The organism is Pseudonocardia thermophila, assembly GCF_900142365.1.
Taxonomy (GTDB): Bacteria; Actinomycetota; Actinomycetes; order Mycobacteriales; family Pseudonocardiaceae; genus Pseudonocardia; species Pseudonocardia thermophila.
This window is the reverse complement of the sequence record NZ_FRAP01000003.1, coordinates 1-112,763: the sequence shown is the minus strand read 5'-3', so window position 1 is coordinate 112,763 and position 112,763 is coordinate 1. Positions and strand designations below refer to the sequence as shown.

The 112,763-nt window shown below is 73.4% G+C and carries 111 protein-coding genes, 2 tRNA genes and 3 pseudogenes (1 of these 116 running past the window's edge); 51 read left to right on the top strand and 65 right to left on the bottom strand.

Annotated features, from left to right (window positions below; translation table 11 throughout):
* The 3 genes in view from BUE41_RS04955 to BUE41_RS04945 are tightly spaced (at most 22 nt apart) and all read left to right on the top strand, a layout consistent with a single transcriptional unit that may run on beyond the window.
* Positions 1-1,017: the 3' portion of a LacI family DNA-binding transcriptional regulator gene (locus BUE41_RS04955; protein WP_073455666.1), read on the top strand. Its footprint begins 51 nt before the window's first position; the window shows 1,017 of its 1,068 coding nt (coding positions 52-1,068); the start codon falls outside the window, past its left edge; it ends in the stop codon at positions 1,015-1,017.
* Positions 1,018-1,039: 22 nt separating this feature from the next.
* Positions 1,040-1,705 (top strand): TetR/AcrR family transcriptional regulator, encoded by a 666-nt coding sequence (locus tag BUE41_RS04950; RefSeq protein ID WP_084754438.1) that lies wholly within the window; start codon positions 1,040-1,042, stop codon positions 1,703-1,705.
* Positions 1,698-2,051, top strand: coding sequence for a UBP-type zinc finger domain-containing protein (locus tag BUE41_RS04945; protein ID WP_073455665.1), 354 nt, complete (start codon positions 1,698-1,700; stop codon positions 2,049-2,051). Before BUE41_RS04950 ends, BUE41_RS04945 begins: the two co-directional genes overlap by 8 nt.
* Positions 2,052-2,069: 18 nt before the next feature.
* Here BUE41_RS04945 and BUE41_RS04940 read toward each other — a convergent pair whose 3' ends face one another.
* From BUE41_RS04940 to BUE41_RS04920, 5 genes are read right to left on the bottom strand one after another with little or no spacing between them, the layout of a single operon-like run.
* Positions 2,070-3,089 carry a PHP domain-containing protein gene (locus tag BUE41_RS04940; protein WP_073455664.1) on the bottom strand — a complete coding sequence of 340 codons (1,020 nt, stop codon included), beginning with the start codon at positions 3,087-3,089 and terminating at the stop codon, positions 2,070-2,072.
* A 21-nt stretch (positions 3,090-3,110) separates the two neighbouring features.
* Positions 3,111-4,631, bottom strand: coding sequence for a CYTH and CHAD domain-containing protein (locus BUE41_RS04935; protein WP_143171976.1), 1,521 nt, complete (start codon positions 4,629-4,631; stop codon positions 3,111-3,113).
* 28 nt (positions 4,632-4,659) lie between these two features.
* Positions 4,660-6,045, bottom strand: coding sequence for an AMP-binding protein (locus tag BUE41_RS04930; RefSeq protein ID WP_073455663.1), 1,386 nt, complete (start codon positions 6,043-6,045; stop codon positions 4,660-4,662).
* Positions 6,046-6,074: 29 nt separating this feature from the next.
* Positions 6,075-7,469: an FAD-binding oxidoreductase gene (locus BUE41_RS04925; protein ID WP_073455662.1), complete on the bottom strand. Its 1,395-nt coding sequence runs from the start codon at positions 7,467-7,469 to the stop codon at positions 6,075-6,077.
* 10 nt (positions 7,470-7,479) lie between these two features.
* The gene (locus BUE41_RS04920) at positions 7,480-8,373 is read right to left on the bottom strand and encodes an NAD(P)/FAD-dependent oxidoreductase (protein WP_073455661.1); all 894 of its coding nucleotides are present in this window, start codon (positions 8,371-8,373) and stop codon (positions 7,480-7,482) included.
* A gap of 36 nt (positions 8,374-8,409) precedes the next feature.
* Between BUE41_RS04920 and BUE41_RS04915 the strand changes: the two genes are divergently transcribed.
* Entirely contained in the window at positions 8,410-9,021 is a 612-nt protein-coding gene (locus BUE41_RS04915) for a TetR/AcrR family transcriptional regulator (protein ID WP_073455660.1), read from the top strand.
* Positions 9,018-9,761: a siderophore-interacting protein gene (locus tag BUE41_RS04910; protein WP_073455659.1), complete on the top strand. Its 744-nt coding sequence runs from the start codon at positions 9,018-9,020 to the stop codon at positions 9,759-9,761. Before BUE41_RS04915 ends, BUE41_RS04910 begins: the two co-directional genes overlap by 4 nt.
* 125 nt (positions 9,762-9,886) lie before the next feature.
* Here BUE41_RS04910 and BUE41_RS04905 read toward each other — a convergent pair whose 3' ends face one another.
* From BUE41_RS04905 to BUE41_RS04895, 3 genes and pseudogenes are all read right to left on the bottom strand, one after another.
* A complete protein-coding gene (locus BUE41_RS04905) occupies positions 9,887-11,374 on the bottom strand; it encodes a DUF6777 domain-containing protein (RefSeq protein ID WP_073455658.1) in 1,488 nt (495 codons plus the stop codon).
* Positions 11,375-11,455: 81 nt separating this feature from the next.
* Positions 11,456-12,619: pseudogene (locus BUE41_RS04900) on the bottom strand (acyl-CoA dehydrogenase family protein).
* The gene (locus tag BUE41_RS04895) at positions 12,616-14,118 is read right to left on the bottom strand and encodes an acetyl-CoA acetyltransferase (RefSeq protein ID WP_073455657.1); all 1,503 of its coding nucleotides are present in this window, start codon (positions 14,116-14,118) and stop codon (positions 12,616-12,618) included. Before BUE41_RS04895 ends, BUE41_RS04900 begins: the two are co-directional and overlap by 4 nt.
* 165 nt (positions 14,119-14,283) lie before the next feature.
* Here BUE41_RS04895 and BUE41_RS04890 point away from each other — a divergent pair, with 165 nt between their 5' ends.
* A complete protein-coding gene (locus BUE41_RS04890) occupies positions 14,284-15,228 on the top strand; it encodes an SDR family NAD(P)-dependent oxidoreductase (RefSeq protein ID WP_073455656.1) in 945 nt (314 codons plus the stop codon).
* 5 nt (positions 15,229-15,233) lie between these two features.
* Here BUE41_RS04890 and BUE41_RS04885 read toward each other — a convergent pair whose 3' ends face one another.
* Positions 15,234-15,884, bottom strand: a complete 651-nt coding sequence (locus BUE41_RS04885) for a DUF2461 family protein (RefSeq protein ID WP_073455655.1) — start codon at positions 15,882-15,884, stop codon at positions 15,234-15,236.
* A 143-nt stretch (positions 15,885-16,027) separates the two neighbouring features.
* On the opposite strand from BUE41_RS04885, the gene BUE41_RS04880 reads away from it, so the two are divergent.
* The 6 genes from BUE41_RS04880 to BUE41_RS04855 all read left to right on the top strand — a co-directional run bounded on the left by BUE41_RS04880 (position 16,028) and on the right by BUE41_RS04855 (position 22,740).
* On the top strand, positions 16,028-16,777 hold the full coding sequence (locus BUE41_RS04880) for a response regulator transcription factor (RefSeq protein WP_073455654.1): 750 nt from the start codon (positions 16,028-16,030) through the stop codon (positions 16,775-16,777).
* Between the two features lie 4 nt (positions 16,778-16,781).
* Positions 16,782-18,197 carry a sensor histidine kinase gene (locus BUE41_RS04875; RefSeq protein ID WP_073455653.1) on the top strand — a complete coding sequence of 472 codons (1,416 nt, stop codon included), beginning with the start codon at positions 16,782-16,784 and terminating at the stop codon, positions 18,195-18,197.
* Positions 18,194-19,192 (top strand): ABC transporter substrate-binding protein, encoded by a 999-nt coding sequence (locus tag BUE41_RS04870; protein WP_073455652.1) that lies wholly within the window; start codon positions 18,194-18,196, stop codon positions 19,190-19,192. Before BUE41_RS04875 ends, BUE41_RS04870 begins: the two co-directional genes overlap by 4 nt.
* A complete protein-coding gene (locus tag BUE41_RS04865) occupies positions 19,189-20,052 on the top strand; it encodes an alpha/beta fold hydrolase (protein WP_073455651.1) in 864 nt (287 codons plus the stop codon). Before BUE41_RS04870 ends, BUE41_RS04865 begins: the two co-directional genes overlap by 4 nt.
* 151 nt (positions 20,053-20,203) lie before the next feature.
* Positions 20,204-21,850: an AMP-binding protein gene (locus BUE41_RS04860; protein WP_084754434.1), complete on the top strand. Its 1,647-nt coding sequence runs from the start codon at positions 20,204-20,206 to the stop codon at positions 21,848-21,850.
* Positions 21,851-21,888: 38 nt separating this feature from the next.
* A complete protein-coding gene (locus tag BUE41_RS04855; protein WP_073455650.1) occupies positions 21,889-22,740 on the top strand; it encodes a sucrase ferredoxin in 852 nt (283 codons plus the stop codon).
* On the opposite strand, the gene BUE41_RS04850 is transcribed toward BUE41_RS04855, so the two are convergent.
* Both BUE41_RS04850 and BUE41_RS04845 read right to left on the bottom strand, forming a co-directional pair.
* On the bottom strand, positions 22,741-23,256 hold the full coding sequence (locus BUE41_RS04850) for an ATP-binding cassette domain-containing protein (RefSeq protein WP_084754432.1): 516 nt from the start codon (positions 23,254-23,256) through the stop codon (positions 22,741-22,743). It abuts the gene before it with no gap.
* Between the two features lie 183 nt (positions 23,257-23,439).
* Positions 23,440-24,975 (bottom strand): helicase HerA-like domain-containing protein, encoded by a 1,536-nt coding sequence (locus tag BUE41_RS04845; protein ID WP_073455649.1) that lies wholly within the window; start codon positions 24,973-24,975, stop codon positions 23,440-23,442.
* Positions 24,976-25,056: 81 nt separating this feature from the next.
* Between BUE41_RS04845 and orn the strand changes: the two genes are divergently transcribed.
* From orn to BUE41_RS04830, 3 genes are all read left to right on the top strand, one after another.
* The gene (gene orn / locus BUE41_RS04840) at positions 25,057-25,659 is read left to right on the top strand and encodes an oligoribonuclease (protein WP_073455648.1); all 603 of its coding nucleotides are present in this window, start codon (positions 25,057-25,059) and stop codon (positions 25,657-25,659) included.
* A 68-nt stretch (positions 25,660-25,727) separates the two neighbouring features.
* Positions 25,728-25,803: transfer RNA gene (locus BUE41_RS04835), tRNA-His, on the top strand.
* 92 nt (positions 25,804-25,895) lie between these two features.
* Positions 25,896-25,971: transfer RNA gene (locus tag BUE41_RS04830), tRNA-Lys, on the top strand.
* Between the two features lie 344 nt (positions 25,972-26,315).
* Here BUE41_RS04830 and BUE41_RS31170 read toward each other — a convergent pair.
* The 5 genes from BUE41_RS31170 to BUE41_RS04805 form a co-directional block, all read right to left on the bottom strand.
* Complete coding sequence (locus BUE41_RS31170) at positions 26,316-26,864, bottom strand: hypothetical protein (RefSeq protein ID WP_200803763.1); 549 nt, start codon at positions 26,862-26,864, stop codon at positions 26,316-26,318.
* A 181-nt stretch (positions 26,865-27,045) separates the two neighbouring features.
* Complete coding sequence (locus BUE41_RS04820; protein WP_073455647.1) at positions 27,046-30,210, bottom strand: bifunctional cytochrome P450/NADPH--P450 reductase; 3,165 nt, start codon at positions 30,208-30,210, stop codon at positions 27,046-27,048.
* Positions 30,207-30,911 carry a hypothetical protein gene (locus tag BUE41_RS04815; protein ID WP_073455646.1) on the bottom strand — a complete coding sequence of 235 codons (705 nt, stop codon included), beginning with the start codon at positions 30,909-30,911 and terminating at the stop codon, positions 30,207-30,209. The genes BUE41_RS04820 and BUE41_RS04815 overlap by 4 nt, the downstream gene beginning before the upstream one ends.
* 158 nt (positions 30,912-31,069) lie before the next feature.
* The gene (locus BUE41_RS04810; RefSeq protein WP_084754428.1) at positions 31,070-31,882 is read right to left on the bottom strand and encodes a LuxR C-terminal-related transcriptional regulator; all 813 of its coding nucleotides are present in this window, start codon (positions 31,880-31,882) and stop codon (positions 31,070-31,072) included.
* Between the two features lie 199 nt (positions 31,883-32,081).
* Positions 32,082-34,262 carry a molybdopterin-containing oxidoreductase family protein gene (locus tag BUE41_RS04805; protein WP_073455645.1) on the bottom strand — a complete coding sequence of 727 codons (2,181 nt, stop codon included), beginning with the start codon at positions 34,260-34,262 and terminating at the stop codon, positions 32,082-32,084.
* A 315-nt stretch (positions 34,263-34,577) separates the two neighbouring features.
* Here BUE41_RS04805 and BUE41_RS04800 point away from each other — a divergent pair, with 315 nt between their 5' ends.
* The 4 genes from BUE41_RS04800 to BUE41_RS04785 are packed head-to-tail and all read left to right on the top strand — an operon-like array spanning position 34,578 to position 38,283.
* Positions 34,578-34,928, top strand: a complete 351-nt coding sequence (locus BUE41_RS04800; RefSeq protein ID WP_073455644.1) for a cupin domain-containing protein — start codon at positions 34,578-34,580, stop codon at positions 34,926-34,928.
* A 15-nt stretch (positions 34,929-34,943) separates the two neighbouring features.
* On the top strand, positions 34,944-36,491 hold the full coding sequence (locus BUE41_RS04795) for a molybdopterin-binding protein (protein ID WP_073455643.1): 1,548 nt from the start codon (positions 34,944-34,946) through the stop codon (positions 36,489-36,491).
* Complete coding sequence (locus tag BUE41_RS04790; protein WP_073455642.1) at positions 36,476-37,624, top strand: GAF domain-containing sensor histidine kinase; 1,149 nt, start codon at positions 36,476-36,478, stop codon at positions 37,622-37,624. The genes BUE41_RS04795 and BUE41_RS04790 overlap by 16 nt, the downstream gene beginning before the upstream one ends.
* The gene (locus BUE41_RS04785; RefSeq protein WP_073455641.1) at positions 37,621-38,283 is read left to right on the top strand and encodes a response regulator; all 663 of its coding nucleotides are present in this window, start codon (positions 37,621-37,623) and stop codon (positions 38,281-38,283) included. The genes BUE41_RS04790 and BUE41_RS04785 overlap by 4 nt, the downstream gene beginning before the upstream one ends.
* Positions 38,284-38,352: 69 nt before the next feature.
* Here the strand turns inward: BUE41_RS04785 and BUE41_RS04780 are convergent, their stop codons facing one another.
* From BUE41_RS04780 to BUE41_RS04770, 3 genes are read right to left on the bottom strand one after another with little or no spacing between them, the layout of a single operon-like run.
* On the bottom strand, positions 38,353-40,479 hold the full coding sequence (locus BUE41_RS04780) for an acetate--CoA ligase family protein (RefSeq protein WP_073455640.1): 2,127 nt from the start codon (positions 40,477-40,479) through the stop codon (positions 38,353-38,355).
* On the bottom strand, positions 40,476-40,841 hold the full coding sequence (locus tag BUE41_RS04775; RefSeq protein WP_073455639.1) for a MaoC family dehydratase: 366 nt from the start codon (positions 40,839-40,841) through the stop codon (positions 40,476-40,478). Before BUE41_RS04775 ends, BUE41_RS04780 begins: the two co-directional genes overlap by 4 nt.
* Positions 40,838-41,266, bottom strand: a complete 429-nt coding sequence (locus tag BUE41_RS04770) for a hypothetical protein (RefSeq protein ID WP_073455638.1) — start codon at positions 41,264-41,266, stop codon at positions 40,838-40,840. The genes BUE41_RS04775 and BUE41_RS04770 overlap by 4 nt, the downstream gene beginning before the upstream one ends.
* 486 nt (positions 41,267-41,752) lie before the next feature.
* Here BUE41_RS04770 and BUE41_RS04765 point away from each other — a divergent pair, with 486 nt between their 5' ends.
* Entirely contained in the window at positions 41,753-42,055 is a 303-nt protein-coding gene (locus BUE41_RS04765) for a hypothetical protein (protein ID WP_073455637.1), read from the top strand.
* Positions 42,056-42,381: 326 nt separating this feature from the next.
* Here the strand turns inward: BUE41_RS04765 and BUE41_RS04755 are convergent, their stop codons facing one another.
* The gene (locus tag BUE41_RS04755) at positions 42,382-43,275 is read right to left on the bottom strand and encodes a LysR family transcriptional regulator (protein ID WP_073455635.1); all 894 of its coding nucleotides are present in this window, start codon (positions 43,273-43,275) and stop codon (positions 42,382-42,384) included.
* 124 nt (positions 43,276-43,399) lie between these two features.
* Between BUE41_RS04755 and BUE41_RS04750 the strand changes: the two genes are divergently transcribed.
* On the top strand, positions 43,400-44,620 hold the full coding sequence (locus tag BUE41_RS04750; RefSeq protein ID WP_073455634.1) for an MFS transporter: 1,221 nt from the start codon (positions 43,400-43,402) through the stop codon (positions 44,618-44,620).
* A 60-nt stretch (positions 44,621-44,680) separates the two neighbouring features.
* Positions 44,681-46,039 (top strand): aminotransferase class I/II-fold pyridoxal phosphate-dependent enzyme, encoded by a 1,359-nt coding sequence (locus BUE41_RS04745; protein WP_159444857.1) that lies wholly within the window; start codon positions 44,681-44,683, stop codon positions 46,037-46,039.
* Here the strand turns inward: BUE41_RS04745 and BUE41_RS04740 are convergent.
* Genes BUE41_RS04740 through BUE41_RS04700 form a run of 9 tightly spaced genes read right to left on the bottom strand, consistent with a single transcriptional unit; the run spans position 46,036 to position 55,890 of the window.
* Positions 46,036-47,148, bottom strand: a complete 1,113-nt coding sequence (locus BUE41_RS04740) for an LLM class flavin-dependent oxidoreductase (protein WP_073455633.1) — start codon at positions 47,146-47,148, stop codon at positions 46,036-46,038. The two genes, BUE41_RS04745 and BUE41_RS04740, sit on opposite strands and share 4 nt — an antisense overlap.
* On the bottom strand, positions 47,145-48,323 hold the full coding sequence (locus BUE41_RS04735) for an aminotransferase-like domain-containing protein (RefSeq protein ID WP_073455632.1): 1,179 nt from the start codon (positions 48,321-48,323) through the stop codon (positions 47,145-47,147). The genes BUE41_RS04740 and BUE41_RS04735 overlap by 4 nt, the downstream gene beginning before the upstream one ends.
* A 15-nt stretch (positions 48,324-48,338) precedes the next feature.
* Positions 48,339-49,184: an ABC transporter permease gene (locus tag BUE41_RS04730; RefSeq protein WP_234996964.1), complete on the bottom strand. Its 846-nt coding sequence runs from the start codon at positions 49,182-49,184 to the stop codon at positions 48,339-48,341.
* The gene (locus BUE41_RS04725; protein ID WP_073455631.1) at positions 49,177-50,127 is read right to left on the bottom strand and encodes an ABC transporter permease; all 951 of its coding nucleotides are present in this window, start codon (positions 50,125-50,127) and stop codon (positions 49,177-49,179) included. Before BUE41_RS04725 ends, BUE41_RS04730 begins: the two co-directional genes overlap by 8 nt.
* Entirely contained in the window at positions 50,124-51,095 is a 972-nt protein-coding gene (locus tag BUE41_RS04720; protein WP_073455630.1) for an LLM class flavin-dependent oxidoreductase, read from the bottom strand. Before BUE41_RS04720 ends, BUE41_RS04725 begins: the two co-directional genes overlap by 4 nt.
* Positions 51,088-51,582, bottom strand: a complete 495-nt coding sequence (locus BUE41_RS04715) for a GNAT family N-acetyltransferase (RefSeq protein ID WP_073455915.1) — start codon at positions 51,580-51,582, stop codon at positions 51,088-51,090. Before BUE41_RS04715 ends, BUE41_RS04720 begins: the two co-directional genes overlap by 8 nt.
* The gene (locus BUE41_RS04710) at positions 51,579-52,913 is read right to left on the bottom strand and encodes an LLM class flavin-dependent oxidoreductase (protein WP_159444856.1); all 1,335 of its coding nucleotides are present in this window, start codon (positions 52,911-52,913) and stop codon (positions 51,579-51,581) included. The genes BUE41_RS04715 and BUE41_RS04710 overlap by 4 nt, the downstream gene beginning before the upstream one ends.
* Positions 52,910-54,535 carry an ABC transporter substrate-binding protein gene (locus BUE41_RS04705; protein WP_073455629.1) on the bottom strand — a complete coding sequence of 542 codons (1,626 nt, stop codon included), beginning with the start codon at positions 54,533-54,535 and terminating at the stop codon, positions 52,910-52,912. Before BUE41_RS04705 ends, BUE41_RS04710 begins: the two co-directional genes overlap by 4 nt.
* Before the next feature lie 53 nt (positions 54,536-54,588).
* Positions 54,589-55,890, bottom strand: a complete 1,302-nt coding sequence (locus BUE41_RS04700; RefSeq protein ID WP_073455628.1) for an LLM class flavin-dependent oxidoreductase — start codon at positions 55,888-55,890, stop codon at positions 54,589-54,591.
* A gap of 444 nt (positions 55,891-56,334) precedes the next feature.
* Between BUE41_RS04700 and BUE41_RS04695 the strand changes: the two genes are divergently transcribed.
* Positions 56,335-56,709 (top strand): ArsR/SmtB family transcription factor, encoded by a 375-nt coding sequence (locus BUE41_RS04695; protein ID WP_073455627.1) that lies wholly within the window; start codon positions 56,335-56,337, stop codon positions 56,707-56,709.
* Between the two features lie 39 nt (positions 56,710-56,748).
* Positions 56,749-58,173 (top strand): substrate-binding protein, encoded by a 1,425-nt coding sequence (locus BUE41_RS04690; RefSeq protein WP_073455626.1) that lies wholly within the window; start codon positions 56,749-56,751, stop codon positions 58,171-58,173.
* Between the two features lie 123 nt (positions 58,174-58,296).
* On the opposite strand, the gene BUE41_RS04685 is transcribed toward BUE41_RS04690, so the two are convergent.
* The 5 genes from BUE41_RS04685 to BUE41_RS04665 all read right to left on the bottom strand — a co-directional run bounded on the left by BUE41_RS04685 (position 58,297) and on the right by BUE41_RS04665 (position 62,060).
* Positions 58,297-58,701, bottom strand: a complete 405-nt coding sequence (locus BUE41_RS04685; protein ID WP_073455625.1) for a hypothetical protein — start codon at positions 58,699-58,701, stop codon at positions 58,297-58,299.
* 74 nt (positions 58,702-58,775) lie between these two features.
* On the bottom strand, positions 58,776-59,210 hold the full coding sequence (locus BUE41_RS04680) for a nitrile hydratase accessory protein (RefSeq protein WP_084754418.1): 435 nt from the start codon (positions 59,208-59,210) through the stop codon (positions 58,776-58,778).
* Entirely contained in the window at positions 59,207-59,824 is a 618-nt protein-coding gene (gene nthA / locus BUE41_RS04675; RefSeq protein WP_073455624.1) for a nitrile hydratase subunit alpha, read from the bottom strand. Before nthA ends, BUE41_RS04680 begins: the two co-directional genes overlap by 4 nt.
* Positions 59,821-60,522 (bottom strand): nitrile hydratase subunit beta, encoded by a 702-nt coding sequence (gene nthB / locus BUE41_RS04670; RefSeq protein WP_073455623.1) that lies wholly within the window; start codon positions 60,520-60,522, stop codon positions 59,821-59,823. The genes nthA and nthB overlap by 4 nt, the downstream gene beginning before the upstream one ends.
* Positions 60,519-62,060 carry an amidase gene (locus BUE41_RS04665; RefSeq protein WP_073455622.1) on the bottom strand — a complete coding sequence of 514 codons (1,542 nt, stop codon included), beginning with the start codon at positions 62,058-62,060 and terminating at the stop codon, positions 60,519-60,521. The genes nthB and BUE41_RS04665 overlap by 4 nt, the downstream gene beginning before the upstream one ends.
* A 179-nt stretch (positions 62,061-62,239) precedes the next feature.
* Here BUE41_RS04665 and BUE41_RS32640 point away from each other — a divergent pair, with 179 nt between their 5' ends.
* Positions 62,240-62,365 carry a hypothetical protein gene (locus BUE41_RS32640; RefSeq protein WP_327194745.1) on the top strand — a complete coding sequence of 42 codons (126 nt, stop codon included), beginning with the start codon at positions 62,240-62,242 and terminating at the stop codon, positions 62,363-62,365.
* Positions 62,366-62,633: 268 nt separating this feature from the next.
* Positions 62,634-63,065, top strand: coding sequence for an MBL fold metallo-hydrolase (locus BUE41_RS32635; RefSeq protein WP_327194744.1), 432 nt, complete (start codon positions 62,634-62,636; stop codon positions 63,063-63,065).
* Here the strand turns inward: BUE41_RS32635 and BUE41_RS04655 are convergent.
* Positions 63,049-63,996: a LysR family transcriptional regulator gene (locus BUE41_RS04655; RefSeq protein WP_073455913.1), complete on the bottom strand. Its 948-nt coding sequence runs from the start codon at positions 63,994-63,996 to the stop codon at positions 63,049-63,051. The two genes, BUE41_RS32635 and BUE41_RS04655, sit on opposite strands and share 17 nt — an antisense overlap.
* Positions 63,997-64,128: 132 nt before the next feature.
* Between BUE41_RS04655 and BUE41_RS04650 the strand changes: the two genes are divergently transcribed.
* The 5 genes from BUE41_RS04650 to BUE41_RS04630 are packed head-to-tail and all read left to right on the top strand — an operon-like array spanning position 64,129 to position 67,263.
* On the top strand, positions 64,129-64,470 hold the full coding sequence (locus BUE41_RS04650) for a hypothetical protein (RefSeq protein ID WP_073455621.1): 342 nt from the start codon (positions 64,129-64,131) through the stop codon (positions 64,468-64,470).
* Between the two features lie 4 nt (positions 64,471-64,474).
* Positions 64,475-65,350 (top strand): AAA family ATPase, encoded by an 876-nt coding sequence (locus BUE41_RS04645; RefSeq protein WP_073455912.1) that lies wholly within the window; start codon positions 64,475-64,477, stop codon positions 65,348-65,350.
* Between the two features lie 4 nt (positions 65,351-65,354).
* The gene (locus BUE41_RS04640) at positions 65,355-66,530 is read left to right on the top strand and encodes a vWA domain-containing protein (protein WP_234996962.1); all 1,176 of its coding nucleotides are present in this window, start codon (positions 65,355-65,357) and stop codon (positions 66,528-66,530) included.
* A gap of 14 nt (positions 66,531-66,544) precedes the next feature.
* Positions 66,545-66,841 (top strand): hypothetical protein, encoded by a 297-nt coding sequence (locus tag BUE41_RS04635; protein WP_073455620.1) that lies wholly within the window; start codon positions 66,545-66,547, stop codon positions 66,839-66,841.
* The gene (locus BUE41_RS04630) at positions 66,838-67,263 is read left to right on the top strand and encodes a GIY-YIG nuclease family protein (RefSeq protein ID WP_073455619.1); all 426 of its coding nucleotides are present in this window, start codon (positions 66,838-66,840) and stop codon (positions 67,261-67,263) included. The genes BUE41_RS04635 and BUE41_RS04630 overlap by 4 nt, the downstream gene beginning before the upstream one ends.
* Before the next feature lie 192 nt (positions 67,264-67,455).
* On the opposite strand, the gene BUE41_RS04625 is transcribed toward BUE41_RS04630, so the two are convergent.
* The 10 genes from BUE41_RS04625 to BUE41_RS04580 are packed head-to-tail and all read right to left on the bottom strand — an operon-like array spanning position 67,456 to position 73,542.
* On the bottom strand, positions 67,456-67,824 hold the full coding sequence (locus BUE41_RS04625) for a hypothetical protein (RefSeq protein ID WP_073455618.1): 369 nt from the start codon (positions 67,822-67,824) through the stop codon (positions 67,456-67,458).
* A 2-nt stretch (positions 67,825-67,826) separates the two neighbouring features.
* A complete protein-coding gene (locus tag BUE41_RS04620; protein ID WP_073455617.1) occupies positions 67,827-68,120 on the bottom strand; it encodes a hypothetical protein in 294 nt (97 codons plus the stop codon).
* Positions 68,121-68,123: 3 nt separating this feature from the next.
* The gene (locus BUE41_RS04615) at positions 68,124-68,369 is read right to left on the bottom strand and encodes a hypothetical protein (protein ID WP_073455616.1); all 246 of its coding nucleotides are present in this window, start codon (positions 68,367-68,369) and stop codon (positions 68,124-68,126) included.
* 10 nt (positions 68,370-68,379) lie between these two features.
* Positions 68,380-68,607, bottom strand: a complete 228-nt coding sequence (locus BUE41_RS04610) for a hypothetical protein (protein WP_073455615.1) — start codon at positions 68,605-68,607, stop codon at positions 68,380-68,382.
* Positions 68,608-68,618: 11 nt separating this feature from the next.
* The gene (locus BUE41_RS04605; protein WP_073455614.1) at positions 68,619-68,876 is read right to left on the bottom strand and encodes a hypothetical protein; all 258 of its coding nucleotides are present in this window, start codon (positions 68,874-68,876) and stop codon (positions 68,619-68,621) included.
* Between the two features lie 9 nt (positions 68,877-68,885).
* On the bottom strand, positions 68,886-69,515 hold the full coding sequence (locus BUE41_RS04600; protein WP_073455613.1) for an SRPBCC family protein: 630 nt from the start codon (positions 69,513-69,515) through the stop codon (positions 68,886-68,888).
* Between the two features lies 1 nt (position 69,516).
* Positions 69,517-71,898: an aerobic carbon-monoxide dehydrogenase large subunit gene (locus BUE41_RS04595; protein WP_073455612.1), complete on the bottom strand. Its 2,382-nt coding sequence runs from the start codon at positions 71,896-71,898 to the stop codon at positions 69,517-69,519.
* Positions 71,895-72,434, bottom strand: coding sequence for a (2Fe-2S)-binding protein (locus BUE41_RS04590; RefSeq protein WP_073455611.1), 540 nt, complete (start codon positions 72,432-72,434; stop codon positions 71,895-71,897). The genes BUE41_RS04595 and BUE41_RS04590 overlap by 4 nt, the downstream gene beginning before the upstream one ends.
* Positions 72,431-73,297, bottom strand: a complete 867-nt coding sequence (locus BUE41_RS04585) for an FAD binding domain-containing protein (protein WP_073455610.1) — start codon at positions 73,295-73,297, stop codon at positions 72,431-72,433. The genes BUE41_RS04590 and BUE41_RS04585 overlap by 4 nt, the downstream gene beginning before the upstream one ends.
* The gene (locus BUE41_RS04580) at positions 73,297-73,542 is read right to left on the bottom strand and encodes a hypothetical protein (protein ID WP_143171973.1); all 246 of its coding nucleotides are present in this window, start codon (positions 73,540-73,542) and stop codon (positions 73,297-73,299) included. The genes BUE41_RS04585 and BUE41_RS04580 overlap by 1 nt, the downstream gene beginning before the upstream one ends.
* Positions 73,543-73,709: 167 nt before the next feature.
* On the opposite strand from BUE41_RS04580, the gene BUE41_RS04575 reads away from it, so the two are divergent.
* The 7 genes and pseudogenes from BUE41_RS04575 to BUE41_RS32820 all read left to right on the top strand — a co-directional run.
* Positions 73,710-74,591, top strand: coding sequence for an FAD binding domain-containing protein (locus BUE41_RS04575; RefSeq protein WP_073455608.1), 882 nt, complete (start codon positions 73,710-73,712; stop codon positions 74,589-74,591).
* Positions 74,592-75,077: a (2Fe-2S)-binding protein gene (locus BUE41_RS04570; RefSeq protein ID WP_073455607.1), complete on the top strand. Its 486-nt coding sequence runs from the start codon at positions 74,592-74,594 to the stop codon at positions 75,075-75,077. It begins immediately after the preceding gene.
* Complete coding sequence (locus BUE41_RS04565; RefSeq protein ID WP_073455606.1) at positions 75,074-77,482, top strand: aerobic carbon-monoxide dehydrogenase large subunit; 2,409 nt, start codon at positions 75,074-75,076, stop codon at positions 77,480-77,482. Before BUE41_RS04570 ends, BUE41_RS04565 begins: the two co-directional genes overlap by 4 nt.
* Before the next feature lie 30 nt (positions 77,483-77,512).
* Positions 77,513-78,436 (top strand): XdhC family protein, encoded by a 924-nt coding sequence (locus tag BUE41_RS04560; RefSeq protein ID WP_073455605.1) that lies wholly within the window; start codon positions 77,513-77,515, stop codon positions 78,434-78,436.
* Entirely contained in the window at positions 78,433-79,311 is an 879-nt protein-coding gene (locus BUE41_RS04555) for an AAA family ATPase (RefSeq protein ID WP_073455604.1), read from the top strand. Before BUE41_RS04560 ends, BUE41_RS04555 begins: the two co-directional genes overlap by 4 nt.
* Positions 79,304-80,443 (top strand): vWA domain-containing protein, encoded by a 1,140-nt coding sequence (locus BUE41_RS04550; protein ID WP_073455603.1) that lies wholly within the window; start codon positions 79,304-79,306, stop codon positions 80,441-80,443. Before BUE41_RS04555 ends, BUE41_RS04550 begins: the two co-directional genes overlap by 8 nt.
* A 156-nt stretch (positions 80,444-80,599) precedes the next feature.
* Positions 80,600-81,094 (top strand): annotated as a pseudogene (locus tag BUE41_RS32820) (tylosin resistance protein TlrC); the annotation flags it as partial.
* A 234-nt stretch (positions 81,095-81,328) separates the two neighbouring features.
* Here the strand turns inward: BUE41_RS32820 and BUE41_RS04540 are convergent.
* Positions 81,329-83,077 (bottom strand): ATP-binding protein, encoded by a 1,749-nt coding sequence (locus tag BUE41_RS04540; RefSeq protein WP_073455601.1) that lies wholly within the window; start codon positions 83,075-83,077, stop codon positions 81,329-81,331.
* Positions 83,078-83,160: 83 nt separating this feature from the next.
* Between BUE41_RS04540 and BUE41_RS04535 the strand changes: the two genes are divergently transcribed.
* Complete coding sequence (locus BUE41_RS04535) at positions 83,161-83,937, top strand: VOC family protein (protein WP_073455600.1); 777 nt, start codon at positions 83,161-83,163, stop codon at positions 83,935-83,937.
* On the opposite strand, the gene BUE41_RS04530 is transcribed toward BUE41_RS04535, so the two are convergent.
* The 3 genes from BUE41_RS04530 to BUE41_RS04520 all read right to left on the bottom strand — a co-directional run bounded on the left by BUE41_RS04530 (position 83,927) and on the right by BUE41_RS04520 (position 87,260).
* Positions 83,927-84,379, bottom strand: coding sequence for a cupin domain-containing protein (locus tag BUE41_RS04530; protein WP_073455910.1), 453 nt, complete (start codon positions 84,377-84,379; stop codon positions 83,927-83,929). The genes BUE41_RS04535 and BUE41_RS04530 overlap by 11 nt on opposite strands.
* Positions 84,376-85,146 carry an SDR family NAD(P)-dependent oxidoreductase gene (locus BUE41_RS04525; RefSeq protein ID WP_073455599.1) on the bottom strand — a complete coding sequence of 257 codons (771 nt, stop codon included), beginning with the start codon at positions 85,144-85,146 and terminating at the stop codon, positions 84,376-84,378. Before BUE41_RS04525 ends, BUE41_RS04530 begins: the two co-directional genes overlap by 4 nt.
* A 119-nt stretch (positions 85,147-85,265) precedes the next feature.
* Complete coding sequence (locus BUE41_RS04520; protein ID WP_143171972.1) at positions 85,266-87,260, bottom strand: AAA domain-containing protein; 1,995 nt, start codon at positions 87,258-87,260, stop codon at positions 85,266-85,268.
* A gap of 227 nt (positions 87,261-87,487) precedes the next feature.
* Here BUE41_RS04520 and BUE41_RS04515 point away from each other — a divergent pair, with 227 nt between their 5' ends.
* From BUE41_RS04515 to BUE41_RS04500, 4 genes are read left to right on the top strand one after another with little or no spacing between them, the layout of a single operon-like run.
* Entirely contained in the window at positions 87,488-88,582 is a 1,095-nt protein-coding gene (locus tag BUE41_RS04515) for an ABC transporter substrate-binding protein (protein WP_073455597.1), read from the top strand.
* Positions 88,579-89,397, top strand: coding sequence for an ABC transporter ATP-binding protein (locus tag BUE41_RS04510; protein WP_073455596.1), 819 nt, complete (start codon positions 88,579-88,581; stop codon positions 89,395-89,397). Before BUE41_RS04515 ends, BUE41_RS04510 begins: the two co-directional genes overlap by 4 nt.
* Positions 89,394-90,173 (top strand): ABC transporter permease, encoded by a 780-nt coding sequence (locus tag BUE41_RS04505; RefSeq protein ID WP_073455595.1) that lies wholly within the window; start codon positions 89,394-89,396, stop codon positions 90,171-90,173. Before BUE41_RS04510 ends, BUE41_RS04505 begins: the two co-directional genes overlap by 4 nt.
* Entirely contained in the window at positions 90,170-91,075 is a 906-nt protein-coding gene (locus tag BUE41_RS04500) for an ABC transporter permease (RefSeq protein WP_073455909.1), read from the top strand. The genes BUE41_RS04505 and BUE41_RS04500 overlap by 4 nt, the downstream gene beginning before the upstream one ends.
* A 13-nt stretch (positions 91,076-91,088) precedes the next feature.
* Here the strand turns inward: BUE41_RS04500 and BUE41_RS04495 are convergent, their stop codons facing one another.
* From BUE41_RS04495 to BUE41_RS04475, 5 genes are all read right to left on the bottom strand, one after another.
* Positions 91,089-91,862 (bottom strand): LLM class F420-dependent oxidoreductase, encoded by a 774-nt coding sequence (locus BUE41_RS04495; protein ID WP_073455594.1) that lies wholly within the window; start codon positions 91,860-91,862, stop codon positions 91,089-91,091.
* 43 nt (positions 91,863-91,905) lie between these two features.
* Entirely contained in the window at positions 91,906-92,586 is a 681-nt protein-coding gene (locus tag BUE41_RS04490) for a response regulator (RefSeq protein ID WP_073455593.1), read from the bottom strand.
* 189 nt (positions 92,587-92,775) lie between these two features.
* On the bottom strand, positions 92,776-93,252 hold the full coding sequence (locus BUE41_RS04485) for a DUF5709 domain-containing protein (protein WP_073455592.1): 477 nt from the start codon (positions 93,250-93,252) through the stop codon (positions 92,776-92,778).
* Between the two features lie 38 nt (positions 93,253-93,290).
* Entirely contained in the window at positions 93,291-93,521 is a 231-nt protein-coding gene (locus BUE41_RS04480; RefSeq protein ID WP_143171971.1) for a hypothetical protein, read from the bottom strand.
* A gap of 106 nt (positions 93,522-93,627) precedes the next feature.
* Positions 93,628-94,206, bottom strand: a complete 579-nt coding sequence (locus BUE41_RS04475; protein WP_073455590.1) for a TerD family protein — start codon at positions 94,204-94,206, stop codon at positions 93,628-93,630.
* A gap of 142 nt (positions 94,207-94,348) precedes the next feature.
* Here BUE41_RS04475 and BUE41_RS04470 point away from each other — a divergent pair, with 142 nt between their 5' ends.
* Both BUE41_RS04470 and BUE41_RS04465 read left to right on the top strand, forming a co-directional pair.
* Positions 94,349-94,801, top strand: a complete 453-nt coding sequence (locus BUE41_RS04470; protein ID WP_073455589.1) for a Dps family protein — start codon at positions 94,349-94,351, stop codon at positions 94,799-94,801.
* On the top strand, positions 94,774-95,244 hold the full coding sequence (locus tag BUE41_RS04465) for a Fur family transcriptional regulator (protein WP_084754410.1): 471 nt from the start codon (positions 94,774-94,776) through the stop codon (positions 95,242-95,244). The genes BUE41_RS04470 and BUE41_RS04465 overlap by 28 nt, the downstream gene beginning before the upstream one ends.
* Here BUE41_RS04465 and BUE41_RS04460 read toward each other — a convergent pair.
* The gene (locus tag BUE41_RS04460; RefSeq protein ID WP_073455588.1) at positions 95,197-96,117 is read right to left on the bottom strand and encodes a pirin family protein; all 921 of its coding nucleotides are present in this window, start codon (positions 96,115-96,117) and stop codon (positions 95,197-95,199) included. The two genes, BUE41_RS04465 and BUE41_RS04460, sit on opposite strands and share 48 nt — an antisense overlap.
* Before the next feature lie 106 nt (positions 96,118-96,223).
* On the opposite strand from BUE41_RS04460, the gene BUE41_RS04455 reads away from it, so the two are divergent.
* The 3 genes from BUE41_RS04455 (at position 96,224) to BUE41_RS04445 (ending at position 99,517) form a co-directional block, all read left to right on the top strand.
* Positions 96,224-97,528 (top strand): DUF445 domain-containing protein, encoded by a 1,305-nt coding sequence (locus tag BUE41_RS04455; protein ID WP_073455587.1) that lies wholly within the window; start codon positions 96,224-96,226, stop codon positions 97,526-97,528.
* A 1-nt stretch (position 97,529) separates the two neighbouring features.
* The gene (locus BUE41_RS31160; RefSeq protein WP_073455586.1) at positions 97,530-98,558 is read left to right on the top strand and encodes an Abi-alpha family protein; all 1,029 of its coding nucleotides are present in this window, start codon (positions 97,530-97,532) and stop codon (positions 98,556-98,558) included.
* Between the two features lie 122 nt (positions 98,559-98,680).
* Positions 98,681-99,517: a hypothetical protein gene (locus tag BUE41_RS04445; protein WP_143171970.1), complete on the top strand. Its 837-nt coding sequence runs from the start codon at positions 98,681-98,683 to the stop codon at positions 99,515-99,517.
* A gap of 295 nt (positions 99,518-99,812) precedes the next feature.
* Here BUE41_RS04445 and BUE41_RS04440 read toward each other — a convergent pair whose 3' ends face one another.
* The gene (locus tag BUE41_RS04440) at positions 99,813-102,455 is read right to left on the bottom strand and encodes a PEP/pyruvate-binding domain-containing protein (RefSeq protein ID WP_073455584.1); all 2,643 of its coding nucleotides are present in this window, start codon (positions 102,453-102,455) and stop codon (positions 99,813-99,815) included.
* 115 nt (positions 102,456-102,570) lie between these two features.
* On the opposite strand from BUE41_RS04440, the gene BUE41_RS04435 reads away from it, so the two are divergent.
* Entirely contained in the window at positions 102,571-102,930 is a 360-nt protein-coding gene (locus BUE41_RS04435) for a helix-turn-helix transcriptional regulator (RefSeq protein WP_073455583.1), read from the top strand.
* Positions 102,931-102,933: 3 nt separating this feature from the next.
* Here BUE41_RS04435 and hypB read toward each other — a convergent pair whose 3' ends face one another.
* From hypB to BUE41_RS04390, 9 genes are all read right to left on the bottom strand, one after another.
* A complete protein-coding gene (gene hypB, locus BUE41_RS04430) occupies positions 102,934-103,641 on the bottom strand; it encodes a hydrogenase nickel incorporation protein HypB (RefSeq protein WP_073455582.1) in 708 nt (235 codons plus the stop codon).
* Positions 103,605-103,976 (bottom strand): hydrogenase maturation nickel metallochaperone HypA, encoded by a 372-nt coding sequence (locus tag BUE41_RS04425; RefSeq protein WP_327194743.1) that lies wholly within the window; start codon positions 103,974-103,976, stop codon positions 103,605-103,607. Before BUE41_RS04425 ends, hypB begins: the two co-directional genes overlap by 37 nt.
* 8 nt (positions 103,977-103,984) lie before the next feature.
* On the bottom strand, positions 103,985-104,242 hold the full coding sequence (locus BUE41_RS04420; protein ID WP_073455580.1) for a HypC/HybG/HupF family hydrogenase formation chaperone: 258 nt from the start codon (positions 104,240-104,242) through the stop codon (positions 103,985-103,987).
* A gap of 116 nt (positions 104,243-104,358) precedes the next feature.
* Positions 104,359-106,230, bottom strand: coding sequence for a hydrogenase maturation protease (locus tag BUE41_RS31685; RefSeq protein ID WP_073455579.1), 1,872 nt, complete (start codon positions 106,228-106,230; stop codon positions 104,359-104,361).
* Positions 106,223-106,834 carry a DUF6084 family protein gene (locus BUE41_RS04410; protein WP_234996960.1) on the bottom strand — a complete coding sequence of 204 codons (612 nt, stop codon included), beginning with the start codon at positions 106,832-106,834 and terminating at the stop codon, positions 106,223-106,225. Before BUE41_RS04410 ends, BUE41_RS31685 begins: the two co-directional genes overlap by 8 nt.
* A gap of 11 nt (positions 106,835-106,845) precedes the next feature.
* A complete protein-coding gene (locus BUE41_RS04405) occupies positions 106,846-107,448 on the bottom strand; it encodes a DUF5947 family protein (protein ID WP_073455907.1) in 603 nt (200 codons plus the stop codon).
* Between the two features lie 37 nt (positions 107,449-107,485).
* Positions 107,486-107,992: a hypothetical protein gene (locus tag BUE41_RS04400; protein WP_073455577.1), complete on the bottom strand. Its 507-nt coding sequence runs from the start codon at positions 107,990-107,992 to the stop codon at positions 107,486-107,488.
* Positions 107,982-109,790: a nickel-dependent hydrogenase large subunit gene (locus tag BUE41_RS04395; RefSeq protein ID WP_407691648.1), complete on the bottom strand. Its 1,809-nt coding sequence runs from the start codon at positions 109,788-109,790 to the stop codon at positions 107,982-107,984. The genes BUE41_RS04400 and BUE41_RS04395 overlap by 11 nt, the downstream gene beginning before the upstream one ends.
* Positions 109,791-109,797: 7 nt before the next feature.
* Entirely contained in the window at positions 109,798-110,877 is a 1,080-nt protein-coding gene (locus BUE41_RS04390; protein WP_073455576.1) for an NADH-quinone oxidoreductase subunit B family protein, read from the bottom strand.
* A gap of 217 nt (positions 110,878-111,094) precedes the next feature.
* Between BUE41_RS04390 and BUE41_RS04385 the strand changes: the two genes are divergently transcribed.
* On the top strand, positions 111,095-111,838 hold the full coding sequence (locus tag BUE41_RS04385) for a proline-rich domain-containing protein (RefSeq protein WP_073455575.1): 744 nt from the start codon (positions 111,095-111,097) through the stop codon (positions 111,836-111,838).
* A 645-nt stretch (positions 111,839-112,483) separates the two neighbouring features.
* Positions 112,484-112,669, top strand: a pseudogene (locus BUE41_RS04380) (helix-turn-helix domain-containing protein); the annotation flags it as partial.
* Positions 112,670-112,763: the final 94 nt, after the last annotated feature.

The window sequence follows — 112,763 nt, the reverse complement described above, 5'->3', positions numbered from 1 at the left end:
CCGTCCACCGCGTCGCTGGCGTTCTCCGGCAGCAGCCGCGTCGCACCGCACACCCGTGACCGGGTCCTCGCCGCCGCGCAGCGGCTCGGCTACCCCGGCCCCGACCCGGTCGCCGCGTCGCTGCGCCGCGGTCGCACCGGCGTGATCGGCGCGTTCATCGGCGAACGGCTGCTCTACGCCTTCCGCGATCCGCACGCGATCACCCTGCTCGACGGCATCAGCGAGGTGCTCGGCGCGCACGGCGCCGGCCTGCTGCTGCTCGCCGGCGACGCCGGGCGGCCGTCGGCCGAGCAGATCGCGCGGCTGCCGCTGGACGCCGCCGTCTTCGCCACCTGCGGGCTGGAGGACGATCCGGCGATCCCGCTGCTGCGCCGCCGCGGCGTACCGCTCGTCGGCGTGGAGGGGCCCGTCGGGACCGACGTGCTGATCGACATCGACGACTTCGGCGGCTCCCGCGAGCTGGCCCGCCACGTGCACGACCTCGGCCACCGTCGGGTCGAGGTCATCGCGATGCCGCTGCGGCTCGACGGCACCACCGGCCCGGTCAGCGGGGCCCGCCGCGCCCGCACCCACTACCGGGACGTGCGCCGGCGGCTGGCGGGTGTCGAGGACGTGTTCGGCTCGGTGCCCATCCACGAGACCGCCAGCAACTCGGTCGCCGACGGCCTGGCCGCAGGCCGCGCGGTGCTCGGCGTCCCGGCCGAGCGGCGGCCCACCGCGGTGATCGCGCAGAGCGACGTCCTCGCCGCGGGGGTGCTGCAGGCGGCGGCCGAGCTGGGGCTGCGGGTGCCCGAGGACGTGTCGATCACCGGGTTCGACGGCGCGGACCTGCACTGGCTGGGCGACACCCGGCTGACCACCGTCGAGCAGCCCACCGCGGAGAAGGGCCGGGCCGCGGCCCGGGCGGCGATGGCGCTGGTGGCGGGCGACCGGCCGCAGGACGTGCTGCTGCCGATCTCGCTGCGGATCGGCACGACGACGGGGCCGGCGCCGCGCGGAGCGAACGGTCACCGGTGACCGCTGCGGCTACGCTGGACCGGTGACCGAGACGGCGGCCGAGGCGGCGGCAGAGGTGGTAGAGGCACCGCCGCGCCCCCGCGGCAGGCGCGAGGAGCGCACGGCCACCAGCCGTGCGCGCATCCTCGACGCCGCGGTGGCCTGTCTCGTCGAGGAGGGCTACGCCGGCGCCACCACCCTGCGCATCCAGGCGCGGGCCGGGGTGTCGCGCGGGCGGCTGCTGCACCACTTCCCCTCGCGCGACCAGCTGCTCGTCGCGGCGTCGAAGCACCTGGCCACCGAGCGGCTGCGCAACACCGGTCCCGGCCCGGAGTGCGACCTGCCGCTGCCGGAACGCATCGACGTGGCGATCGAGCGGCTGTGGGCGACGTTCTCCGAGCCGCTGTTCTGGGCCGCGGTGGAGCTGTGGACGGCCGCGCGCACCAACGAGGACCTGCGCGCCGCGCTCCTGCCGCAGGAGCGCGAGGTCGGCGCGTACGTCCGCGAGTCGATGGCGCGCTCGTTCGGCCCGGAGGCGGCGGCGCACCCGAACTTCCCGCTGGTCCGCGACCTGATCTTCACCAGCATGCGCGGCGTCGGACTCGGGTACGCGCTCGACCACCGCGATCCGCGCACCGACCCGCACCTGGCCCAGTGGAAGCAGCTCGCGCGGATGCTGCTGCTGGACCAGGATCGGGCGCATGACTGAACCGGCGCCCGGCGCCATCGACCCCGCCGCACCCCCGAGCGGACCGGGCTGCTCCGACTGCGACGCCGTCGGCGGCTGGTGGGTGCACCTGCGCCGGTGCGCGGCGTGCGGCCACGTCGGCTGCTGCGACTCCTCACCCGGACAGCACGCCACCGCGCACTACCGCAGCACGGGCCACCCCGTCGTGCAGAGCTTCGAGCCCGGCGAGGACTGGTTCTGGGACTACGCCGCCGGCACGAGCACGTCCGGGCCGGAGCTGGCGCCGCCGACGAGCCGCCCGGCCGACCAGCCCGTGCCCGGACCGGCCGGGCGGGTGCCCGCGGACTGGCGCAGCCACGTCCACTGACCGGGACCGGCCCCGGCCTCATCCCCGCGCGCCCACCAGCCGCTCCGCGCTCCACGTGTTGCGGATCCGCTCCGCCGGCACCCCGCACGCCGCGGCCCGCTCGGCGCCGTTGCGCAGCCAGTCCAGCTGGCCGGGCGCGTGCGCGTCGGTGTCGATCGTGAACTCGCAGCCCGCGTCGAGGGCCTGGCTGAGCAGTCGCTTGGGCGGGTCGAGCCGCTCCGGTCGCGAGTTGATCTCCACGGCGACGCCGTTGGCCGCGCACGCGGCGAACACCTGGGCGGCGTCGAACTGCGACTCGGGGCGCTTGCGGTTGCCGGTCACCATCCGGCCGGTGCAGTGGCCCAGCACGTCGACCAGCGGGTTGTCGATCGCACGCAGCATCCGCCGGGTCATCTCGGGCGCGGCCATGCGCAGCTTCGAGTGCACCGACGCCACGACGACGTCGAGCTCGGCGAGCAGCCCGGGGTCCTGGTCGAGGGTGCCGTCCTCGTTGATGTCGACCTCGATGCCGGTGAGCACGCGGAAACCGGCCAGCTCGCTGTTCAGCCCCGCGATCTGCTCCAGCTGGGCCCGCAGCCGCTGCGCCGACAGCCCGTTCGCGACGGTCAGCCGCGGCGAGTGATCGGTGATCACCAGGTACTCGTGGCCGAGCGCGCGGGCGGTGTCGACCATCTCCCGCAGCGGCGAGCCGCCGTCGGAGGCGTCGGTGTGGCTGTGGCAGTCGCCGCGCAGCGCGCCGAGCAGCTGCTGGACGGGCGGATCGAGCGGCTCCGGCGGCGTGTCCTCCAACCGCTTCAGGTACGCGGGCACCGCGCCGGTGAGCGACTCGACGACGCACTTCGCGGTCACTTCGCCGACGCCCTTGATCCGCACCAGCTCGCCGGCGAGGGCGGCCCGGATCAGCTCGTCGCGGTCGAGGCCCTCGAGCGCGTTGGCCGCGCCGCGGAACGCCCGCACCCGGTACGTGGACTCGCGCGCCCGTTCCAGCAGGAACGCGATGCGGCGCAGATCGGCGACCGGGTCACGAGGCTCGCTCACGCGCCGATCGTGGCACAGACCTCAGCGCAGCCAGCGGAGCAGCTCCGACCGGGACGCCGCCGTCCACAGCCCCGGAAGCTGCGCCTCGACCGCCGCCGCCCGCGCCTCGGCGCGGCCGTGCAGCACCCCGAACGCGAACCCGTTCTCGTTCTCCACGTGCGCGAGCGCGCCGAGGCTGCGCAGGGTGGCGCGGGCGACGACGGTGTCCTGGTGCTCGCCGATCGCCTGCTGGATCCGTTCCACGGCCCGGGCGTGCCGCTTCGCCGGTCTCCCGACGGCCGGGCGGGCGACCTCGGCGACGTAGCGCAGCCGCTTGCCCGCCTTCCGCGCCGCGTGCAGCGCTGCCGCGCGCCGCTCGGGAGACAGCTCGGGATCGAGCGCGTGCGCGACACGCGCGGCGAACCGCCGCTCCTGCTCCGCGACGTGCCGCGGCAGCTCCTTCTTCGCCGACCGGCCCGCGCGTCCGCGCAGCGGCGGATCGGCGACCAGCCGGTCGAGCCGTTCGCGCAGCTGCGCGTACTCGGGACCGTCGAGCACGGCGAGCGCGGCCGCGGCCGCCTCGCTCTCGATCCGGGCGAAGTAGCGGGTGGCGACCGCCGACGCAGCACCCAGCCGCAGCTCGTCGGGCAGCTCGGCGAGCTCGCGCAGTACCCGCTCGCGCTGCACCTCGGCGTCTCGCGCCGGGCCCAGCTCCCGGCTGAGCGCGCGCAGCCCGGCGACGAGCGGATCGGTCTGCGCGCGGTCGAGCAGCCGCCGGTACCCCCGCAGGGCGCTGCGCATCCGCCGCGCCGCCACCCGCAGCCGGTGCACGCCGTCCGGCTCGCCGCGGCGCACCCGCAGGTCGGCGGCTGCGAGGCGGCCGTTCTGCTCGGCGAGGTAGGCGACGAGCGCCCCACCGGCCGTCTTCCGCTTCGGACGCGAACCGCAGGGGGCCGGCCGCAGCAGCCGGGCCAGCTCCGCCTCCCCGCACGGTGCCGCCGGCCGCAGCCCGGCCGCGGTGGCCCGATCGGCGAGTGCGCCGCGCAGCGCTGCGGGCGCGTCGATCGTCACCTCGGTCCACGCCTTCACCTCGGTGCTGCGCCCCAGCGTGGACAGCGTCACGCGGTCGTGGACGACGGTGGCCAGCCGCGCGCCCGAGGCGTCGAGCAGCCGGTGCACCACCCGGATCGTGCGCACTCGGCCCACCGGCCGCAGCGGACGGCCCCGGGCCGCGCCGCGGACCAGGTCGGAGATCCCGTCGGGCACCGGGAGCCGGCCGCGCGGCGCGTCGACGTCCACGGGCACCCGCAGCGGGCCCCCGTCGCCCGGGGTGCGCAGCTCCCAGCTGGCCGGGGCGTCGCCGCGCAGCACGGCGAGGGTGATCCCGGCCGCGGCCAGCCGCAGATCGGCCGTGTCGTAGCGCTCGATCTCCAGTACCCGTTGCGGCGCGACCTCGTCCCGGTGCACCTCGCGGACCTCGATCGCGGGCGGGGCGCCCGCGCGGGCAGGACCGCGGAAGGTGAGGGGCGCGGCGGACGGCGGCAGGTCGGTCCTGGAGCTCACGCTCCCGGGTGCCCGTTCGGGCGTCCGCTCAATCGCGGGGCAGTCGGGCCTTCTGCACCTTGCCCATGTCGTTGCGCGGCAGCGCGTCGACGAAGCGCACCTCGCGGGGCCGCTTGTGCGGGGCCAGCAACCTCGCCACGTGGTCGATCAGCTCCTGGGGCGCGGGCGGCTGCCCGTCGGCGACGACGTAGGCGACGACGCGCTCGCCGAGGTCCTCGTCCGGCACGCCGATCACGGCGGCCTCGGCGACGGCGGGATGCTCCAGCAGGGCGTTCTCGATCTCCCCGGCACCGATCTTGTAGCCACCGGACTTGATCAAGTCGGTGGCGCTGCGCCCCACCAGCGCGAGCTGGCCGGACTCGGTCCAGCGGGCGACGTCACCGGTGCTGAACCACTCCTCGGGATCGCGCGGGGGCCGGTTGAGGTAACCGTCGAAGAGCGTCGGCCCGCGGACCTCCACGATGCCCAGGTCGGGCGAGTCGGGGATCGGTGCGAGCCGCAGCTCGGTACCCGGCAGCGGGCGCCCGACCGTGCCCGGCTCCGGATCGTCCTCGACGCGGGCGGCGGTGAGGATGAGGGTCTCGGTGAGCCCGTAGCGCTCGCGCACGGCCAGACCGGTGGTGGCCTTGATGCGGGCGTGGTCGACGGCGGTGAGCGCTGCCGAGCCGGAGATCAACAGGCGGGCGCGCCCGATCGCCGCCGCGGCCTCGGGATCGCGTTCCAGCTGGTCGGCCAGTCGGTGGTACTGGGTGGGCACCCCGAAGACGAGCGTCGCTCCGCTGGCCGCCAGGGAGGTGGCGTCGAGGGTGCCCAGGTGGTGCAGCCGGCCGCCGCGGCGCAGCGGGCCGAGCACGCCGAGCACCAACCCGTGCACGTGGAACAGCGGCAGCGCGTGCGCGAGCAGGTCCTCGGCGCTCCACGCCCACGCCTCGGCGAGCCCGTCGAGGTTCGCGGCGACCGCGCGCCGCGACAGCACCGCCCCCTTGGGCGCCCCGGTGGTGCCGGACGTGTAGATCACCAGCGCGGTCGTGCTGTCCGGCACGCCCGCGGCGGGGCGCGGTGCGCGGGCGTCGACGTCGACGTCGAGCCGGGCCAGCCCGGCGTACCCGGCGGGCAGCTCGGTGCCCGGCGCCGTGAGCACCAGCTCGGGTGCGGAGTCGCCGAGGACGTGCGACAGCTCCCGCTCCCCCAGCTTCGGGTTGAGCGGCACGATCGGCACGCCGGCGTGCACGGCGGCGGCCACCGCGACCGCGGTGTGCAGGCTCGGGGTGGCGTGCACGGCCACCCGGGACCGCCCGGCGAGCTCACCCGCGAGCGCCCCGACGGCGCCGGCGAGCTCGGGGTAGGTCAGTTCGCGGTCGCCGAAGCGCAGCGCGGGCCGGGCGGGCGGATCGTTCAGGACGGGCAGGAGCACGCCACCATCCTCACCCACGGCCCGCTGCGTCAGGCGACCACCTTGCCCGGATTGAGGATGTTGTGCGGATCGAGCGCCTGCTTGACCGCGCGCTGCATCGCCAGCACGCCCTCACCCAGCTCGCGAGCCATCCCCGGCATCTTCAGCAGGCCGACCCCGTGCTCACCGGTGACGGTGCCGCCCAGCTCGATCGCCGCCGAGACGATGTCGTCGAACGCGGCCTGGGCGCGCCGGCGGGCGTCGTCGTCGCCGTGCGGGGTGAGCAGCAGCGGGTGCAGGTTGCCGTCGCCGGCGTGCGCGACGGTGGCGATCTGCACGTCGCGCTGCTGCCCGATCGCGACGATCCGCTCGATCATCTCGGCGAGCCGCTGCCGCGGCAGGCACACGTCCTCGGTCAGCATGGCCTGGCCGAGCTGCTCCAGCGCGGGGTAGGCGAGGCGGCGGGCGTCGAACAGCGCCTCGGCCTCGACCGGGTCGGTCGACTGCATCGCCTCCGTCGCCCCGGCCGCGGTGAACTCCGCGAGGATCGCGTCGGCCTCCTGCGCCGCGGCGGGCTCGGGCAGGTCGGTCTGGGCGAGCAGGAGCGCCGCGGACTCGTCGGGCAGCCCGGCGTGCTTCCAGGCGTTGACGGCCTGCAGGCAGAACCGGTCGATCAGCTCGAACGCCGCCGGTTGCAGACCGGCCGCGGTCACCCGGGAGACGGCGTCACCGGCCGCGGCGAGCGTGGCGAAGAACCCGACGACCGTGCGCGGCTGCGTGGTGCGCAGCGGGCGCAGCTTGACGGTGACCTCGGTGATGATCCCGAGCGTGCCCTCGGAGCCGACCATGAGCCCGACCAGGTCGTAGCCCGCCACTCCCTTCGCGGTGCGCCGCCCGATCCGCAGCACCTCGCCCGCGGCGGTGACGATCTCCAGCGCGAGCACGTAGTCGCGGGTGACGCCGTACTTCACGCAGCACAGCCCACCCGCGTTGGTGGCGACGTTGCCGCCGATGGTCGACCAGGGCGCGCTCGCCGGATCCGGCGGGTACCACAGGCCCTGCTCGGCGGCGGCCGCGCGCAGCACGTCGTTGACCACGCCCGGCTGCACGACGGCGAGCCGCTCGGCGGCGTTGATCTCGCGGATCTCGGTCATCCGCTCGGTGGACAGCACCACGCAGCCGGCGACGGCGTTGGCCCCGCCGGAGAGCCCGGTGCCCGCACCGCGCGGCACGATCGGCACCCGGTACCGGGCGCAGACCCCCACCACGGCCGCCACCTCGGCGGTCGACTCCGGCCGCACGACCGCGATCGCGTCCCCGTAGGGCGCCCACTCCGCCTCGTCGTGCAGATAGCTGCGGACCGTGTCGGGATCGGTGAGGACGCGGCGGGGAGGGAGGGCGTCCGTGAGCTCGGCGAGCACGACTTCGGGCACGACCGTGGTCATGCCGGGAACGCTAGCCGCGGGAGAGCCGCTCGGCGAGGGTCTTGCCCAGCAGCGATCCCGAGCGCCACGCGGTCTCGATGCGGCTGCTGCCCCACCCGTCGCCCGCGACGCCGACGCCGTCGCCGGTCAGCAGGAACGGTTCGGCCCGCTCCCCGACGGGAGCGGCGTGCGGCCAGTGGTGGGCGTGCACCGCGACCGGCTCCGGCACGCCGAGCAGCTCCCGCACGGCCGCGACGACCGCGTCCGGAGCGCCGCCGGTGGCGTGCGCGACCAGCACCGGGGCACCGTCGCCGCGGCGATCGCCGTCGTCGGCGATGGAGGTGAGCAGCGGGTGGCGGTTGACGAAGGCGGCGGGGAACGGCGACCACTCCCGGCGGGCGAAGCGCATGGCGACCGCGAGCACCGGCCGCCACCGCCGGTCACGCAGGGCCGGGAGATCGGCCAGGGCGAGCGCCTGCGGGTCGGGCATCGCCAGCACGACCGCGTCGGCCCGCTCGCCGTCGACCACCGGGCCCGGGCCGACGGACCGCACGGCGCGGCCGAGCCGGACGTCGAGGCCCTCGGCGAGGTCGGCGACGAGGCTCGCCAGCCCGCCAGGGGCGGCCCAGCGCATCGGCCCGGGTGCGGCGATACGGGTGCCGCCCTCGAAGACGTCGAGGGTGTCGGTCCACGGCCGGGCGAGCCCGCGCCGCCGCCAGCGGTCGGCGACCGCGGCGAACCCCTCGTCGCGGACGGTGAAGTAGGCCGCGCCGAGGTCGACGGGCCGCCCGTCCAGTTCAGGTGCGGACATGCGCCCGCCGACGCGATCGGCGCGCTCGCGGACCTGCACGGAGACGCCCGCGTCGGCGAGCGCGCGGGCGCAGGCGATGCCGGCGATCCCGGCCCCGATGACGACGACGTGCACGAGCCGAAGTTACCGAAAGTAAGTTAGACTCCGCACGTGGAGACCAGAGCGCCCCGACGCCGGCTCAGCCGCGCCGAGCGCGAGCGGCAGATCCTCGACGCCGCCGTCCGGGTGTTCAGCGAGCGGGGGTTCCAGCAGGCGTCGATGGACGCCGTGGCGAAGCTCGTCGGAGTCACCAAGCCGGTGCTCTACAGCCACTTCGGCTCGAAGGACGGGCTGCTGCTGGCGTGCATCGCCCGGGCCCGCGCCGAGCTGCTGGAGGTCACCTCCGCCGCGGTCGCGTCCGCCACGAGCGCCGAGGACGCGCTGCGCCGCGGCACGCGCGCGTTCTTCGACTACCTCGACTCGCAGGGCCCGGCGTGGATGCTGCTCTACACCGAGGCCGACACCGGTTCCGGCCAGCAGGGGCTGGAAGAGATCCGCCAGCAGCAGGTCGACTTCATCGTGGGGCTGCTGGCGGCGGCCCGGCCGGACGTCGAGCAGCAGCGGGTCGAGGGCTGGGCGCAGATCATCGTCGGGGCCACCGAGCGGCTGGCGCTGTGGCGGGCCCGCTCGGGCGGGACGGTCAGCGCCGAACAGGCCACCGAGTACCTGATGGACCTCGCCTGGACGGGCCTCGAACGGGGGCAGGCAGAATCGGGGTCGTGACCACCACTGCCCCGCGACTGCTCCAGGTGCGCCGCAGTGTCCGCGTGACCCCGCGCATGGTGCGGGTCACCCTCGGGGGCGAGGAGCTCGCCGGGTTCAGTGGATCCGGGCCCGACCGGCGCATCAAGATGTTCTTCCCCGTGCCCGGGCAGGAACGCCCGGCCGTGCCGCGGGCGAGCACCGGGGGCCCCGTGTGGCCCGCCGGGGAGCCGCGCCCGGTGATCCGCACGTACACGGTGCGCCGCTTCGATCCCCAGGCCGGCGAGCTCGACGTCGACTTCGTGCTGCACGAGGGCCACGGCCCGGCCGCCGCGTGGGCGCGCGACGCGAAACCCGGCGCGTGGGTCGGCGTCTCCGAACCCGGTGGCCGCTACGAGCCCGACCCCACCGCGGACTTCCACGTCGTCATCGGCGACGAGACCGCGCTGCCCGCCGTCGCCACCGTGCTGGAGGCGCTGCCCGAGGGGGTCCCCGCCCTGGCGGTCCTCGAGGTCGCCGACGCCGCGGAGGAGCAGGAGCTGCCCGGCAAGGCCGAGATCACCTGGGTGCACCGGGGCGACGCAGCGCCGGGTGCCCCGCTCGCCGAGGCCGTGCGGTCGGCGACCTTCCCGGACGGGCGCGGCCAGGTGTGGCTGTCCGGTGAATCGGGCTGCGTCCGAGACCTGCGCAAGCACCTCATCGACGAGCGCGGCTTCGACCGGCGCGCGGTGTACGCGACGGGGTACTGGCGCGCACGGTGATCTTCCTCCGGCGGGCAGCTCGGCGCCGGCGCCGAGGCAACGAACGGCACTCTCGTCCACTCGGGGTGGACGAGAGTGCCGTTCGTTGCTTCAGGGCCCACTAGGAGCGGCGCTGAGCCCTCCGGTTAGGAGGTGGGCGCCGGCACCATCCGCGTACCCTTCTGCACCCACCCCACCGGCACCCCGGTCTCCGGGATCGGGCAGCCCCGCAGCGGCATGAGTGTGCCGTCGGGGCAGCGCACCGGTCTCGGCAGGGCCTTCGTGATCTGCGGCAGGAGCGCCGGCGCGGAGGACTTGGCCGCTGCCGTCGTGGTCGGCACCGACTGCGGAGCGGGCTGCGGAGCGGACTGCGGAGCGGGTGAGCTCGGCGGGCTCACCGCCGGCGCAGGAGCCGGTGCCGGGCTCTCGGGTCCACCCTCGGTGGCCGTCGGCGGCGTCGCCGACGGGGCGGGCCCGGCCGCCGGCGGCGCTGCGGGGAGCTGCCCGGCGTCCGGCAGCGGCTCCGCGCTGGTCACCGTCTCGAGCACGGGATCGAGCACCGGATCCAGCGCGGTCGGCGACGGTGTGCTGCTCGCCTCCGGGGTCGGGCCGCCCGGCCGCTCCGCCGGGCCGCCCTCGGTGCTCGGCCGCGGTCGATCACCGTCCTGCGGGCACGGAACGGCGGTCCCGGCCACGACGCCCTCCACCGTGCACCGCGGCTCGTTCGGCCGCAGCGTGCACCGGCCGTCGTCGGTCCGCTGCTCGTCGCGGCAGTGCGGCGGCCGCGGGCAGCGGTCCCGTTCGTGCGCGGCCCGGTCCGTCGCGACGGTCTCGGCCGTGCAGAACGTGAGCGGGGCGCGGCAGCGGCCCTCGCCGTCGCGGTGCTCGCCGCGCGCGCACTTCTTGCGGGGCTTGTGCTTGTCCTCGTCCTTGCCCTTGCCCTCGTCCTTGCCGTGCTCGTCGCCGTGCTTCTCCCGGGCGACGGGCGCGGGCTCCTCGTCGTCCTCGGAGTCGGCGTAGTCGTCGTGGGTGAAGCCCTGCCAGGGCTCACCGACGTACTCGGGCTCCCACTCCTCCTCCTCCACGTACACGGCCGGGGTGAGCGGGTTGCCGCAGGCGCAGCGCACCCGCGGTGCGCCGGTTTCGTCGACCAGCACTGCCGTGCCCGCCTGCAGCACCGACTGCACGGCCGCGACCCGGCCGTCGACGAACCGGTGGTTGGTGACCTGCATGTCGTCGCCCAGCAGCGCCGGGGTCAGCTCGGCGATGTAGTCGGGGATCTGCTCCACCGCGACCGTGGTGCCGCCGCTCCACTGCAGCGTCGGGTCTGCGTTCAGCGCCGCCACCCAGGCCTGCGCGGCCTCGGGGTGGGTCATCAGGTAGTCGGACAGCGTGCCGGGATCGCAGGTGCCCTGGTCGCCGGTGCCCGCCATCTCGGGGACGGTGTCGTCGGCCGGGTCGAGCAGCGACGGGACGAACGGATCGGCGCCGACCGCGTCGGCCGGCTCCAGGTAGACGGGCGTGGCCTGCGCCGAGCGCGCGGTCAGGACGGCGACCCCGAACAGGCTCGCCACCAGGCTGAGAGCCACCAGGACGGCGATCGCCGCCCGATTGCGTTGCGCTACCTCGGCCATGCGCAGGCCACCCCCACGTGGTAACTCGATCGTGGGGAACATCTGTCCGGGTGGCCGTTGTGTTACAGGCCACTCGTCCGGCTACAGCCCGAGCAGCTCGACGATGATCTCGTTCATGATCTCGGTGGTGCCGCCGCCGATGCCGAGGATGCGCGCGTCGCGGTAGTGCCGCTCCACCTCGTGCTCGCGCATGTAACCCATCCCGCCGAGCTGAACGCACTCGTGCACCACGTGCTCGCACGCTGCGACGGCGGTGTTCTTCGCCATCGCGGTCTCCATGAGCTGGCCGCCCTCGGCCACCCAGCGGGCGGCCACCGTGCGGGTGGAGGTGCGCGCGACGCCGATCATCTCCGCCATCCGGTGCTCGACGACCTGGCGGGAGGCGAGCGGGCGGCCGAACGTCTCGCGGTCGCGGATCCACTGCATCGTCAGGTCGACGCAGCGCTGCGCGGTGGCGTAGGCCTGCACGGCCGGCGAGAGCCGCTCGGCCTGGAACTGCTGCGCGATCTGCCCGAACCCGACCGTGGCGTACGTCGGCGCGGTGCGGCCCCAGCTGCCCTCGGCCCCGACGAGGTTGCCGACCGGTACCCGCACGTCCACGTAGGAGAGCTCGGCGGTGTCGGAGCAGAGCCAGCCCATCTCGTCGAGCTTGCGGCCGACCGCGAACCCCGGCCTGCCCTTCTCGACGACGAGCAGCGAGATCCCGCCGTGACCGGGCCCGCCGGTGCGCACGGCCGTGGTGACGGAGTCGGCCCGCGCACCCGAGGTGATGGAGAGCTCGGCACCGTCGACGACGTAGTCGTCGCCGTCGCGGCGGGCCCGCGTGGTGATGCCGGCGACGTCGGAATCCCCGCCGGGCTCGGTGATGGCGAGCGCGCCGATGCCTCCCCGGCGAGCGTGGGCCGCACGAAGCGGTCGATGAGGTCGGCGTTGCCGCTCGCCACGTTGGGGGACGGCGATGCCGTGCGTGAGCAGGGCTGCGACCACGCCTCCGGAGCCGCCGGACAGCAGGATCTGCTCGGCCACGACGAACCCGTCGATCGGGTCGCCGCCGCTCCCGCCGACCTCCTCCGGGAAGCCCGCGCCGAGCAGGCCCACCTCGGCCGTCTCCTGGTGCAGCTGCCGCGGCACCTCACCGACCCGTTCCCGCTCGGCCAGGTGCGGGACGACCTCGCGGGTGGTGAAGTCGGCGACCAGCTCGCGCAGGGCCTGCCGCTCGTCGGTGAGCCAGGGATCGGTCGTCACGGCTGCGCCTCCACGAGGACGTGGCCGTTCTTGCGGGTGACCCGCACCCGGGTGCCGACGATCTCCCGCAGCTCGCCCGCCCGGTACAGCGACAGCGCGCGGGCCGCGTCGGGATCGCCGGGCGGGGTGCAGCCCGCGATGCGGGAGCCGTCGGCGAGCCGCGCGACCAGGAACCCCTGCTTCGGCGCGCCGTCGCGGCTGTGCTCGACGGTCGCGGCCTCCACGGTGACCTCGGCGATGTCGGGCACCGGCACCAGCGGCGGCGCGACCCCGGTGACGGTGCGCGGCTGCGGGTCGCCGCGGTAGACCACCGGGTCCCGGGACAGCAGCAGCGCGTGCTGGTGGGTGAGGTAACCGCCGTTGCCGTGCACGAGCGCCCGGCCGCCGCCGGCGCGCAGCCGTTGGGTGACCGCGACCAGCGCGTGCAGCGTGTAGGTCGACAGCGGACCGCCGAACGCGTTGTGCCCGCCGGTGACCCCGGCGACGGCGGCGACCGGCAGCCCCAGGTGCTCCGCGACCAGCTCCGGGACGATCGGGAAGCAGCTGTACACGTCGACGACCTCGAGCCGGGTCGCGTCGACGCCGGCCGCAGTGCGGTCGAGCGCGTCCGCGAGCGCCGCCGAGGTGGCGAACGACGGGCGAGCCAGCACGTCCGCGGTGTCCCTGGCCCCGGCGCCGCCCTCCACGTACACGATGCGGTCCTCGGGCACCCCGTGGGCGCGGGCGGCCGCGAGCGAGGTGACGACGACGGCCGCGGCCTGGTCGACGAACGGCATCGCGTTCTGCGCGAGCGTGTACGGCTCGCACACCATGCGGTTGCCGGGGCCGGGCTCGGCGATCTCCGCCGCGCTGCGCACCGTCGGGTTCCAGGCCACCGGGTTGGTCGCTGCGACCTCGGTGAACGCTGCGCACAGCCCGGCGGAGCGGGCGATCGAGGCCGCCGGGCTCAGCCCGGCCGCGTGCCGATGGGCGGAGTGGAACAGCGGGTAGACCCGCGCCGGGAGCACGATCCCGGCCGCCTGCATGGCGGGGCTGCCGAGCTCGTCGGGATCGAACGCCGGCGGCCCGCCGGGCTCGGTGCTCCACCCGGCGTCGACCGGGTCGACGCCCGCGGCGCGCAGCGCGTTCAGCGACGCCATCGCCTCGCCACCGGCGATCACCGCGACCCGTGATTCACCGCAGGCGATGCGCGCCGCCGCCTGCTCGAGCAGCGCTGCGGGCCAGTGCCCGCCGACCGTCGTGTCACCGGTGTGCGCCGGCCGCGCCCCGACATGCGCCCCTATGCGTCCGGCCAGGTCAGCGTACGCCCAGCTGGTGGTGCGGACGGTGGTGATCGTGTCGGCGGCGGCGAGCAGGCCGGGGGCGCCCGCGTCGGCAGCGGCCGCGTCGACGGCCGCCAGCACCAGCTCGGCGGGCTCACGAGCTGCGGAGACCTCCCGGGCGCGGTTGCCGAGGACCTGCCCGGCCCCGACCAGCACGGGTGTGCGCTCGTTCGTCACGCCCGTGACGTTACCGCCGAGTAGCTCGCCCGCGCGGTCACGACGAGGCTCCGCGATTCGGACACTATTGAGTTTTACTATCAGTTGACATCTCCTTTCGGATAGATCTAACTTTCATCCGGCGCCAGTCGGCACACCGCAACGTCGCGAAAGGCCGGGAAACACATGAGTGCAGAGCAGAGGCTGGCCGGTCGGGTGGCGATCGTGACCGGGGCCGGCAGCGGGATCGGACGCGCCGAGGCGATCTCCCTCGCCCGGGCGGGCGCGGCCGTGGCCGTCAACTCGGTCGGCACCGACGAAGCCGGTCGCTCCACCGCCGACGTCGTCGTCGCCGAGATCGAGGCCGAGGGCGGCCGGGCCGTCGCGGTCCGGGAGGACCTGCGCGATCCCGCAGCCCCGCGCGCGATCGTGGACGCCGCGCTCGACGCGTTCGGCCGGCTCGACATCTTGGTCAACAACGCCGCAACCGCGCACGTCAGCCCGATCGACGAGGTCACCGACGAGCGCTGGGCCGAGGTGCTCGACGTGAGCCTCACCGCCACGTTCCGGCTGATCCGGCACGCCGCACCGGTCTTCCGCCGCCAGCGCCGCGGCGTGATCGTCAACACCGGGTCGGAGTCCGGCCTCGGGCACGCCTACATGAGCGCCTACGCCGCTGCGAAGGAGGCGGTGATCGGCCTGACCCGCTCGGTCGCCCGCGAGCTCGGACCGGACGGCGTGCGCTGCAACGCCGTCCGACCCCGCGCGCTGGGCACGAAGATGGGCGAGCGCTACCGCGCGGAGATGGCACCCTACTTCGACCGGTGGGCCCGGCTCGGCCCGCTGCGCGTCGGGGTCCGGGCCGGCATCGGCGGGGCCGGTGACGCGTGGAGCGTCGCGCCGCTCGTCGTCTGGCTGTGCACCGACGCCGCGAGCAACGTGAACGGGTGCACGTTCGCGGTGGAGGGCGACACGGTGGGCCTGTGGTCCGAACCCGAGCTGCGCTCGGTCGCGTGCCGGGCCGGTGGCTGGGACCTCGATGCGCTCGACCAGGTCATGCCGGCCTCGGTGACGCTCGGCCTCGAGGACCGGTTCGCGCCGCAGGCCGCGGAGGTGCCCGCCCCGGCCTGACCCGGCTACCCATCGGCCGGGACCTCCGTGTCGAGCCACTCGACGACCGGGGTCGCCGCCCGCCACGCCCCGGCGACGCGGGCGAGCGGCTCGTGGGTGGACAGCCACGGCCCCGCCGGCCAGGCCGCACCGATCCGCAGCGCGCGGCGGGCCAGCAGTTGCGCGCGCGGGTGATCGCGCGGACAGCCGCGCGGCACCGCCGCCTGGGCGGGCGCCGGGTCCAGCCACAGCCCGGCCTCCTCCGCCCGGACCAGCGCGGCGACCAGCTGCTCCCCCGCCGGCCCGGCGACGGCCTCCCGATAGCGGCGCAGCGCAGCACCGGCGAAGGCGAACCGGCCGACCGTCACCGCCAGCCCCGCCGCCGAGAGCACGAACGACCGCTCGGTGCCGCCCGCGGTGCGGGCCACGCCGCCGGTGTCGGTGCGGTAGGGCGGCACGGTCGGGTGGAAGCGGCGGTTGCGGTGCGGCCGGAGCACCCGCACCGGCCCGAACTCGGCGGTCAGCGCCCCGGCCAGGGCGACCGTGGGCGGTCGTACGCCTGCGTCGTAGCGGTGCCGCTGGGCGGTCCAGAACTCGGCCGTGTTGTCGGCCGCGATCTCGCGCAGGAAGACGACGGCGTCGGTGGGCCAACCGGTGAACACGCTGGTGGTGGGCATCGAAACTCCTTCCGTGGACGGTCGGGGCTTTGACGGGGTCGAGGGCGCGACGGTTCCCGGTTGCTGAGGGGATCTCGGTCCGATCGGGCGCTTTCACAGCCGGCGCACAGGTTCCGCCCAGCCGGGCCACAGCGACCTGCGGGATGGTCTCGGCCGTGGTGGTGAGCGAGCAGGGCCCGTCGCTGCAGCGCGCCTCCGGCGGCGGCCCCGTGCGGGTGCTGGTGGTCGACGACGAGGCGACGCTGTCGGACCTCCTCGCGATGGCGCTGCGCTACGAGGGCTGGGAGGTGCGCACCGCGGGCGACGGGGCCTCGGCGGTGCGGATCGCGCGCGAGCTGCGCCCCGACGCCGTCGTCCTCGACGTGATGCTGCCCGACTTCGACGGGTTGGAGGTGCTGCGCCGGATGCGGGAGGACAGCCCGCACCTTCCGGTGCTGTTCCTCACCGCGAAGGACTCGGTCGAGGACCGGGTCGCGGGCCTGACGGCGGGCGGAGACGACTACGTCACCAAGCCGTTCAGCCTGGAGGAGCTGGTGGCGCGGCTGCGCGGGCTCATGCGCCGCTCGGGGATGGCGGCTGCGGCGCGGGCGAGCTCGGAGCTCGTCGTGGGCGATCTCGTGCTCGACGAGGACAGCCACGAGGTCCGCCGCGGCGACGACCTCATCGAGCTGACCGCCACGGAGTTCGAGCTGCTGCGCTTCCTGATGCGCAACCCGCGGCGGGTGCTGTCGAAGGCGCAGATCCTCGACCGGGTGTGGCACTACGACTTCGGCGGCCACTCCAACGTCGTCGAGCTCTACATCTCCTACCTGCGCAAGAAGATCGACGCGGGCCGGGAGCCGATGATCCACACGGTGCGCGGCGCGGGCTACGTGCTGAAGGCAGCGGGCTGACGGCATGAGGTTGTGGCCGCGGACGCTGACGGCGCGGCTGGTGGCGGTCGTGCTGCTGCTGCTCGCCGTCGCGGCCGCGGTCATCGCCGTGGCGACCACGCTGAACCTGCGCGGGTTCCTCGTCCAGCAGCTCGACGGGGACCTGCGGGCCGCGCAGCGGTTCGAGCTGCTGCCCCCGCCGCCGGGCGCTGAACCCGGTCCCCGGCTGACCGACACGCTCACCGCGCTGATCAGCGGCGGTCGGGTCGTCTGGGTGCGGGTGCAGGCCCGCGACGGCACGGCCGACCCGCTGGACCCGGCCATCGCGGACACGCTGCTGACCCTCACTCCCGGCGACCCGCCGCGCAGCGTCGACCTCGGCATCACCGGCGTCTACCGGGTGGTGGCGACCCAGGCCGGGGACGGCGTCCGGGTGGTCGGGTTGTCGGAGGCGCGGGTGCAGGCGACCGTGGCCCAGCTGGTCCGCGATGAGCTGACGGTCTCGGCGTTCGTGCTGCTCGGCGCGGGCGCACTGGGGTTGGTGCTGGTGCGCCGCGAGCTGCGGCCGCTGCAGCGGGTGGCGGCCACGGCCGCCCGGGTGAGCGCACTGCCGCTGGACCGCGGCGAGGTGGAACTGGCGGAGCGGGTGCCGGTGACCGATCCCGCGACCGAGGTCGGCAAGGTCGGGACCGCACTGAACCGGATGCTCGACCACGTCGGCTCGGCGCTGGAGTCGCGGCAGCAGAGCGAGACCCGGCTGCGGCAGTTCATCGCCGACGCCAGCCACGAACTGCGGACTCCGCTCGCGGCGATCCGCGGCTACGCCGAGCTGACCCGCCGAGCCCGGCTCAGCCCGGACGCGGCGTACTCGGTGAGCCGGATCTCCTCGCAGACCGAGCGGATGACCACCCTCGTCGAGGACCTGCTGCTGCTCGCCCGGCTCGACTCGGGCCGGCCGCTGGAGCGAGCGCCGGTCGACCTGACCCGGCTGGTCCTCGACACCGTCGACGACGCGCACGCGGCCGGGCCCCACCACCGCTGGCAGCTCGATCTGCCCGAGGAGCCGGTCGTCGTGACCGGCGATGCCTCCCGGCTCACCCAGGTGCTGGTGAACCTGCTGGCCAACGCCCGCACCCACACCCCGCCGGGCACGGCGGTCACCGTTGCGCTGGCCGCGACCGAGGACGAGGTGCACGTGTCCGTCCTCGACGAGGGGCCGGGGATCCCGCCGGAGCTGCAACCGCACGTGTTCGAGCGGTTCGCGCGCGGCTCGCAGTCGCGCTCGCGCGAGCACGGCAGCACCGGGCTCGGGCTCGCGATCGTCCGCGCGGTCGTGGCCGCGCACGCCGGCCGGGTGGAGCTCTCCAGCCGGCCGGGGCGCACCGAGTTCCGGGTGACCCTCCCCCGGCGAACTGAGGACAGGCTAAGTTCACTCACATGATGTGGCGTCGTGGAACGCTGGCTCCCCTCCTCGTCGCGCTGACCGCGCTGCTGGTCGCGTGCTCGTCGCCCGCCGCACCTGCCCCGCCGGCAGCGGCCGACGACGGGTTCCCGGTGACGATCACCCATGCGTACGGCGAGACAGTGGTGCCCGCCCGGCCGCAGCGGGTCGTCGCGCTCGGCTACGGCGACATCGCGATCGCCCACGCCGTCGGCGCGCCGCTCGTCGGGGCGCTGCAGAACAACACGGGTGACCCGAACCTCCCGTACGTCCAGCCGCCGCTGCCCGCAGACGTGCTGGGCATCGAGTTCGCCGACACCGTGAACCTGGAGGAGGTGGCGAGCTACCGGCCGGACCTGATCCTCGGCGTGACCTCCCCGGTCATCCTCGACCAGCAGACCTACGAGCAGCTCTCCGCCATCGCACCCACCGTCGTGTACGCAGAGGAGCTGTTCGGCGCGTCGATGCAGGACGACGCCCGCCAGATCGGCCGGGCGCTCGGCGCCGAGGAGCAGGTGGAGGAGCTGATCACCGCGGCCGAGTCGCGCATCGCGCAGGTGCGCGGCGAGCTGCCCGGGCTGGAGGGCAAGACGTACCTGTTCGGCCAGGCCCGCGGCGAGGTGCTGCCGATGGTGGTCGGCGAGCAGAACCTGTCGACGGTGTTCATGCGCTCGCTGGGGCTGCGGGTGCCGGACGAGTTCGCGAACGCCCCGGCCAACTCCGTGCTGGCGCCCGGCACCGTCGGCGTCAGCTACGAGCAGGTCGGGATGCTGGACGGGGCCGACGCACTGTTCATGACCTTCGCCGGCCCAGGAGACCGCGAGCAGTTCGAGGGCAACGCGCTGGTCCAGCAGCTGCGCCCGGTCCGCGAGGGCACCTACCTGCCACTGACGCTCGACCAGGCGGTGGCGCTGCAGGCGCCGAACGTCGTGAACGTCGACTGGCTCCTGGAGCAGCTGCGACCGACGCTGGAGAAGGTCGCCGCCGAGCGATGAGCCACCTGCAGGGCGAGCCGGAGTGGATCACCACCGCGGACGGTCGTCAGCTCTACACGATGGTCCTGCCCGGGCCCGGCGAGGACGCGCCGACGGTCGTGTTCGAGGCCGGGTCCGGCAGCTCCCGCTCCTACTGGGCGCTGGTGCAGCCCGCGGTCGGGCAGCGCACCCGCGCGATCGTCTACGACCGGTCCGGGCTGGGACGCAGCGCGCCCGACCCGGTCTCCCGGACCCTCTCCCGCATGGCCGACGATCTCAGCACCGTCCTCGACCACGCGGGCCCCGGACCGTTCGTGCTGGTCGGGCACAGCGCGGGCGGTCCGGTGGTCCGGCTGGCGGCCGCGCGGGCGCCGGAGCGGATCGCCGGGCTCGTGCTCGTCGACCCGACTGACGAGGCCGCGCCCACGCTGTTCTCCCCCGCGTTCCGGCGGGCCGAGCGGACCGGGCTGCGCGTGCAGCTGCTGCTCGCCCGCGCCGGGCTGCTGCAGCACGCCCACCGATCGCTGCGCAAGCAGCTGCCCGCCGACGCCCGTCGCGACATCGACGCCGAGGGCTTCACCCCGGGCGCCGTGCGCACGATGCAGGAGCAGGCGAAGACCTTCCTCGACGAGCTGGCCGCGTTCCGCGAGCACCCGCCGGAGCTGGGCGGCATCCCGGTGACCGTCATCTCCGGGGCGCGGGCGGGGACCATGCCGCGGACGTTCCGCAGGGAGTTCACCGCCGCGCACGCGGAGCGGGCTCGGCGGTCGGTGCGCGGGCGGCACGTCGTCGCCCCGTACTCGGCGCACGACGTACCGATCACCGAGCCGCACGTGGTGATCGGGGAGATCCTGCGGCTCTGCGGATTGTCGTCAGGCTGACCCGATGTGACGGTCTCTGCATCGAGAACGAAGGCGTGGCGACTTCGAATCGATTCAGTTCGCCACAAGTTCGTCCTCGACGCGCCCAGGTCCGGCCTCCACGGGTGCTTCCCGACGTGTGCGCGCCCCCGACCAGGGGCAGGATGGCGCCGTGGCCGATTCGCTCCTGGGCGCGGTGGGCACCGTCGTCGAGAAGACCGCCGTCTCCGCGCGGGCCCTGGTGGAGCTGGTCCGCTCCGGCGTGATCCGCCCGATCCGCCCGGACCGCCTCCCCGGCATCGGCGCGGGCCTGCTGCGCTACGGCCTCACCCTCCCCGCCGGGTACGCGGCCGGCGCGGCTCGCCACCCCGACCGCACCGCGATCGTCGACGACGCCGGCTGGGTCAGCTACGCCGAGGTGGACCGGCGCACCGACCGGCTGGCCCGAGCACTGGCGGATCTCGGGATCACCGCGGGTGACCGGGTCGGGGTGCTGTGCCGCAACCACCGCGGCGCGATCGAGGCGCAGGTGGCGATCGCCAAGATCGGCGCCGACGTCGTGCTGCTCAACACCGGCCTCCCAGCCGCCCAGATCGCCACCGTGGCTGCGGAGCAGCGGATGCGGATGGTGATCGCCGACGCCGAGTTCACCGACCGGCTCACCGCCCTCCCCGACGACGCGATCGTGGTCGCCTGGCACGACGGACCGGCCGGGCACCCGACGCTGGACGAGCTGATCGCCCGCGACGGCCGAGGCGGCCCACCGCTCTTCCCCGGCGAGAGCCGCACGATCGTGCTGACCTCCGGCACCACCGGCCCGCCGAAGGGCGCCCGCCGGCCCCGGCCCAGCGGGCTCGCCCCGATCGCGGCCGTTCTCTCGGCCATCCCGCTCAAGGAAGGCGCGCCCGCCTACATCGCGGCCCCGCTGCTGCACACCTGGGGCAACGCCGCGCTGCTGCTGGCCGTCCTGCACGGCGCTCCGGTCGTGCTGACCCGGAGGTTCGACGCCGATTCCGCATTGGAGCTGGTCGAGGAGCAGCGCTGCGACGCGGTGTTCGCCGTGCCGGTGATGCTGCAGCGCTGGCTCGACCTGCCGCTCGACCGGCTCGGCTCCGCCTGGCGGGAGCACCGCCCGCGCATCGTCGCGGTCAGCGGATCAGCACTGCCCGCAGCGGTCGCCACCGCGTTCATGGACCGCTTCGGCGACGTCCTCTACAACCTCTACGGCTCGACCGAGGTGTCCTGGGTGTCGATCGCCGGTCCCGCCGACCTGCGCGCCGCCCCGGGCACCGCGGGTCGCGCCCCCGTCGGCACCCGCCTGGTGATCCTCGACGAACACGACCGGCCGGTACCCCCGGGCGTGGAGGGCAGGGTGTTCGTCGCCAACGACATGCCGTTCGAGGGCTACACCCGCGAGAGCGTCGACGTCGAGCGGTACGGGGACCTGCTCGGCACCGGCGACGTCGGCCGGCTCGACGAGGAGGGGAGGCTGCACCTCACCGGCCGGGCCGACGACATGATCGTCAGCGGCGGGGAGAACGTGCACCCCGGGCCGGTGGAGGAGCTGCTGCTGGCCCGCCCCGAGGTGCGCGAGGCCGCCGTCGTCGGGGTCGCGGACGAGGCGTTCGGGCAGGCGCTGGCCGCGTACGTCGTGCTGGCCGACGGCGCTGCGGTCACGAGCGACGACGTCCGCAGCTGGGTGCGCGCGGAGCTGTCCCGGTTCGCGGTCCCCCGGGACGTGCACTTCGTGACCGAGCTGCCGCGCAACGCGACGGGCAAGGTCGTGAAGCCGGATCTGACCGGAAGAAGTGAGTCATGACCCCTTCGCGTTAAGTAAGGCTAGGCTAGACTCACGGAATGGCGGATCTCACCTCCCGGTGCGCGATCCTCGCGCGCTCGGAGCCGGTCGCGGGCACCGCGCCCGTCGCCTCGGGCTGGGTCTGCGTCGAGCAGCGCGGCGCGTGGCCGCGCAGCGTCGACGACCACCCCGATCCGAAGATCCGCGCCCTGCACGCGCGCGCGGCGGAGGCCGGCTGGAAACTGCTGCTCATCCGCCGCCCCGGGCGCACCGAGCCCGGCCCGACCCGGGTGCTGCTGGCCGACACCTCCCCGGCCGCCCCGCGGCTGACCACGCTCACCATCGACGGCCCGGACGGGCTCGCCGCGATCGTCCCCGGCCGGACCGTCGGCGACGACTACCCCGGCGGCGTGCTGCTCGTCTGCACCCACGGCCGCCGCGACCGCTGCTGCGCGCTCGACGGACGCGCGCTCGCCGCGGCCGTCCGCAGCATCGGCGAGCCCGACGTGTGGGAGTGCAGCCACCTCGGCGGGCACCGGTTCGCCCCCACCGCGCTCGTCCTGCCCACCGGTTACCTCTACGGACGCATCGACGTGGCGGGCGCCGTGGCCGCCGGCAAGGCCGCCGGGCTCGGCGAGGTGGAGCTCGGCCGCTGCCGCGGCCGCTCGGCATGGTCGCCCGCCGGCCAGGTCGCGGAGCTGGCCGTGCGGGAGCTGACCGGGCTGCGCGACGCCGCAGCGCTCACCGTCGCCCCCGGTGACGGCCCCGAGGTCCTCGTCACCGCCGGCGACGGCACCCGCTGGTCGGTCCCGGTGCGCAGGACGACCGGACCGGCCCGGCCCGCGTCGTGCGGAACTGACCCGACCCCGGTGACGAGCTGGCACGCCGGGACACCCGTTCGGCTCCACTGATCACGCCGGTCCGCGCACCGCCGCCAGCACCTCCGGCCCCCCGCCGCTCCAACCGGCGGGCCGCGCTGCGGCTCCACCACCACGCCGCGCCGATCCCGCTCGCGATCCCGACCGGGGCCGCGACCCACGTCGCCGCGGGCACCAGCCCGGCCACCAACGCGCCTCGGCACCGGTCAGGTCGAGCACTCCCAGCAGCTCGTCGGCGCGCTGCGCGGCGGTCGCGCGGTCCAGGCCGCGCAGGCGCGCCGAGTAGGTCAGCAGCTCACGCCCGGTCAGCCGCTCGGGCAGCGCCGGCCCGTCGGGCAGCACCCCGGTGATCGCCTTCGCCCGCACCGGGTCGGTCCACACGTCGTGCCCGAAGATCCGGGCGGTGCCCGCGTCGGGGCGCAGGAGCCCGACCGCCATCGAGAGCGCCGTGGTCTCGCCGGCGCCGATCGGCCCCACCAGCCCGAAGAACGAGCCGCTCGGCACCGCGAACGACAGCGCGCCGCGACCGCGATCGTCCCGCCGAACCACTTGCTCATCCGTCGCGGGCCAGTGCTGTGCCCACCCCCGATCACCGTCCCCTCCCCCGGGGCACCCCGCGGTACCCGCCGAGGCGTCGAGGGTCGGGCAGGTGCCGGGCACCGCACGATCGACGGGACGGTCAGGTCGTCGGTCGCGCCGGGGGAGGGCTTCCTCACCGTTCCGGCACAGGGGTCAGCGCCTGCGGGTGCCGAACAGCCCGCGGGTGATCTCCCGGCCCAGCGCGCTCGCGGCCGAGCGCAGGAACGACTTCACCACCGGCGAGCCCAGCACCTCGGCGATGACGTTCGGCTCCGGCTTCTCCTGCCGCGGCGCGGGCGGGGGCGGCGGCGCGTCGACGGGCGCCGGCGCCGGGGGCGGGGCCTCGGCGATCTTCGCGGTGAGCTTCTCGTAGGCCGACTCGCGGTCGATCGTCTGGCCGTACTTCGCGTAGAGCGGGGACGCCTTCGCCGCCGCGGAGACCTCCTCGGGCGGGATCGCCGCCATCAGCGAGCGGGGCGCGCGCATCCGCGCCCACGCGACCGGGGTGGGTGCGCCGCGCTCGGACAGCACGGTGACGATCGCCTCACCGGTGCCGAGCGTGGTGAGCGCCTCCTCCAGGTCGTAGTGCTTGGTGGTCGGGTAGGTCTTGACGGTCTTGGCCAGCGCCGCCTGGTCCTCGGGCGTGAAGGCGCGCAGGGCGTGCTGGATGCGGGCACCCAGCTGGGACAGCACCGAGTTGGGGATGTCGGTGGGCAGCTGGGTGCAGAAGAACACCCCGACGCCCTTCGAACGGATCAGCTTCACCGTCTGCTCGATGCGCTCCCGGAACGCCTTCGAGGCGCCGTTGAACAGCAGGTGCGCCTCGTCGAAGAAGAAGACCAGCTTGGGCTTGTCGAGGTCACCCGCCTCCGGGAGCGTCTCGTACAGCTCGGCGAGCAGCCACATGAGGAAGGTCGAGAACAGCCGCGGGTTGCCCGCCTGGTCGGCCAGCTCCAGCAGCGAGATGACGCCCTTGCCGTCGACCACCCGCATCAGGTCGGCCGGGTCGAACTCCGGCTCGCCGAAGAAGTCCTCGCCGCCCGCGGCCTCGAGGTTCACCAGCGCCCGCAGGATCACCCCCGCGGTGGCCGCGGAGACCCCGCCGATGCCCTTCAGATCGGCCTTGCCCTCGTCGCTGAGCAGGTGCTGGATGACCGCGCGCAGGTCCTTCGTGTCGAGCAGCGGCAGGCCCTGCTTGTCGGCCCAGTGGAAGATCAGCCCGAGCGTCGACTCCTGGGTGTCGTTGAGGTCCAGCACCTTCGACAGCAGGATCGGCCCGAACTGGGTGAGCGTCGCCCGGATCGGGATCGCGCTGCTCGAGCCGCCCAGCGTCAAGAACTCCACGGGGTACCCGGTGGGCTGCCAGTCGTCGCCGGTGTCGGCGGCCCGCGCCTGGATCTTCGGCCCGGGCTCCCCCGGCCGCGCCATACCGGACAGGTCGCTCTTCACGTCCGCGAGCAGCACCGGGACCCCGGCGTCCGACAGCTGCTCGGCGAGCCCCTGCAGCGTCTTCGTCTTGCCGGTACCGGTGGCACCGGCCACCAGCCCGTGCCGGTTCAGCGTCGCGAACGGGATGCGCACCCTCGCGGTGGGATCGACGGTGCCGTCGATCACGACCGTGCCGAGCTCGAGCGCCTCCCCCTCGGTCGCGTAGCCGGCGGCGATCTCCTGGGCAGCGGTGTTCCCCACGGCGCCGCAGCGTAGCGCCACACCCCCTCCGGCGTGCCGCAACCCGCCCGACCAGCGGGTCTGGGGCTACTGTGGGCCGTTGTGAACGACCGCATCGTGTGGATCGACTGCGAGATGACCGGGCTCGACCTGACCAAGGACGCGCTCGTCGAGATCGCGGTGCTCGTGACCGACGGCGACCTGAAGGTCCTGGGCGACGGCGTCGACGTGGTGATCCACGCGCCGGACGAGGTGCTCGCCGGGATGCCCGACGTGGTCCGGGAGATGCACGAGAAGTCCGGCCTGACCGAGGCCGTGCGCGCCTCCACCATCGACCTGGCCACCGCCCAGCAGATGGTGATGAGCTACGTGCGCAAGTGGGTGCCGGAGCCGAAGATCGCCCCGCTCGCCGGGAACTCGATCGCGACCGACCGCGGCTTCATCGCCCGCGACATGCCGGAGCTGGACAACCACCTGCACTACCGGATGATCGACGTCAGCTCGGTGAAGGAGCTGTGCCGACGCTGGTTCCCGCGCGTGTTCTACGCCAAGCCGGAGAAGGGCCTCGCCCACCGCGCCCTCGCCGACATCGAGGAGTCCATCCGCGAGCTCGCCTACTACCGCGCCACCCTGTTCGTTCCCCCGCCCGGCCCCACGTCCGAGGAGGCCCAGGCGGTGGCCGCACGCCTGATGCAGCAGCAGTGACCACCCGTCGTCCGACCGCGCGACGCGGCACGCTAAGCTAGACGGGCGCCCGGTGCTCCGGGGGCATGGTGGGTGTAGCTCAGCTGGTAGAGCACCTGGTTGTGGTCCAGGGAGTCGCGGGTTCAAGTCCCGTCACTCACCCCATGTCGCGGCTGACCCCCGCTGCACGGGCCGGAAACAGCGTCTGTTAACGTTGTTCCAGCGCCCAGGCAGTTGGGGGCGCAACGACAGAAGAAGCGCCGTTAGCTCAATTGGCAGAGCAGCTGACTCTTAATCAGCGGGTTCGGGGTTCGAGTCCCTGACGGCGCACCATATCCACAGGCCGGAGCTTTGTCGCTACTGGCCTGTTGTTCGTTTCGGGAGTTCCACTCGTCCACTCCACGCCAAGTCTCCTGGAGCGTGCGCCACGGCTCGGTGCCGTTGCCTCACCATCTCGACGAACGCGATGGGCCGCTGAGTGGCTCCGGCGCGTGCATGACCACGACGGCGTCACCGGCGGTTTCTCGATCGGGCCGAAATGCTGAGACCGGACTCACGTGTCCGCGACGCGGCCGAGCTCTGGTCGCCACGATCAGGGCGCGCCGAAGGGTCTCCGCGCTCGGCCCACAGCAGATGGGTGACCCCGATCGTCCCGCCCTGCCTGGGTGAGCTTCGTCTCAGATGGCCACATGACCCGGGGGTGTGGCGTCCTCGCCGACGGTGACGGCCCGGGTCTCGAGGTCGGGGTGCTGCACCAACGCTTCGATCAGCGTCGCGGATCCGCCGACGCACCGCCAATCGTCGTCCCACAGCGTGGAGACCAACCACGAACGATCGACGGGGAACAGCAGTTCGGGCAGCGCGCCGTGCCACGGTGTCGCGTCGGCGTCGCGGCGCCAGGTGAGGGCTTCTTCAGGGCCGGCTTCGAGTAGGACGTAGGGCCATCCCGCGTAGACGGTGACCCGCGGGGCATCGGGACGCACGACATCCGCGGCGCCGGTGTCGAGGTAGCCCAGCCACCACGGCTGCGCAGCCGTGTTCGCCGAGATGACCTCGATCAGCGCCTCGTCGGCCCGTCTCCGCACCGTCTCGTCGTCGGGGATGACGACCGTCGCGTAGCGAGCGAAGAGCGGTGGGATCGCCGACGTGATCGTCACGCCGACGCTGGTCGCAGCCGTGATCCACGCGATCTCGTCGCGACCCCCGATCCGCGGTGTTCGTGGCACCGGCCCATTCTGGAGCGGCCCGGTCTGCACCGGCGAGACCCGGACCGCACGGAAGCACACGCACGACCGCCTCGCGCCTGAGGGACGACGCGCCTGGCCCGTTGGCCGTTTCGGTGGCTTCGTTGCGGCGCTCACTGGTCGAGCATCACGGCGCGATCAGCCTTCTGCGCGGTGACGGCGGTCATCCGCCCCAGATGTCCTCCAGGAAGCGGTCCGAGCCGCGCAGCCCCGCGAGCCACGCGTCCGCATCGGCTTGCCCCGTGCCGGTCCGGTCGCGGAAGACGTCCGTCAGCGCGGCGCGCACGCCGGGGGCCATCGTCGCGGCGTTGCCGCACACGAAGACCGGGGCGCCCTGCTGCAAGAGCCCCCACACCGTTTCCGCGCGGTCGCGGATCGCGTCCTGGACGTAACGCCGCCGGTCACCGGCCCGGGAGTACGCGTACTCCACGTCGACGATGTCGGACCAGCTCTCCAGCTCGTCCCCGTACAGCTGGTCGATGGCCGGGCCGCGGCAGCCCGCGAACAGCAGCGAGCGGGAGACGGGTGCGCCCTGCGCCCGCTGCGCCGCGCGTTCCTGCAGGAACCCGCGGAACGGGGCGAGCCCGGTGCCGGCCCCGATCATGATCATCGGGATGTGCGGGTTCTCCGGCGGCCGGAACGGGATCGACGGCTCGCGGACGAACACGAACGCCGTGCCCAGCTCAGGCAGGGCAGCGAGGTGGCCGGAGCAGACCCCGGTGAAGGTCCCCACGCCCGATCGCGCCGGTGCGCGCAGCACCCCGGCCGTGATCGTGCAGGTGCCGGCGTCGACCAGCGGCGAGGACGAGATCGAGTAGTACCGCGGCCGCAGCGGCGGCAGCATGTCGAGGAACTCGGCGAACGGGAGCGCGCAGGTCGGGAACTCCTCGAGCAGGTCGAGCACTGAGCGGTTCGGCTCGCCGACGTGCACGGCGTAGTCGTCGCCGGCCAGCGCCTCCAGCTCGGGCCGCACGTCGGGCGGGGCGTACCGCGCCAGCGCCTCGATGTCGGACCGGGTCGCCGTGTCCTGCAGTTCGACGCAGCTGCCCAGCACTCCCAACAGCGGCGCGGGCTCGTCGACGGGCAGATGGGTGAACACCCCGCCGTTCGGGATGATCGTCGCGTACTGGCCGGCATCGAGGCCGAAGCGCACGATGACCCGGCGGATCATGTCGATGCCGTTGCGCGGCAGAACGCCGAGGTGGTCGCCTGCGCGGTAGGTGAGGTCCTCGGGCAGCTCGATCGTCAGGTGGCGCACGGAGCGCTCCGGCGGCTTGCCGTTCTGGCTCGGCATCAGCTCGACGTTGGACCGGATGCGGGCCGGGCGGGCCCGGTAGGAGAGGACGACCGGGTTCGTGGTCTGCCGGTTGGCCAGCGTCACCGCGAGCCGCGGGCCGGTGTCGATCCGCTCTCCCACCTCCGCGGGCAGCTCGAGCGCCGCGGCGAGCGAGGCCCAGAGCCCCTCGCGCCAGGCGCGGTAGGCGGCGTCGGTGTCCCCGCGAGCGTCGGCCGCACCGCGCGGGTGCACCCGCCGGCCCCCGGTCGCCTCCAGCCGCTCGTCGAGCAGGATCGGTACGGCCTGGTACGTCGACGCCCACTCCGTGCTGCCGCAGCCGAACACGGTGTACGCCGTGCCCGGCACGGCCGGGTCGCCGCAGATCCACCGGCAGAACCCGGCCGCGTTGTCGGGCGGGGTGCCGTTGTACGAGGAGCTGACGACGATCGCGGCCCCGCCCTCGGGCAGGTCGCCGACGTGGTCGTCGAGCGCGCCGAGGGTCACGGCGAACCCGCGGTCGCCTCCCTCCGCGGCCAACGTCGTGGCGATCGCCTCGGCGGTGCCGAGGTTGGACCCGAACAGGACAGCGAGGGGCGTGCCGTGCCGGGCGACCTCCGGTGTCGGCGCCGGTGCACTCGCCGCTGCAGGTGCCGGGACTTCGGCCCGGCGGAGCGTGCGCCCGCGCGGCCGGACCTGGATGTGGAAGTCCTCCGGCTTGACGGTGAGCGTCATCTTCGTGCGCAGCTGGTAGTCGCGGCTGTCGATCAGCTCGAACCGCTGCAGCAGCGTGGCCAGCACCAGCACCGCCTCCTGCAGCGCGAACTGGCGCCCGATGCAGGCCCGCTGCCCGGTGCCGAACGGCTTGTACGCGTGGGGCGGGAGCGCGGCGATCCGCTCCGCTGCCATGTGGTCGGGATCGAAGCGGTCGGCGTCGGGCCCCCAGGCGGCCGGGTCGCGGTGCAGAGCGGGGATCAGCACGCTGACCGGCGTGCCGGCGGGTACCCGGTACCCGCCGAGCACGGTGTCGGCCAGCGGATGGCGGGTGAACGCCGGCGCGGTCGGCCACAGCCGCAGCGACTCGTCGAGCACCTGGCGCACGTACGTCATCCGCTGGATCTGCTCGAACGTCGGCTCGGCGCGGTCGCCGAGCACCTCGTCGACCTCCGCCTTCGCCCGCTCGGTCGCCGCGGGCTCCTTGAGCAGGTAGTTGATCGCGAACGACAGCAGGCCCGACGTCGTCTCGTGCCCGGCGATCAGGAACGTGATGCACTGTGCGCGGATGTTGTCGTCCGGCAGCCGCTCACCGGTCCGCGAGTCGACCCCGGTGAGCATCCGGCCCAGCAGATCGGACGTGTCGGCGGTGTCACCCTGTGCCCTGCGCTCCGCGATCAGCCCGTCGACCAGGCCGTTCATGAACGCCAGGTCTTCCTCGGCCTGCCGCTGCGCGCGGATCCGCAACCGCGCCGCGATCTTCGGCTGGCGCGCCCGGGTCTGCGCCTCCAGCAGGGTCCGCACCATCGCGTCGACGAACGGGTGCGGTGTCTCGCGGTAGAACGAGTTGAACCGGTAGCCGAAGCCGCACAGCGCGATCGTGTCGAGGGTCAGCCGGGTCATGTCGGCCGGGACGTCGACCTCCTCACCGGGGTTGACGCGCTCCCACTTGGTGGCGAGCTGCTCGGCCAGATCGATCATCTTGGGCAGGTAGTCGCGCATCGAGGGCAGGCTGAACGGCGACATGAGGATGTTGTGGGCGCGCGCCCACAGCGGGTCACCCGTCTCCGCGGTGAACAGCCCGGCACCGCTGCCGCCGATGTTGGACAGGCCACCGCCGACGTGCTTGTCCCAGCGCTCGTCGTCGCACACCTCGGCGACGAGCTCCGCGCTCGAGACGATCAGCCTCGACCCCTGCGGCAGCGACAACCGGTAGACGGGGCCGTACTGCTCGGCCAGCTGGACGAGGCCGCCGATCGGGTCCTGGGTGTCGACGTCGAAGACGTTGCCGAGGACCGGCAACCCGCGCGGGCCGGGGACGTCGTCGAGCGCGAGCGTCATGGTGCCCCTCCTGGGCCGTGGTCCGGGCGGGCCGGTCGGCGCACCAGCAGCAGGACGCTCCCCAGGAGCACCCAGGCGGGGAACACCAGCAGGACCGCTGGAAGGAAGGTGGTGCTGACCAGCAGGAAGAACGCGACGAGGTAGCTGACGGCGGCCAGTGGTCGCCCCAGCACGCCCGCGCCGCGGGCCAGCCCCGTGGTCGTGATGATGTACATGCCGGCGGCCCGCACCGCGTAGACGAAGACCATCGTGTAGCCGACGGCGGCGAGCGCGCGGGCGGTGTCGGGCGTCGGCGGCGGCGCGCCGGAGAACCGGCTCAGCAGCGCGACACCGCCGGCGGCCGCGGTGCCCGCGAAGAGCAGCGCCACGAACAGCACGCCGGAGGCGAGGTGCAGCCAGGCCGGGATCGCCGTCGTCGGTGCCAGCGCCTGCAGGTAGGTCCGGGTGGCGATCATGTGCCACAGACAGGCGATGCCGGCGAACGGCACGATGTACAGGCCGACCGCGACGAGCAGGCTCTGCGCGCCGGAGGCGTAGAACGCGGTGTAGGCCGCGTCCGGGTCGTCGAGCCCGGGCCCCTGCTGGACGAGCACGAGCGCCGCGGTGAACAACAGCGCGAAGAGCACGCCGGAAGCACCGGCAGCGCGCGCGAGAGCGGACACCGGCGTGTCGAGATCTGGCCGTTCCGTGGAGACCGCCATGGCCGCTCCTGCACGCCCGAAGTGAGCGTCCCTTGGTAGACCCGCTGGGGAGGCCGGTCAAGGAACCCGCTCGGAGTTGGGCCGCATGCGGTCCGACCCGCCGCCGCCCGGCTCAACCGCCGGTGGGCGGTCGAGCGGTGGCAGGCTTGCGCCCGGCCCTACAGGGCGCCGGCGAGGCGGGCGGCGTGGACGGCGGCGGTGCGGGTGTGCACACCGAGCTTGCGCATCGCCGTCCGCAGGTAGCACCGGACCGTCTCCGGGCTGAGGCAGAGGCGGGCGGCGATCTCCACGTTCCGGGCCCCGATGGCGACGAGGCGCAGGACGTCGATCTCGCGGGGCGTCAAGCGGACGTCGGACCTGCCGGTCCCGCGGGGCCGGGCGATGGCCGTGTGGATCGCCTGCAACCGGGCGCGGAGTGCGGGATCGGCGGTCTCGTCGATCAGCCGGGCCAGGTCGTCGAGGGCGGCAGCGACCGGGTCGTCCGCCTCCGCGGGTTCCGGTTGCTGCATCCGTTCCACGTCCTTCGCGAGCTGGTCGGCGACGACCTCGGTCAGCCGCATGGCCCGGTCGCCGATCGGCTGGTCGCTCCGGTCTGCCGCGTAGAGCACGCCGTGGACCGTGCCGCGCACGATCACGGGAACGGCGAGGACCCCGGTCAGCCGCTCCTGGTCGACGACGACGCGGTCGTACTCGTGCGTGATGGTGGTGGCGGTGGCGTAGTGGTCGACCCGTCCCGGGGCTTCCCGGCTGAGCACGGCGCCGCCCAGCCCGGTACCACGCGGGACGGTGAGGTTCCGCAAACCGTTCCCCTTGGTGCCGACCAGGCGGGTGAGGACGAGGTCGCGGCCTCGCGAGCTGGGCCGGGTGACGCCACCGAAGACCACGGGCAGCCCGGTCAGGTGGCGCACGCTCCGCAGCCGCTCGGGGAGCAGCCGGTCGATCGTGTCGGCCAGGGCGACACCGTTGTCCACGCAGTCCTCCGCTCACACGTCAGCCAGCGCCGACCTGCGTCGGCATCGTGGCCGACGCCGAGGTCATCGAACACCCCTCAACGGGGGTACCACAACAGGCGAACACCGCGGACGCCCGCGACCGCGGACTCCACCGCAGACACAGCCCCGCACCGGCCCGGGGCTCGCGGACCGGTGCGGCGCGTGGTGGGAGGGCGCGTCAGGAGGCGATCGCCGGGTCCTCGACCTTCGCGACGTCGACGAGGTTGTCGGAGTACACCCCGGCCTTGCCGAGCGTGTTGTGCTCACCCGAGGTGATCACGTTGACCGTGTTGCCGGACGCCTTGTTCTGCCAGTGGCCGACGTTGGCCATGACGACGCCCTTGATCACGATGTCCGCGACGACCGCGGGGCCGGTGAACGAGCCGCGGTCGTTGAACACCTTGACGACGTCGCCGGTGGCGATGCCGCGCTCGGCGGCGTCGTCCGGGTGGATCCAGACGCGCTGCTCGCCCTGGACCTCCTGCTTGTCGGAGGCGTTGCCGTACTGGCTGTTGAGGAACGCGTGCGGCTTCGGCGAGACGATGTTGAGCGGGTACTTCTTGGCCAGCCCCGGGTTCGTGTCGGGCGACTCCAGCGGCGGTACGTAGTCGGGCAACGGGTCGATCGGCTCGCCGGGCTGGAACTCGTCGTACATCGACCGCCAGACGGGCACGACGAAGTTGCCGCGCTCGGCGAGGCTCGACTTGAACTCGCACTTGCCGGACGGGGTCGGGAAGTTGCCTTCCTTGTGCGGCGCCCGCTCGTGGGGCAGGCCGACGTTGAGCCGCGCCCAGCCGGTCTCCTTGAGCGAGTCGTAGGTGATGCCCTTGAGCGCGGGGTGGTTCCAGTCGTGGAAGTCCCGCAGCATCTCCTCGTCGGTGCGGTCCCAGTAGTCGTCGGTGAAGCCCATCGTCTTCGCCAGGCGGCGGAACAGCTCCGAGTTGGGCACGCACTCCCCCGGCGGTTCGATCGCCGGCTGGTTGAGCGAGATGTAGAGGTGCCCCCAGGTCACCATGATGTCGAGCTGCTCGGCCTGCATCGTGGCTGGCAGGACGAGGTCGGCGAACCGCGCGGTGTCGGTGATGAAGTGCTCGCTGACGACCGTGAACAGGTCCTCCCGCATGAGCCCGGCCATGGTCTTGGCCTGCTCGGGGCCCTGGGAGACCGGGTTGGAGTTGTAGACGAACAGCGACTTGATCGGCGGGTCGAGCGCCAGCTCGCCGGTCAGCGCCCGGCCCAGCTCCAGCTCGTTGACGACCCGGGTGCCCTCGGGGATCCACTCGGGTTTGCAGATCTTGTCGAAGAGGGTCGGGAACTCCCAGATCGGCATCTCCATCGTGCCGCCGCCGACGTACCGCCACGCCCCGACCAGCGCGGGCAGGCAGGTGATGGCGCGGATGGCCTGGCCGCCGCCGCGGCTGCGCTCGATCGCGACGCCCTGGCGGATCGCGGCCGGCTGGGTGGTCGCGTACTCGCGGGCGAGCTTGCGGACGTCGTCGGCGGGGACGCCGGTGATCTCCTCGACCCGCTCCGGCGGGTACTTCGCCGCGCGCTCGGCGAGCTCCTCGTAGCCCACCGTGTACTTCTCGACGTAGTCGGTGTCGACCAGCCCCTGCGCGATGATCTCGTGGATCATGCCCATGGCCAGCGCGCCGTCCGTGCCCGGGCGGATCGGGATGTGCCAGTCCGCCTGCCGCGCGGTGCGGGTGCGGACCGGATCGATGACGACGATCGTGGCGCCGTTCTCCTTCCGGGCCTTGAGCAGGAACGGCCAGCCGTGCAGGTTCGTGCTGGTCATGTTCATGCCCCAGACGATGATGTACGTCGAGTAGGCCATGGACTCGATGTCCAGCCCACCCGTGGGCCCCACCGTCATGTGCCACGCCGTCGACGAGCCGGACTCGCAGTAGGTCTTCTCCGCGACCGTGGCACCCAACCGGTTGAAGAACGCGTCGCCCGAGGTCAGCCCGTTGAGCACGCCCTGGTGCCCCAGGTAGGCGTGCGGCATGATCGCCTGCGGACCGTACACGTCGATGATCTCCGTCCAGCGCTGCTTGATCTCGGCGAGCGCCTCGTCCCAGGTGATGCGGACGAACTCCCCCGCACCCTTCGGGCCCACGCGCCGCAGCGGGTGGAGGACGCGGTCGGCCTGGTAGTGGTGCTCCGGGAAGTTCTTCAGCTTGACGCAGAGCCCGCCCTTGGTCATGGGGTGGTCCGGGTCGCCCTTGACGTCGACCAGCTTGCCGTCGACGACGTGGTACAGCATCGCGCAGGTGTCCGGGCAGTCGTGCGGACACGCGCCTCGGACGATCTTGAGTTCGCGGCCGGTGGTGGGGCCGGCCTCGGGAGCGAGCGTCATCGGGAGACCTCCAGGGGACTGGTACGGAATCGATCGCCGGATCCGCTCGGCGGCGGGATGCAGTCAAGTCACGCAGTCCACCATTTCCCCGGCGTGACAAAAAGGTAACCCCAGGTAAATTGGGCGCAGCCATCTGCAGATGCAGATGCGACATGAAAAAGCAATGTTCACCCGTGTTTCACCGAGACGAAACCGCAGTTCAGCGACTTGCTCTCGATCTTTCTCCCGACTAGGTCTAGATTTGCAGGTGTCTCGGAAGGACGTCAAACGGCTATGGTCCCCCGGTCTGGTCCACTCGAAATGAAAGAGCAGGCGATGACGACGCAGACCTCCGAGTACGCACGTTCCTCGATCAACGCCGAGGAGTGGGAGCCGTTCGTGGTCGGTGGCCAGGCCATCGGCGAGGTCCACTGGATCCGGACGGAGGGCGCCGAGGGCGCCACGCTCAACGTCGGCCTGTGGCGGTCGGACCCGCAGAGCTTCCCCTACCCGTTCAACGCGGACGAGACGATCCACGTCCTGGAGGGGGAGCTCGTCATCGACCTGGTCGAGAGCGGCGAGGAGGTCGTGCTGCGCCCGGGCGACATCGCCTCGTTCACGAAGGGCACCAAGTCCACCTGGACGGTCACCAGCCCGTTCAAGAAGCTCTTCGTCATCAGCGGCTGATCGCGAAGGCCTTCCGTGACCGATGCAGCGGACGCGGTCCGCGCCGACCCGGTGGCCGAGGCGTTCCGGTCCTGGCTGCGCGGGTGCGCGCGGGCGGGCTGGGCGCCCGATGCGGTCGTGGAGACGGTCGGGGTGCGGCAGGCGCACGGCCGGGTGACGGCAGGCCCGGTCGTCGCGCGGTGGCCGGTGCCCGTGCACGACGAGACCGCGTACGACGAGACCATGCCGTCACCGATCGGCGACGACGTGCGGACCGGGTCCGCGGTGCTGCCCGGCGGGCACCGCATCCGCCCGGTCGACGTCGCCGCGCTCGCCGCGGCCGGGCACGTGAGCATCACCGTGCGCAGGCGGCCCCGGGTAGCGATCGTCCCGACCGGTGACGAGGTCCGGCCGTTCGGCGGCACACCCCGGCCCAGCGAGGTGCTCGACACGAACTCCCTCATGCTGGAGGGGCTCCTCGCCGAGGCGGGCTGCGAACCGTGGCCGCTGCCGGTCGTGCCGGACCGCCCGGACGCCCTCGCCGCCGCGCTGTCCGACGCCGCGCCCACGGCTGATCTGGTGCTGGTCGTCGCCGGGTCGCGCACCGCTCGCGACGCCCACCTCCGCGCGGTGATCGCGCAGCTCGGACAGGTCGCCGTGCACAGGGTCGCGATGCGCCCCGGCAGGCCGGTCGTCCTCGGCGTCCTCGGCGGCGGCGCGCCCGAGCACGACCCCGTGCGGCCGGCGATGCCGCCCGTCCCGGTCGTCGGCGTCCCCGGGTACCCGGCGTCCGTCGAACGGGTGTTCCGCGGGTTCGTCGCCCCGCTGCTGCACCGCATCCTGGGGGTGCCGCCGCCCGCCCGGCATCCCGTGCCCGCCCGGCTGGCGGCGCCCGTGCGGTCCACGGCGACGCTCGACGAGCACGTGCGGGTCCGGGTCGCGACGGTCACCGACCCCGGGACCGCCGCCCCGCACCTGCTCGCGGTGCCCCTGCCGCGCGGCGCGGGCGCCCTCACCGCGCTCATCCGGGCGGAGGCGCTGCTGCACGTGCCCGTCGGTGTGGACCGGCTGGCCGCCGGGGCCGCCGTGCAGCTCCTGACCGTCCCGGGTGCGGCATTCGCCACGAGCACCACCGTGCTCGCCGGGCCGTCCTCTCCCGCGGTCGACGCCCTCGTCGACGCCCACCGCGCCGACACCGCCGACTGCGTCCTGCACCGCACCGAACTCGGTGAGGACGAGGCGCTCTCCGCGCTCGCCGCGGGACTCTGCCACGCCGCGGTGGCCGCGCTCCCCCTCGGCGCTGCCTACCCCGACGCCGCGCAGCGTCTGGCCGACCGGCTCGGCGCGATCACCGCCCTGGAGGTCGCACGCTCGGACCGGGTGGACGTGCTGGTCGTGCCGGCCGCAGCGTTCGACAGCGCCCCCGTCGTGAGGCTGCGCTGCACCCTGAGCTCGATGGCCTTCCGGCGGCGGCTGCGCGACCTGCGCGGGTACTCCGGCCGCACCAGTGGCCGCGAGACCTGGCACGCACCCGGCACCGCACTCGAACCGGCGAACGGAGGCCCCCGATGTGCTACACGGTGAAGTCCATCGACGACGTCCGCAGACTCGTCATCGCGACCCGGGGTCTGTCCGGGCTGTCGGACGCGCCGACCTTGATCGACAAGGCGTGTCGGCGGATGTTCGAGCTGGTCGGCGCCGACATGGTGGCCGTCGCGCTCTACGACGGCGCGGACACCCTCGTCGTGGGGGCGTCGGAGGGGCTGGAGATCGACCTGAGCGGGATCCGCCTGCCGCGCGGCTGCGGGCTGGGCTGGCGGGCGCTGCAGCGGTCGATGCCGACCACCACCGGCAACTGCGCAGCCGACGCCGAGCACCTCGACGACCTCGTCGAGGCCGTCATCCCCGAGGACATCCGCGGGCTGGCCGCCGTGCCGCTGACGTTCAACGATCTCTGGCTCGGCGTCCTCTACGCCGGCACGCGCGGGCGCCGGGTCTCCCCGCGGACCACGCTGCTCATGAACGAGTTCGGCGCCTCACTGGCCCCGCTGCTGGTCACAGCCGTGCGCGCGGATCACGCGGAGCGACTGGCCGTCGAGGAAGAGCGCCAGCGCATCGCCCAGCAGCTGCACGACACCGCGGGCCAGCTGCTGTTCCAGATCTCCATGTCCGCCAAGGAGATCCAGCAGTGCGCCCGCGACGATCCCGAGACGGCGGTGGAGGCCGCGCGGTCCATCGAGACCGCGGCCGCCGAGGCGTCGACGTACCTGCGGGAGGCGATGCACAGCCTCATGCCCGCCGACGAAGCCCTGCCGGTCACGATGCGCCGCGACGTCGCCGTCTTCTCGAACCGGACCGGCATCACCACTGAACTGGTCACCCTCGGCACGCCGCGGCACGCGGGCGCCGAGGTCGAAGGCGTGGTGCTGTCGGCGTTGCGGGAGGGCCTGCACAACGTCGAGAAGCACGCAGGCGCGCGGGCCGTGCTCGTGTCGCTGGCCTACCAGTCCCACCAGCTCTCGCTGGCCATCGAGGACGACGGCAAAGGCCTGCCGCCCGACTTCGACCTCAACCCCGTCCCCGGCAGGGAGGCCGGGCTGGGCATCCCCGGGCTGCTGCAGCGCGTGACCGGTGCTGGCGGGGTACTGCGGATCGGCAACAACGACGACGGCGGCACGAGCCTGCGCGTCACCCTCCCGCTGGTGGCGTGCGCATGACCGCCTCGATCGTCGAGCCGCGCGCGGCCACCGTACTGATCGCCGACGACCATCCGCTGGTCGCGCACGGCATCGACCGCGTGCTCACCACCGCGCGGTCCGAGTTCACGGTGGTCGGGGCCTGCTACACAGGGCGGGAGACGCTGGCCGTCGCGGCGGAGCGGCAGCCGGACCTGGTGCTGCTCGACGTCCGCCTCGGCGACATGAACGGCGCCGACGTCTGCCGGCGACTGGGCACGGAGGTGCCGCGGGCGAAGGTCGTCATGCTCACCGCGTTCGACGACACCGAGATCCTCCGCCGCTGTCTGGAGGCCGGCGCCGCGGGGGTGCTGCTCAAGGGCTCGCTCGATCTCGACCTCACGCAGGCGCTCCGGGATGTCCGCGACGGGAAGATGGTGATCGATGCCGGGGTGGCCCGATCCCTGGAGACCGCGGGCGAGATCCTCGCGCCCGGCGGCACGACGGTGCCGCAGCTACGGCCGCGCGAGCTGGAGGTGCTGCGGCTCATGGCGGCGGGGATGACCACCCGTGACATCGCGGCCGAGCTGGACCTGAGCATCAACACCATCCGCACCTACACCCAGGCGCTGATGACCAAGCTGGGCGCGCACACCCGGGTGCAGGCGATCGTGTTCGCGCAGCAGCTGCAGATGATCTGAGGCTGCGGTTCCGGCGCTGAGGGCGTCCGCGTCGAGAACGACGTCGTTGCGGATCGGATCGTTTCCAGATCACAGCGACGTCGTTCTCGACGCGGACTCGTCCCTGAGGGTGAGGGCGACGTCGACCGCGACGACGCCCTGCCCGCGCGGCAGCACCAGCACCGGGTTGAGGTCCAGCTCGGTCACCTGGCCCGCGCGCACCGCCGGGACGGCCGCGAGGTCGACGACGAGCCGGACCAGGGCGTCCACGTCACCGGGCGGGCGGCCGCGGTAACCGTCGAGCAGCGGGAAGAGCGCGAGGGACTCGATCGCGGCCCGGGCCGCGGTCTCGTCGATCGGCGGGACCAGCAGGCGGACGTCCTTGAGCAGCTCGGCGTGCACCCCACCGGCGCCGACCATGATCACCGGGCCGGCGGCCGGATCGTGGAGGACACCGACGGCGGCCTCCACGACCGCGGCGATCATCGGCTCGACGAGCAGCCCGTCGATCTCCCCCACCACCGGCGCGGCGAGCATCCGCCGCGCCGCCGCGCGCAGGGCGTCGTCGTCGGCGATGCCCACCTCGACCAGACCCAGCTCGGTCTTGTGGGCAACGCTCGGAGCGGACAGCTTCAGCACGACCGGGTAGCCGATCTCGCGGGCGCGCGCGACCGCCTCCTCGGGGTCAGCCGCGAGGAGCGAACGGACGACCGGGAGGCCCCAGCCGGTGAGGATCTGCTTCCCCTGGTGCTCGGACTGCCGACCCGCACCCGGCGGCTGGACCGCGGGTACCGGCTCGGCGGCGGGCGGCGGTGTCCAGCGTTCGTGCCGGACCAGGCCGGCGAGCGCGCGGATGCAGGCCGTGGTGTCGTCGAAGGCGGGGACGCCGTGCGCGGCGAACCGCTCGACCATCCCCCGCTGCCCCGCGACCCAGCAGACCATCACGAGCTTGGTCGTGCGGCGCTGGAAGTCGACGACGTCGGCCAGGATCTGGTCGAGGTCGTAGTACTCGCCGAGGATGCCCAGCGCGACGACCACGACGTCGGTGCCCGGGTCCTGCTCGAGCGCGGCCAGCGCGTTGCGGACCAGCTCCGGGCGGGTCAGCAGCTGGGCGGTGATGTCGACGGGGTTCTGGACCGCGGCGAACGCCGGCAGGCCGGCCCGTAGCTGCGCGAGCGTGCGCTCGGAGAAGCGGGCGAGCTGCAGACCGTGCGCTTCGGCCTCGTCGGCGAGCAGCACCCCGAGGCCGCCGGAGTTCGTCACGAGCGCGACGCGGCCCTCGCCGACCGGGCGCGGCCGGGCGAACAGCCGCACCAGCTCGCTCATCTCCCGCGGATCCCTGGCGCGGACGATGCCGTGCCTGGCGAGGAACGCGTCGACCACGGCGTCCTCCTGGGCGAGCGCGCCGGTGTGCGAGCCCGCGGCCCGACTGCCTGAGGCGGTCCGGCCCGCCTTGAGCGCGAGCACCGTCTTCCCCGCGCGGGCGGCCTCCGCCGCGGCCTCGGCGAGGACGGCGGTGTTGCCGAGGTGCTCCAGGTAGATCTGCACCGTCCGCACGTCGGGATCGGCGACGACACCGCGGAGCAGGTCGGCGACCGTGAGGTCCGTCTCGTTGCCGGTGGCCGCCCAGTAGCGCACGCCGTCGACGAACGGCTGGGCCAGCTGCGCGAGCACAGCTCCCATCGCACCGCTCTGGCTGAGCACCGCGACGCTGCCGTCGGTGAGGCCGGTGGACCGGCTGAACGTCGACGAGAACGACGCGACCATGCGGGCACCGAGGTTGGCCACGCCCTGGCAGTTCGGGCCCACCACCCGGATACCGGTCTCGCGGCACGCAGCGCGCAGCTCCGCCTCCAGGCTGCGGCCCTGCGGGGTGCCGGTCTCGCCGAACCCGGAGCTCACCACGACCGCCACGCGCACCCCGTGCCGCCCGAGCGCGGCCACCGTCGAGGGCACGTGCGCTGCCGGGGTGGCGACGACCGCGAGATCGATCCCTGTGGGTAGCTCGGCGACCGACGTGACCGACGGGCGCCCCTGCACCGGCCGTCCTGTGCGGCTGACCACGTGGACCTCGCCCGGGTAGCCACCGTCGGTGAGGTGGGCGAGGATCCGGCCGCCGATCTTCGTCGGATCGTCGGAGGCACCGATCAGCACGATCGACCGCGGCCGGAACAGCGCCTCGGCGATCTCCTGGGCCGGGGTGGTTTCGACGGTCATGACTCCTCCGTCCGATCGACCGCGCGGGCGGTCCCGGTCAGGACGACACCGCTCGCGGTCGTCGCCTCGATCGTCAGCTCGCCGGAGCCTGCGGGCGTGAGGTGCACGCGCAGGGTGTCGCCCACGAGCACAGGGCGACGGAAACGGACCACCACATCACCGGTGTCGTGCCAGTCGGGCCGGGCCTGCCGGATCGCCTCCTCGACGACGGCGAGCAGGTAGAGACCCTGCACGACCGGGCGGCCGAAGCGGGTGCGGGCGGCGAACTCCGGATCGGTGTGGATGCGACCGTCCCCGCCGCTGGCGACGCCGAAGTCGTCGAGGTCCTGCTGGGTGAACGTGCGGGTCACGACGGTGCTCATGGGCGGGCGAATCCCCAGAGGTAGGTGCTGGTGGAGGTGCAGACGATGCCGGCGTCGTCCGTGAAGACGGTCTCGAGGACGACCTGGCGGCGGGTGCCTTGTCTGCTCCGTACCGTGGTCTCGGCTTCGAGCACGGTGCCGACGGGGACCGCTCGCCTCACCTCGAGGCGTTGTTCCACGTGCACCGTTCCTTGTTCCAGGCGGCCGTTCAGGGCCCGGAACGTGGGGAGGAACGTGCAGTAGACCGCCGGCGAGACCGTGGTCCGTGGTTCGTCTGCCGTCCCGCACAGGCGGCCGTACTCGCGGACCAGGTCCTCGGTCAGGTGGAGCTCGGCTCGGAACGTGCGGCCCGGGGTCAGGGCGTCGAAGGGGATGTCCTCGAAGTGCTCGCCGGTTCGTTCCGTGAGGGGGCCCTGTCGGTGCACGGGATCATGGTGAGGGGTGGGGAGCGGGGTGGCGGTGTTCCATCTCGATACAGCGCGGGCGCGAGTCGTGCGTCCGGTGCGGCGAGTCCCGTGTTTCGTGCGGTGAGTTCTGCGGTTCGTCGCGCGAGTCTCGCGTCGGTGCCGCGAGTTCTGCGTTCGGACTGGGTAGTCGCGGGGCTCAGCCCCGGGTGAGCCGGGCCCGGGGTGCGCAGGGGAGGGTGGCCGGGTGCGCGGGGCTTGTCGGGTTGTGGGGGCGGTTGGGCCCGGGGCGCTGCCCCGCAACCCCGCCAGGGCGCTGCCTGGACCCGGTCCTCCCTCCGGTGGTGCCCGGGGAACGGCTCCACCGCTTCGCTCGGCCCCCGCTGTGCTGCTGTGCCCGCGATCGAGCGCGGACGGGGGGTGGGGTGATCCGGGCGGGAAGGCCACCCCCTCGCCGGGCCATGACAGGAGAGCCACGTTCCGGTACACCCTCACCGCCGAGCCGGCGTGGCTTCGGGCGAGCCCTCGGGCGTGCCGGAGATCGTCGGTGCCCGCCGCTACGTCCAGGACAGGAGAGCCGCGGCACCCGCCTCGTTGGATGAGGTCTTCGGTGGATCCGCGGTCGGCACCCAACACGCCGACGCGGCGGTGGCGCGACAGGACGAGAGGATGCTCGCCGCCGGCCACGCCCTGGTCGACGCCCTGATCGCGCGCGGGATCACCGATCCCGACGACGTCGAAGCCGAAGCCCTCCTCACCCCCACTCGCCGATCCCCGCGCCCGATCCCGGCTACAGCCCCATCCCGGTGACGCTGCCCACCGACGGCAACGCCACCACGACCATCCGCCGCGTCGTCACCACCGGCGTCGTGATCGGCGGACAGCTACACAGCCGCGGGTTCCGCAGACCCCTCACCACGATCACCACAACCCGCGACGCCGGCCGCTGCACCACCCCGCACGGCAACGCCCCCATCCACCCCATCGACCACCGCACCCGCCACGAAGACGAGGGCACGACCAGCCCACCAACGGCAACGGCTACCGCGCCTTCCACAACCGCGCAGAAGAAGTCGGCGTCACCGAACGACCGAGGAGGAAACGACGACCGGAACCCCGATCACCGCGAGCCGGGATCACGGGACTTCCTGCGCGGAGCGGCGCAGCTCCGCCATGAGCGCGAGCGCCGGCCTCGTCAGCGGGCGGGTGGCCGAGGTGGCGAGAGTGACCCTCCACGTCGGCTGCTCTCCTGTGACGGGGAGGACGACGAGGTCGGCGTCGTCGGGGATCGCGCTGGCGGGGAGGTAGCCGAGGACGTGGCCCTGGCGGACGAGGGAGACGGCCGTGGCGTAGTCGGGGACCTCGAGCGGGATGCGCCGGCTCAGGCCGTGGCGGTCGAAAGTGAGGTCGACGATCTCGCGGGTGCTCCAGCCCTCGGGGAAGTCGACGAAGTTCTCGTCGGCGATGTCGTCGAGGCGCACCGCTCGGGCGCCGGCGAGGGGATGGTCCGGGCCGCAGACGAGGTGGAGGGGCTCGGCCGCGAGGGTCTCGATGACGAGACCGGCCGGTGGGCGCCGCGGGAAGGAGACGACGGCCAGGTCGATCGTGCCTTCGAGGAGGGAGTGGACGTGGCCCCGCGAGCCGGCCATCGAGAACTGGACCCGGACCTGCACAGCCGGGTGGGCGCGGTGGAAGCGACCGAGGACGCCGACCACGTCGACACCCGGGGTCGAGTGCATGCTGCCCAGCACGACCGAGCCGTGCAGCTCACCGTGCTGGGCGGCGACGGCGTCGTGCGCGGCTCGGGCGGCGGCGAGGGCAGCGCGGGCGTTCGGCAGCATCGCCGCGCCGGCGTCGGACAGGCGGACGTGCCGACTGTCGCGGACGAAGAGCTGGGCGCCGACCTCCCGCTCCAGGGCGCGGATCGCCGTGGAGACGCCCGACTGGACGACCCGCAACCGGCGGGCGGCCTTCGTGAAGCTCAGCTCCTCAGCGACCGCGACGAAGTAGGCGAGTTGACGCAGCTCCACCCGACCAATCTAGATGAGTGATAGCAGCGTGCAGAAACATTCGTTGGACGCGATCGATCCGGTGGCGGAGCGTGGACGTCGACAGTGCTCTGACGGGAGTGCTCTGACGGGAGAGGAACCTTCGGTGACCACTTCAGCCTCGACGGTCCCGGACGAGGCGGTCGGCGGATCGCGCTCGCACGACCGGGGCTTCTGGATCGTCGCCTTCACGTTCGCGGTGACGATGGCGTTCTCGGCCGTGCCCGCGCCGCTCTACGTGCTCTACCAGGCAGAGCAGGGCTTCGGTCCGTTCACCACGACGATCATCTTCGCGGTGTACGCGGTCGGTGTGCTCGCCAGTCTCTTCCTCGCGGGCCACGTCTCCGACTGGGTGGGCCGCCGACGGATCCTGGTGCCGGCGGTGCTCGTGAACATCCTCGCGGGGTTGATCTTCCTCGAGTGGACGTCGGTGCCCGCGCTGCTCGTCGCCCGGTTCGTGTCGGGGGTCAGCGTCGGGATGCTGACGGCGACGGCGACGGCGCACCTGGCGGAGCTGCACATGGCCGCGCGGCCGGGCTCGGGGCGCACCCGGGTGGACGTCGTCGCGACAGCGGCGAACCTGGGCGGCATCGGCGTCGGCGCGCTCGTCGCGGGCGTGCTCGCGCAGTACGTGACCGCACCCCTGCACGTGCCGTACCTGGTGTTCCAGGTGCTGCTGGTGATCGCCGCGCTCGGGCTGACGCTCGTGCCCGAGACCGTCGAACCGTGGCGGATGGAGTACCGGCCGCAGAAGGTCACCGTGCCGCGGGAGGGCCGGGGCCGCTACTTCGCGGCCTCTGCGGCGGTGCTGGTGTACTTCGCGGTGTTCGGCCTGTTCACCTCGCTCTCGCCGGCGTTCCTCGCCGGTGTGCTGCACCAGGACTCGCACGCGCTGGCCGGCGGGGCCACGTTCGTGGTGTTCGCCGGGGCGGCGCTCGCGCAGATCCTGCTGTCGCGGTCGCCGGCGCGCCACCAGGCCAGCTTCGGCCTGACCGCCCTCGTGCTCGGGCTCGTGCTCGTGACGGTCGCGGTCCAGCTGCCCGATCTCCCGCTCTTCCTCATCGGCGGGGTGATCGCGGGCAGCGGCGCGGGCGCGGGCTTCAAGACGGCCATGGGCATCGTGCTCTCGGTGAGCAGGCCGCAGGCCCGTGGTGAGGCGCTCGCCGGCCTGTTCCTCGCCGCCTACGTCGGGCTGTCCGTGCCCGTGCTCGGCCTCGGACTCGCCGTGCAGCTGGTGCCGGTGCAGGCCGCGCTGATCGGGTTCACGGCGGTGCTGCTGGTGATCCTCGCGGTGATCGGCCGGCGCCTGGTCACCGCGGCGCGCTGAGCGCCGGCGGGTAGGGTCGGGCCCGCACCGGTGATCGTGCGACGGACGGAGTGCGGGAAGGTGAACGGGGCTGGCAGCTCTGGGCCCACCGCGGCCGCGCTCGCCGCCCGGATCACCGGCCGCACGGCCACCCGCATCGCCGACGACATCCGCCGCGCCGTGGACAGCGGTGTCCTGCGCGCCGGGGTACGCATGCCCACCATCCGGGCGCTCGCGGCGGAGTTGCAGGTCAGCCCCACCACCGTGAGCGAGGCGTGGCACCAGCTGACGCGGGCAGGGGTGCTGCGCTCGGCCGGGCGGCGCGGGACGTTCGTCGTCCATCCGGGCGGGATGAGCCACCTGCACACCGCGAGCGGGGTGATCACCACGCACCTCGGCGACGGCGGGCCCGATCCGGCGCTGCTGCCGCCGCTCGACGAGGCGATCAACGCGGGGCTGCGCGCTCCTGGGCTGCACGCGCACGACTTCGCCTACCTCACGCCGGAGCTGCTGCGGGCGGTGCGGAGGACGTGGCCGTTCGAGCCGGAAGCGTGGACGTCGACCGAAGGTGGGTCGCACGCCAGCTTCCTCGCGATCAGCGTGCTGGCCGACCGCGGCGGGCCGATCGCGCTCGAGCAGCCGACCACCCCGCGGGTGCACACGCTGCTGCACCACCGGCGGGTGCCGGTGCTGGAGGTCCCGTGGGACGCGCACGGGCCTCAGCCGCAGGAGCTGCGGAAGGCGCTCGAGGCGGGCGCGACCGCGTTCGTGGTGCAGCTGCGCGGCCACGTGCCGACCGGCTTGCGGGTCACCGAGCGGCGCCTCGCCGAGATGGTCGCGGTGCTGAGGGACTTCCCCGACGTGATCGTGTTCGAGGACGACAACCTCGGGCCGCTGCTGCGCGACCCGGACCCGTCGATGGGGGCGGAGCTGCCCGGGCGCGTGCTGAAGGTGCGCTCGTACACGCCGGCGTTCGGGCTGGACCTGCGGACCGGGGTGCTGGCCGGGCCGGAGCCGCTGATCAGGGCGGTCAACCTGGCCCGCGGCATGGCTGGGGTGTGGACCAGCCGGATCCTGCAGAACGCGCTCGCCCACCTGCTCACCGACCCGGTGACGGCCCGACACGTGGCTCGGGCCGGGCGGCGCTACCGGTCCCGCCGCGGGTCGCTCGTCTCCGCGCTCGCCCGCCACGGCGTGCACGTCGACGGCGAGGAGGGGCTGATCATCTGGGTGCCCGTGCACTCCGAGGAGGACGCGGTGGAGCGGCTCGCCTCCGTCGGGGTCGTCTCCGGGCCCGGCGCGCCGTGTTGGTTCGGCACCCCGCCGCGGCCCTACATCCGGGTGCCCACGAGCCTGCTGCCCGACGGCGGGGGTGCGCAGGTCAACCAGCTCGCCGAGGTGATCGCCGAGGTGGCCGACCCCGACGGGTCCGTCGCCTAGCCGCTCTCCCAGGCCTTCGCGAGCAGCTCGTACGAGCGCCGCCGCACCGCCGGATCGTGCGCCAGCGTCATGACGACCAGCTCGTCCGCCCCGGTGAGCGCGGCCAGCGACTGCAGGCGCGGCACGACCTCGTCGACGTCCCCGGCGAGGTGGATGCCGATGCGGTCGACGAGCAGCTCGTCGTCGGCGACGGTCCACGGGTGCGCGGCGACGGCGGCGTCGTCGGGGAACGGGGTGATCCCCTGCCCTGCCCGCTGCCGGCGCAGCCACTCCTTGCGCTGCGCCGCCGCTCGCTCCACGTCCTCCGGCGCGCCGACGAGCGCGTCGACGGAGACGGCGACGTAGGGCCGGTCCCGGTGCATCGACGGGCGGAACGCGGCCCGGTAGGCGGCGACCGCGTCCAGGACGTGGGCGGGGTTCATGTGGTAGTCGGCGCAGAACGCCAGCCCGTTCTCGCCGGCCACCCGTGCGCTCTCCCCGCCGGTGCTGCCGAGCAGCCACACCTCCAGCTCCTGCGCGCCGCCGGGCAGCGCGGGCATGGGCATGCCGTCCACGGTGTAGGTGTCGGCGAGGAACGCGAGGATCGCGCCGATCTGCTCCGGGTACGGGTCGGCGAGGGCCTCCCGCTGCTGCAGCAGCTCCCGGGCCGCGGCGAACCGAGCCGTGCCGGTGATCCTCTTCCGGTCGAACGGGGCCGGCAGGTACACGCCGCCCACGATGCGGGCGGTGCGCTGCTCGGCGCCCGGGTCGTCGGAGCTCGGCGCCCGGCCGCGGCCCGGGGACCGGCCGATGCCGAGGTCGATCCGGCCCGGGTGGAACGACGAGAGCGCGCAGAAGTCCTCGGCGATCGACAGCGCGGTGCGGTGCCCGGTGAGCACCGCACCGGAGCCGACGCGGATGTGCGAGGTGTTCGCGGCGACCGCGCCCATCGTGACGACGGGAGAGCAGGCGGCGAGCCCGGTGGTCAGGTGGTGCTCGGCGATCCAGTACCGCTTGTAGCCCGCCTGCTCGGCGACCTGCGCCAGCTCGACGACCCCGCGCAGGGTGTCGGCGGCCGTGCCCCCTTCGGGGATGCAGGCCAGGTCCAGCACCGACAGGGACACGCTCATCGCCGCACCTCTTCCACGGCCGCCGCGAGCCGGTCCACGGCCTCGCGCAGTGACGCCTCGGGCAGGTCGGAGAACCCGAGACGGATCCGGTCCCGGTGCTCGCCGCCGCCCGGCACGGCGAACGAGGTACCCCGGGAGAAGCTCGTCCCGTGCGCCGCCGCCGCGGCGTGCAGCGCGTCGAGATCGGGTGCGCCCTCGCGCAGCCGGGCCCACACGAAGAAGCCGCCGTCGGGCCGCTCGGCCTCCAGCACGTCGCCCAGCCGCTCGCGCAGGGCCGCGACCAGCGCGTTCGCCCGCAGGCCGTGCAGCTCGGCGAGCCGCTTGGTGGTCGCCTCGAACACCCCGGTCCCGTCGACCAGCCGCGCGATCGCGGCCTGGACCAGCGACGACGGGTGCTGGTCGGTGCGCGTCCGCAGCGCGACGACCGCCTCGACGAGCCACTCGGGCAGCACCAGCCAGCCCAGCCGCAGCCCCGGCCCGAGCGACTTGGCGAACGTCGACACCTTGACGACGCGCTCACTGGCGGCGGGCAGATCGGGCACGTCGGTGCCGGCGAACCGGCTGATCCGGTACGGGTTGTCGGACAGCACGACGAAGCCGTACCGCTCGGCCAGCTCGACCAGCCGGGTGCGCGCGTCCCCCGCGAGGACGGTGCCGGTCGGGTTCTGGAAGTCCGCGACCGTGTAGACGATCCGCGGCCGCAGCCCGTCGGCCAGTCGCCGCTCCAGGCGCTCCACGTCCAGCCCGGCCGGCCCGACGGGCACCGGCACGGGGCGGGCGTCGGCGAGTTGCAGCACGCGCAGCGTGGTCGGGTAGACGGGATCATCGACCACGATCTCCTCGCCCGGGTCGAGCAGCGCCTGCACGACGAGGGAGACGCCGTGCAGCCCGCCGTTGGTGACGACGATCCGCTCCGGTGTCACCCCCTCGCGGCCGGCGAGCCAGCCGCGCAACCGTTCGAGGCCGCGCGGATCGGAGTAGCGCAGCGCGGGTCCGCCCTCGGCGAGCACCTCGGCGGTGGCGGTGGCGAGCTCGGCGGCGGGCAGCGCGTCGGCGGCCGGGTTCCCGCCCAGGAGCGGGATGGAGTCGGGCACGCGGGGATCCAGCACGCCGGTGGACCGGACGGCGGCGGGCAGGCGGCGGGCGAGCGTCGACAGCCGGGGAGGTGCGGCCACGGAGGTTCCTTCCGATCAGCGGCGGGCGTACGCGCGGGCGACGCGGTTGACCGCGAGCACGGTGGCGACGACGACCGAGGTGGGCAGGACGGAGATCCACCAGGCGGTGGCGAGGTAGTTGCGGCCCGCGGCGACGAGGCTCCCCCACTCCGGTGTGGGCGGCACCGCGCCGAAGCCGAGGAAGCTCAGCGAGGACACGGCGAGCACCGCGGTGCCGATCTGCAGCCCGGCGACGGCGAGCACGGCACCGGCGGCGTTCGGCAGCACGTGCGACGTCAGCACGCGCAGCGTCCGCACGCCGCTGGCGGTGGCCGCCTCGACGTAGGGGGCCGTGCGGATGCGCACCACCTCGGCCCGGACCACGCGGGCGAACCCGGGGACGCTGCCGATGCCGACCGCCACCGCGATCTCGACGGTGCCGCGGCCGAGCGCGGCGAGCACGGCCAGGCACAGCAGCAGACCGGGGATGGCGAGCAGCACGTCGACCAGGCGCATGAGCAGGCTGTCCGCCCAGCCGCCGGCGTAGCCCGCGATCACGCCGACGATCGAGCCGATCAGCAGCCCGACCCCGACGGCGAGCAGCGTGGCCTGCAGCGACAGCGCGGTGCCGTGCACCACGCGGGTCCACAGGTCGCGGCCCACCTCGTCGGTGCCGAACCAGTGCCCGGGACCGGGCGGGAGCAACCGGGCGGCCGGATCGGCGCGCAGCGGGTCGCCGGAGGCGAACACCCCGGGCAGCAGCGCCCAGCCGAGCACCAGTGCGAGCGTCAGCAGCGCGACGACGAGTCCCGGCTGCGTGCGCAGCGCAGCGGCGCGGGCCGGGACGGAGCGGGCAGCGCGGTCGAGCAGGGCGTCAGGCACGGCGCCACCCCACCCTCGGGTCCAGCAGCGGATGAACCACGTCGACCAGCAGGTTGACCAGCACGAACACGATCGCGCCGGTGGTGACGAGGCCGAGCACGAGCGGGAGGTCCTGCGCGGTCACCGCGGAGACGACGATGCGCCCGAGGCCGGGGCGGGAGAACACCGTCTCCACGATGATCGAGCCGCCGAGCAGCTCACCGGTGAGGACGGCGGTCATCGTCAGCGCCGGCAGCAGCGCGTTCGGCAGCACGTGCGCCAGCCGGAGCCGCAGCCGGCCGACGCCCTTCGCGCGCGCCGTCGTCACGTACTCCTGGCTGCTCTGCGTGTGGATGCCGCTGATCAGCAGCTGCGCGATGACCGCGGCGATCGGCAGGCTCAGCGCGAGCACCGGCAGGATCAGCCCGCGGGGGCCGGCATCGCCGAACGCGGGCAGGAGCCCCCAGCGGAACGAGACGATCTGCAGCAGCACCAGCCCGACGCCGAACGTCGGGATCGCGATGCCCAGCGCGGGCAGCGACGTCAGGAACCGCTGCAGGGCCTGGAGGCGTCCGTCGGGCAGCAGCGTGGCCGCGAGCGAGAGCAGCAGGCCGAGCAGCGCACCGGCGACCAGCCCCGCCAGGGTCAGCGCCAGCGTGGGCGGGAAAGCCTCGGCGATGATGTCGACGACGGGGCGTCCGCTGCGCACCGACACCCCGAAATCGCCGGTGAGCGCACCGCCGAGCGCGCTGACGTACTGCAGCCAGAGCGGCCGGTCGAGGCCGAACCGGGCCCGGAACCGCTCCAGCGCGGCGGGATCGACGGTCGCCTCCGCGTCCCCGCCCGCCGCCATGATCTCGGCGGCGTCGCTGGGCAGCAGGTAGAGCAGGCCGAACGTGACCGTGTACGCGGCCCACAGCACCAGCACCGCCTGGGCCAGGCGGCGCCCGACGTACGGGATCATGGGGCGACGGACTCCCGCAGCAGTCGCTCCTTCAGCGTGGGGGCCTCGGCGGGCTGCTCGGGCAGCACCCCGCGGCGGCGCAGCGCCGGCACCACGGCCTCGGCGACCAGCGGCGCGACGAGCGCGGTGTGCGCCGGGCGCAGGATCACCCCGCGCACGTGGCTGTACCGATCGACGATGTGCTCGGCGAGCTCCTCGGGGGTGCCGACGAAACCGGCCTCCCCCGCGGTGCACCCGTCGAGGCGGGTCCGCAGCCGCGCCGCGTCGGCCGGAGTGGCGCCGAGCGTGACGACCAGCTCCGCGAGCTGGCCGGGCCCGTCGCCCAGGACGAGGTCGCCGTCGAGCCCGCTGCCCGCCCGGACCAGCGTGAGCGGCACCCCCTGCGGGGAGCGCGGCGTGATCGACGGCCCGGTGATCGAGAAGTACCGACCGGTGAAGTCCACGTGGTGGATCCGGTTGCGGTCCAGGTAGCGGCCGGTGGCGACGTCGCGGATCACCGCGTCCGGCTCCCAGCTCAGGCACAGCGCCCGCACCACTGCCAGGACGTCCTCGGTGTCCTCGGCCAGCTCGGCCTCCGGGCGGACCGGCACGCCGTGCAGCGCGGCTTCTGCCTCCCCGGCCGGTCCCAGCAGCCAGCCCGCGCGGCCGGCGCTGATGTGGTCGAGCGTGGCCAGCGCCGTCGCGACGTGGAACGGCTCGGTGTAGCCGGCGGCGGCCTGGGCGACCAGCCCGATCCGCCGGGTCGCCGGTGCCAGCCGGGCCAGCAGCACCGCTGGGTCGAGCCGCACCGACCCAGGCGGGGCGGTCGCCGGGTCCTCGGCGACGAGCAGGTCGACCCCGGCCGCGTCGGCGGCGGTCGCGAGCGCGCGCAGCGCCGCGGCGTCGGTCGGGGCGGGCCCCGGCACCCGCGCCGCACCCGGGTGCGCCCCGGGGCCGGGCAGGGCGATGCCCAGCACGAAGTCAGCCATCCCGCAGCTCCTTGGCGAAGCACACGCTGACGACCTCGTCGCCGGCGTACGGTCCGAACGGGGGGATCCTGGTCCAGCCCGAGGCCTCGTACAGCGCGATGGCTCCGGTCTGGCGGAATCCGGTCTGCAGCACGATCCGGTCGAGTCCGAGCCGCCGCGCGTGGTCCTCGATCGCGGCGACCAGCCACGACGCGAGCCCCTTGCGCCGGTGCTCCGGCAGCACCATCACGCGCTTGAGCTCGGTGAACTCGCCGACCCGCACGAGCGAGGCGGTGGCGACCGCGGGCCCGTCGCCCGCGGAGAGCGCCAGCGTGACGATCACGTCGTCCGCGCTGGGCGGCGACACCTTCTGCTGCGACAGGTCGTCGTCGGCGTAGAGGGGCATGACCTCGGCGCCCATCGCGGCACGCAGCGCGACGACGTCCGGGTCGTCCCAGTGCGCTTCGCGCGCGACGTAGCCCTCGGGCAGTCCGGCGAGGGCGGTCATGACGTCCACCGGTTCTTCGGGACCGGCACCCCGAGGTGCTCGCGCAGCGTCGTGCCTTCGTACTCGGTGCGGAACAGCTTGCGGTCCTGCAGCTCCGCCACCACGCGCTCGAAGAACAGCTCCAGCCCGCGCTGGTACGGCGGGATCACGACGAACCCGTCGGCGGCGTCGTGTTCGAACCACTCCTGCAGCCGGTCGGCGATCTGCTCGGCCGAGCCCGCGACCACGCCGTGACCGTAGGCGGCGGCCTCGTGGCGGATCAGCCGGCGCAGCGTCCACCGCTCCTCGACGGCCAGGCGGCGGAACACCGCGTACCGGCTGCGCCGCCGCTCGATCGAGACGACCTCGGGCAGCCGCTCCGGCGGGATCGGCTCGTCGAGGTCCAGCCCGGACAGGTCCGCGCCGCCGAGCTGGTCGGCGAGCCGGGCCAGGGCGGTCGGCTCGTCGATCAGGTCGAGCAGGCTCTCCTGCACCTCGTGGGCCGAGCGCGCGTCCTCGGCGACGATCGGGCAGATGCCGGGCATCACCGCGACCTCGTCCGGGCTGCGGCCGAAGCCCTCGGCGCGCCGGCGGATGTCCGTGCGGAACGCCACCGCGCCGTCGAGCTCCTGCTGCGCGGTGAACACCATGTCGGCGTGCCGGGAGGCGAGGTTGCGCCCGGCGTCGGAGGACCCGGCCTGCACGATCACCGGGCGCCCCTGCGGGGTGCGGGTGACGTTGAGCGGACCCGCCACCGCGAAGTGCTCGCCCTCGTGGTCGATCGAGTGGATCTTGCTGATGTCGGCGAACCGACCGGCCTCCCGGTCGTTCAGGACGGCGCCGGCCTCCCAGCTGTCCCACAGCTTCGTGACGACGTCGAGGAACTCCTCGGCGCGCGCGTAGCGCCCGGCGTGGTCCGGCCACGGGCGGCGGCCGAAGTTCTGCTCGCCGATGCTCGACGTCACCGCGTTCCAACCGACCCGGCCACCGGAGATGTGGTCCAGGGTCGCCACCTGGCGAGCCAGGTTGTACGGCTCGTGGAAGGTCGTGGACGCCGTGGCGATCAGCCCGATCCTGCTCGTCTCGCGCGCCAGCGCCGCGGTGAGCGTGAGCGGTTCGAAGAACAGGTACGGCGGTTGCACCGCCGCCAGCTCGCGGTTCGGCGAGGACAGGTCGGAGAGGAAGAAGGCGTCGAAGCAGGCGGCCTCGGTCGCCCGGGCCAGGTCGATCATGTACTCGACCGTGCCCCACTCCTCGCTGCGGCTGTCCGGGCGCCGCCACGCGCCCTGCGACGTCCCGGCGATGCCCGCGGACAGCGCCAAGTGCAGCCGGCGCGGTTCGCCGTCGCTCACTGCGCGGCCTTCCAGGCGTCGAAGAAGATCAGCCGCGACGACGACTCGTAGCGCACCCCGTCCACACCCGGCGCGACGGCGGTGACCTGCGCTAGCTCGTACACGGGGATGCCGTAGCCGCGCTCGAGGATCAGCTTCTGGGCCTGGGCGCCGAGCGCCTCACGGGCGGTGGCGTCGGCCGTGGACGCGAGCCCGTCGAGCAGCTCCTCCAGCTCGGGGTCGTCGACGCGGGCGGCGTTGGACGCCTTCGCCGAGAACGTCGTGCGCAGCACGTCCAGGTCGGGCCGGGTGAAGTTGCCGAAGCTGAGGTTGACCGCCGGGTCCTTCGCCGCGGTCACGTAGTCGGCGACGGAGAGCGGCCGCAGCACCAGCTCGATGCCCACGTCGCGCAGCTGCTGCTGCAGCAGCTCCAGCACGGTCTGGTTGGTCGCGACGCTGGAGAGGTAGATGACGTCGAGGGCGAGCCGCTGCCCGTCCCTGACCCGGATGCCGTCCGGGCCCGGCACCCAGCCGGCGGCGTCGAGCGCGGCCGCCGCCCCGGCCGGGTCGGCGGCCAGCAGGACGCTCTCGTCGACGTAGCCGGGGGTGGTGGCGGCGAGGATCGAGGTCGCCGGCTTGTGGCTGGCGCCGAGGACCGACGCCAGCTGCTGGCGGTCGACGGCCTTCTGCAGCGCGGTCCGCACCGCCGCGTCGGAGGCGAACGCCGAGGTGCCCTTGGCGAACAGCGTGTTGTCGACGCCGGGATTCGCGCGGGAGAGCACGGTCGCGCCACCGGAGGCGAGCAGCTGCTCGTCGACCGGCTGCACGTCGGTGATCACGTCGAGTTGGCCGGACTGCAGCGAGCCCGTGCGCACGCCGGACTCGGCGATCACGTTGAACTCGATGCGGTCCAGGTAGGCCTCACCGGCGTGCTCGCCCACCGCGCTCGGCCAGGCGTAACCGGGCCGCTTGGTCAGCGTGGTGGACACGTTCTGGGTGTAGGTGTCGAAGACGAACGGCCCGGACCCGATCACGTTCTGGGCCTGGCAGCGTTCCTCCGCAGACTTCTGCAGGGTCGACGGGGCGACGATCCCCAGCTGCACCACGGACGTGGCCTGCAGGAAGCCCGCGTTCGGCTCGGAGAACTCCACCCGCACCGTGCGGGGATCGACCGCGGTCGCGCCGGCGTAGCCCTTGAGGTAGCCGGTGACCAGCGACGTCGCCGCACCGAGGGTGACGACCTTGTCGAGGTTGTCCTTGACCACCTGCGCGTCCAGCGGGGTGCCGTCGGAGAACGTCACGCCCTCGCGCAGGTGGAAGGTGAACGTGCGGGCGTCGGGCGAGACCTCCCACGACTCGGCCAGCCACGGCGTGATCTCGCCGGTCTCCGGATCGAGGTCGGTCAGCCCGTTGACGACCTGCCGGGAGATGTTGATCGAGGCCGCGTTGCCGTTCTGCTGCGGGTCGAGGCAGACCGGGTCGGCCGCGAGACCGACGCGCAGCACACCGCCCGGCTGCGGAGCGCCGGAGGCGGTCGACGTCGCGGGACCCGCGGAACACGCCGCGACGAGGGCAGCGGCGGCGAACGCTGCCCCGGCGGTGAGGACGCGACCGGTGACGCGGCGGACGGGTGAGGTGGACATGGATCTCCCGGGACTGGTGTGGGCAAGCGGATCAGGGGGACGAGCGGCGAGGCTCAGACGGCGGCGCGCGAGCCGGGACACGCCTGCAGCCCGAGGTGCTCGCGCAGGGTGGCGCCGGTGTAGTCGGTGCGCAGCGCCCCGCGCTCCTGCAGCAGGGGAACGACCCGGTCGACGATCTCGTCGAACCCTCCCGGCATGAGGTGGGTGCCCAGCACGTAGCCGTCGCAGGCGCCGGTTGCGACGCGGTCGATCATCGCATCCGCCACCTCGGCCGGGGTGCCGACGAAGGTCGGGGCCGCGTACTCGGCGACCATCAGGCTGCGCAGGGTGTGCCCCTCCTCGGCGGCCCGCTCCCGCCAGCGGGCCACGACGGCCGCGGGGTCGGCCTTCGACTGGACGCGGCCCTGCAGCAGCGGGGTCTCCGGGCGGACCGGGTCGAAGTCCGGCAGCGGCCCGTCCGGGTCGAACCCGCTGAGGTCGCGACCCCACACCTGCTCGGCGAACGCCAGCGCCCGCTGCGGGCCGACCTGGGCGAACCCGATCTCACGGGCGCGTTCGGCCGCCTCCTCGGCGGTGTCGCCGAGGACGATCCGCGCGATCGGCAGGACCCGTAGGTCCCCCGGCTCGCGCCCGGCGGCGCGGGCGGCGCGGTCGACATCGGCGCGGAAGCTGATCGCGTCGGGCAGGGCGGAGTGGCGGGAGAAGATGATGTCCGCGACGCGGGCGCCGAAGGCCACGCCCTCCGCGGAGTCGCCGGCCTGGATGATCACCGGCTGGCCCTGCGGCGGAGGCGGGACCGACAGGACGCCGCGCACCGGGGCCAGCCCGTCCGCGCGGTCCACCGGGCCACCGGCCCACAGCGCGCGGCAGGCGTCGACGACGTCGCTCGCCCGGCGGTACCGGTCGCGGTAGTCGAGGTAGCCGCCCCGGCGGAAGTTCTCCCCGGTGAACGCGTCCGACGACGTCACGACGTTCCACGCGGCACGGCCACCGGAGAGGTGGTCCAGCGTGGCGAACGAGCGAGCGATGTCGACCGGGTCGGTGAAGGTCGTGTTGATCGTGACGGCCAGGCCGAGGTGCGTCGTGACGTCGGAGAGCGCCGACATCATCGTGAACGACTCCGGTCGCCCGGCGATGTCCAGCTCGAACAGCTGCCCGTTGCGCTCGCGCATGCGCAGGCCCTGACCGAGGAACAGGAAGTCGAACCTGCCCCGCTCGACGGTGCGCGCGATGTGCGCGAACGAGGAGAACGCCATCTGGTCGCCCGCACGGGGATCCCGCCAGGCCGTCGTGTGGTTCACGCCCTCCACGAACGCGGCGAGGTGCATCGGTCGGCGGAGCGGCGGCACGATCATGACCTCTTTTGTAACAGATATCCCTTCAGGACATCTCAGTTTGTAACAGACGGATGCTCGCGCGGACAAGCCGCGGCGCGCCACGTCACGCAGGACCGAGGCTCGCGGCGGCATCAGGGCAGGAGTCGGCGGAAGAACCCGGCATCACCCGGGCGGGCGATGATGCGCGCGGAGGGGCCTGCTGCGGTCAGGCCGGACAGAACGCGCTGCACACGCGCTGCAGGTCGACGTGACGACGGCAGACGAGCAGCAGTTCGCTCATGGCCGTGTCACCATCCCAGTCGACCGAGGGCGGGGCGTCGTGCATCGTCCGATCTCCCGCGCCGCATCGTCAAGCACGCGTGGGCGGCCTCACCCGGCGGCTGGACCGGCGCGAACGTGATCACTTCGGGAAATGTTGCTATCATGTGAAGAACCGTTGACTTATGGAGAAGGGCGGGGGATGTGATCCCGGAGCAGGAGGCCTTCGACGCGTTGGCCGATCCGACGCGTCGGGCGATCCTCGACCTCCTGGCGACCCACGACGAGTTGCCCGCGGGTGAGATCGCCGATCGCATCGGCCACGTGGGCCGCACCGCCGTCTCCAGCCACCTGCGCATCCTGCGCAAGTCCGGGCTGATCACCGAGCGCCGCGAGGGCCGCTACCGGTACCTGTCCCTGCAGCCGGACGGCCCGATGCGCGCCGCCGCTGCCTTCCTCCAGGGGCTGCTGGACTCGGCCCTTCCGTCGCCCCTTCCGTCGGGCACCGAGCCGGTGGTTGGATCGAACGGCGACGCAACGAGCGGGACGGCGGCGGAGGACAACCGCCAGACCGCTTAGTCGCCGCGCCCTGTCGGACGCCCTGCTGCGAGGTGAGGCATGCCCGAGCTCGTGCTGGCGGCGACGAAGGACCTGCCCCAGTCCGCCGAGGAGGTCTTCGCCCTCTTCGGCGCGCGCAGCGGCGCGAGCTGGCTGTTCGACGTGCAGTGCGACTCCCTGCGGCCGGGCACTCCGGTGACCCTGACCCTCCCCCACGGTTCCCTCGGCGAGACGCCGGTGCACCTGCTGGGCCGCATCCGGCGGGTGGTGCCGAACAAGCTCGTGGAGATCGTCCACGACCAGCCGTGGCCGGGCCTGCTGCAGATCCGCATCCGGGCACATCGGACCGGCGGCTCGTCGGTCAGCATCGTCGGGCACGTCGACGACCGGGCCCTGCGCTGGGTGATGCAGCGCCGCGGCTGGCCGCTCAGCACCCCCTGCACCGGCCACACCCACCGCATCGGCCTGCTGACCAGCAAGATCGGCTCGGCTGCGGTGTACGCGATCGCCACCGAGTACCTGGCCCAGCTGGCCGTCGAGGAGATCAACGCCGACGGCGGCATCGGCGGCCGGCCGATCGAGCTGATCGTCGGGGACGACGGCACCGACCCCGGCCGCGCCGCGCTGGAGGCCCGCCGGCTGCTCGCCGCCGGCTGCCGGGCGGTGATCGCCAGCGTGACGAGCGCGAGCTTCGCCGCGATCGAGCCGATCGTCGCCGGCGCGGGCCGCCCGCTCATCCACTCCGTCGTCAACGAGGGCGGCGCCGGCCCCGAACTGGTCCTGCGCTGGGGCGAACGCCCGCTGCACCAGGTCCGCACCGCCGCCCACGCCGTCATGAAGAACGCCGGGGGCAGGCGCTGGTACCTGCTCGGCAACGACTACCAGTGGCCGCACGGCGCGCACCGGGCCGCCACCCGGGTCCTCACCGCCGCCGGCTGCGAGATCACCCGCAACCGGTTCGTCCCGATCGGGACCGAGGACTTCGCGCCGCTGCTGGAGGACATCGAGCGCAGTGGCGCCGACTGCGTGCTCTCCACGCTGATCGGGGCCGACGAGGTCGCCTTCGAGCGGCAGGCCTGGGAGGGCGGGTACCGGCAGCGGTGGGAGACGCTCTCGCTCGTGCTGGACGAGTCCACCCGCGAACGCGTCGGTGACGCGGCCGCGCGCGGGATCTGGACGACGTTCGGCTACTTCGAGGAGCTCGACACCCCGGAGAACCGCGATCTCGTCGCTCGCTACCGGGAGCGCTACGGCGAGTGGGCGCCGCCGCTGTCGTCGCTGTCCGAATCCGTGTACGAGGCCGTGCTGCTCTACGCCGCCGCGGCGCGGCGGGAGCCGGACCCGTCCGGCATCGCCCAGGCGCTGCGCGCGGCCCGGGGGCGCATGCCGCGGGGGAACGTCGCCGCGCAGGGACCGCACGCGATGCGGCAGGACATGTACCTCGCCCGAGCGGTGGACGGCGGCTTCGCGATCATGACCGGATAGCGCCGGCCGCGCGGTGTGAACGAAGCCCGCCCCCGAGGGTGAACGAACGGCACTTTCGTCCACTCGAGGTGGACGAAAGTGCCGTTCGTCGCGCGGGAGGGTGTGGATGCGCGGCGGTGAACCTCACCTCCCCCGGCCCCTGGCCGCCACCGCACCGGGGCGGATGATCAGCTCCCGCAGCTCCTCCGGAGGATCGGCCCGGCCCGGTCCCCCGTCCTCCACCCACTCCACGATCCGCTCGTTCACCGCCGGGCTGAGCACCCGCCCGATCCACACCGGGCGGGTACCGCTGCGCCGATCGCGGGGCGTGGGTGACACCACGACGACGTTGCCCTCCTCGCAGGTCGCGAGGCACTCGACGGCACGGACCCTGGCGCGCTCGCCGAGCCGGCGCACGAGGTCGGCGAGCAGGGCGTGGTGATCGACGCCCGGGTGGACGCGGGCGTCCCCGCAGCAACAGCCTCGGCAGACCGCGACCGACACGCGGCCGCGGTCCGCCGAGGCGGCGGTGGCCGGTCGGTCAGGCATGTGCCCGACCCCGCGACGACGACCGGCAACACCGGGGATCCAGCCGGTGTCGGTCCATCGCCGTGGGCTCCGGCTCAGGACCGCACGGCCGGGTGGACCGCGACGGGCTCCAGATGCGGTCCATGGTGATCCTTGTTCGGCGGGTTGGCCAAGACCTCCGCGGTGCGCTCGTCCAGCGCCTCCGGCTCGACGATCCCTTCCTCGCCGAGCACGGATTCCAGCGCGGCGACGAAGTGCTCGTAGTAGGACCAGCTCGGATCGTCGAGATCGTGGGTGCGCTCCCACTCCCCGATCGAGGAGATCAGCGCCTGCTGCAGCTGCTTCCACTCGAACCGGCCCGCCCTGCACGCCGCGACCGCCAGCGCGAACGCCCGCAGCTGCCACGGCTCGTCGAAGCCGCGGTCGAGCGCGCGGTCGCCGCCGGGCAGCTGCGCGAGCAGCGCGTCGGCCGCCGCCCGGTCCTCGGCCGTGGGGCAGTGCTTCAGGCGGACCTTCGCCTCGGCGCTCACGCGACCGCCTTCGCCGGTTCGACGCCGATCATCGACTCGCGGGTGACGAGGGTGGCGAGCTCCTCCTCGCTCCACCCGTCGGTGCCCGCGGGGCGCTGCGGGAGGACGACGAAGCGCATCTCGGAGCTGGAGTCCCAGACCTTGATCTCCTTGCTCGGCGGGACCTCGAAGCCGAACTCCTCCTTGAGCAGCTGCCGGGGCTCACGCACCACGCGGGAGCGGTACTGCGGCTCCTTGAACCAGTTCGGCGGCAGCCCCAGCACCGGCCACGGGTAGCAGGAGCAGAGCGTGCACACGACGACGTGGTGGACCTCGTCGGTGTTCTCCACCCACATCATGTCCTCGCCCTGCAGGCCGCCGATGCCGAGCTCCTTGCAGGCCTCGGTGCCGTCGGCGAGCAGACGCTTCTTGAACTCCGGGTCGGTCCAGGCCTTCACGACGACCTTCGCGCCGAGGTGCGGGCCGACCTCGTTCTCGTAGATCTCGGCCATCCGGTCGATCATCGACGTGGTGAGGATGCCCTGTTCGATGAGCATCGACTCCAGGGCCTTGACCCGCGCCGTGATCTCCTTCTGGATCTCCTCGTCCGACTTGCGCAGGATGTTCTCGGTCATGCCGCGGCCGCCTTCGTGTCGACGAGCTCGATGTAGGGCTCCCAGCAGTCGTAGTAGACGCTGGAGTTCGGGTCCCCTTCCGGCCCCCACAGCTCCTGGGCCGTGAAGCGGACGGTGTAGAGGTGCTCGGGGCACTCGCCCAGGCCGTTGCCGGCGGTGTCCGGGTAGATGTACGCGCCGTGGTGCTTGACCACCGTCCCGGTCTTGCCGCGCACGTACCGCGCGCGCCGGGCGTGGCCCTTCGGGCTCGCGGTGGAGAACCGCACCACGTCGCCCTCCTTGAACTTGGGCGGTCGGTCGACCTCCCGGCTTGCGGGCAGCCCGCCGTAGACGGCCTGGTTGACGAACTCGATCAACTCCGGCTTCTGCTCGTGCTCGGGCAGCGGGGCGTCGGGGTTCTCCCGGTAGTACTGCGTGCGGCGCTCCAGCTCCTCGAGATCGATCTTGCCGGTGCGGACGCCGTGGTGGATGTAGGTGCGGATCCAGTGCCAGTAGTACGGCGACTCGAGGTACTCGGCCGGGTTCATCTGCTCGATGCCGAACCGGAACTCGTCCAGGCCCATGAAGCCGGCCCGGAACGTCGCCGGGAACATCGCGAACGCGACCTTCTCCCACTCGGCGCGGAAGACCGGTTCGTCCGCGGGCCGGTTGATCGGGCCCAGCCCATCGGTGCCGCCGACGTCGTACACGCCGTTCATGCGGAGCTCCTCTCAGCAGCGGGGGTCGGGAAGCCGCCGACGGCCTGTTCGAAGGCGTTCGCCACCTTCAGCACGGTGGCGTCGTCGAAGTGCTTGCCGACGATCATCAGGCCGACCGGGAGACCGTCGGCGAGGCCGGCCGGGACAGAGCAGGCCGGGTGCCCGGTGACGTCGAACGGTGCGGTGTTGGCCAGCATCTCCAGGCCCCTGGCGAGGATCTCCTCGACGGGCGCGTCCGGGCCGGGCAGCACGGTGGCGCGCATCGGCAGCGTCGGCATGACGAGCACGTCGTAGTTCGACAGCGCCGCGTCGTAGGCCGCGACCAGCTTCGGGGCGAGGTTGCGCGCCATCGCGTAGTGGCGCCCGTACTGGGTCGTGAGCGCGTAGCGGCCGGCGAGGGCGACGAGCTTGACCGTCTCGGAGAACTGCGCCGGGTCCTCCCGCCACTTGCGCCCGTAGTAGGCGATGAGCGACGGGTCGTAGTGGCCCTTCCAGTTCATGCCGTAGGCGTTGCCCTCGACCATCTGCCACAGGCCGCCCTCGGTGGCGATCACGTCCCAGATGGCCGTGGCGTGCAGGTGCCACGGGACCGAGACGTCCTCGACGGTGAAGCCGGCCTCGCGCAGTGTCCCGACAGCAGCGCGCACGGTGTCGTCGACCTCGGGCTCGGAGTTGGGGTGACCGAAGCCCTCCTGCAGGACGCCGATGCGCAGCCCGCTCACCGACTCGGCCAGCGCGCCGACGTAGTCCTGCACCTCGACGACGTCGGGCTGGCGCGGGTCGAGCCCGTCGCGGCCGGCGATCACCGACAGCATGAGCGCGGCGTCGGCGACGGTGCGGGTGATCGGGCCGAGGTGGTCGATCGACTGCTCGATCGGGAAGCCTCCGGTGTACGGCACCAGGCCGTGGGTCGGCTTGTGCCCGACGGTGCCGCAGTACGCCGACGGGATGCGGATCGACCCGCCCTGGTCACCGCCGATGGCCATGTCGACCTCGCCGGCGGCCACCAGCGCCCCGCTACCGCTCGAGGAACCACCCGCCGAGCGGCTCATGTCCCACGGGTTGTGCACGGGTCCCGGCTTGCTGGTGTGCGAGCCGCCGGAGAAGCACAGGTCCTCGCACACCGACTTGCCGGCGATGGTCGCGCCGGCGGCGAGCAGCCGGGACACGACGGTGGCGTCCTCGGCGGGGACGAAGCCCTCCAGGGTCCGCGATCCGTTCATCATCGGCACGCCGGCGACGGCGACGTTGTCCTTGACCGCGACCGTGCGGCCGGCGAGCGGCCCCTCCGAGGTTTCGGTGATCGAGGTCTGCACCGCCCACGCGCCGAGCTTGTCGTCCTCGGCGTCGGGGCGGGTCCACGAGCGCTGCGGCGGGGTGGGGGCCACCTCCGCGTACAGCTCTTCGACCTTGTTCCACGAGCCGAGCAGGCCGGTGACCGAGGCGTGGTAGGTCGGCAGATCACTCTCGGGGATCCCGAACCGACCCTCTGCGGCCATCCGGGCCACGGCGTCGGGATCGGGCATGTGGATCGACATCCAGTCCTCCCGGTGCGACGGGGCACGCGCACCATCCATGGCGCGCGTCACACCGGACGATCGAAGCGTCAACCGGTCGACATGTCAAGCATTCGCGACATATAGGGATCATGGACGGCGGCGGGCGCTGCCCCTACGGTGCCGGGACCGGGCCATGGGCCACGCGGGGAGCTGCGACCGTGTTGACCGACGTCGCCGAGGGAGTGCAGGTCCACCACAGCGAACTGCTGGCCGACAACACGACCGTCGTGCACGGCGCCGCCGGTGTGCTGCTCGTGGACCCGGGATCACCACGGCCGAACTGACCTGCCTGGCCGCCGACCTGCGCGCGGCCGGGCTGCCCGTCGTCGCGGGGTTCGCCACCCACCCGGACTGGGACCACGCGCTCTGGCACCCCGACCACGGCGACGCACCGCGCTACGGCACCGCCCGGTGCGCGGCCGAGCCGGCACAGCTGCGAGCGGACCCGGCCTGGGCGGACCACGTCGCCCAGGCCCTGCCGCCCGAGTTCGCCGACGAGCCCCTGCTCGACGGGTTCGGCCTGGTCACAGGGCTGGACGGCGACGCGGTCCCGTGGGACGGCCCGACGGTGCGGGTCGTCGAGCACCCGCGCACTCCCCCGGCCACGCTGCGCTGCTCGTCGAGGACCGCGGCGTGCTGATCGGCGGCGACATGCTCTCCGACGTGTTCCCGCCGATGCTCGACGTCGATGCGGGCGACGACCCGATCGCGGACTACCGGGCCGGGCTGGACCGGCTCGCGGGACTACTGGCCGCGGTCGAGATCGTCGTGCCGGGGCACGGATTCGTCGGGCGGGGCGAGGAGATCCGCGATCGCGTCGTCCGCGACCGCGCGTACCTGGACGCGCTGCAGGCCGGGCGCACCCCGCAGGATCCGCGGCTGGGTCCGGACGTCGCGCCCGGCTGGGAGTGGGTCAACGACGTGCACGAGAGCCAAGCCGCCGCGCTGGCCGGCCGGTTCCCCGGCCTCAGCTCCAGATCGTGACGTAGACGGGTGGGCGGAACCGCGACGGCGGGGTGCCCGCGCCCGGGGACCGCAGCAGCCGCATGGCCTCCGGGGTGCCGAGGAAGTGCCGCAGCGACCCGGCGCTCGGCGCGCGCCGATCGGCCGACTGCGTCGTCACGTACCAGGTGGCCTCCATCGGCAGCCCGGGCAGCTCGACGGGCTGCAGCTCGCGGCGGCGCATCTGGTGCACGGCCAGGTGCGCGATCGCCGGGGCCACCCCTCCCCCGCGCACCGCGGCCTCCCACGCCGCGGTCTGGTTCTGGAACACCGACAGCCGCTTCTCCGGCACACCCAGCATCCGCAGCAGCCGGCTGACGTCGCTCTCCGGGTCGGTCGCGGCCGGCTCGACCAGCCACGGCCAGTGCGCGGGCGGCCCGGCCAGCCGGTGCCCCGCCGCCACGAGCACGACGAGCTGAGCGCGGAAGATCGGGTCGGAGACCAGGTCGAGGCTGCGGTCGTCGTCGAGGCGGGGGCCGAGCGCGACGTCGGCGAGCCGCTGCGAGACCAGCGCCCGCATCTCGGCCGTGCTCGACACCCCCGACGACACCTCCACCTGCCCGGCGGAGCGGGTGGTGAACGCGTCGGCGAGCGGACCCGCGACGAACTCGACGATCGTGCTGGTCGCGACCAGCCGCAGCTGCTGGGCCGCACCCTTCGCCGAGCGCACCGCCTGTTCGGCCTCGGCGCCGAGCGAGACCATCTGCGCCGCGATCGCCAGGAGCCGGGTGCCGCCCGGGGTCAGCGCCATGCCCGAGCCGGACCGGACGACCAGCGGATCGTCGAGGTACTTGCGCAGGGCCGCGATCGCCTGCGACACAGCGGGCTCGCTCACGCCGAGCGCGCCGGCTGCGGCCTTGACCGAGCCCAGCCGCGCCACGAGCACGAAGGCGTTGAGCTGGGTCAGCGTCACGCGCAGGATTGTGCCGAACACCGGGCGTTCCGCTACTCGCCCGGCTAAGTGATCGCTTATCCGCAGGTTGCCGGTTCGCGGCGGGACCGGGAGCATCGGCGGTGCACGAGGCGGTGCGAAGAGGGAGGCGCCATGGGCGATCCGGTCGACGAGGCAGCAGGTGCTCTCCCGGTGCTGCGGGCGATCTGGGACGCCACCGGGCAGTCCGGGGTCGATCTCGACGATGCCCGTCCCCGGGGCAAGGTCTGCCGGAACATGAAGAACATCGGCTTCGGCGGCATCGGCACCGGCGGCGCAGCCGCGCTGGACTCCACCGCCGTGCCCGTCGGGGACGAGATGCGCCGGGCGTGGCGCGAAGTGCTGCGCCGCGAGGGGAAGCTGAACGAGTCGGCGCACGGCGTGGCCGACATCGTGGCGAAGACGGCAGCCGGTGGTGCGGACGGCGAGGCCGGCCGCGGGCACGACGGTCGCTGATCGGGTGAGCGCACCAGCCGGTGTCGCCGAGGTGACCGCGGCGCTGCGCCGCGCCGACTACCTGGCCGACCGCGGCCTCGCCACGGCCGTGCACGTCGCGTTGTCGCTGCACCGCCCGCTGCTGCTGGAGGGCGAGCCGGGCGTCGGCAAGACCGAGATCGCGAAGGTGCTCGCGGGGGTGCTCGACCGCGAGCTGATCCGCCTGCAGTGCTACGAGGGCATCGACACCGCGCAGGCGCTCTACGAGTGGGACTACGCGCGGCAGCTGCTGCACATCCGAGCGCTGTCCGAACGCGGGCTCGCCGACGACACCGCCGTCGACCGGCTCTTCGGACCGCGCTTCCTGCAGGAGCGGCCGCTGCTGCAGGCGGTGCGCGCAGGCGACAGAGCGGTGCTGCTGATCGACGAGATCGACCGGGCCGACGACGAGTTCGAGGCGTTCCTGCTGGAGCTGCTGTCGGACTTCCAGATCAGCATCCCCGAGGTGGGCACGATCGCGGCGGAGGCGCCGCCGATGGTGGTGCTGACCTCGAACCGGACCCGCGAGCTGCACGACGCGCTCAAGCGGCGCTGCCTCTACCACTGGATCGACTACCCGAGCCTGGAGCAGGAGGTGGAGATCGTCCTCGTGCGCCAGCCGCAGGTGTCCGAAGAGCTGGCGCGCACGGTGGTCGCCGCCGTGCAGCGGCTGCGGGAGATGGACCTGGCCAAGCCGCCCGGCGTCGCCGAGACCATCGACTGGGCGCGCACGCTGGACTTCCTCGGCGAGACCGCGCTGACCCCGGACGCGGCAGTGCTGACCCTCGGCTCGGTGCTCAAGGAGCGCGAGGACATCGAGCTGGCTCGCGACGCGATCGACGACATCGTCGGCTCGGGGTGAGCCGGTGACCGGCAGCAGCACGGACAGCACGCGCAGCACCGACAGCACGGACAGCACCGGCAGCGGCGTCGTGCGGATGCTGGTGGCGTTCGCCCGGGAGGTGCGCGCCGCCGGCGTCGCGGTGGGCGCGGGGGACATCGAGACCTGCTGCGCGGCGCTCGCCGGGCTCGATCCCACCGATCTGGTCGACCTGTACTGGGCCGGGCGCACCACGCTGGTGAAGCGGCGCGCCGACATCCCCGTCTACGACGAGGTGTTCCGTGTGTTCTTCCTCGGTGAGGCCCGCCCCGTCGAGGAACTGGTGCGCAAGCAGCTGCGCGCGGAGGGCAGCACGGAGAGCGTCGTCGACGTGCCCGCCACCGACCCGACGCAGCAGGAGGAACGGCCGGCGGAGACCGAGCTGGGGCTCGCCGCGTCAGCGGTGACGGCGCTGCGTACCACGTCGTTCGCCGCGTGCACGGAGGACGAGCTGGCGGTGCTGCGCCGGATGATGCGGCGGTTCCGGCTCACCCCGCCGCGGCGGCGCACCCGGCGCACCCGGCCGGCCCGCCGCGGCCACCGGCCCGATCCGCGCCGCACCGTGCGCCGCACGCTGCGGATGCACGGCGAACCGGTGCCGGTGCAGTGGCAGCAGCGGCGGGTGAAGATGCGTCCGCTGGTGCTGCTGCTCGACGTGTCCGGCTCGATGGCCGACTACTCGCGGGCGCTGCTGCAGTTCGCGCACACCGCGCGGCAGGCGACCCGGCGCGTGGAGGTGTTCTGCTTCGGCACCCGCTTGGCCCGCATCACGGTCGCGCTGCAGAGGCGCAGTCCGGACGCGGCGCTCGCCGAGGCCGCGCGGACCGTCGTCGACTGGGACGGCGGCACCCGGATCGGCGCCTGCCTCGACGAGTTCGCCCGGCACTGGGGACGGCGCGGCATGGCCCGCGGAGCGGTGCTCGTGATCTGCTCGGACGGGCTGGACCGGGGCAGCCCGCAGCTGCTGGAGACCGCGATGGAACGGCTCGACCGGCTGGCCCACACGATCGTCTGGTTGCATCCGCACCAGGGGGCGGGGCAGGGCACGGGACCGCGCGGCATGGGCATGATGGTCGCCGAGCCGTACATCGACCTCCTGCTGCCCGGCAACGACCTGGACAGCCTCGCCGAGTTCGCCGGTGTGCTACCGACCCTGAAGTAGAGGAGAGCTCGCTGATGCGCTGGAGCGTCGGGTTCGTCGCCGAGGGCGACCCCGCCACGGACGCCGTGGTCACGATGGACGAGGTCGTCGAGCTGGCCGACGCGGTCGCGCCGCTGAACGGGATCGCGACCGGCGGGAACAGCACCCGCTACGGGGCGCAGATCGTCGTCGAGGCCGAGACCCGGGAGGAGGCGATCGCCCGCGGCCGCGCCCAGTTCGATGCGGCCGTCGTCAAGGCGGGCCTGCCCGGCTACCCCGTGGTGCGCGAGGAGGCGATCAGCGAGTTCGAGGACATGATGGGGGAACCGTGATCCGGCTCGGTTCGCTCGCCGGGTACGCGTTCTCCGGCCCGCGGGTGCTCGGCGGCTGGACCCCGCCCGCCCGGCCCGGGGTCTACGCGATCCTCTACCGGCCCGACCCGGACCGGGAACGCTACGCCGTCACCTACGTCGGGCACGCCGACGATCTGTCCCGGGTCGGGTTCCCGTTCAAGCACCGCAAGGCGGCCAGCTGGATCCGCCGCGCCGGCTCGAAGTGGGACCTGCACGTCGCGTGGCTGGAGGTGCCGGGCGGGACCCGGGGGCACCGGGAGCAGATCGCGGCGGAGCTCATCGCGGTGTACCGGCCCTCGTGCAACGAGGAGCAGTACGAGAACGCGTGGCGGGCGGAGTGGATCGGGGAGTACTCGGCGGCGCCCAACACCGCTCCCCTGCCACCGCCGGAGACGGCCTGAGCAGGTCCCATCCGCGCCACCACGTCGCTCGACCGAGCACCACCGGGAGGCAGCCAGCGGCCGTCGACGAGTTGCGGAGGAGGCGCGCAGCGGCCCTCGGCGGAACGACGCGGGGCCGCGCGCACCGGAGGAGCAACTCGTCGACTCACCAGGCCGCGAGCCGCGATCCGGCGACGAAGGAGCCGGGCGCGATCAAGCACTGTGCCTCGGCGGGGAGTAGCCCACCGCTTCGTGGATGCGGGAGCGGCGCCTGCCCGACGCCGGGGTGGCGACCCGTGGCCGCTCCGGCGTCGGGGCGACCTTGCGCAGCGTCTCCTCCGCGAACCCGTACAGCAGCGGCAGCGCTCCGGCGACCGTGCCGCCGGTGCGGTTGACGTGCTGCAGGCCGGGCCGGATGGCACGGGCGTCGTCGGCGATCTTCGAGACGAGCCCGCTGCCCGCCTCCAGGGTCGAGGCGATCCGGCCGAGCAGGCTGCCCAGCCAGATCAGGAAGAACGCCAGCCCGGCGACGAGCACCAGGATCTCGCTGACGGTGATCCACACGAGTGCGGTCTCGGACATGGCTACGCCTTCGCCGCCGGGGTCGGGATCGAGTCGACGACCCGACCGAGGAACAGGTGGTGCTGCAGGCCTTCGGCGAGCACGAGGTCGAGCCCGTCGCCGGTCTGGGTGATGAGCACGGTGTCCTTGGTGTTCTCGCTGATGGCGGTGAGGGTGGCCGCGATGTCGTCGCAGGCGCGGTCGATCCGCTTCACGAACGCGACGAGCAGGCTCAGCAGCACGACGACCGCCACGATGACGACGGCGCCGAGCACCAGGATCACCGACCAGTAGGTGAGTTCGGCCTCGGAGAGCATCGGTCAGCCTCCCAGTCGTGCGCGGCCGCGCTGCAGGCCGGCGATGATCACGGTGGCGTGGTCGATGGTGGTGCGCAGTCCGGCCAGGCCCGCGGTGTGCTGGCGGGCCTTGCGCAGCGACGCGTCGAGCTGCTGCGCCTGGGTACCGATCTTGTGGGCGAGCACGAGGATCGGGACCACCAGCGCGACGACCACGACCACGACGACCAGCCCGATGGCGAGTCCGAGCGTCCAGCCGAAGGGAACCACGGCAGCCTCCTCAGACCGTCTCGCACCAGGCGCGCACCGGCGCCAGGTTGGCGTTCACGCTCGACACGACCGACGGCACCGGCGCGGTGCGGTCGACGACCGCGTCGACGCCGCCCTGCAGGGCGGCCAGCGTCTTGTGCACGTGCCGCAGGTGCAGGATCACCCGCAGCAGCCCGACCGCGACGAACGCGATGATCAGCGCGGCGAGCACGAGCGTCGTCCAGGCGACGAAGGGCATCGCGGTTCCTCCTACTTCGCGGGCAGCAGCGTGGCGACGCTGCCCGCGTACCGGGTGGCGCCGACGGCGATCTGGCGCACCGTGGCGTCGGTCTGGGCGAGCAGCTGCGGGGTGTCCTCGACCTCGCCGAGCAGGCGCACGCCGTCGACGAGGATGTCGTCGGCCGCGGCGCGGATCCGCTCCACGGCGGCCAGCAGGCGGTTGAGCAGGGCGATGACGACGACGAGCACCACGAGGAGCACGACGTTGCCGATCCACCAGAGAACCATGGGGGCTCCTCACCGATTGCGGTCGTAGGGCAGGAAGAACCGGGCGAACACCCGTTTCAGTGCGAGCAGCGCGGCGCGCAGGCCGATGGCGAACCCGCTGGCCGGGGCGGCAGCGCGCACGGCGGTGGCGGTGCCGCCGCGCACGGCGGTGGCGGTGCCGCCGCGCACGGCGGTGGCGGTGCCGCCGCGCCCGCCCGAGGTGATGCTGTGCTCCAGGCACTCGGCGAAGCTCGCCATCAGCACGCTGGTGACGTCGGCGATCATGCCGCGGCCGAACTGCGCCGCGGCGCCGGAGATCACCAGGTCCTGCACGACGTGCACCTTCGTCCGGCCGCCCGCGGGGGCGAGGGTCGCGGTGAGGGTCAGGTCCGCGGTGCCCTTGCCCTTGTCCTCGGCACCGGCGGCCTTCAGGACCAGCCGGTGGGCGGACTCGTCAGCCTCGACGATCCGGACCGTGCCGGAGAAGTTCAGCTTCACCGGGCCGAGCCGGGCCACCACCTTGCCCTCGTAGGTGCCGGCGCCGTCGTCGCCGACCAGCTCCGCGCCGGGCAGGCACGGCGCGATGCGGGGCACGTCGGTGAAGAACGTCCACACGTCGTCGATGCCGGCCGCGACCTCGAAGTCGTTGACGATCTCCATGTCAGCTCCGTCCCACCGGCGGGGCGCCGGACACGCTCTGCCGCGTCTGCAGCGCCGTCCACACGCGGTCGGGCAGCAGCGGCATGTCGATGTTGCGCACCCCGGCGTCGCCGATCGCGTCGATCACGGCGTTGACGAACGCGGCCGGCCCGCCGACCGCTGCGCACTCCCCCACGCCCTTGGCACCGATCGGGTGGTGCGGGCACGGCGTGACGACCTCGTGCAGCTCGAAGCCGGGGGTCTCCCACGCCGTCGGCAGCAGGTAGTCCATGTAGTTCGCGCCGATCATGTTGCCGTCGGCGTCGTAGGTCTGGAACTGCATGCTGGCCATGGCGTAGGCCTCGGTGAGCCCGCCCATGATCTGGCCCTCGACGATCATCGGGTTGATCCGCACGCCGCAGTCGTCGACGGCGACCACGCGCAGCACGTCCCACACCCCGGTCTCCGGGTCGACCTCGACCGTCACGATGTAGCAGGCGAACGGCCAGGTCAGGTTGGGCGGGTCGTAGTAGGCGGTGGCCTCGAGGCCGGGCTCCATCCCGTCCGGCATGTTCGAGTACGCGGCCATCGCGCACTCCTGGATGCTCGCCCCGCGCTCCGGCGCGCCGCGCACGTAGAACCGGCCGAGCTCCCACTCGACGTCCTCCTCGGACACCTCGAGCAGGTGCGCGGCGATCTTGCGCGCCTTGGCCCGGACCTTGCGGGCCGCCATCGACACCGCGGCCCCGGCCACCGGGGTGGACCGCGACGCGTAGGTACCCATGCCGTACGGGGCGGTGTCGGTGTCGCCCTCTTCGACGACGACGTCGTCGGCCGGGATGCCCAGCTCGTGCGCGACGATCTGCGCCCAGGTGGTCTCGTGGCCCTGGCCCTGGGTGCGCGCGCCGGTCCGCAGGATCGCCTTGCCGGTCAGGTGCACCCGCAGCTCGGCTGAGTCGAACATCTTGATGCCGAGGATGTCGTACTCGCGGCTGTTGCCGGCCCCGAGCGGCTCGGTCATCGTCGAGATTCCGATGCCGAGCAGCCGTCCCTTCTCGCGGGCCGCCGCCTGCTCGCGCCGGAACTCGTCGTAGCCGATCGCGTCCAGGCCGACCTGCAGGCACTTGTGGTACTGCCCGGAGTCGACGAGGAACCCGAACGGGGTGCGGGCGGGGAACGCGACGTCGCGGCGCAGGTTGATCCGCCGGAACTCGGCCTGGTCCATGCCCAGGTCGGTGGCGGCGGCCTGCATCATGCGTTCCTGGAAGAACATCGCCTCGGTGACCCGGAACGAGCACCGGTAGGCGACGCCGCCGGGGGCCTTGTTCGTGTAGTGGCCCTGCGCGGTGATGTAGCCGATGCCGATGTCGTAGCAGGCGAACGCCGAGTGCAGCAGGCCGACCTTGAACTTCGACGGCTGCGCGTCGGCGAAGAACGCGCCCTGGTCGGTGTCGGCGTGCATGCGGACGGCGAGGATCTTGCCGTCGCGGCGCAGCGCCATCTGCGCGTCGAGGTACATGTCCCGGCCGAACCCGGTGGAGATCAGGTTGCCGGTCTTGTCCTCGATCCACTTCACCGGGCGGCCGGTGAGGATCGACGCGAGGATCGCGTGCACGTAGCCCGGGTAGACCGGCACCTTGTTGCCGAAGCCGCCGCCGATGTCCGGCGAGACGATGCGGATCTGGTGCTCGGGCAGCTCCGCGATCAGCGCCACCGCGGCGCGCACGATGTGCGGGGCCTGGGTGGTCATGTAGACGGTGAGCTTGCCGGTGCCGGCGTCGAAGTCGGCGACGGCGCCGCAGCACTCGATCGGTGACGGGTGGCTGCGCGGGTAGTGCAGCTTCAGGCTCGACACGACGTCGGCCTCGGCGAACGCGCGCTCGGTGGCCTCGCGGTCACCGACCTCCCACCGGTAGCAGGTGTTGTCGGTCTGCCCCGGCTTGTCGTCGCGGATGATGGGCGCCCCCGGCGCGGCGGACTGCTCGGGGTTGACGATCGCCGGCAGCGGCTCGTAGTCGATCTCGACCGCGTCGCAGCCGTCCTTGGCGATGTACGGGTCGTCGGCGACGACGACCACCACCTCCTGGCCCTGGAAGCGGACCTTGTCGGTGGCCAGCACCGCCTGGGTGTCGTAGGAGAGCGTGGGCATCCAGGCGAGGTTGCGCTGGGCCATCATCTCGCCGGTGAGCACCAGCCGGACGCCCGGGATCTGCCACGCCTTGCTGGTGTCGATGCGCGTGATGCGGGCGTGCGCGAGCGGGCTGCGCACGATCTCCATGTAGAGCATCCCGGGCAGCTTGATGTCGTCGAGGTAGGTCCCGCGGCCCCGGACGAACCGCTGGTCCTCCACGCGCAGGCGGCTCGCTCCGAGCCCGCCGATCTTGACCTCGTCGAGGGCGGTCATCGCGCGTCCTCCTCTGCGGGCTGCGCGCCGCGCTGCTTGTCGGCGGCCCACAGCACCGCCTTGACGATGTTCTGGTAGCCGGTGCAGCGGCAGAGGTTGCCGGAGAGCGCCCAGCGGACGTCCTCCTCGGACGGGTCCGGCTCGCGGTCCAGCAGCGCCCGGGCGGCCATCATCATCCCGGGGGTGCAGAACCCGCACTGCAGGCCGTGCTCGCGGTGGAAGCCCTCCTGCACGGGATCCAGCTCGCTGGGCGTGCCCAACCCCTCCACCGTGGTGATCTCGTGGCCGTCGGCCTGGACGGCCAGCATGGTGCAGGACTTGATCGGGTTGCCGTCGTGGAGGACGGTGCACGCCCCGCAGTTGGTGGTGTCACAGCCGATGTGGGTGCCGCGCAGCGCCAGCCCCTCGCGCAGCAGGTGCACGAGCAGCAGCCGCGGCTCGACCTCGACCACCCGCGGGGTGCCGTTCACGGTCACCGTGATCCGGCGGGTGTCCGCGCTCGTCTCGGTGATCTCGACCGTCTTGGAGAAACTCATGCTGCCACGACCTCCCCGCGGGCGAGCCCGCGCCGCACGAACGTCGCCACGACGTGGCGCTTGTACTCGACGCTGCCCCGGTGGTCGGCCTGCGGCTGCGCCGCCTCGGCGGCCAGCCGGGCGGCCTGCTCGACCGTCTCCTCGGACAACGGCTTGCCGACCAGCACGTCCGCCGCGTCCGCGGCGTTGATCGTGGCCGGTCCGACGCCGGTGAGCGCGATGCCGGCGCGCACCACCCGGCCGCCGCTGTGCTCCAGCGACACGGCGACGCCGACGGTCGCGAAGTCGCCGACCCGGCGCTCCAGCTTCAGGTAGGTGCCGGTGCGCTGCCCGACCGGCGGCGGCACCACGGCCTCGTAGGCGAACTCGCCGGGCTGCAGCGCGTTCTGGAACGGGCCGACGACGAAGTCGGTCATCGCGATCGGCCGCTTGCCGCGCGGGCCCATCGCCACGATGTGCCCGCCGAGCGCCATGAGCACCGACGCCCAGTCACCCTGCGGGTCGGCGTGGCAGATGGAGCCGACCATCGTGCCGCGGCTGCGGACCATCGGGTCGGCGACCAGCGGGGCGGCCGCGGCCATCACCGGGTACTCGGCCGCGAGCAGCGCGGAGCGCTCCAGCGTGACGTGCCGGCAGAGAGCACCGACGCGCAGCGTGCCGTCGGGGTCCTCGGTGAGGTGGTCCAGCCCGGGCACACCGTTGATGTCGACGACGAGCTCGGGGGCGGCGAAGCGCAGCTTCAGCATCGGGACCAGGCTCTGCCCGCCGGCCAGCACCTTGGCGTCGTCGCCGTGGCGGGCCAGCAGGTCGAGCAGCTCCTGGATGCTGCGCGGCGCCTCGTAGGCGAACTTCGCGGGGTACATCAGGGCTGCCTCCGCTCGGGTGGTTCGGCCACGGCGACCGGGTGCGACTCGTCGGTGGGATCCGGGCGGCGCTCCTGGTGCGGGGGCCAGGGACCGGCCACGGGCTGGCCGGCGATCTTCAGGTACTCGGTGAGTTGCGTGAACGCCCAGATCGTGGGGCTGGTGCCACCGGTGCGGGGCGCGTTCTCGATCAGCTCGTACATGCGCGGGTTGCCCCGGCTGTGGCCGTCGGACTCGATGGGCATCGTTGCCTCTGCTCGCCTCGTCGGGATGTGGTGGGAGTGTGACGTGGCCGACATGCTGCCCGGGTGCAGCCGGCGCCTCCACTCGGCCTAAGCGAAGGCTTAACCGCCCGTTGCCTCGATCGTGTGACGGGGACCACCATGGTCGGCGAGACGGCACCAGGAGAGCAATGCAGCTTCCCGCGCACTTCGAGTACCAGCGCGCCCGCTCGGTCGAGCACGCGCTCGCACTGCTGAGCCGGCACGGACCCGAGGCCCGGCTGATCGCGGGTGGGCACAGCCTGATCCCGATGATGAAGCTGCGGCTCGCCCAGCCGGAGCTGCTGATCGACATCAACGAGGTCCCGGAGCTGGGCGGCATCGAGATCACCGAGGACGAGATCCGCATCGGGGCGCTGGTGCGCCACACCCAGCTGCTCGACTGCGCCGAGGTCGGGAGGTCGGCGCCGATGCTGCACGACGCCGAGCGGGTGATCGCCGATCCGCTGGTGCGCAACCGGGGCACGGTCGGCGGTTCGGTCTGCCAGGCCGATCCCTCGGAGGACCTGTCCGGCGCGTTCAGCGCGCTGCGGGCGGTCGCTGACATCGCCGGGCCCGCCGGCGAGCGGACCGTGCCGATGCGCGGGTTCTTCCACGGCCCGTACCAGACCGCCGTCGGGCCGGACGAACTGCTGCTGCGGCTGCGGGTGCCGCTGCCCGCGCCGGGGTTGCGCACCGGCAGCGCCTACCGGAAGGTGTCCCGCCGGGCGGGCGACTGGGCGGTGGGCGCGGCCGGCGCCGCCGTCACGCTGGCCCCGGACGGCACGGTCGCCGAGGTGGGCATCGGGCTGACCGCCCTCGGCGCCCGCGAGTTCGTCGCCACCGAGGCCGAGGACCTGCTGCGGGGGCAGCGCCCCACGCCGGAGGCGATCGACGCGGCCGGCCGGGCCGCCGCGCAGCACTGCGAACCGGTCGCCGACCAGCGCGGGCCCGTCGAGTACAAGCGCCACCTCGCGGGTGAGCTCACCCGCCGCGTCCTGCGGGACGCGCTCGCGCGCGCCGGGGGGAGGTAGGTGGAGATCACCGTCACCGTGAACGGCCGCACCCGCACCCGCGATGTGGAGCCGCGGCTGCTGCTCGTGCACCTGCTGCGCGACGAGCTGCGGCTGACCGGCACCCACTGGGGCTGCGACACGTCCAACTGCGGGGCGTGCGCGGTGTGGCTGGACGGGGTCCCGGTGAAGTCGTGCACGGTGCTCGCGGTGATGGCCGACGGCCACGAGATCCGCACCGTGGAGGGGTTGGAGGGCCCGCACGGGCTCGACCAGATCCAGATCTCGTTCGTCCAGTGCCACGGCCTGCAGTGCGGGTTCTGCACCCCGGGGATGCTGATGACCGCGCGCTGGCTGCTCGACCGCGTGCCCGACCCGACCGACGAGCAGATCCGCGAGGCGATCAGCGGGCAGACCTGCCGCTGCACCGGATACGAGAACATCGTGCGGGCCATCCGGCACGCTGCTGCGGCCGAGCGAGATGCCGCCGAGCGGGGTGCGCGATGACGCTCGTCGATCCGCGCCGCGACCCGGCCGCCGCCGCGCCCGTGCCGAACGGGTTCGGACCGATGCTGCGCAAGGAGGACGGTCGGTTCGTGCGCGGCCGCGGCCGGTTCGTCGACGACATCGATCTGCCCGGGATGCTGCACGGCGCGGTGCTGCGCAGCCCGTACGCGCACGCGCGGATCGTCTCGATCGACACCGGCGGCGCACTGGCCCACCCCAAGGTGCGGGCGGTGATCACCGGGGCGGACCTGGAGCGGCGCGGCATGGCGTGGCTGCCGACGCTCTCCCACGACGTGGCCGCCGTGCTGGCCACCGACAAGGTGCGCTACCAGGGGCAGGAGATCGCGTTCGTCGTCGCCGAGGACCGCTACTCCGCCCGCGACGCGCTCGCGCTGATCGACGTCGAGTACGAGCCGCTGGCCCCTGTCGTCGACGCCCGCCGGGCCCTCGACCCGGACGCGCCGCTGGTCCGCGACGAGGTGCCCGGCCGCGCCGACAACCACGTCTTCGACTGGGAGGCCGGGGACGCGGCCGCGACCGACGCCGCGTTCGCCGCCGCCGAGCACGTCAGCACGTGCGACCTGCTCTATCCGCGGGTGCACCCGGCCCCGCTGGAGACCTGCGGCATCGTCGCGGCGCTCGACCCGGTCACCGACCGGCTGGTCGTGCACTGCACCACGCAGGCCCCGCACGCGCACCGCACCCTCTACGCGACGCTGACCGGGATCCCCGAGCACCGCATCCGCATCGTCGCACCCGACATCGGCGGCGGATTCGGCAACAAGGTCGCGCTCTACCCCGGCTACCTGTGCGCGGTGTACGCAGCGACGATCACCGGGGCGCCGGTGAAGTGGACCGAGGACCGCTCCGAGAACCTGATGAGCACGTCGTTCGCCCGCGACTACCACATGCACGGCGAGATCGCGGCGACGAAGGACGGGCGCATCACCGGGCTGAGGGTGCGGGTGCTGGCCGATCACGGCGCGTTCAACGGCACGTCGCAGCCGTCGAAGTTCCCGGCGGGGTTCTTCCACATCTTCACCGGCTCGTACGCGATCCAGGCGGCGCACTGCCGGGTCACCGGTGTCTACACGAACAAGGCGCCGGGCGGGGTGGCCTACGCCTGCTCGTTCCGCATCACCGAGGCGTCGTACCTGGTGGAGCGGATGGTCGACGTGCTCGCGTTCGACCTGGGGCTGGACCCGGCGCAGGTGCGGCGGAAGAACCTGCTGCGCCCCGAGCAGTTCCCGTACCGCTGCGCCACCGGCTGGGTGTACGACTCCGGCGACTACCCGCGCGCGCTGGAGCAGGCGCTGGAGATGGCCGAGTACGCCGAGCTGCGCGCCGAGCAGGCGCAGCGGCGAGCGGAGTACGAGCGCACCGGCGAGGGCGCGCTGCTCGGCATCGGGCTGTCGACGTTCACCGAGGCGGTGGGCGCTGGCCCGAAGAAGCAGATGGACATCGGCGGGCTGGGCATGGCCGACGCCGCGGAGCTGTCCGTGCACCCGGACGGCACGGCCGAGCTGCGGCTGTCGTGCATGTCGCAGGGGCAGGGCCACGAGACGACGTTCGCCCAGATCATCGCGCACGAGCTGGGCATCTCCCCGTACGCGGTGAACGTCGTGCAGGGCGACACCGATCGCACCCCGTTCGGCCTGGGCACCTACGGGTCGCGCTCGACCCCGGTGTCCGGTGCCGCGGCGGCCACCGCGGCGCGGCGGGTGCGCGAACGGGCGAAGCTGGTGGCCGCGGCGATGCTGGAGATCTCCCCCGCCGACCTGGAGTGGGAGGCGGGGCGCTGGCAGGTCCGCGGCGATCCGGCGGCCGGGGCCTCGCTCGCCGAGATCGCCCGCGCCGCGCACGGCTCCCTGGAGCTGCCCGACGACCTGGAGGGGCAGCTGTCGGGCCGGTGCGTCTACAACCCGCCCAACCTGACGTTCCCGTTCGGCGCGTACGTGTGCGTCGTCGAGGTCGATCCCGGCACCGGGCAGGTGCGGGTGCGCCGGTTCGTCGCGGTCGACGACTGCGGCGTGCGGATCAACCCGACCGTCGTCGAGGGGCAGATCCACGGCGGGCTGGCCGACGGCATCGGGATGGCCTTGATGGAGGTGCTGGCCTTCGACACCGACGGCAACCACCTGGGCGCGTCGTTCATGGACTACTTGCTGCCCACGGCGCTCGAGTGCCCGTCGTGGGAGCTGGGGCAGACGGTGACCCCGTCGCCGCACCACCCGCTCGGGGCGAAGGGCATCGGCGAGTCCGCGACCGTCGGGGCGCCGGCCGCCGTCGTGAACGCGGTGCTCGACGCCATCGGGGTGCGGCACGCGGACATGCCCCTCACCCCCGCGCAGGTGTGGTCAGCCATGCGGGGCCGGCCGCTGCGCACCGACCTGGCGGTCAGATGACCGCCCGCGAAGAGCGATGAGGTGAGCGTGATGACTCGAGCAGACGTCTTGTCCCAGGTGGCCGCGCTGCGGACGAAGCGGGAGCCGTTCGTGCTGGCCACGGTGGTGCGGGCGGAGCGGCCGACCAGCGCGAAACCGGGCGACTGCGCGCTCGTGCTGGCCGACGGCACCGTCGACGGATTCGTGGGCGGGGCGTGCGCGGAGTCGACGGTGCGGCTGGAGAGCCTGCGGCTGCTCGCCGCCGGCGAGTCGGGACTGCTGCGGATCACCCCGCGGGCGGGCAGCGAGACCCTCGAGGAGGGAGTGCGCACGGTCGGCAACCCGTGCCTGTCCGGCGGCACCCTGGAGATCTTCCTGGAAGCGATGATCCCGCCCGCGCTGGTGCTCGTCCACGGCGAGGCGCCGGTGGCGCGGGCGCTGGTGCGCGTGGGCACCGCGCTCGACTGGGACGTGCGGACGGTGACCGACCCGGCTGCGCCGATCCCGGTCGACACCGCTGCGGTCGTCGTCGCCTCGCACGGGCGCGACGAGACACCGGTGCTCGCCGCCGCGCTGAAGGCCACCGTGCCGTACGTGGCGCTGGTGGCGAGCCGGCGCCGCGCCGAGGGGGTGCGGGCCGAGCTGGCCGCGCTCGGCGTTCCGCAGGAGGACCTCGACCGCGTGCACGCTCCGGCCGGGCTCGACATCGGTGCGCGCACCGCGCCGGAGATCGCGCTGAGCGTGTTCGCCGAGATCATCGGCGAGCGGCCGCGGGTCACCGGGCACGCGTGCGAGGCATCGCACGAGCACCACGCCACGGCGGAGCCCGAGGTGGCGATCGATCCGGTGTGCGGCATGCAGGTCGCGATCACCCCGACCGCGCTGTCCGCGCAGCACACCAGCGAGACCGTGTACTTCTGCGGCAGCGGCTGCCGGCGCGCGTTCCTCGACGACCCGGGCCGGTTCCGTTCGTGACCACCCCGTTCACCGACGTCGACGACCTGCGCGCCCGGCTGGACGCGCAGGACTACCTCGCCGACGACGCGCTGGCCACGGCGCTCTACCTGGCGGTGCGGTTGCGGCAGCCGCTGCTGCTGGAGGGCGAGCCCGGGGTCGGCAAGACGCACGCGGCCCGCGCGCTGGCGGCCGCGGCGGAGGCGCCGCTGCTGCGCGTGCAGTGCTACGAAGGGCTCACCGCGGCGGAGACGATCTACGAGTGGAACTACCCGCGGCAGCTGCTCGCCATCCGGGCGGCCGAGGCGCGGGGCACCCCGCTGGCGGACGCCGACCTGTTCACCGAGGAGTTCCTACTGGCCCGGCCGCTGCTGGCGGCGATCGACCATCCCGGCCCCGGACCGGCCGTCCTGCTCGTCGACGAGGTGGACCGGGCCGACGACGCCTTCGAGGCGTTCCTGTTCGAGGCGCTGGCCGAGCAGGCGGTCACGATCCCCGAACTGGGCACCCGGCGGGCACGGGTACCGCCGGTGGTGGTGCTGACCTCGAACCGCACCCGCGACCTCCACGACGCGCTCAAGCGGCGCTGCCTCTACCACTGGATCGCGCATCCCGACGCGTCGCGGGTGGCGCAGATCGTGGCGCGGCGGGTGCCCGGGGCGCAGGGCCCGCTCGCGGAGCGCGTCGCGGCCGTCGTCGAGCGGATGCGCGCGATGGCGCTGCAGAAGCCGCCCGGCGTCGCTGAGGCGGTGAGCTGGGCCGCGGCGCTCGACGCGCTCGGGGCGCGGGAGCTCGACGCGGGGGCCGCGGAACGGACGCTCGGCAGCGTGTGCAAGTACGCCGAGGACGTCGAGATGGTGCGGGCGGGGCTCGCGACGCTGCTCGGTCATGGCTGAGCAGCTGGCTTCGTTCGCCGCGCGGCTGGCGGGGGCCTGCCGGGCGGCCGGGCTGCCGGTGGGGCCGGACCGGGCGGCGCGGTTCGCGGCCGCGGTCGCAGCGGTGGAGCCGTCGACGGCCGAGCGGCTGCGGCACTGCGCGACGGCGACGCTGGCCTCGGCGCCGGAGCACGTCGCCGCGGTGCAGCGCGCGCTCGAGGAGGTGCTGGCCGGCGTGCCCGAGGTGCCCGCCGATCCGGCGGACGGGCGGCGGTCGCCCGCCCGGGCGGTCGACGGACCGGCGGGTGCACCGGCTCCGCCCGCCGGCCCACCGGTCGGCGGCGGAGCGGGTCCGGAGCAGGAGCACGGGCTGGTCGCGTCGGCGCGGGAACAGCTGGGCGGGCGCGACTTCGCCGAGCTGACCCCCGGCGAGCTGGCCGCGCTGGAGTCGGCGATGCGGGCGCTGCGGCTGGCGACGCCGCTGCGGCGGACCCGGCGCACCCGGCCCGCGGCGCGGGGCCGCGTCGACGTGCGGGCGTCGCTGAGGGCGGCGCGCAGCACGGGCGGGGACGCGCTCCGGCTGGTGCGGCGGGAACCGCGGCGCGAGCCGCGGCGACTGGTGGTGCTGTGCGACATCTCCGGGTCGATGTCGCCGTACGCGCGGGCGATGGTGCAGCTGCTGTACTGCGCGGCCGGTGGGATCGACGCCGAGGTGTTCACGTTCGCCACCCGGCTGACCCGGATCACCCCGGCGCTGGCCCGCACCAGCCCGGCGGAGGCGCTCGCCCGGGCCGGGGAGGCCGCGCCCGACTGGTCCGGCGGCACCCGCATCGGGGAGTCGCTGCGCGCGTTCAACGACACCGTCGGTGTCCGCGGCCTGGCCCGCGGCGCGGTGGTGCTGATCGTCTCGGACGGGTGGGACACCGGCGACCCGGCCGTCCTCGGTGCGCAGCTGGCCCGGCTGCGGCGGGTGGCGCACCGGATCGTGTGGGCCAACCCGCGGGCGCACCGGCCCGGCTTCGCCCCGCGCACCGGCGGCATGGCGGCGGCCAGGCCGCACTGCGACGCCGTCGTCGGGGTGAAGGACCTCGACTCGCTGCCCGAGCTGCTGGCCGCGCTCACCGGAACTGCGTCGAGAACGAGCTCATGGTGATCAACAGGGCTTTTCGATCACCACAGCCTCGTTCTCGACGGGGCGCATCCGGGAAACCGGGCGACGCGGCGTGCGCCGGAGTGGCTGGAGGAGCACCTGCGCGGCCACCGCGGTGCGCTCGTCGTCGTCTCCCACGACCGGTGGTTCCTGGAGCGGGTGGCGACCGCCCTGTGGGAGGTCGACGCAGAGCGGCGCACCGTGCAGCGCCACGGCGGCGGCTACGCCGGTTACCCCGCGGCGAAGGCCGCGGCGCGGCGGCAGTGGGAGGAGCGGTACGCGCGCTGGACGGAGGAGCTGGCCACGCAGCGCCAGCTCGCCCGCGTCGCCGCCCAGCGCTACGAGGCGGGCCCGCGCGGCAACACCGACCGCATCAACGGCCGCCACCAGCGCAGCGTCGAGAAGCAGATCTCGGCGCGGGTGGGGCACGCGAAGGAGCGGGTGCGCCGGCTGGAGGCCGAACCGGTCCCGCGGCCGCCGGAGCAGTTGCGGTTCACCGCCACCCTGCGCGCCGGCCGCACCCGTGGCGAGGTGCCGGAGACCCAGCTGCACGGCGTCCGCGTCGACGGGCGGCTCGCCGTGCGCGAGTCCTCCGTCGAGCCCGGCGAGCGGGTGCTCGTCACCGGGCCGAACGGGGCGGGAAAGACCACGCTCGTGCGGGTGATCGCCGGGGACCTCGAACCCGATGCGGGCCGGGTGGAGACCGCGGGGGTCGGGCACCGGCCGCCGGCCCCGACCGCTACGAACGGCCCTTTCGTCCACCTGGAGTGGACGAAAGGGCCGTTCGTTGCGCTATTCCTGCGGGAGCCCGGGGCGTCGATCACCACCGCCGTGAGCGCGTGCCCCACCGCCAGCGGGTGGTCGAACCTGCTGCGGGCTCGGCGGGCGTCAGAACGGCGCGTCGTCGTCGTCCGTCGCGACGGGCAGCCGCGCGAACGGGTCCCTGGTGTACGGCGCCGGTGCGGGTACCGCACCGTTGGTGCTGCCGGTCGTGGCGGGTGGCAGCTCCCCGGACGTCTCCGACAGTCGCGTCGCCCACGCGGGGAACGGGAACTCGACCGCCAGCGGCACCGGGATCTGCGGCTGCGAGACGAACATCGTCCCCGGTTTGGCGAGCACCGCGCGGGCCCGCTGCGCGGGCGGCAGGAACCCGTACTCGGGCCGGCCGGCCTCCGCCGGGTCGAGCCGCCCCACCACCTTCACCGATGAGTTCGACACGATCCGCCGCTCCACCTCGCTCGCGGTCTGCTGCGCCCCGATCAGGATGATGCCCAGCGACCGGCCGCGCTCGGCGATGTCGAGCAGCACCTCCTTGATCGGGCTCGAACCCTCCCGCGGGGCGTACTTGTTCAGCTCGTCGATCATCGTGAACAGCAGGCCCGCGCTGCCCGCGGCCTCCTTGCGCGCGGTCTCCGCGGCCAGCACCACACCGACGACGAACCGCTGCGCGCGCTCGGGGAGGTTGTGCAGGTCGACGACGGTGACCTGGCGGCCCTCCGTCGTGACCCGCCGCGAGGGCACGTCGGGCAGATCCCCGCGCACGAGGGTGCGCAGCGGCTTGACCGACGAGCGCAGCCGGCGCAGGAACGCGTTCACCGTGCCGGTGCCGGTGACCGGGCCCGCCCAGTCGCGGCGGGTCTCCTCGTCGAGCAGCTGGTCGGAGACGAACTCGACGAGATCGTCGTAGGTGCGCAGGATCCGCCCGCCGAGCTGCACGGCGCCGTCCCCGACGGGCGTGGCCTCGCGGCGCAGCCGGGCGGCGACCTGGTGGACGACCATCGTGTACTGGTTGCGCTCGTCCTCGGCGTCGGCGAACACGTACGGCAATAGCTCGCCGGTGCAGAACTCCGCGAGCGTCCACCAGAACGCCGACACCCCGCTCGGGCGGCCCGACACGTACGGGCGGCCCACCGGGTCGTCCGGCGTCGGCGGCGCGAAGAACCCCGCGGACGCGAACGGCTCGGCGGGCAGGCCCAGCCGGGCGTAGGCGGCGCGCAGGTCGTCGTCCAGGTGGACGTTGGGTTGATCGAGGAAGAGCAGGTCCTCGCCCTTCACGCTGAAGATCAGCGCCTTCGCGTTCACCGCCCGCTTCCCCAGCGCACCGCTGCGGAACAGCCCGTACAGCAGGAAGAGCGCGAAGCTGGTCTTGGTCGCGACCCCGGACACTCCGCTGATCGACACGTGCCCGCCGCGGGTGCCGTCGAGGAACTCCAGGTCGATGTAGACGGGCTCGCCGTCGCGCCCCATCCCGACGGGCACCTTACGGTCCATCGTGTCGAAGTACAGCGCCTGTGCGCGCTCATCACCGGCGGCGCGGTGCACGAACGCACCCGGCATCGGCGGCACATAGCACTCCGGTTCGACGCGGGTCGTGGTGACCTCGGCGATCTCCTGGACGTGCGCGGGCAGCACCCCGTCGGCGATGAGGAACACATCGGAGCCGAACGTGGCGCCCTCGTGCCGCGCGGTCACCTGGGTGACGACGCCGGACGTACGGACCCGGCCGAAGCCGGGTACGTCGCGTTCGGCCACCACCACGTCGTCGAGCTGCAGGTACTGGCCGGGCGCCAGAGCGACGCTCCACTCCAGCGGAGTGGCGTCCTCGGTCCCGACGACCCTCCCGACCGGTTCGGACACGCGGCGACGATAGGCCCGAACGGTCGACGCGCTCCGCAGGGGGTCGGTGAGACGCTGCCCCGTCCGACGCCGAGGAGGACGCCGTGACCATCCGCACCACCCCGTGGCCTGCTGGCACACCCTGCTGGGTCGACACGTCCGTTGACGACCTCGCCGCGGCCACCGCCTTCTACGGCCCGGTGATCGGCTGGACGTTCGTCGACAGCGGCGAGCAGTTCGGCCACTACACGCTCTGCCAGCACGACGGGCACGCCGCCGCCGCGATCACCCCGGTCCAGCCGGGCGCGCCCGGCCCTGCGCCGTGGACCGTCTACCTCGCCAGCGACGACGCCGCGGCCACCGCGGAACGGGTCACCGAGCACGGCGGCACGGTCGTCGTGGGACCGGAGCAGATCCCCGGCGTGGGCGTGATGGCCGTGGCCGTGGACCCGACAGGTGCGGCGTTCGGCATCTGGCAGGCGCGCGAGATGGTGGGCTTCGAGATCGCGGACGAACCCGGCGGCGTCGCGTGGACCGACGTGCGGGTCACCGACGTCGCCGCGGCGAAGGCGTTCTTCACCGCGGTGTTCGGGTGGACCTACCGACCGGTCGAGGGCGCCCCTACGGACTACGTCACAGTCCACCTCGGACCCGGCGGAGCCGCGGTCGGCGGGCTCGGCGGCATGACGGGCGCCCCGGAGGGCACGCCGTCGCACTGGCTCACGTACTTCTCGGTGGCCGATGTCGACGCCGCCGCCGAACGGCTCACGGCGCTCGGCGGCGAGACCCTCATGCCGGCCATCACCACGCCGTTCGGGCGGATGGGCGCCTACGCCGACCCCACCGGCGTCCCGTTCGCCCTCCACTCGGTCACGGGCTGACCCGGGTGAGCGCGGCGATGTCCGCCGCGGCCTGCGGGTAGCGGCGCTGCAGCGCGGCCCGCTCCCCGAGCGTGAACATCTCCCACTCGAACGGCGGCGCCGTGGTGGTGCCGACCAGCGACCAGTCCCCCGCCGGCCGGGAGCCCTGCCACGTCCCGGCCGGCACGACGATCTGGGGGCGCTGGCCGGCGGCGAGGTCCGGGCCGAGGACGGGCCGCTCGACCGATCCGTCCGGGTGCAGCAGGAGCATCGCCAGCGGTGCGCCCGCGTAGTGGTGGTAGATCTCGGCGGCGGTGAGCACGTGCAGCGCCGAGAAGTCGGGGGACTCGAGCAGGAAGTAGATGGCCGACGAGTGGGCGTCGGCGTAGGTGCGCCGGAACAGACCGCCCTCCTCGGGCAGCGGTTCCAGGCCGAGCAGCTCGACGATCTCGCGCGCGGTCATCGCGCCCACCCCGACACCGCCGACACCCCGGCGTCGACGACCAGGTCGTGCCCGCTGATGCAGCGTGCCATCGGGGACGCGAGGAACACGCAGGCGTCCCCGACGGCCTGCGGGGTGATCAGCTCGCCGAGCGGTGCGGCGGCCCGCCACCGCGCCACCCCCGACGGCCACTGCTCCTCGATCCCCGGCCGCGTGACCAGGCCCGGCGACACGCTGTTGACCCGGATCCGCGTTCCGTACTCGACGGCGGCGGCCCGGGCGAGCATCACGGTCGCGGCCTTCGCGGCGGCGTAGTGGGCGTGCCCGCGCTCCGGCCGGCTGCCCTCGATCGACGCGACGAGCGTGATCGAGCCGCCGTCGGGCAACGCGGGCGCGGCGGCCTGCAGGGTGGCGAAGGTCCCGGTCGCGTCGGCGTCGAGCACCGCGCGCCAGTCCGCGACCGACATCCCGGGCAGGTCCGCGACCGGCTGGATCCCCGCGGCCGCGACGACGTGCTCGAGCCCGCCGAGCCGCTCCCGGCAGCCGTCGACGAGCGCGGCGCAGGCGCCGGGATCGCGCACGTCCCCCGCGAGCGCGACGGCCCGCCCACCGGCGGCGGTGAGCTCGGCGACGAGCGCCTCGGCCCGGTCCGCCCCGGTCCCGTACGCGACGCCCACTGCGGCTCCGGCGGCGGCGAAGCGACGGGCGATCCCGGCGCCCACGCCGCCGGACGCGCCGGTCACCAGCACCACAGTGCCCCCGAGATCGGGGAGGGCGGGATCACGCACGCCGCACAGTCTGCCCGGCGAGGCGGACCGGGGCAGCGGGCCTGCCCGACTTCTACGAACGGCACTCTCGTGAGTACCACTGCTCACGAAGGTGCCGTTCGTAGGAATCCGGGCAGCCCTCAGCGGGCCACCTGCTCCTGCGCCCGGTACCCCCGCGGCTGCGGGAACCCGCTGCCGCCGCGGAACTCCCGCAGCATCGCCACGCACCCCTCGGTGTCCAGCGCCGCCTCGGGGCTGTCGATGCGGCAGTACGAGAACGCCGTGCCGGCCACCCACGTGGCGAGGCCGTGGTCGCTCAGCGCGGCTGCCCGGACCGCGCTGGGCAGCCGGGGTCCGGGGCGCTGGAAGTCGCCGAACAGCACCGCGGCGCTCCCGGCCCGCGCGACGGCGGCAAGCACCTCCGCGAGTGGGACGGCGGCGGCGCCCTCCACGAGCACGACGTCGAAGCGGCCGGGCGGCAGCGCGGCGGCCGCAGCCACCGTGGTGGCGAGGACCGCGGCCCGTTCGATGATCTCCACCCGGGCGCGGGCCCGCTGCTGCGCGGCCCGCACGGCCAGCGCGTGGTGCTCGGCGCTGAGCCGGCCGAGCGCAGCGGCCGAGCTGGGCCGGCGCCGGCGCAGCCGCAGCAGTCGTTCGTACCGGGCCGGTAGTCCGTCGCGTTCGGCGGCGGCGACCAGCTCGCGATCGGCGTCGGTGGGGGCACCGCGCAGGCGGGCGGCCTCGGCCCGCGCGGCCAGCTCCTCCGCGTACGCCTCGGCGCGGACGAGCTGCGTGGCGGCGGCGAGGACCTCGTTGTGGGCGTCGACGAGCCGGGCGTCGATCGCCGCGAGATCGGCTGCGGTCACCGTGCCCGCCACCGATCGGGCCTGCAGCAGCTCCCACTGCACAGCGCTGCGCCGCTCGGCGGTCTCCCGCTCGGCCTTCGCGAGGTCGCGGTCGGCCACCTCGGCCTCGCGGCGGCGCCACACCCGGTCCAACCAGTTGTCGGCGCGCCGCCGGGCCCAGTGCCGCGCCACAGCCTGCTCCGTGCGGCGCCGGCGCAGCTCGCGCTCGAGCCGGCGCAGCTCCTCCTCCAGCACGTCGATGCGAGCGAGCGCAGCGCGCGCGTCGGCGAGCTCGTCCCGTTCCCGCAGGATCGCCGCCCGGGCCGAGACCGCCAGGTTGTGCCGGGTGGCGGCGGTGCGCACCACGGCTGCGGCCGCCCGCCTGCGCGGCTCCAGCTCGGCGAGCTCCTGCTCGGCGGCGACCCGCCGGGCGGCGCGCTGGTAGGCGTCGTCGTCGTAGCCGGCGAGCTGGGCGGTGAGCTGCGTGATCTCGGGGTCCTGCCCGGCGAACGTCGCGAGCTGGTGTCCGACGACGGCCCGGCGGCGATCCTCGACAGTGGTCTCGCGGGCGGCGAGGAGATCGAGCGCCACCCGCTCGTCGTCAGCCACCGGCGGGTGCGCCGGGCCTACCCGCACGACCTGCCCCGGCTCCGGTTCGAGCGCGGTCACGAGCGCGGCGACGGCGGCGTCCACCACCGCGTCGGTGGCCCCGAGCAGCAGCACCCGGCGCCGGGCGCGCGCGAGATCGGCGGCCGCGCCCACCACGACGGCCGTGGTGCGCGGCCCGGCCGGGCCCCACACCAGGCGCAGCCCGGGTGTGCGGCAGGCGCGGTAGGCCTCGGCCTGCTCGATCGACAACCCGCCCGGGTACGGGATCGAGGGATCCGGCGGCCCGGCGAGCCGCTGCAGGACGAGATCGGTGGCCAGCGAAGCGGGGACGGTCCGCAGCAGCGCGGCGTGCAGCGCATCGACCGGGCGGGTGATGTCGGCCCACACGCTCCGTGCGTCCGCGGGGAGCCCGGCCGGCACCCGCAGCAGCAGGTGCCCGCGCTCGTCCCGGCGCACCTCGTCGACGAGGTACGCGCCGGGCCGCTCCGGCCCGTCCGGCCCGGCGAGCCACCACTCGCCGGCGACCACACCCGGGTCGGGCAGCTCCAACCAGCCGGGACCGCCCGCCGGGCCGGCCTCCCCCAAGCAGGCCCAGCGCTGGGCGATCGGGAACGGAGTGGGGAACGCGTCGATCCACCGCTGTACCGCATCGGCCGCACCAGCAGTCCATTCGGCAGGCATCTGGCTCCCCCGAGAAGTCGCACCCGCACCCCGATCGAAGTAAACCAGGAATGACCGGACGATCACAGAGCGCACACAGCGGGCTGCGGGCGCAAGCCCACGATGGGGTGGACGTCGCACCCACCACCGGAGGGCTGGATTCGGTTACACGGCGGAAACCCCTGCGAAGCGTGCCGTTCCTAGTTTTCCGGTGGCCGTACCCCGAACGCGAACCCAGGAGCGTGACCATGCAGCTGCCCCGCACGCCGCACCTCACCAGGCGCGACGTCCTCCGCTTCGCCGGTCTCGGCGCCGTCGGCCTGGCGGCCGTCGCCTGCGGTGGCGGGAGCGGCGGTGCGCCCGCGAGTGGAGGGGCCACCGGGACGGCCGCGGCCGGACAGTTCGGCGAGCTGGCCGTCCAGCTGTCGTGGATCAAGAACTTCGAGTTCGCCGGCGAGTACTTCGCCGACTCCAAGGGCTACTTCACGGAGGCCGGCTTCTCGTCGGTCGACCTCGTCGCCGGCCCGGTGGCGAGCGCCGAGGCGCAGGTCATCCAGAAGAACGTGCACGTCGGCCTGTCCGCCCCCGACGCCACCGCGCGCTACATCGTCGAGCAGGGTGCGCCGATCACGATCATCGGCGCCACGTACCAGAAGAACCCGTTCTGCATCCTCTCGATCGAGGAGGGCACACCGATCCGCACCGTCGGCGACCTGGTGGGCAAGACGCTCGGCATCCAGGCCGGCACCAACCAGTCGATCTTCGCCGGCCTGCTCGCCGCCAACGGCATCGACCCGGCCTCGGTCAACCAGGTCGTCGTGCAGTACGACCCCGCGCCGCTGACCGAGAAGAAGGTCGACGGCTTCATGTCGTTCCTGACCAACGAGCCGTTCCTGGTGAAGCACAAGGGCTTCACGCCCGTGACACTGCCGTTCGCGGACAACGGGCTGCCGTTCGTGTCCGAGACGTTCGTCGTGCTGCAGGAGACGATCGACACGCAGCGCGAGATGCTCAAGGCGTTCCTGAAGGCCGAGATCCGCGGCTGGACCGACGCCGTGCGCGACCCGGAGGGCGCGGCGAAGCTCGCGGTGGAGGTGTACGGCAAGGACCAGAACCTCGACCTGGCCAGCGAGATCGAGCAGGCCACGGCGCAGGTCGACCTGGTCCGCAGCCCCGACACCGACGCCAACGGGCTGTTCACGATCACCGAGGAGCTCCAGGACCGCGGGATCGCCGCACTGGGCGCGATCGGCATCACGATCACCAAGGAGGAGCTGTTCGACATGTCGCTGCTCGACGAGGTCTACGCCGAGAACCCGGAGCTGAAGGCCGCTGCGCAGTGACGGGAGCCGCGGCCACCGCGTCCCCGCAGACCGAGCCGACCGCCGCGACGGGGATCGACATCCGGGGACTCGCCAAGCAGTACGTCCTGGGTCGGCGCCGGGTCGACGCGCTCGCCGGGGTCGATCTCGGCACGGCGCGCAACTCGTTCCTGTCGCTGATCGGGCCGTCCGGCTGCGGCAAGTCGACCGTGCTGCGCATCCTCGCCGGCCTGGACGAACCCACCGCGGGCACGGTGACGATCAACGGCCGGCCGGCCCGGGAGATCCAGCGCGATCACCAGCTCGGCATCGCCTTCCAGGAGGCCGCGCTGCTGCCGTGGCGCACGGTGACCGGCAACATCCGGCTGCCGCTGGAGGTCGCCGGCATCGCGCCCGAGCCGGGGCTGATCGAGGGGCTGATCGAGCTGGTCGGGCTGACCGGGTTCGAGAAGGCGAAGCCCGCGCAGCTGTCCGGCGGTATGCGCCAGCGCGTGGCGATCGCGCGCTGCCTGGTCGTGCAGCCCACCGTGATGCTGCTCGACGAGCCGTTCGGGGCGCTGGACGACATGACCCGCCAGCGGCTGAACGTGGAGCTGCAGCGCATCTGGACGGAGCGACCGGCCACCACGCTGCTGGTCACGCACGGCATCTCCGAGGCGGTGTTCCTCTCCGACGTCGTGGCGGTGATGAGCCCGCGGCCGGGCCGGATCGCCGAGGTCGTACCGATCGACCTGCCGCGCCCGCGCACCCCTGACCTGATGCGCACGCCCGAGTTCCACGCCTACGTCGACCGGATCTCGGAGATCCTCTTCGGACGCGGAGCGGGGACGGGATGACCTCACGGCTGGGCGGGCTCGCCGGCGTCGCGGTGCTGCTCGCACTGTGGTGGATCGCGTCGCTGGTGCTGTTCCAGGGCAGCGGGGTCATACCGACCCCGCCGTCGGTGTTCGGCGAGTTCCTCGACGGCGAGCTGTGGGCGGGCACCCTGCGCAACACGGCGGCGACCGTGGTGTCGGCGGCGCAGGGCTACGCGTGGGGCACCGCCGCCGCGATCGCGCTGGCGGTGCTCGTGCTGCTGGTGCCGCGGCTGGACGCGCTGGTCAACCAGGTCGCGATCCTCACCTACTGCGTGCCGCTGGTCGCGATCGGCCCGGTGATCGTCATCATCGCGGGCCGCGGCTCGTCCGGCGCGTCGGTGGTGCTCGCGGCGATGAGCTGCTTCTTCACCACAGTCGTCGGCTGCCTGGTCGGGCTGCGGGCCGCGCCGCGGGCGAGCGTCGACGTGGTCCGCGCCTACGGCGGCACCGGCTGGACGGTGCTGCGCAAGGTGCGGGTGGTCGCGGCGCTGCCGAGCCTGTTCGCGGCGCTGCGGATCGCCGCCCCGGCCGCGTTCCTGGGCGCGATCCTCGCTGAGTACCTGGGTAGCGGCGGGGATTCCACGCTCGGCAAGGCGCTGATCGCCGCGCAGGCCCAGGCCGACGCACCGCTGCTGTGGTACCTGGCGTTCGTCAGCGCAGCCGTGTCCGGCCTGTGGTACCTGCTGGTCGGGCTGGTCGCGCGGCTGGTGACACCGTGGGCGGCCGGTTCCCCGGCGACGACGGGGGCGGCATGACGACCTCCGACACCACCACGACGGCTCCCGAGACCGACGCCGCCGTCCGCACCGTCGCACCCGCTTCGGTCGCCGCCGCCGTGCTGCACCGGGCCGGGCGGGCGGTGCTGACGATCCTCGTCGCGATCGTCGTGCTCACCCTGCTGTGGACGGCGCTGCTGGCCGTCTTCCAGGTCTCGACGTTCGTCGGCAAGTCGCCGTGGGACGTGTGGCAGTACCTGTTCGTCGACCAGCCCCCGCGCGGGGTGCGACCGGCGTCGCTCACGGCGGAGGCGGCGCGGGCGGAGTCGTTCTCCGCGCTGGCCACCACACTGGGCAACGCCGCGATCGGGTTCGTCTCCGGCATGGTGGCGGCCACCGTGATCGCGATCGGGATGGTGTCGTGGCGGCCGTTCGAGTTCGCGTTCCTGCCGATCGCGATCGCGCTGCGGTCGGTGCCGCTGGTCGCGATGGCGCCGCTCCTGCTGCTGATCTTCGGGCAGGGCACGCTGTCGATCGCGGTGATCGCCGGGATCGTGGTGCTGTTCCCGGCGCTGGTGAACATCGTCGTCGGCCTCACCGGCGCGCCGCAGCAGGCGATCGACGTCGTGCGGGTCAACGGCGGTTCGGCGGCGCGGGCGCTGCTGGTGGTGCGCATCCCGGCGGCGCTGCCGCAGTTCCTCGCCTCCGCCCGGATCTCGGTGCCCGGCGCGATCGTCGGCGCGATGCTCGCCGAGTGGCTCGTCGGCTTCGAGGGCATGGGCGGGGTGCTGTCGTACTACAACGGCACCGGAAACTACGGGGGCGTGTGGACGATCGTGGCCCTCGCGGTCGTCGTGTCGATCGTGCTCTACGAGCTGATGACGATCGTGGAGGCGGCCCTGCTGGCCCGCTGGGGCCCGGAGGCGGGGCTCGCCCGGTAGCGGATCGCGTTCCTCACCGCCGGGCGTCGCGCCAGGCGATCCACTCCTTCAGCAGGCCCAGGTCGTAGTCCGGGCCGTCCTGGCCGACGGTGAACAGCGTCGCGCCCGCCTCGACGAGCGCGTCGCCGATCTCGTCCGGCGAGCGCTGCACACCCACCGAGCGCTCGATCTCGGCCGGGTCGCGGCCCATGTCGGCGCAGTGCTGGTCGAGGATCGCGCTCTTGCGCGTGAACGTCTCGAGATCGCCGAACGCGTGCCAGATGTTCGCGTGCTCGGCGGTGCAGCGCAGGGTCTTCTTCTCCCCGCCGCCACCGATGAGGATCGGAATGTCGCGGGTCGGGGGCGGGTTGAGCTCGGCCCACCGCGCCGTGATGCGCGGCAGCGCCTGCGCGAGATCGGCCAGCCGCGAACCGGGCGTGCCGAAGTCGTAGCCGTACTCGTCGTAGTCGCGCTGGAACCAGCCGGCGCCGATGCCCAGGATCAGCCGCCCGCCGGACATGTGGTCGACGGTGCGCGCCATGTCGGCCAGCAGGTCCGGGTTGCGGTAGCTGTTGCAGGTGACCAGAGCCCCGATCTCGACGCGGCTGGTGGCCTCCGCCCAGGCGCCGAGCATCGTCCAGCACTCGAAGTGCTTGCCGTCGGGGTCGCCGGAGAGCGGGTAGAAGTGGTCCCAGTTGAAGACGATGTCGGTCCCGGCCTCCTCGGCCGCCGCGACCGTGCGCCGGATGTCGGCGTAATCGGCGTGCTGCGGCTGGAGCTGCAGGCCGATGCGGATCGGACGGGTCATACCGTGATCGTTCCACCGCAGCGGCCGCGGCGCGCGGCGAGCATCAGCCGGCCGCGGGCACGGGCGCGAGCACCTTGGCGGCGGTGCGCAGCAGCGCGGTCGGTTGGTTGGTCAGTCCGACGGCGCCGAGTCGAGTCGCCTCCTGCACCCGCTCGGGCGTGGCGTGGTGGACGTAGAACAGGCACGGCAGGTGGTGACCGGCGGCGCGAGCCGCCTCCAGCAGCGCGAAGCCGGCGTTCGGGTCGGGGCCGAGCTGCAGGTCGGTGACCATCAGGTCGAACGGCCGCGACGCCAGCGTCGCGAGCGCCTCGTCGGCGCTGGTGCGCACGACCACCGAGATGCCCAGCGCAGCGAGCATCGCGTGCTCGTAGCGGCTGTTGTCGGGGCGTTCGTCGACCCACAGCACCGTGCGGCCCAGCATGCCGCCCACGCTCGCGGCCTCCTCGGCGGCGGCGCGCGACTCGCGCACGACCCGGGCGGCCTCGTCGGGCGTGGTGCCCGCGTCCCGGGCGACGGTCGCGGCGACCACGGCCGCCTCGGCCTCGGTGGTCAGCGTCGCGGTGATGCCGGCGGGCGGGCTCGTGGTGTCCCGGCGCCCGGAGATCAGCCGTTCCAGGGGTCGGCGGAGCGCGAAGAACGCCACCAGTACGACCAGCGGCCACACGATCGTGCCGATCAGCCCGCCGATGGCGTCGATCACCGACGCGGTCGGATTGGGTGCCATGCCCACTCCTCGTGCAGTTGTCGTCACAGAACGCAACGACGAGGAGGCGCTGAGGTCACCCCGCAGCCCGCGTCGAGGACGACGCCGACATGATCAACAGGGCGGTTCGACCGCGGTGCCGACGCTGTCGCCGGAGTACCTGCTCGCTGCAGTGCCTACTCCGCATCCTCAGCTACTCCGCATCCTCAGCTACTCCGCATCCTCGCGGACCGTGTGCACAGCCGCCTCCTCCGCGGAGGCGGCACCACCGGAGATGCCTTCGTCGCGGGCGTAGAGCTCCTCGTCGTCGACGAAGGCTCCACCGGTGGCCGCGAGCCGGCCGGAGCGCTCCTCTCCCACCTCGTCGTCGAGCAGCTCACCGTCGGTGTCGCCGGTGTCGCCGAGCCGCTCCCCCGTCTCGGGATCCACGTCGCGGTCCCCCGCCTCCTCGGCCGCGTCGGGCAGTTCCCGGGCGAGGCGCTCCTCGATCGGCTCGCCCTCACGTTCCTCGCGCGCCGTCGTGCCCCAGTCGTCGACCGCGTACGGACGCTCGGGCGGCGACCAGCCCTCGTCGAGGACGTCGAACCGCTCCCCCTCACGGCCGCGCTCCACCAGGGTGTCCGCGGGATCGAACTGGGCGTCCTGATCCAGCTGGTCGAGGTCGTCGCCTTCGTCCGGGTCGGTCATGCGCGGCAACGGTAGCCGCGCGCGGCCCGGCCCGCACGTCAAACACCGGTGACGAGCTGGTGCCCCGCCCAGGTCGCGACGACGACCGCGACGCACACGACCAGCGTCAGCAGCGCAGCCGGCCACGCCGCCCGGCGCAGCACGATCCGCCGCACGGTCAGCGCGAGTCCGCCGAGTCCCGTGGCCGCGGCGAGCACCAGCCCGGTCACCACCGCGGCGACCGCCGCACCCGCGGAGCAGCGCGGCGGTGCGCACGGCCCGAACGCCAACAGGAAGACCCCGCCCAGCACCGCGGTGGCGACGACGGCGGCCGCCAGGACGAGGAGCGCCGCCGACGCGAGGGCATCGGCGGCGCGGATCGGTCTGCGGTCGGGCTCAGGCGACGTTGACCCCGTAGTCGCGCGCGATGCCCGCCAGCCCGGAGGCGTAGCCCTGCCCGACCGCGCGGAACTTCCAGTCGCCGCCGTGCCGGTAGACCTCGCCGAACACCATCGCGGTCTCGGTGGAGGCGTCCTCGGTGAGGTCGAAGCGGGCGATCTCGGCGCCGTTGACCTCGTTCACGATGCGGATGTAGGCGTTCTGCACCTGGCCGAAGTTCTGCCCGCGAGCATCGGCGTCGTAGATGCTGACCGGGAAGACGATCTTCGCCACGTTCGGCGCCATCGCCTCCAGGTTGACCTTGATGACCTCGTCGTCGCCCTCGCCCTCACCGGTGAGGTTGTCGCCGGTGTGCTCGACGGTGCCGTCCGGGCTGGTGAGGTTGTTGAAGAAGACGAAGTGGCTGTCGGAGAGCACCTTGCCGTTCTCGCCGAGCATGATCGCCGACGCGTCGAGGTCGTAGTCGGCGCCCGTGGTGGTGCGCACGTCCCAGCCGAGCCCCACGAGGATCCGAGTGAGACCCGGAGCCTCCTTGCTCAGGCTGACGTTCCCGCCCTTGACCAGGGTGACGCTCACGGGCTGGTTCCCCCTTCGAAGATCGCCGAACTGTGTCGACGCCCACCCTATCGGTGGCTGTGACGCGAAGCTCACCGCGACTCCTCTTCGGACACTGTCCAGAGTGATAATCTGGAGTCATTCCAGAGAAGGGGAGCGTGAGATGACCACAACGAGCATTCCCGCCACCGTCGGCACCGACCTGCAGGACACCCTCGTCGAGCTGACCGACCTCCACCTGCAGGCCAAGCAGCTGCACTGGAACGTCAAGGGCCGGCACTTCCGCAACGTGCACCTGCACCTCGACGAGTTGACCTCGATCGCGCGGGAGGCCGCCGACACCGTCGCCGAGCGCGCCGTCACCATCGGGTTCCCCCCGGACGCGCGCGCCATGACCGTGGCGAAGAACAGCCCGCTGCCCGACGCCGTCGAGGGCAGGATCACCGACGCGGCCGCCGTCGACCACGTCGTCGCACTGCTGACGGTGATCACCGACCGGCTGCGGGAGCGGATCGTCCGCATCGCCGACATGGACCCGGTCAGCCAGGACATGCTGATCGGCGTGGCGACGGACCTGGAGAAGCAGCTGTGGATGTTCAGCGCCCAGCAGGGCTGAGCCCGGCCGAGGCGCTGCGGTCACGCGGCCTGCGGGCCACCCGCCCGCGGGTCGCGGTTCTGGAAGCACTGGCCGATCTGGGCCCGCACCGCTCCGCTGAGGAGGTGCGGGCCCGCATCGCGGAAGGGCCGGATCCGCTGCCCCGCTCCAGCGTGTACGGAGTACTGGAGGCGCTGGTCGGAGCCGGCCTGGTCATGACGGCCGACGCCGGCCCGGGCCGGATGCTCTACGAGCTCGCCAGCCGCTGGCACCACCACTTCGTGTGCCGGATCTGCGGCCGGGTCACCGACGTCGAGTGCGCCGGCGACGGCAAGCCCTGCCTGAGCCCGGTGGGCGACGTGGGCTCGGTCGACGAGGCCCAGGTGATCTTCCGCGGGATCTGCACGTCCTGCGCGTCAGCTGCGCGGGCGCAGTCGGACCCGGGGCAGCTCCGGCGCGGGTAGGGGCGGCGCCGGGTGGTCGACGGTGCCGAAGCGACCGTGCGGATCGCCGCCGTCGACCACGTCGGCCTGCCACTCGCGGCGGAACCGCTCGATCTCGTCGTGGCTGCGGCCCACGAAGTTCCACCACATCACGATCTGCTCCCCGAGCGGCACCCCGCCGAGGAGCAGCCCCCGCACCGGGGTGTCCGCGGAGACGACCAGCTCGCGGGCTCCGGTGCCCACCACCCCGTGCGACGACGGCGGGACGGGCACGCCCTGCACCCGCGCCGCCCCCGCGTCGACCAGGAAGCCGTGCTCGAACGCCGGATCGACCGGTACCCGCACCGTCGCCCCGGCCGGCACATCGAGCTGCGCCCCGAGCAGCGGAGAGAACGTCGTCACCGCGGCACGCTGCCCGGCCAGCTCGCCGACGAACACCCGCAGCGTCGCCGGCCCGAGCGCGATCGCCTCCGGCTCGGCGTGCTCGAAGAACGGCGCGATCCACCGGTGCGCGTCCGGCAGCGCCACCCACAGCTGCACGCCGTGCAGCGCGGCGGCCGCGGCCGTGGACGTCTCGGTGTGCGCGATCCCGCGCCCCGCCGTCATGAGGTTGACCTGCCCGGGCCGCACCAGCGCCCTGGCCCCGGTGGAGTCGCGGTGCTCGATCTCGCCCGCGTAGAGCCAGCTCACCGTCTGCAGCCCGGTGTGCGGGTGCGGCGGTAGATCCATCGCCGTGGCGTCCGGCGTCGGACCGTAGGCGTCGGCGAAGCACCACGCCCCGACGAGGGTGCGCCCGCGCTGCGGCAACGTGCGGTGCACCGTGAGCGCCCGGGCCCCACCGAGCGGCACGTCCCGGGCCGCCAGCACCTCGATCCCCTGCCGGGTCGCCGTCATCAGCCCATGCTAGGCCGCCCCGGGACGCGAACAGGCGGAATCCGCGCGGCGCATGTCGAAGCCGTTGATCAGGGATGCCAGGATGCCAGCGGCGAAGGGGCTTCGGATGGAGTTGGCGGCGATCTTCCCTCTGGTCCAGGCGGAGGGCTGGGTCCGACACCTGTCGGTGCCGCTGTTCACCGGCGTCATCGGGTGGATCACGAACTGGACCGGCGTGTGGATGCTCTTCTACCCGATCCGGTTCAAGGGCGTCCGCGTCCCGGGCCTGAAGACGCTCTCCCACCTCCTGCCGCGCAAGGTGCTCGAGGTGCCGCTCGGCCTCACCCAGGGGAAGATCGGCTGGCAGGGGATCATCCCGTCGCGCGCGGCGAAGATGGGCAGCATCGCCGTCGACAAGGGCCTGACGAAGCTCGGCACCCCCACCGAGTTCTACGAGCAGCTCGACCCGAACGCGATCGCCGAGCACATCCTCGCGACGTCGCGGGCGGAGATCGACTCGATCGTCGACCGGCTGATGCGCACCCACTACCCGGTGCTGTGGGCGAACGTGCCGGCCGGCGTGCGCGCCGCGATCCACGCGCGGGTGGAGGCCCAGTTGCCGCGGATAGTCTACGACCTCACCCGGGAGATCGGCGAGCACATCGACCAGCTCCTCGACATCAAGCTGATGGTCATCGGCCACATGGAGCAGGACCCGACGCTCGCCAACATGATCTTCCAGGAGATGGGCCGCCGGGAGCTGAAGCTGATCGTCCACCTGGGCTTCGTGTTCGGGTTCCTGCTGGGCATCCCGCTGCTGCTGCTCACCCTCGCCTACCCGCGGTGGTGGGTCGTCCCGCTGTGCGGCGCGCTCATCGGCTGCACCACGAACTGGCTGGCCATCGCCGTGATCTTCGAACCGGTGCGGCCGGTGAAGCTGGGGCTGTTCACGCTGCAGGGGCTCTTCCTCCGGAGGCAGCGCCAGGTCGCCGACGTGTGGGCGGGGATCATCGCCGAGCGCATCGTCTCGCTGAACAACATCGGGTACGAGCTGTTCCACGGCCCGCGCGGGGACCGCACCCGAAAGATGATCGAGAACCTCATGCGGCCGTTCGTCGACCGCGCTGTCGGGATGGCCCGCGTGCCGGTGAGGGCGGCGATCGGCGCCCGGGCGTACGACTCGATGGCGCAGCGGGTGGTCAGCGAGGCCGCCGCGGTCGCCAGCGCCTCGTTCCTCGACGCGGAGTTCAACGCGAGGCAGAGCGAACGCATCCGTAACCTGGTGGCGGAGAAGACCCGCTCGATGCCGCCGTCCGACTTCGCCGAGATGCTGCGCTCGGCGATCAAGGAGGACGAGTGGCTGCTCATCCTCCACGGCGCGGCGCTGGGCGTCTTCGCCGGGTTCGCGCACTTGATCGTCTTCGGAGTCTGAGATGAACCGAGCGGACACGAACGGGCAACCCGTCGGGCAGCGGCGGGGAGTGCTCGGCCGGACGGTCGGTGCGCTCGGCGACGCCCTGGGCACCGCGATCGGGGGCCCGCTCGGGGACACCGTCAGCTCCACGGTCGACCGCACGGTGGGCGCCGCCGTCGACGCCGTGGAATCCGCGCTGCCGGCCGGGACCGTCGACCGGTTGGAGGCCACCCCGATCGGGTCCGTCGTGCGGGCGGTGCCCGACATCGCGAAGGTCACCGGTGAGCTCCTGCGGCGGACGAACCGGGTCGCGATCAGCACCTCACTGCACCTGGGCGGCATCGTCGTACGGGGGGCGATCGACGGCCGGTCCGCGGACGTCGTGGTCGAGCAGCTCAACGCCGAGGCCAGGGCCACCCTGCGCGAGCTGCTGGGCGTGGGCGAAGGGTCCGACCCGCTGCCGACGCCGCTGCGCGAGCGCATCGGGCGCACCGGCCGCGACACGCAGATCGGCCTGCCGGAGCGGCTGCACGCGCTGCTCGACGCGTCGGCCGACGTCACCTGCTCCGATGACGGCCATCCCGCCTACGTGCGGTTGCTCTCCGAGCTCTCCCCCGACGAGGCCCGCATCCTGCGGCTGTTCGCCGAGCGCGGCCCGCAGCCGTCGGTGGACGTGCGCACCAAGCGACCGTTCGGCATCGGGTCGCAGCTGGTGGCGCGGGGCATCACGATGATCGGCCGGTACGCCGGGTGCACCCACGTCGACCGGGTGCCCGCGTACCTGAACAACATGTTCCGGCTCGGCCTGATCTGGTTCTCCCGCGAGCCCGTCCCGGACCAGTCCGTCTACGACGTGCTGGAGGTGCAGGAGGAGGTCGAGGCGGCGCTGAAGCGGGCCGGGAACGGGGTCACCGTGCGGCGCAGCATCGAACTGACCGCCTTCGGCGCCAACCTCTGCGCGGTGTGCGGGCTGTTGCCCATGGAGCAGAGCACCACCGGCGCCACTCGGGAGACCGTTCACCAACTGCCACCACCCGACGAGCACTGACCACCACATGATGCAGGGTCGATGACCCGTTCGGATCAACGACGTAACGCCGAGATACGACCGAGCGACGTAACTCCCGAGTTTGCCCACGTCCATCGCCCGATCGGGGCGAGGACACGAGCGTGTCGGGGGACGCCATGAACGGGGCGATCGACGCCGTACGCGTGCTGATGGAGGAGCCACGCGCTCCCGCTGCGTTCCTCGCCGTGATCGTGCTGATCACCGTCGCGTCGCTCGTCGCGCACCGGGTCCGCACCGCACGCCGGCTGCGGGCCGTCGGGACGACCGCCCGCCGACCGTGGCCGCCCGCGGTGCGCGCACCGGAGCCGGTCGCCGCACCCGTCGCGCAGGTGCGGCTGCGGGCCGTGCCGGAGCCTTCCGACAGCGGCGGCGAGCCCATCGGCACACTGCTGCTGACGGTGACCCCGGACGGCCCGGTCGCGGCCACCCTCCCCGCCGACCTGCTCGGCCTGGAACCCGGGTTGGGGATGCGGGTGCGCCGGGCCGACCTGGAGCTGGACGCCCTCGTCGCCGCCCTGCCCGACGAGGCCGCCATCACCCTCGACGACCTCACCGCCGCGCCCGCCGACGCGGACCGCAACGCCCGCTTCCGCGCCGCCGTCGACACCACCCGGCCGCTGCTGCCGTGCGCGGTGATCCTCACCGGACCGGACGCCGCCGCGCCCGTCGTCGCGCTCGGGACGCTGGCGCTGCGGCCGCTGCTCGCCGAGGAGCCGCTGCTCGCCTCCCTGCTGGCCGGGGCGGTCGCCACCGGGGCCGACGACATCGACCGCAGCGCGTTCGCCACCGCGCTGCTCGCCTCCGTCCGAGCGCGGCCGATCAGCACCCTCGTCGACCTCGACGGGCTGGTGACCGACGATCCGTGGCTCGCGGCGAACCGCGCCGAACTGCGCGTCCAGTACGCGAGCTTCCTCGGCAACCAGGCCCGCAGCGCCTGAGCCCTGGCCGCGAGTCGTGGATTCCAGGCCGGCGGGTTGCGGCTTCCGCGGCACCGAGCCGCGGAGCTGGTGACGGCGCCCGGAAGGCGGCAACCCGCCCGGTCGGGCCATCTCGCCGACCCGGTCCGGGCAACTCGCCGACCCGGTCCGGGCAACTCACCGACCCGGTCCGGGCAACTCGGCGGCGCGGTCCGGGCAACTCGGCGGCGCGGTCCGGGCAACTCGGCGCGCGGAATCCACGACTGGCCGTCACCGAACCCGCAACTCGCCGGCCTGGAAACCACGACTCGCGGCGCTACCGGCGGCGCCGCTTCCTCGCCAGCGCCACGAGTCCGGCGACCGCCGCGCCGGTGGCCAGCGCGAACGCCCAGCCCGGCACCCCGGTCCCGAACTGCGGCACGGCACCGGGCACCGCGGGTTCCTCGTCGAGCAGCGTGACCGTGCCCGCGTCGCCGTCCACCCGGACGCGGGCGCCGTCGGGGATGCGCTTGGTCGCGACGCCGGTGCCGAGCACCGCCGGGATGCCGTACTCGCGGGCGACGATCGAGCTGTGCGACAGCGGCCCGCCGATGTCGGTGACCACCGCCGACGCCATCGCGAACAGCGGGGTCCAGGCCGGCGTGGTGATGCCGGCGACGAGAACGTCGCCGGGTTGCATGCGGCCGAAGTCGGCCGGACCGGACAGCACCCGGGCGGGTGCTGTCACGCTCCCGCCGCTCGCCCCGGTCCCGGTCAGGACGGCGCCGGTCTGCTCGTCGGGGTTCGCCGGGAGGAACGCCTCGAACCGGTCCATCAGCGTGCCCTGCGGCAGCGTCTGCGGCGGTGTGGCGCGACGCTGCCCGCGCCAGATCTCCTTCCGCCGCGCCACCTCGCCCTGCCGCGGCCGGCCGGTGAGCAGCTCGTCCTGCCGCAACCAGAACACGTCGTCGATCTCGTCGATCACCCCCGCGGCGACGCAGCGACGGCCCAGCTCGCGCAGCACCCGGCGCAGCTGCGGCCAGGCCAGGCCGATGTCGGCGAGCGCGTCCTCGCGCAGCGGCGCGACGCACTGGGCCCAGCCGAGCAGCTTCGTGAACGCGGCCCGGCGGAGCGGGTCGAGCCGGGCCACGACCTGCGCGGTCAGCTCGTCGCGGCGCCGCGCCGAGCGGGCCTGTCGCTCCCGCGGATCGGTGCCGTCCCCGCGCAGGTAGAACCGCAGAGTCTCCAGCAGCGGCGCAGGATCGTCGGCCGGCACGGCGGTGGCGAAGTCCAACGTGTAGGTCGTGTGCCCGTACGCATCCAGGTGCGCCTGGAACCGGGCCCACCACTCGTCCCCGTCCGGCCCGGGCGGCAGATCCTCGGGTCCGCTGGTGAGCAGCGCCTCGGCGATCTCGGGCCGTGAGCGGGTCCACACCGCGAGGTCGTACAGCGAGGTCTCGGCGCGGATCGGGGCGCTGTCGAAGCCGAGCAGCAGCGTCGTGGCGGGCGGGTCGTCCGGCCGGCGGACCAGCGCGTCGTAGAACCGGGCCAGCGCCAGCTCGCTCGACGCCGCTTGCGGGATGATCGTCTGCACCGCCGTGTAGTACTCGGTGCCCGCGTCGAGCAGCCGGATCGCCGAGTCGAGCAGCTCGGCATCGGAGAGATCGGGCAGCGACCGCGCCGACTCCTCCGCGACGATCCGCCGGTACCGCGGGTGCGCCACGTCGCGCCAGCGGGCCGGCCCGGCCCCGACGAGCGCACGCACCGCACGCACGCTCTGCAGGATCAGCTTGCGCATCAGCGGACGCGGGTAGCGGTAGTAGGCGTAGCCGTTGATCGTGGGTAGGGAGATCTCCCCGTCCTGCACGGCGTCGTCGCCGAAGGACTCGCGCATCAGCTTCGGCAGGGTCCGGCCCACCGAGGCGTCGACGAGCTCGGCGAACAGCGGGGTCAGCGGATCGGGCAGCTGCTCGACGATGCTCGCGCGCACGTAGATCGCGTCGTCGGGAACCGGCCACTCCGTCGGGACCGGCCCCGCCGGCTCGGGCAGCGCGGTGATCGGGCGCGACTGCACGATCGCGAACTCCCCGCCCGCGCGCGCCCACTCGATGTCCTGCGGCGCCCCGAAGTGCGCGGCGATCGCGGCACCGAGCCGGGCCAGCTCGATCGCCGCGGCGTCGTCCAGCACAGCGGCGGTGCGGCGCGGCCCGGTCAGCTCCTCCTCGCGGGTGCCGTCGTCCGTCGCGACGGTGATGACGCGCTTCTCCGCGGTGGTGCGCGAGCGCACCTTCCCCTCGGCCGGATCGACGACGAGATCGTCGGGCGTGACCGTGCCGCTGACCACCGCCTCACCGAGACCCCACGCCGCCGACACGACGGTCTCGGTGCGTCGCCCGTTCACTGGGTTCGCGGTGCACACGACGCCGGCCGCGTCGGCGGGAACCATCCGCTGCACGACGACGGCCAGCGCGACCGCGGCCGGGGCGATGCCGAGCCGGGCGCGGTAGGCCATCGCGCGGGCCGTCCACAGCGAGGCCCAGCAGCGCTGCACCGCCGTGGACAGGTCGTCCGCGCGGACGTTGAGGTAGGTGTCCTGCTGACCGGCGAAGCTGGCGTCGGCGAGATCCTCCGCGGTGGCCGACGACCGCACGGCGAACGGGCCCAGCCCCAGCTCCGCGACCGCGGCGGCGATCTCCTCCGCGATCCGCTCGGGCAGCGCGACGGACTCGATCAGCCCGCGGATCCGGGCGGACGCCGCCTCGATGTCGGGATCAGCAGCCAGCGCGAGCAGCCGGTCCCCGATCCCCGACTCGGTGACGAACGCCCGGTGCGCCGCGGTGGTCAGCACGAACCCGGGCGGCACCGGGAACCCGCCGCGGACCAGCTCCCCCAGGTTGGCACCCTTGCCACCGGCGAGCTCCACGTCGTCGCGGCCCAGCTCGGCGATGCGGCGGACCAGCGCCGCGGAACCAGCGTCCATGCACCCGCATTCTTCGCCCGCGAGACCACCGGTGCACAAGCCGACTTGTGACCCACGACACACGATGGGAGGCTGCAGGGTTCGGGCATCCCCCGCCCGGGACGGAGGCAACCCGATGGCCGTTCCCGAGCCGCGCAACTTCCTCCAGCCCTGCCTGCTCCTGCTGCTGCGGGAGCGGGCCGACCACGGCTACGAGCTGGTCTCCCGGCTGAGGCCCATGCACGACACCGAGAGCGACTCGGGCGGGGTCTACCGGGCGCTGCGGGCGCTGGAGCAGCGCGGATTCGTCCGGTCGGAATGGTGCACGTCGGGCTCGGGACCGGCGCGGCGCACATACCACCTCACGGTGGACGGTGCGGCGCACCTCGACGAGCAGGTCGCCGAGCTGGAGCAGATGCACGAGGCGCTGCACCGGTTCCTGGACCGCTACGCGCGCTGCACGAGCGAGCGGACCGCGCGCGGAGAGGCGGGCTGACCCTCACCCCAGCGTCCGCAACCAGGCCACCCACTCGGCCATCCCGTCCCCGCGCGTGGCCGAGACCTCCACCACCGGCACCCCGGGCCGGGCCCGCCGGGCGTACTCCACGCACCGCGCGACGTCGAAGTCGACGTAGGGCAGCAGGTCGACCTTGTTGACCAGCAGCAGATCGGCGGTGCGGAACATGTGCGGGTACTTGAGGGGCTTGTCCGTGCCCTCGGTCACCGACATGATCACCACCCGGGCCCGTTCCCCCAGGTCGAACAGAGCCGGGCAGACGAGGTTGCCCACGTTCTCGACGAACAGCAGCGCGCCCGGCTCCGGGGCCAGCTCGCGCAGTCCGGTGGCGACCATGTCGGCGTCCAGGTGGCATCCCGCGCCGGTGTTGATCTGCAGCGCGCGCACCCCGGTGGCGGTGATCCGCTCGGTGTCGAGCACCGTCTCCTGGTCACCCTCCAGCACCACGACGGGCCGCACCCCGACCAGCTCCCGCACGGTCCGCTCCAGCAGCGTGGTCTTCCCCGAGCCCGGGGAGCTCATCAGGTTGACCGCGACGATCCCCTGCTCGGCGAACGCGGCCCGGTTGCGGGCGGCCAGCAGGTCGTTGGCGGCCAGCAGGTCCGCCTCCAGATCGACGGTGTGGGTGTGCCCGTGGCCGTGGCCCGGCTCCGTCACCCGGGTCCCGCCGCATCCGCAGGTCGCGCACATCCCGTCCCCTCCTCCGACCGGTAGCCGACGTCCCGGATCCGCAGCTGCTGCCCACCGCTCACCGCGACGTCGGCGCTGCCGCACGCGCACAGCGGCAGGACCTCGTCGGTGACGAACGCGCGGCCGCAGCTGCGACAGCGCGCGTCCCCGAACGGTTCGTCGATCTCCAACGCGGCGCCCTCCAGCGTCGTCCCCGGCGTGACCAGCTCGAACGCGAAACGCACCGCGTCGGGCACCACCCCGGACAGCTTCCCGATCTCCAGCCGCACCCGGTGCACGCGCGCGGCACCGAGCCGGCCGACGATCGTGCCGACGATCGACTGCGTGATGGCCATCTCGTGCATCAGCCGCGCCCGAACGCGTCGTCCACGCCGGTCACCCAGCCCAGGGACGCCGTGGCCACTCGCTCGTCGATCTTCTCCAGGGCGAACCCCATGTGGATCAGCACCCAGTCACCGACGGCCAGGTCGAGCGGCGCGTCCGGCCCGTCGCGCAGCAGCCCGACGTTGATCGCGCGCGACACCCCCTCCACGGTCACGAGGGCGAGATCGGGATGGCCGGCCGCGAGCTCGACCACCTCGCCGGGGATGCCCAGGCACATGCGTGCCCCCTACATCCGGCTCATCTCGCGGTAGCGGCTGATCTCGGCGCGCGAAGCGACGATCAGGCCCACCGCCACGGCGAGCGCGAGGGTGAGCAGGATCAGCAGCACGGTCTTCATGGAAGACTCCCTCCGGGGACGGCGGATTCCAGCAGCAGCGCGACCAGCTCATCGGCGGCGACCAACGCGGGTTCGACGGCCGCGGCGACCGGTGGGGACAGGCCGATACCGTCCTCGAGGTCGGCGGGTTCGCACCCGAGCACCAGCACCCGCCCGACCGACCGCTCGACGCCGGTGGCCGCGGCGAGGTCGTGCAGCAGGCCGAGGACGACGTCGGGGCGCATGTCGTGCGCGTCCAGCATCCCGGGTGCTCCGTCGATCAGGTCGTGCTCGATCCGGTGCAGGGTGCCGGGCGGGCTGCCGCGCTGCACCGCGTCGACGAGCAGCAGGCCCGCGTAGCCGTCCAGGAGCCGGTGGGCCAGGTGCACTCCGCGGATCCCGACGTCCTCGACCTCGACCCCGGCCGGAAGCCCGCCCCGGGCGAGCAGCCGGTGCACGACCTCCACCCCGAACCCGTCGTCCGAGCGCAGGATGTTCCCCACGCCCGCCACGAGGACGCGCACCGGCGACGAGGACGACCTCGGTGTGGTCGGATCGCCCTGTTGATCACGGTGACGCCGGGCTCGACGGGGCTCTTCTGCCGCGGGCTCCAGCTCCTCCGGCCGGAAGTACCGGAACCGACCGTGCGCCAGCTGCAGCTCGGCCGCCGGGTCTCCGTCGATCGAGACGGCCACGTGCGTCCCGCCGTCGACGTCGTGGACAACGGCCTGGACGGTCGCGCGCAACCCGGCGAGGAACGCGTCCTGCGCGTCCGCCGATGGGCGCGGCCGCAGCACCACCGCGCTCCCCCGCGCCACCGGCACCCCGCCGACCAGCGCGGAGTCGGTCGCCGGGTCGGCTGAGGCATCCGCGTCCTGGTCCCACCACGGGGTGGCCCCCGCCGGGGCGGCGCCGGGATCATCATACCCGGCCCGGGCCGGGTACGGGGGCGCCTCACCGGCTGCAGGAGCGACGGCGCGCAGGGTGCGGATCGCGCCGTGCAGCCGCTCCAGGTACTCCGGCGGCAGCGCATCGACGGCGTCGACGATCGCCGCCGCCCGTGGATCGGTCGCACGGGCCTCGGCCTTCTCGGCGTCCGTCAGCACCATCGTGCGCAGCGTCAGCAGCTCGTCGTTCTCGGTCCCGTCGAACAGCTCGATGCCCGATTCGGGCGCGATGGCCGCGTGGTCGGCGAGGATGATCGGCGCGGAGAGCAGCAGGTCGGATCGGCCCTCAGTTCCGGCGAGCGCCGGCCACAGGTGCTCGCTGCGGCACTGCGCGACGAACCCGCGTGCCCACTCCGGGGGATCCGTCGGCGACACGAACGCGCCCGGGTCGGCGGCGAGCAGCACGTGGGTGCCGATCAAGGCGGCCCGCAGCGCCTCGTCCCGGCTCGCCCCGGGGGCCGCGATGGCGGTGTTGCGGACATCGATCCGCAGCTTCAGCACGTCGTACGGGCCGGGCAACTCCTCGGCCCGGACGGCGACGCGCGCCGTGAGCGGCCACCGCGTCCGGGTCACGTCCCCGTCGACGCGCTCCGCTGCGTCGACGACGATCCCGAACTCCGCACCGGCGAGCAGCTGCGACCGGGTGAACGTCGCGTCGGCCTGCCCTGGAGTCCCCTCGTCGTACGGTTCCCCGCGCCCGGTCCGCCGCTCCAGGTGCAGCCAGCGCACCCGCACGTGCAGCTCGCCGCGCAGCTCCACCAGGCACTCGGTGCGGTTGGCCGACGCCTCGCCCGACTCGGTGCCGTACCCCTGCGGCATCAGCACACCCCACTGCCAGCGCACCCGGTTCTTCTGCGCCGACGCCCGGTACGGGTACAGCAGGTAGCCCTCGTGGAGCACCGCGTCCGCGACGGCGGCGACCTCGGCGAACCGGTCAGCCATCACCCGCCTCCTTCAGCAGGCGCTCCAGGGCGTCGTCCCAGGTGGGCAGGGTGTGCGCGGAGCGGTAGGCGCTCAAGCGGTCGAGCGTGTCCCGGCGCAGGCGCACCCAGCCGCCACCGGGGTGGAACGCGTCCATCGCCGCCCGCCACACCCCCACCGGCAACCCGTGTGCGGCCTCCTCGTGCCACGGCACCAGCCCCACCTGCACCCCGGCGTCGCCCGCGTAGAACAGCGTGCCGGAGAACAGCAGCAGGAGCGGGATCTCGCCGTCGTCGAGCGAGTGCAGGTAGCGGGCGGCGGCGATGTCCAGGTCGTAGGTGAGCGGCACGGTCACCGGCACCGTCACCGACCCGACGAACGACGGCGTCAGCACCGGCACGGTCGCCAGCTGCAGCGGCTGCAGCGTCTCCCCCCAGCGCTCGGGCTCGCCGAACAGATCGGCCAGCCGCGCGGTCTCGGCCGCGCTGTACCGCCGCGGCCGCGGATCGATCCGCAGCTGCACCCGCAGCGCCGCGGTGTGCACGCGCCGTCCCGTCCCGTCGCCGACGCGCAGATCGAGCGTGATCGCCGGACCGGCCGAGCGGGTGTCGGCCCGCGACCCCACGCACGCGAACGTCAGCACGGCCGGGCCCGCCCTCCCAGCTCGGCGAACAGGTCGTCGATCGCGGCCCACGCCTCCTGCCCGCCGTCGAACCCCCGCCAGTGCAGCCGCACCAGTCCGACGAGCCGGTAGCAGGCGTCGATCGGCACGAGCAGGCACGTCCGCGGCTCCCGCCGCACCAGCAGCGCCTCGACGTCGGGCACCAGCTGCGCCGCCAGCCCGCTCGCGCCGATGCCGTCCGCCCACGCGGTCAGCGTCAACTCGCTCTCGGTGGCCCCGGCCGGGCTCGGATAACACGCGACCACAGCGCCGCGCACCGAGTTGTGCAGGAAGAACGCCAGCCCGACGGGGATCTGCAGCGCGTCCCACTGCGCGTCGGTGAGGGTGGACCCCGGGTCGGTGAGCACGCGGTCGGGGACGCGGGCGTACCCGCCCCCACCGGCGCCGGGGTTGTCGAACAGCACCCCGCACGGCCCGCACGTGCACAGCAGCCGCCGCTGCGCCACCTGCACCAGGTGCGGGTGCTCGGGCGGCAGCGGGGTCGCGCACAGCTCGCACCGCAGTTCGACCTCCGCCGGGACGGGATCGGTGACGAGGAACCGGCGCAGTGCCCTCACGACGGTGCCCTCACGACGGTGCTCCACGACGGTGCCCTCACGGTGGCCGAACGCCGATCTGCAGCAGCGGCGGCTCGGCGGCGCGCTCGACGAACGCTGTCCCCACCGCGTCCGGGGCCGCCGCGGTCACCTCCTCGTCGACGATCTCCCGCACGGTCGCGGTGCCGCACCCGGCGGCGGGCAGCGCCACCCGGACCGTGCCGTCGACGTCGATGCCGAGCAGCTCCACCTCGGCTCCGTGGGCACCGAGGCGGCGCCGCGCGGTCGCCACCGCGTGCTCGACCCGGGTGCGCAGCGGCACCGGATGCAGGTCGTGCAGGGCCAGCAGCCCGCCGACGAGCGGGTCGGCGGCGAGCCGGTGAACGAGCCCGTCCCCGGCCGCGGCCCGCACGATCGCGACGGCCTGCTCCAGTCCGGTGCCGTAGAACCGCAGGAGCAGCCGCACGAGGTCCTCGCCGACCGGGCGGACCCGGGGACCGAGCCGGTCGAGGGCTTCCTCGATGCGTTCGGCGACGACAACCGGGTCGAGCGGGTCAGCCGGCATTCAGGCCGCCCGGCGTGTGCGTGGTGTGGATCGCGCGGCCGTCGCCGAGGTACATGTGCACGCCGCAGGGAAGGCAGGGATCGAAGCTGCGGACCGCCCGCATGATGTCGATGCCCTTGAACTTCTCCCGCGGGTTCTCCTCGAAGATCGGGGTGTTCTGCACGGCGTCCTCGTACGGGCCGGGCGTGCCGTAGACGTCGCGGACGCTGCCGTTCCACGGCGTCGGCGGGTACGGGTGGTAGTTCGCGATCTTGCCGCCGCGGATCACCATGTGGTGCGACAGCACCCCGCGCACCGCCTCGGTGAACCCGCAGCTGATCGCTTCGTCGGGGACGGTGAACTTCTCCCAGGTCTTCGTGTTGCCGGCCCGCACCTCGGCCAGCGCCTTCTCGATGGAGTGCAGCGCGACACCCGCGGAGTAGGCCTGGAAGTAGGTGCGGGCGCGGTTGCGCTCGATGGCGTTGGAGAGCGGTCGGCCCTGCTCGTCGACCGGGGGCCGCCACTCGAAGCTCACCTCGGGCTTGAGCGCGGTGCGCGGCAGGTTGATCTCGACGCTGTGCCCCGTCGCCTTGACGAAGCCGCAGTCGACCAGGCCGGACAACGCCGTCGACCACAGCCGGGCGAGCGGGCCGCCGCCGGTGTCCAGTGCGAGGTGATCGGTGCCGTCGAACCAGCGCGGCGACATCGTCCAGGAGTACTTGTCGTCGAAGTCGCGCTTCTGCGGATCGGGGATCGTGTGCTGGTTCCACGGGTGCCGCTGGTCGACCGGGTTGCCCAGCGGATCGTGGGTCACGAACACCTCCTGGTCGACCCAATCGCGGTAGAACGAGTGGCCGAGCAGGATGCGGATGCCGAGGTTGATCTCGGTGAGGTCGTTGGTGACGAGCCGGCCGTCCACGACGACGCCCGGGGTCACGAACATCTTGCGCCCCCAGTGGGTCATGTTGCGGTAGGTGAAGTCGCAGTGATCGGGGTCGTTCAGCGAGCCCCAGCACCCGAGCAGCACCCGCCGCCTGCCGACCTCCTCGTACCCCGGGATCGCCTCGTACATGAAGTCGAAGAGATCGTCGTGCATCGGCACGACCTTCTTCATGAACTCCACGTACCGCATGAGGCGGGCGTAGTAGTCGGTGAACAGCTGGATGGTCGCGTGCGTGCCGACCCCGCCGGGGTACAGCGTCGACGGGTGGACGTGCCGGCCCTCCATCAGGCAGAACATCTCCCGCGTGTACCGGCTGACCTGCAGCGCCTCGCGGTAGAAGTCCCCGCTGAACGGGTTGAGCGCGCGCATGATGTCGCCGATGCGGCGGTATCCGTGCTCGGCCGCGTGCGGGCTCTCGGTGCGGTTGGCGAGCTCGAGGACCCCGGGGTTGGTCTCCGCGATCATCTTCTCGCAGTAGTCCACCCCGACCAGGTTCTCCTGGAAGATGTTGTGGTCGAACATGTACTCGGCGGCCTCGCCGAGGTTGATGATCCATTCCCCCAGGTGCGGCGGCCGCACCCCGTAGGCCATGTTCTGGTTGTAGACCGAGCAGGTGGCGTGGTTGTCGCCGCAGATCCCGCAGATGCGGCTGGTGATGAAGTGCGCGTCGCGGGGGTCCTTGCCCTTCATGAAGATCGAGTAGCCGCGGAAGATCGACGAGGTCGAATGGCACTCGGCGACGCGGCCGGTCCCGAAGTCGATCTTCGTGTAGATCCCGAGGCTGCCCACGATCCGGGTGATCGGGTCCCAGGACATCTCGGTGAGGCCGGTGGACTGCGGGTCGGTCCCCGAGTGCTTCGGCTGTGTGGTCGTCACGGTGTCCTCACCAGACCTTCGCGTAGCCGGTCGTGAGCTCACGGCCCTTGCGGCGCCACTTCGGCTCTGTGTCGAGCTTCTTCTCGGTGATCCTGCGGAGCCTGCGGACGACGCTCCCGTAGGACCTGCTGGCGACGCTGGACACGAGGCTGCCGGGCGGGGCGTCCATGAACGGCATGAACTTGTCCGGGAAGCCCGGCATGGTGCAGCCGATGCAGATCCCGCCGACGTTCGGGCAGCCACCGACACCGTTGATCCAGCCGCGCTTGGGCACATTGCACTTCACGACCGGCCCCCAACAGCCCAGCTTCACCAGGCACTGCGGCGAGCCGTACTCCTCGGCGAAGTCGCCCTGCTCGTAGTAGCCGCCGCGGTCGCAGCCCTCGTGCACGGTCTTGCCGAACAGCCACGTCGGGCGCAGCGCCTCGTCGAGCGGGATCATCGGCGCGGCGCCGGTGGCCTGGTAGAGCAGGTAGAGGATCGTCTCGGCCAGGTTGTCGGGATGCGTCGGGCAGCCCGGCACGCACACGATCGGGATGCCGGCCTTCGACCGCCAGTCCCAGCCCAGGTAGTCGGGCACGCCCATGGCGCCGGTCGGGTTGCCGGCCATGGCGTGGATGCCGCCGTAGGTGGCGCACGTGCCGACGGCGAGGACGGCCAGCGCCTTGGGGGCGAGCCGGTCGAGCCACTCGCTCGTGGTCATCGGCTGGCCGGTCTCGGGGTTGTTGCCGAACCCGCACCAGTAGCCCTCCGGCTTGATCGCCTCGTTCGGGATCGAGCCCTCGACGACGAGCACGAACGGCTCCAGCTCCCCGCGCTCGGCCTTGAAGAACCACTCGATGAAGTCGTCGGCGCCGCCGACCGGCCCGTTCTCGAAGTCGATCAGCGGCCAGTGGACCGCGATCTTCGGCAGGCCCGGCAGGGCACCCAGCGCGATCTCCTCGATGCTCGGCTGGGTGGCCGCGGTGAGCGCGACGGAGTCGCCGTCGCAGGACAGCCCGGCGTTGATCCAGAGGATGTGGACGGGGGCCTCTGCGGCGGGACCCACCCCGCCGGCTGCGCCCTGGGTGTCGGTCGGTGCGGACATCGGTACGCCCCTCATGGCGCCGCGGCGGGCGCACGGATCGGCGGGTGTGGTGGCCGTCACTGTTGTAGTACCGGTCGGCCGCCAGGACTAAGTGCCGCCGACAGCTATCGGACGCCCGCCTCCCCCGACCGGTCTCCGCCGCGTCCGGACCCGGGTGAGGCAGAGGTGACCGTCCGGGTACTGGGCGAAACCGCTCGTCACCTCTACGGTTCGCTCCATGACTGAGCCTCCGCAACCACCACCAGGCCAGTGGGGCGGCCAGCCCCCAGGTCCACCGCAGGGAGGGGGCGCGCCCTACGGCGGACCGCCTCAGGGCGCGCCGCCCGGGTACGGCCAGCAGCAGCCCCCGCCGTACGGCAACCAGTACGGCGATCCGCAGCAGTACGGGAGCCCGCAGCAGTACGGCGGCCAGCAGCACGGCTACTCGCCGTACCCGGCGAACGGCGACCAGTCGGGCTACGGCCCCGGCCACGGCACGCCGGTCGAGCGGCCGGCGGACGTCGAGACCTCGTTCAAGCTGTGGATCGCGTCGGTGATCGTCGGCCTGATCAGCTCCGTGATCGCCTTCATCCAGATGCCGGCGATGATCGACGCGGCGATCGCCGCCCAGCCGCTGCCGACCGGACTCAGCGAGAGCGACCTGCGGTTCGGCATCCAGATCGGCATCGTGGTCGGCATCGTCGTCGGACTCATCTTCCTCGCTCTCTACCTGCTCTTCGTGTTCAAGATGCGGGCCGGGCGGAACTGGGCGCGGATCGTGCTGACCGTTCTCGGCGCCCTCTCGGTCCTGTTCACGCTGATCTCGTTCGGATCCGTGATCCAGCAGTTCTCTGCGGGTGCACTCGGCGCCGTCTCGGCGATCCTGACGATCGGGCAGCTGCTGCTGATCATCGCCGCGATCGTCTTCATGTGGCGCCCGGCGGCCGCCGCGTACTTCAGCCAGAGCCGCGCGGTGCGGTGAGCGGCGCGGCTCCACCGCGCACCTGCACTCCTCGATCCTTCGTCTCGATCCTTCGTCGGCCGCTGGGGCCCGCAGCGGCCGACCCGTGCTCCGCCGCCCGTGCTGGCGACGAGCGTTCTCCAACTGGCCTCGGCGCCCCGTCCGCAGCACCGCGGGCACCCGGACCGACGTCCTCCTCGATCGTCGTCATACCGGTGACGACGCCGTGCACCTGCTCCGCGACCACACCGGCGTCCTGATCGACCGCACCGGATCGCTCCGCCCGCGAGAGCCACCCGGCGATCGGCGATCCCCGGCCCCGCCGGGCCGTGCCCGGCCTACCCGGAAGTGCAGGTTCCGCCCGCTCACGCGGCGCAACGTTGCGCACCGCGTGGTACGGGCGAGCCTCACCGGGCGGACTGCACCGCGCGGCGGCCGATCTCGCGATCGCGAACGCGAGCACTCGTCGGGGCGGCGCGGGCGGACAGGTCGCGAGCCGGCTCCCTCCAAGACGGCCGGCAAGCGGAAACACGTCCTTGACGACTAGGTGTAGTGACTCAGGACGTTGTTGTCAGTGCTCGACGGCGTGTCGGCTTGAACGAGGGGAGGGCCTCCGGGCGAGGTGGGTGTGTCTGAGGCACCTACTTCGAACCCAGGAGGCCCTCCATGGCGCACCGTAACGCCCGCACCACGGTCTATGCCCGCCGGCTGATGGTGCAGCGTCATCTGGCCGGTTGGTCGCAGGCGCGCATCGCCGAGCAGCTGGGGGTCTCTCGGCCAACGGTGAGCAAGTGGATCGGCCGGTACCGGGCCGAAGGCGAGGCCGGGCTGGAAGATCGTTCCTCGCGGCCTGAACCGTCCTGGGTTCGCGAGAGGCTGAGGTTCAGGCCACCTCGCCCCGTTGGGCGATGGTGTCACTATACATGACTTCCCACTCTATGGGTGT

Coding starts and splice junctions, on each gene's coding strand:
- BUE41_RS04945 (WP_073455665.1), top strand. CDS start 1,698: ATGACTGAACCGGCGCCCGGCGCCATCGACCCCGCCGCACCCCCGAGC.
- BUE41_RS04925 (WP_073455662.1), bottom strand. CDS start 7,469: ATGACCACGGTCGTGCCCGAAGTCGTGCTCGCCGAGCTCACGGACGCC.
- BUE41_RS04905 (WP_073455658.1), bottom strand. CDS start 11,374: ATGGCCGAGGTAGCGCAACGCAATCGGGCGGCGATCGCCGTCCTGGTG.
- BUE41_RS04890 (WP_073455656.1), top strand. CDS start 14,284: ATGAGTGCAGAGCAGAGGCTGGCCGGTCGGGTGGCGATCGTGACCGGG.
- BUE41_RS04885 (WP_073455655.1), bottom strand. CDS start 15,884: ATGCCCACCACCAGCGTGTTCACCGGTTGGCCCACCGACGCCGTCGTC.
- BUE41_RS04880 (WP_073455654.1), top strand. CDS start 16,028: ATGGTCTCGGCCGTGGTGGTGAGCGAGCAGGGCCCGTCGCTGCAGCGC.
- BUE41_RS04875 (WP_073455653.1), top strand. CDS start 16,782: ATGAGGTTGTGGCCGCGGACGCTGACGGCGCGGCTGGTGGCGGTCGTG.
- BUE41_RS04870 (WP_073455652.1), top strand. CDS start 18,194: ATGATGTGGCGTCGTGGAACGCTGGCTCCCCTCCTCGTCGCGCTGACC.
- BUE41_RS04865 (WP_073455651.1), top strand. CDS start 19,189: ATGAGCCACCTGCAGGGCGAGCCGGAGTGGATCACCACCGCGGACGGT.
- BUE41_RS04855 (WP_073455650.1), top strand. CDS start 21,889: ATGGCGGATCTCACCTCCCGGTGCGCGATCCTCGCGCGCTCGGAGCCG.
- BUE41_RS04820 (WP_073455647.1), bottom strand. CDS start 30,210: ATGACGCTCGCGCTCGACGACGTCCCCGGCCCGCGCGGGTTGCCGGTC.
- BUE41_RS04815 (WP_073455646.1), bottom strand. CDS start 30,911: ATGGCGGTCTCCACGGAACGGCCAGATCTCGACACGCCGGTGTCCGCT.
- BUE41_RS04805 (WP_073455645.1), bottom strand. CDS start 34,262: ATGACGCTCGCTCCCGAGGCCGGCCCCACCACCGGCCGCGAACTCAAG.
- BUE41_RS04800 (WP_073455644.1), top strand. CDS start 34,578: ATGACGACGCAGACCTCCGAGTACGCACGTTCCTCGATCAACGCCGAG.
- BUE41_RS04790 (WP_073455642.1), top strand. CDS start 36,476: ATGTGCTACACGGTGAAGTCCATCGACGACGTCCGCAGACTCGTCATC.
- BUE41_RS04785 (WP_073455641.1), top strand. CDS start 37,621: ATGACCGCCTCGATCGTCGAGCCGCGCGCGGCCACCGTACTGATCGCC.
- BUE41_RS04780 (WP_073455640.1), bottom strand. CDS start 40,479: ATGACCGTCGAAACCACCCCGGCCCAGGAGATCGCCGAGGCGCTGTTC.
- BUE41_RS04775 (WP_073455639.1), bottom strand. CDS start 40,841: ATGAGCACCGTCGTGACCCGCACGTTCACCCAGCAGGACCTCGACGAC.
- BUE41_RS04740 (WP_073455633.1), bottom strand. CDS start 47,148: ATGAGCGTGTCCCTGTCGGTGCTGGACCTGGCCTGCATCCCCGAAGGG.
- BUE41_RS04725 (WP_073455631.1), bottom strand. CDS start 50,127: ATGATCCCGTACGTCGGGCGCCGCCTGGCCCAGGCGGTGCTGGTGCTG.
- BUE41_RS04720 (WP_073455630.1), bottom strand. CDS start 51,095: ATGGCTGACTTCGTGCTGGGCATCGCCCTGCCCGGCCCCGGGGCGCAC.
- BUE41_RS04715 (WP_073455915.1), bottom strand. CDS start 51,582: ATGACCGCCCTCGCCGGACTGCCCGAGGGCTACGTCGCGCGCGAAGCG.
- BUE41_RS04705 (WP_073455629.1), bottom strand. CDS start 54,535: ATGTCCACCTCACCCGTCCGCCGCGTCACCGGTCGCGTCCTCACCGCC.
- BUE41_RS04700 (WP_073455628.1), bottom strand. CDS start 55,890: ATGATCGTGCCGCCGCTCCGCCGACCGATGCACCTCGCCGCGTTCGTG.
- BUE41_RS04690 (WP_073455626.1), top strand. CDS start 56,749: ATGCCCGAGCTCGTGCTGGCGGCGACGAAGGACCTGCCCCAGTCCGCC.
- BUE41_RS04685 (WP_073455625.1), bottom strand. CDS start 58,701: ATGCCTGACCGACCGGCCACCGCCGCCTCGGCGGACCGCGGCCGCGTG.
- nthA (WP_073455624.1), bottom strand. CDS start 59,824: ATGACCGAGAACATCCTGCGCAAGTCGGACGAGGAGATCCAGAAGGAG.
- nthB (WP_073455623.1), bottom strand. CDS start 60,522: ATGAACGGCGTGTACGACGTCGGCGGCACCGATGGGCTGGGCCCGATC.
- BUE41_RS04665 (WP_073455622.1), bottom strand. CDS start 62,060: ATGTCGATCCACATGCCCGATCCCGACGCCGTGGCCCGGATGGCCGCA.
- BUE41_RS04650 (WP_073455621.1), top strand. CDS start 64,129: ATGGGCGATCCGGTCGACGAGGCAGCAGGTGCTCTCCCGGTGCTGCGG.
- BUE41_RS04635 (WP_073455620.1), top strand. CDS start 66,545: ATGCGCTGGAGCGTCGGGTTCGTCGCCGAGGGCGACCCCGCCACGGAC.
- BUE41_RS04625 (WP_073455618.1), bottom strand. CDS start 67,824: ATGTCCGAGACCGCACTCGTGTGGATCACCGTCAGCGAGATCCTGGTG.
- BUE41_RS04620 (WP_073455617.1), bottom strand. CDS start 68,120: ATGCTCTCCGAGGCCGAACTCACCTACTGGTCGGTGATCCTGGTGCTC.
- BUE41_RS04610 (WP_073455615.1), bottom strand. CDS start 68,607: ATGCCCTTCGTCGCCTGGACGACGCTCGTGCTCGCCGCGCTGATCATC.
- BUE41_RS04605 (WP_073455614.1), bottom strand. CDS start 68,876: ATGGTTCTCTGGTGGATCGGCAACGTCGTGCTCCTCGTGGTGCTCGTC.
- BUE41_RS04600 (WP_073455613.1), bottom strand. CDS start 69,515: ATGGAGATCGTCAACGACTTCGAGGTCGCGGCCGGCATCGACGACGTG.
- BUE41_RS04595 (WP_073455612.1), bottom strand. CDS start 71,898: ATGACCGCCCTCGACGAGGTCAAGATCGGCGGGCTCGGAGCGAGCCGC.
- BUE41_RS04590 (WP_073455611.1), bottom strand. CDS start 72,434: ATGAGTTTCTCCAAGACGGTCGAGATCACCGAGACGAGCGCGGACACC.
- BUE41_RS04585 (WP_073455610.1), bottom strand. CDS start 73,297: ATGTACCCCGCGAAGTTCGCCTACGAGGCGCCGCGCAGCATCCAGGAG.
- BUE41_RS04580 (WP_143171973.1), bottom strand. CDS start 73,542: ATGCCCATCGAGTCCGACGGCCACAGCCGGGGCAACCCGCGCATGTAC.
- BUE41_RS04575 (WP_073455608.1), top strand. CDS start 73,710: ATGCAGCTTCCCGCGCACTTCGAGTACCAGCGCGCCCGCTCGGTCGAG.
- BUE41_RS04565 (WP_073455606.1), top strand. CDS start 75,074: ATGACGCTCGTCGATCCGCGCCGCGACCCGGCCGCCGCCGCGCCCGTG.
- BUE41_RS04560 (WP_073455605.1), top strand. CDS start 77,513: ATGACTCGAGCAGACGTCTTGTCCCAGGTGGCCGCGCTGCGGACGAAG.
- BUE41_RS04550 (WP_073455603.1), top strand. CDS start 79,304: ATGGCTGAGCAGCTGGCTTCGTTCGCCGCGCGGCTGGCGGGGGCCTGC.
- BUE41_RS04530 (WP_073455910.1), bottom strand. CDS start 84,379: ATGACCGCGCGCGAGATCGTCGAGCTGCTCGGCCTGGAACCGCTGCCC.
- BUE41_RS04520 (WP_143171972.1), bottom strand. CDS start 87,260: ATGCCTGCCGAATGGACTGCTGGTGCGGCCGATGCGGTACAGCGGTGG.
- BUE41_RS04515 (WP_073455597.1), top strand. CDS start 87,488: ATGCAGCTGCCCCGCACGCCGCACCTCACCAGGCGCGACGTCCTCCGC.
- BUE41_RS04505 (WP_073455595.1), top strand. CDS start 89,394: ATGACCTCACGGCTGGGCGGGCTCGCCGGCGTCGCGGTGCTGCTCGCA.
- BUE41_RS04500 (WP_073455909.1), top strand. CDS start 90,170: ATGACGACCTCCGACACCACCACGACGGCTCCCGAGACCGACGCCGCC.
- BUE41_RS04495 (WP_073455594.1), bottom strand. CDS start 91,862: ATGACCCGTCCGATCCGCATCGGCCTGCAGCTCCAGCCGCAGCACGCC.
- BUE41_RS04490 (WP_073455593.1), bottom strand. CDS start 92,586: ATGGCACCCAATCCGACCGCGTCGGTGATCGACGCCATCGGCGGGCTG.
- BUE41_RS04485 (WP_073455592.1), bottom strand. CDS start 93,252: ATGACCGACCCGGACGAAGGCGACGACCTCGACCAGCTGGATCAGGAC.
- BUE41_RS04470 (WP_073455589.1), top strand. CDS start 94,349: ATGACCACAACGAGCATTCCCGCCACCGTCGGCACCGACCTGCAGGAC.
- BUE41_RS04460 (WP_073455588.1), bottom strand. CDS start 96,117: ATGACGGCGACCCGGCAGGGGATCGAGGTGCTGGCGGCCCGGGACGTG.
- BUE41_RS04455 (WP_073455587.1), top strand. CDS start 96,224: ATGGAGTTGGCGGCGATCTTCCCTCTGGTCCAGGCGGAGGGCTGGGTC.
- BUE41_RS31160 (WP_073455586.1), top strand. CDS start 97,530: ATGAACCGAGCGGACACGAACGGGCAACCCGTCGGGCAGCGGCGGGGA.
- BUE41_RS04440 (WP_073455584.1), bottom strand. CDS start 102,455: ATGGACGCTGGTTCCGCGGCGCTGGTCCGCCGCATCGCCGAGCTGGGC.
- BUE41_RS04435 (WP_073455583.1), top strand. CDS start 102,571: ATGGCCGTTCCCGAGCCGCGCAACTTCCTCCAGCCCTGCCTGCTCCTG.
- hypB (WP_073455582.1), bottom strand. CDS start 103,641: ATGTGCGCGACCTGCGGATGCGGCGGGACCCGGGTGACGGAGCCGGGC.
- BUE41_RS04425 (WP_327194743.1), bottom strand. CDS start 103,976: ATGGCCATCACGCAGTCGATCGTCGGCACGATCGTCGGCCGGCTCGGT.
- BUE41_RS04420 (WP_073455580.1), bottom strand. CDS start 104,242: ATGTGCCTGGGCATCCCCGGCGAGGTGGTCGAGCTCGCGGCCGGCCAT.
- BUE41_RS31685 (WP_073455579.1), bottom strand. CDS start 106,230: ATGGCTGACCGGTTCGCCGAGGTCGCCGCCGTCGCGGACGCGGTGCTC.
- BUE41_RS04400 (WP_073455577.1), bottom strand. CDS start 107,992: ATGCCGGCTGACCCGCTCGACCCGGTTGTCGTCGCCGAACGCATCGAG.
- BUE41_RS04390 (WP_073455576.1), bottom strand. CDS start 110,877: ATGTCCGCACCGACCGACACCCAGGGCGCAGCCGGCGGGGTGGGTCCC.
- BUE41_RS04385 (WP_073455575.1), top strand. CDS start 111,095: ATGACTGAGCCTCCGCAACCACCACCAGGCCAGTGGGGCGGCCAGCCC.